A 110,698-nucleotide genomic window follows, 5' to 3' on the forward strand; every position below is an offset into this window, starting at 1 on the left:
CAACCTACGGCCACGCCGCTGGAGACGAACTGCTGCGCGAACTGGCCGGGCGCATCATGGCGCACAAACGCCGCGGCGACCTGATCTTCCGCTGGGGGCCGGACGAGTTCGCCGTGCTGCTGTACAACACGTCCCCCCCTGAACTGGCGGACCTGACGCGCCGGGTGCAGCTGTCGCTGGACGCCATGACGTACCGCGATCTGCCCCTGCGGGCCAGTGTCGGTGGGGCCAGCACCGGCCCGGAGATCCACACGCCCACCGACCTGATCGAGGCGGCCAGCCGCAGCCGCTACCGCATCAAGTACCAGCGTGAGCAGTGGCGGGAGTAGCCGAACCCCGCTCCACGTCGCGCCGCAGCGTGACCCGCGCACCCTCACGGACAAAACCCAACCGGTCGTTCACCGCCAGCATGGCCCGGTTGACGCTGTGGTTCCCGGTGCGTGAATGCGTGAAGCCCCGTGCCAGCGCGGCGCGGGCGGCGGCCAGCTTGAGCGCCAGCGCGACGCCGTGGCCGCGCCACCCCGGCAGCACGCCGGTCAGGCCGTTGTGCAGGGTGCCAGGGCGCGTGGGGATGGGCAGGTACAGTTCGTTCAGGCCCACCCACCTGCCGTTCGGTGCTACGGCGATGAACACGCCTTCTGGCAACAGCTTCACGCCCGCGCGGCGCTGCCAGACCTCGAAGGACCACACGCTGACGGGCGTGGTGCTAGGCACGTCACGCAAGAGCGCGGCCACCAAATCATAGAAGCGGCGCTGCTGCGCCTCGTCAAAATCCCCAAGATTCGAGAGCGGCTGAATGGTCACGCCCGAGGCCGCCACCCGCGCTCCGGACTCGGCAAAGCGGGCAAAATCCAGCGTCCGCAGATCGAGCGTGCTGTGCCACATGCGGTCATGCTCGGCGTAGCCGCGCGCCCGCAGGAAGTCGTGTTCCCACCAGTTCTCGTGGACGTGGGAGATCAGCGTGCTTGCGCCGAGGGACTGGGCATATTCCTCGGCCAGCCTCAGCAACGCTTCGGCCAACTCACTGCCCGCCTCCTCCATTCGGGTCCGAATCAGGACTTCCAGCCAGCCGGAGTGGCCGTCCATGCGCGGCACGCCGGTCTCGGCCAGCCCCACGATCTCGCCGCCGCGCAGGGTCAGCAGGCGGCGGTGCGGTTCGTCGGGGGACTGGCCCGCTTCCAGCCGCTCCAGATCCTCCACCGATCTGGGTGCGTCGGGATGGGCCGCACTCAGAAAGGCAGCCAGACGCGGGAAGTCGGCGGCGCGGCCCTCGCGCAGTTGAAGGTCTGGCGCGTGGGGCAAGGGGGCAGCGGCGGTGGATTCCATGCGTGACTAGAACACACGGAGACGGCGGGTGCATCGGCCAATCGGCGGAGGGGGGACACAAAAAATCCCCTCCCCGTGAGCTGGAGAGGGGGAGAAGGTGAGGTGGCTTAAACAGCCAGGCCCTCGGCGTGGGCGCTGACCTCGCGCGCCGCGTACTGGCCGGGTGGCAGCGTGATCAGCGAGGCGTCGTTGCCGCCGAACTCGTCGACCCAGCCCACTTCATCCAGCGCCTTCTTCCATGCGCCGATGCTCTCGTTGCGGTAGATGGAGTACGCGGCCATGCCGATTTCGGGGCCACCACGCGCGATCACGCTTTCCACCCAGGCCCATTTTGCGGAGACGTTGCGCAGTTCGGCGGTGCGGCGCAGCTCCTTCTGGATGCGCTTGAGCCGCCCCTCGATGACGCCCACGCCCGCAAAAGGATCGGCGAAGTGCGGCGTGTGACGCTTGGGCACGAAGGGCGAGATACCCAGCGCGATGCGGTTGATGCCCGCCAGTTCCTTGGTGAAGGCGATCAGCTCGCTGATGTCGTCATCGTTCTCCGGCCCCAGCCCGATCATCATGTAGACCTTGAGGCCCGAAAAGCCCAGGTCACGGCTGATCTGCGCGGTCTTGAGCAGATCCTCGGTGGTGATGCCCTTCTTGAGCCAGCGGCGCAGGCGTTCGCTGGGTGCGTCGCTCGCCACCGTGAAGGTGCGCAGGCCGCCCGCCTTCAGGATCTCGGCCAGTTCCTCGTCCACCGTGTCGGCCCGGATGGAACTGACGCCCAGCTTGACACCGCGCTCAGTCAGCGTGCGCCCCACGAACTTGGTGTGCGGAAAGTCGGAGAGGGCCGCGCCCACCAGCCCCACCTTCTGCGCCCAGTCGGGAATCACGTCCAGCAGTTCCTGGCCGCCGTTGTTGCGGTTGGGGCCGTACATGGTGCGCGCCAGACAGAAGGTGCAGGGGCGCGGGCAGCCGCGCTGGGCTTCCACCAGGAACATGTTGCTCAGTTCGCTGTGCGGCGTCACGATCTGGCTGTAGGCGGGCAGCAGTTCCTTGGGCGCGGTGGCCCACGTCGGCTCGTGCGTGTGCCGCGCGGGCAGGAAAATTCCCGGCATGCCGTCGATCAGGTCGTAGAAATCCTCGCGGGAGGCGGCCTCGCGCAGCGCGTCGGAGACCACCGGGATGATCTGCTCGCCGTCACCGATCACGATGACGTCCGCGAAGGGAGAGAGCGGATACGGATTAGATGAAGTCAGCGGCCCGCCGATCATCACGATGGCGTCGGTGTCGTCGCGCTGTGCGCGCAGGGGGTGAATTCCAGCCACGTCCAGCAGGCGGATGATGTTGGTCAGGTCCAGTTCAAAGGACACGCTCATGGCGAACAGTTCGCAGTCGCCCGCCTCGCGCCCGGTTTCCACGGTGGGCAGCGGCTGGCCCAGCTTCTCGAAGGCGTCCACGTCCTCGGGCAGGAAGGCCCGCTCACAGGCCACACCGTCCTCGTTGTTGAACATGCGGTAGATGACCTGAAAGCCCAGCGAGGCCATGCCCACGCTGTAGCGGTTGGGAAAGGCCAGCGTCACGCGCACCGGGGCGTGCTTGAACATCGTCCCTGTTTCATCGTCCAGCAAAGGCTTGATTGTATTGCGCCAGTAACTCAAAACTCCTCCGGGGTGTGCGCGCGGCGGCCCCGGAAATGGCTTGGAATCAGCACAGAGGCGGGCGCGTCACAGCCGCACAGTGTACCGCGTCTGGGGGCGGGAAATGGGGGATCGGATGTGAACGGAAAGCCGCCAAAGCCCACTAGCCGCTTACGTCCGTTTCCTCGTCGCCGTTCCTTTCCCCTTCGTCTTGGTCTCGCTGAAACTCGGCACCTTATCCCCAAACAGGGCGAACGCGTCGCAGCGCTCCCGCAGAACGCACACGCCGCATTTCGGACGGCTCCATTGGCACACCTGCTGGCCGTGCCGGAGCAGGTTCAGGTGCAGTTCGTACAGGAAGGGCGGATCCTCGGGCAGCACCTTCAAGAGCGCGCGGTGGGCCGCCTGCTCGCCCATGAGCGGAATTGCGCCGACACGGGTGGTGATGCGGTGGACATGGGTGTCCACTGGAAAAACCGGGTGGGCATAGTTGAACAGCAGCACCAGACTGGCCGTTTTGACCCCGACTCCTGGCAGGTCCGTCAGCCACTTCAATGCGTCCTTGCTGGGCATGTCGCGCAAAAATTCCAGGTTGTAGCCGCCCGGCGAGTCGCGGATGCGGCGCAGGGTTTCCTGAATACGCGGGGCCTTGCTCTCGGGGTAATTACTGCGGCGGATGGCGTGGGCCACGGCCTCGGTGGGTGCCGCGATAATCGCGTCCCAGTCGCCGATCTCGCACAGTTCGTCGTAGGCGGCGGCCTCGTCCTGCCAGGTGGTGCGCTGCGACAGGATGGTGCTGATCAGCTCGTGCATCGGCTCGCGGCGGGGATCGAGGTGGCGGTCTCCGTATTCGGCGTGCAATTCGGTTTTCATCCAGCGCAGCAGTTCAGCCCGCTCATTTTCCGGGCGGGCCGCGTTCAGGACGGGTTCGGCGGTCATTGTTCCGGTCAGCTGTCGGGCGTGCTGTCGTCTTCTACCGCGTCACGCGCGCCCTCGGCGGGGCCGCTCTTGTCGGCGGGATCGAAGTTGGGGGCCTTGCCCCGATCCTGCTCGGGGATGGGCTGGCTCTGGCCCTCGGCGGGAGACTGGTTGGCGGGATCGTAGCCCGGCTTGATGTCGTCGCTCATGCCCCGTAGCCTGCGCGCCGCGCTTTGGTGGTGGTCTTGAGGCGGGTAAAGGGGCGTTTAGGCAAGACGATGTGGGAGGCAAAGACCCACTGGCCGCGAGTCGGGAGTCACAAGAAAAAGAAACTGGGCCTCCCCATGGTGGAGAGACCCAGCAGCGTCTTCAGTTCAGAAAGCTCAGGCGACCTGCTTCTTCTTGCCCGTCGCGGCGGGGGCACTCTGCTCGGCGCCCAGCGCCTGCACTTCCTTCATGCGGAAGATCACCAGGCTGCCCACGAAGGTGCAGGTGACCATACCGTGCGCGTTCAGCAGGCTCAGGGCACTCATGACGTCCTCGCGGGTCATGCGCAGCTGCTCGCTCATGTACAGGGCGCTGTCGGCGCGGCCTTCCAAGTAGTCGCGAACCTTCTTGGCGTCGCTGGTCAGCGGGGTGGCGGGCACGTCGGCCAGACCGGGATCGGCCAGACCGTACACGGCGCGGGTGCCGGTGCCGGGCAGACGGCGCACGCGGCCCTGATCCAGCAGGCTCGCCAGCGCGGCGCGCAGGTGCGACAGGGCCAAGCCGGTGGTTTTCGCCAGTTCGGTTTCAACCCATTCGGGCTTGCTGTCCAGGGCACTCAGCACCAGCTTTTCGTTGGCGCGGCGGGTTTCTTGCAGGTCTTCCAGGGTGGGGGGATTAAACATTCAGTGTCCTCCGAATAGGAATTTCAGTCGGCGCAACAACCCTTCCCAGAGCACCGGCATAAATTCAAAAAGAAGCGATTTGGCGTGTGAATCGAATGCAACGTGGAACTTCGAGAACAGGTACGCTCACAGGCGCAACTTTCCTATTGTCACATACTTTCTCTCATTTTGGATGAGCAGACGGGTGCTGGGCCTTGAGAAACCGAGAGTCCACCGCCACGGAAAAGTCAACCGAGCTTGACATAGAAGTCAAAGAAGCCTTACTTTAGGTGTCAAGGAGGTCTGACATGAACCACAGTTCTGCTTTGCCGTCTTTCGGGGGACGAATCAGCGTCCAGCACCAAAACCAGCCAGCCGACACCCCCCTGAATGGCAATGACTTTTTTGTTATCTCAGGAGCACTTTTCGGAGTCGCCAGCGGAGGACGCGACAGTAGCTTTCCGGCCTGGGCCGATCTCCAGCGAGGGCGGCGAGCCTCAGCCATGTTGGGTGATTCGGCGCACGGCCCCACGCCCCATGGTCAAGGAGGCTTGTCATGACGCCCACCTCTTCCCGTCCCGCTCCGGCCAGGGACACCCGTACCCAGAAGGTGCAGAGTGTTGCGGCGTTTATGGCCCTGAGTGGGGGCGGGCTCGCCGCGCTGGCGGCCGTACTGGTGGCCGTGGGCCAGGGCGGGGAAGGTGAGGGGTTCAGCTTCGCGAAGGGCATGGGCTTCGGCATCCTCTCGACGCTGCCGCTGTTTTTCGCCGCGCTGACCGTGCGTGCCGTGCTGATGATGGACGAGTACATGCGCGCCCTGCAGATGCAGGCGGCCAGCGTCGCTTTCATGGTGACCATGGTGGTGGCAGGCGGATTGATTGCCCTGGAAGCCGCCTTCAAGTTCCAGACCCCGACATTCGTGTACTACGTCGTGGGCATGCTGAGCTGGGCGGTGGCGTCGGGTGTGCTGGCACTGCGAAACCGCGAGGCGTAGGGCGGTGGAGAATCACATCCGCCGGCTGCGCGCCGCGCGGCAGTGGACGCAGGCGGATCTGGCCGCCGAGCTGGATGTCAGCCGCCAGACCGTCAACGCGCTGGAGACCGGCAAGTACGATCCCAGCCTGCCGCTGGCCTTCCGGATCGCGCGGCTGTTCGGGGCCGCCATCGAGGAGATTTTCGTGGATTCGGAAGGCCCGGAGAAGTCTGGGCCTTCCGCCCCCGCCCCCGAGCCGGGCTTTGACCACCAGACCCGCGCCGCCACCGCCCTGAACGAACTGGGCATCCTGCGCGAGATGGGCGAACAGGGCTGGGAGTTGACCGGGGTGGGCCTGGGCCGGCTGTCGTTCCGCCGCGCCGTGGCGCTGCCGCACCCCCCGCCCCGCTGGCTGTACCAGCGCCTCAGCGGTTCGCTCAGCAGCGGCCAGCGTGATGAGTTGCTGCAGCAGGGCTGGACGCTGGTGGACAGCTGGCTGGGCACGTTTCACTACTTCAAGCGGCCCCTGCCCTGAACGCCCTTTGCAACCCCCGCCCCACCACCCCCGTATTCCCTCCCAGGAGACCCATGACCCAACCCCAGAACCCAGGCAATCAGACCATGCTGGACATTCAGGACGTCACCAAGACCTACGGCAAATTCACGGCCCTGAGGGGCGTGTCCCTCAGGGCCCCCGAAGGCGAGGTGTTTGGCCTGCTCGGCCCCAACGGCGCGGGCAAGACCACCCTGCTGCGGATTCTGGCCACCCTGCTGCAGCCGACGTCCGGCACGGCAGCGGTGGCCGGCTACGACGTCCAGCGCCAGCCCGAAGAGGTTCGCCGCCGCGTGGGCGTGGTCAACGGCGGCATGGGCCTGCCCGCCCGCCTGACCGGGCGCGAGGTGCTGCGCTCCTTCGCCGGGCTGTACGGCATGACCCGCGCCCAGACCGAGGCCCGCATTGCCGAACTGGACGAACGGCTGGAGCTGGGCCGCACCCTGGACGTCCGCGCCGGGGACTACAGCACCGGCATGAAGCAGAAGGTGGTGATCGCGCGCGCGGTCATTCAGGATCCGCCCGTCCTGATTCTGGACGAGGCGGCCAGCGGACTGGACATCTTCGCGCGCCGCACGCTGCTGGATTTCGTTCTCGCCACCCGCGCGCCGGGGCGCCTGACCCTGTACTCCACCCACGTCATGTCCGAGGCCGAGGAGGTGTGTGACCGCGTGGCAATCCTGCACGAGGGCCAGTTGCTGAGCGTGGGCCGCATTCCCGACATCCTGAGCCAGACGCGGGAGGGCAATCTGGAACGTGCCTTCTTCTCGCTGGTGCGCGGGGGTGAGGCGCGTGCGGTCTGAACCCAGAGTTTCGGGGGGCATCCGCTCCAATATGGTCTGGCGCATCGCCGCCCGCGATCTGCTGTCCACCCTGCGGGACCGCCGCACCCTGAGCGCCACCATCCTGATGCCGCTGATCCTGATTCCGGCCCTGTCGCTGGGATTGCCCCTCCTATTGGGCAGCTTTATTGGCGGGCAGCAGCAGGAGCGGCAGAAGGTGGGCGTGGTGGGCACCCTGCCCGCCGGACTGCGGGCCGCGCTGGAGCAGGACGAGAAGGTGGACGGCCAGACGGTGCGCGCGGGCGTGACCCTGGTGCCCGTGACAGACCCCACGCAGGCGGTGCAGTCGGGGGACGTGGACGCCGCGATTCAGGCTCCTGCCCCGCTGCCCACCCGCGCCGGGGACGGCAGCGGCGAGCTGGAGGTCTACGCCAAGCTCAGCAGCCTGCGCGCCCAGGCCGGGGCCTACAGCAAGGTTCAGGACGTGGTGGACGGCTACAACCGCACCCTGACGCTGGATCGCCTGCAAGGCCTGGGCCTGGGGGCCGACACCCTGACGCCCGTGACCATCAAACCCATCGACGCCAGCCCCCCGCAGGAGCAGCGCAGCGGGCAACTGGCCTTCCTGATTCCCTTCCTGATGCTGCAGTTCATCCTGTCGGGCGGCATGGCCACCGCCATTGACGCCACCGCCGGGGAGAAGGAACGTGGCACCTTAGAAAGCCTGCTGGTCTCGCCGGTGCGCCGCGCCGAGGTGGTGACCGGCAAACTGCTGGCCACCACCCTCACCGCCCTGCTCAGCGCGTGCTTCAGCGTGGGGGGCTTCGTGATCAGTGGGCTGGTGGCCGCCGCGTTCCTGAACAGCAGAAGCGGTCTGGGGGCCGACATCACGTCCTCGATGGGCGGGCAACTCACCCTGACCCCCGGCGGCACCCTGGGGATGCTGGGGCTGGCCGCCAGCGCCGCCCTGATCATCAGCGCCGTGCTGATCGCCATCGGCATCTACGCCCGCAGCTTCAAGGAGGCTCAGACGTACATCGCCCCACTAACGCTGGTGATCGTGCTACCCGCCGTGATGCTGCAATTTGCGGATTTCCTGACCCTGAACACCGCCGTGTACGCCGTGCCGCTGTTCGGCTCGATGGTCTCGATCCTGAACATCGTCAAGGGCGCGGCAGAGCCGGGGCAGATCCTGCTGGCCATCCTCGCCAACCTGATCGGCGCGGCGCTGCTGTCGCTGCTGGCGCTGCGCTCCTTCGGGCGGGAGGAAGTGATTTTCCGGAACTGAGCGGCCGAGTGGCCTCGAACACACATAAAGGAGCGGTCCCCTTCCAGCGGCTTAAACGCATAGAAGGGGGATCGCTCTCTGCTTTCAGAGCGTTATTTCAGCCCGGCCCAGAACGCATCCAGCGCCGCCTTCACTTCAGGCATCTTCTCGAACTGAGGCAGGCCGTCGGTGCCCTCGATCCGCACGGCTTTCACGCCCTCCTGCTGGGTGAACTGTTGCAGGCGGTCAAAGCTGACGAAGCCGTCCTGATCGTAGAGGACGATCACGGGAATGGTCAGTTTGCTGTACAGGTCACCGTAAGCGTCGTTGGTGAATAGCTGTCCGCTGATGAAGTACACCGGGGCGTACTTGGCGCCCGGCTGGCGGGTGGTCTCCAGCGCGTAGTCCACCAACCCCCCATCTACCGGCCCCCGGAACGAGCGGCTCAGAAAGTACTCGATGCTGGGGCGCAGGCGCAGGGCCGCGTACAGCGGCGTGCTGACCGCGTTCAGTCGGTCATACAGTTTCTGGCCGCCGTCCTCCGCGTTGGCCTCCTGTGTGCCGCCGCGCGGCGCTCCCAGACCGCTCGGGCTGATCAGCGCCAAGCTGCGGATGCGCGGCTCGCTCAGGGCGGCGCGGGCGGTGAACTCGCTGCCCAGGCTCAGGCCCACCACGTCCACGTCCTGTCCGATCCGCTCTACCAGCGCGGTCAGCGAGCGGGTCATCAGCTCCTTGGTGTATTGAGTGTCGGGCCGGGCACTGCTGCCGAAGCCGGGCCACTCCAGCGCGTAGACCGGGCGGGTGCCCACGTAGGCGTCCCACACCGGCTTCATCTCGTAGGCGCTGGCGGCGGCGTTCACGCTGGGGGTCAGCACCAGCGGGCGGCCCCCACCCTGCCCATCACTGCCGCGCGTATCCACGTAATACGCCACCTGACCGAAACCGGGCAGATCGAAAAACTTGCGCTCCCCGCCCACGGCGGGCCGCAAGTCGGTGGTGGCCTTCGCGGCGGGCACGGGCGCGGTGGTGGCGCTGGGGGCGCAGGCGGCCAGACCCACGGCCAGCGCTCCGCCCAGCAGAATCAGGGCAACGGTCTTGCACGAGAGCTTCATTCGGCCAGTTTGCTCTCCAAGGCCTGTCGGTGGCTGTCGGGCGCGGTACGGTTCTCTTTATCCTCGGGGCCGCTAGACTGCCCCCCGATGCGTCCTGATCTGCTGTCCCGCGTGCTGTCGCTGCTGCCCGAGTCCGGGACGCGCCCCGAATACCAGCAGTACCACGACATGCTGCGCGACTACCCCCGGCGCGGCGGCAAGGGCATTCGCAGCGAACTGCTGCTCGCCAGCGCCCGCGCGCACGGCGTGACCGTGGACACGCCGCAGTGGGAGGCCGCGTTGTGGCTGGCCGCCGCGCTGGAGCTGTTCCAGAACTGGGTGCTGATCCACGACGACATCGAGGACGACTCCGAGGAACGCCGGGGCAAACCGGCCCTGCACCGCCTGCACGGCGTGCCGCTGGCCATCAACGCCGGGGACGCCCTGCACGCCTACATGTGGGCCGCCGTCCACCGCGCCGACGTGCCCGGCACCATGCCCGAATTCCTGAACATGATCCACCACACCGCCCAGGGCCAGCACCTGGACTTGTGCTGGGTGGAGGGCCGCCGCTGGGATCTGATGGAGGACGACTACCTGGAAATGGTGCGCCAGAAGACCGCGTACTACACGGTGGTCATTCCGCTGCGGCTGGGGGCGCTGGCGGCGGGTGTTCAGCCATCCGAGCAGTTCACGCCCGCTGGCCTGGCGCTGGGCGCGGCCTTCCAGATCCGTGACGACGTGCTGAACCTGGCGGGCGACGCGGCCAGGTACGGCAAGGAAATCGGCGGCGATCTGCTGGAGGGCAAGCGCACCATGATCGTGCTGCACTGGCTGCGCACCGCGCCGGCAGCCCAGCGCCAGGCCTTCCTGAAGCAGATGGGCCTGAACCGCCCCGACAAGGACGCCCGGACCATTGCCGACATTCACCGCTGGTTGCTGGACAGCGGCAGCGTCACCTACGCCCAGGAGTACGCCCACGCCCAGGCCGAGCAGGGGCTGGCGCTGCTTTCGGAGGCGTTCGCGGAGGCTCCAGGCCAGCAAGCAGCGGCGGAACTGCTGGCCGCCATGCGCGAACTCGCGACGCGCGACGCCTGAAGGTAAAGACGCACCCCAGGGTAGCAAAATTGATCTAAACGAGAATCCGCTGACCAGGACGGTGTTTGCGCCACTCCCGACGGCTGATCGTCGCCGGGTCACGCGTCCAGCATTTACAGACCTCACCACCAACCTAACGCTCGTTAGGTAGACTGGGGGCAGCTCAGGAGGTACGTCCTATGACCCAGCCCAACAGCCATATTGCGCCGAACGAAACCGCCGAACAGCACGCCGCCTTCGAGGCCCGCATTGAGCGCGGCGAGAAGATCGAGGCCGGCGACTGGATGCCCGCCGAGTACCGCCGCCAATTGATCCGCATGATCTCGCAGCACGCGCACAGCGAGGTGGTGGGCATGCTGCCCGAGGGCGAGTGGATTTCCAGTGCCCCCACGCTGAAGCGCAAGACCATCCTGATGGCCAAGGTGCAGGACGAGGCCGGGCACGGGCAGTACCTGTACCACGCCGCCGAGACGCTGGGGGCCACCCGCGAGGGCATGATCGACGCTCTGCTGACCCGCAAGGCCAAGTACAGCTCGATCTTCAACTACCCCACCATGAGCTGGGCCGACGTCGGCATGATTGGCTGGCTGGTGGACGGCGCGGCCATCAAGAACCAGACCATGCTGGCGGGCGCGAGTTACGGCCCCTACAGCCGCGCGATGGTGCGGATTTGCAGCGAGGAAACCTTCCACCACAAGCAGGGCAAGGAAATGATCGTGGCCTACGCCCAGGGCACCCCCGCCCAGCGCGAGATGGCGCAGGACGCCCTGAACCGCTGGTGGTGGCCCGCCCTGATGATGCTGGGGCCGCACGATGCCGACAGCCCCAACACCGGTATCATGAGCAAGTGGGGCGTGAAGCTCAAGACCAACGACGAGGTGCGCCAGGAGTTCATCAACGAACATGCCCCCGAGCTGCTGGAAGCCGGACTGACCATCCCTGACCCGGATTTGCATCAGGACGCGGACGGCAACTGGAAGCACGGCCCGATCAACTGGGACGAGTTCTGGGCCGTGATCAAGGGCGAGCGCGGGCTGGGCCAGGAGCGGCTCGCCACCCGTCAGGCCGCCCACGACGACGGGGCCTGGGTGCGTGAGGCGCTGCAGGCCTACACGGATCGGCAGCGGGCCGTGGCGGCGGACTGAGAACCAAGCCGGAAGAGGGGGCTTGCCGCCCCTTTTCTTCTCCAGTCCCGCTACCTCTCGCCCCACGCCTCTTTCAAAGGACGGCCATGATCCAGACCTCCCCCGACACCCAGTGGCCCCGCTGGGAAATCTTCAAGCAGGACTCCGAAAAACGGCCCTACCAGAGCGTGGGCAGTGTTCATGCGGGCGATCCGAACCACGCCCTGCTGACGGCTCGCAACGTGTTCGTGCGCCGCCCAGCCGCCGTCAACCTCTGGGCCGTGCGCGAGGACGACATCCTGATTGCCACCCCGGAGGAAGTCGCCACCCATCCGGAGGTGCTGCAAACGCCCGGCGAGGGCGACACCTACCACGTGGGCGTCAAGAAGTCCCACAAGCGCAGCATGACCTTCGTGGATCTGGTGGGAACGCTGCAGGCCACCGGCCCCGGCGACGCGCTGCGGCAGGCCAGCGAGGCCCACGCCGACGCGCTGGCGTGGCTGGTCTTTCCCGAATCCGCCATCGCCCGCACCGACGACGACGCCGAAACGGTGGAAAGCTGGTTCGCGCCCGCCAAAGACAAGACCTACAAGCAGCAGCAATACTACGGCGTGATCGGCAAGCATGTCGGTGAGCTGAAGCGCGAGGGCCGCATGCCCCGACGCGCCACCGAGGAGCCGCATGTGGCCGATCACAAGGTGTATGACCACCCGCACGACGCCACACCCGAACAGGTAAAAACCCCCGAGGTTCAGCAATGACCGCGCCCGCCCCCACCCTGACCGAAATCCAGCAGGCCGCCCTGATCCGCAAACTGACGGCGCTGGCCGACGACGAGATCATCCTGGCCCAGCGCGGCGGCGAGTGGACGGGCCACGCCCCGATTCTCGAAGAGGACATCGCGCTGGCGAACATCGCGCAGGACGAGCTGGGCCACGCCGGGCTGTACCTGGAGCTGCGCCGCGCCCTGGACGGCACCGATCCCGACGCGCTGGCCTTCACCCGCAGCGCCGAGGACTACACCAGCGCCCGTTTCGTGGAACTGCCCAAGGGGGACTGGGCCTTCACCATGCTGCGCCAGTACCTGTACGACGCCTACGAGGCGCTGTGGCTGGACGCCGCCCGCCAGAGCGTATACGCCCCGCTGGCCGAGGTGGCGAACAAGGCATTCCGCGAGGAACGCTTCCACCTGCAGCATACCGCCCTGTGGGTGGAACGGCTGGCGCTGGGCACTCCCGAGAGCACCCGCCGTACCCAGGATGCCTTAAACGCCCTGTGGCCTTACGTCGGCCAGCTGTTTCAACCGGTGGAGGGGGAGGCCGAGCTGACAGCAGCGGGCGTGTTGCCTGACCTGAGTGCCGTGAAAGCCCGCTGGGACGGTCTGGTCGTTCCCCATCTGAGCGTCCAGTGCGGTCTGAGCCTGCCGCCCGCCGGGGCCGAACAGCCTGGACGCGACACGCACACCGAACACCTCGCGCCGCTGCTGGACGAGATGCAGCGCGTGTACCGCGCCCATCCCGACGCGGAGCTGTGGTAAGCCCCCACCCTTGAAGGAGAACCCATGACCGCCCCACACCCCCCACTGACCCCGCAAGCCGTCTGGGCCGCGCTGGACACCGTGCCAGACCCCGAGATTCCCGTCGTGTCCGTCACCGACATGGGCATGGTGCGTGACGTGCAGATCGGGGAAGGCGGCGCGGTCACGGTGACCTTCACGCCCACCTTCAGCGGTTGCCCCGCGCTGCACGTCATTCGCGACAGTATTGGGCAGGCGGTGCGCGATCTGGGGGCCTCCGCCGTGGAGGTCAGAAGCACGCTGACGCCGCCGTGGACGACCGACTGGATCAAGGACGACGCCCGCGAACGCCTGCGCCAGTACGGCATTGCCCCGCCCGCTCCCGCCGAGGACGGCCTGATTCAGCTGCAGGCCGACGCCACCCGTTGCCCCCGCTGCGGCAGCTTCGACGTGCGGATGACCGGCAGCTTCGGCCCGACGCTGTGCAAGCGGCTCTACGTCTGCGACGCCTGTAAGGAGCCCTTCGAGGGCTTTAAGAGCGTCTAGGGCGCTGAATCAAGACCCCCGACTCTGGGTTGAGTCGGGGGTCTTTGTTTTCAGTTCGGCCCTCTTGGATCAGGCCACGCCCCGTAACGCCCCGTCCAGCAGCATGTCCAGCCGCTCCTCGGTGAAGGGGCGTTTGCCCTCCACCAGACCGTGCTGCCCAGCGTGCAGGTGCCAGTGCTTGCTGCCGCCCATCAGGCGCAGGCTGACGGCTTTCAGATCCGTGTGGCGGGGGCTGACGGCGGCCACGATCAGCGGCTGTCCGGCGACGCCCACGCTGACGCTCATTACAGTGGTGGGCAGGTCATAGGGACGCTCCATGCGGTAGATGTAGTCGGGGAAGTCGGCCACCTTCTCGAAGGTCAGCCCGCGCGCGGCGGCTCCGGCCTCCAGCCAGCCGAGCAACTCTATCCACTGCGTATACAGCGCCGAATCGGATGCGTGTGCCATGTTACGGGGCAGCATAGCGCAGACGTTAGGCCATTCGGCTGTTGTGGGCGAGAAAGGATTCTGAGCGAAATGGGAAGCCATGCGGCGAATCATCGTGATCGGCACCACCGGCAGCGGCAAAACCACCCTGGCGCGGGCCATCGCGTGCAGGCTGAGGCTGCCGCACGGCGAGCAGGACGCCTGGAACCACCTGGCCGGCTGGCAGGAGGCGCCGCTGCCCCAGTTCCGCGCGGCGGTGGACACCTTGACCGCGCAGCCCGGCTGGGTGATGGACGGCAATTACAGCAAGGCGCGCGACATCGGCTGGGCGCGGGCCGATACGCTGGTGTGGCTGGACTACCCCGCACAGGTGGTGTTCTGGCGGGTGCTGACGCGCACGCTGCGGCGCGTCGTCGGCAGGCAGGAACTGTGGAACGGCAACCGCGAAACGTGGCGGGGGGCGGTGCAGGCCGACGCGCCGCTGCGCTGGCTGTTCAGGACGCACTGGCGCCGGCGGCGGGAGTTGCCGGAGCAGGCCGTCGAATACCCGCACCTGACCCTGATCCGGCTGCGCTCCCCGCGCGAGGCGCAGCGCTGGCTAGAGCGCCTCAGCCCTGAAGCAGAATCCGCCCGCCCGCCGCGTTCAGCGTGACCTCACCGCCTTGCAGCGGTTCGCCGCTCAGGCCGTCCCGCCACTCGCCCACCGGCAGGGTCAGGCGGACTGGATGCGCCTCGCCCCGGCGGCTGGCGATCACCACGGCCCGCTCCGTCCGTCCATCTCTATATGTGTACTCGCGCAGAAAGGCGATGGCGTCGGCCTCTGCGTGCAGGAAGCGCAGCGAACCCTCCTGCAGGACGTGGGTCTGGCGGCGCAGGTGGATCAGCGCCCGCACCCTCTCACGCAGTTCGGTGTCCCACTTCGCCTCGTCCCACGGCATCGGCTCGCGGCACCACGGCATGTTGCCGGGGCGGCTCTGGGTGACGCCCACCTCTGAACCGTAATACGTACACGGCACGCCCGCGTAGCCCATCAGCAGCGTGTAGGCGGCCAGGAATTTGGTGCGGTCATTGCCGACGCGGAACATCGCCCGCCCGATGTCGTGGGATTCGAGCAGGTTGAACATGCTCAGCGCCACCTGTGGCGGCAGCGCGTGGTAGGCGTCCCACAGGATCTCGGTCAGTTCGGTGCCGTCCAGGCGGCTGGGTTCGCCGTAATACGTCGCGCCCGCAATCCACTGCACCACCGGCAGGCCGAAGCCATGGTAGTTCATGCTGGCGTCCTCGCCGGTGCCGTCCAGCGCGTGTTCGGGGTCGTAGAAGCGTTCGCCGAAGACGTAGGCGTCGGGGCGTTCCTCGCGGGCGGCGCGTTTCAGGGCGCGGTGCAGCGGCAGGTTGTCCTCGTCGGTGCCGCCCGCGCCGATCATGTGCGCCACGTCCAGCCGCCAGCCGGAGGCCCCGCGCCGCAACCAGTGGCGCACCACGCTCTGTTCGCCGTTCAGGAATTCCTGCGCCGCGTAATCGTTGCGGTAGTCGATCTTGGGCAGTGTCGGCACGTCGAAAAACGCGTGGTAGGGCGGTTTGCCCGGCTCGTCGCGCCAGCTGAAGAGGGTGCGCTGCGGTGAGGTCTCGTCGGCCAGCGCCGCCTGAAACAGTGCGTTCTCGTTGCCCATGTGATTAAACACGCCGTCCAGCACGATGCGGACGCCTGCCTCATCAGCCTGCTGCGCCAGTTCGTCCCAGGCCGCGTCGCCGCCCAAGTGCGGGTCGACGTGGCGGTAATCGGTGATGTCGTAGCGGTGGTTGCTGGGCGAGACGAAGATCGGCGTGAGCCACAGTGCGTTGACGCCCAGATCGGTCAGGTAGGGAAGGGCCTGCGTAATCCCATTCAAGTCGCCGCCGTAATGCCCGTGGATATCTCCCCAGGCGTCCACCGCCCTGTCCCACGGCACGTGCTCCACCACGCGGCCCGCGTAGATGTATTCGCCCGTTTGCACGTCGTTGCCCGGATCGCCGTTGCGGAAGCGGTCGGGGAAAATCTGGTAGAAGACGCACTTCCAGGCCCATTCGGGGGCCACGTACCCGGCCAGGTACTGAAACCAGTTGCGAAAGCCCCGGCGGGTGTGGTGCAGGCCCAGCGCGGTCAGGTTCAGGTGGTCGTCCGGCAGGTTCAGCTGCCACGCGTAGCGCACCCGCGCGTCGTGGATGGGCAGCGTGGCCTCGAACCAGCGGCCCTCTACCTGGCCGCTCTGCGAGTCACCTGCCAGCCCTGGAATCTCGTGCGCCTCGGCCAGCTCGATCTCGCCCACGCGCACGAAGCGCAGGCCCACGGACTCGACGGGCAGGGTGGTTCGCAGGCGCACGCGGACGCTCTGGCCTGTGGGGGTGCCCAGGCGTTCGGTGTAGGCAGGAGTGTGGTCGTGGTGGGCGTCCAGCGTCATAGATCCTCCGAAAATGTCGCGCGGCACGGCCTTTCCCGAATCTGGGGAAGAGGTCGTGCCGCGCGGCGGGCAAGCGTTGCCTGTGGATTGAAAACCTGCTGCCCGACAGTCTGCCCGGCGGCGGCCCACAGGTCAAGCCTGCCGCCACGCTTGCAATCCAGCTTTCTACATGTAACACTCTCGGTGTTCAAAAACTCTTCATGTGGCAGTCGTTCGCGGGGCAGACCTGACGGCTGAAAGGAGGCTTTCCTCTGTTGCAACCGATTGCCAGCGCCCGTGTCGTGGACGTGGTGCGTGACCAGCTGCGTTCCGCCATTCTGGCCGGGGAACTCGCCCCAGGGTCACGCCTGAGCGTGCCGGAACTTGCCCGCCAGCTGGGCGTCAGCCGTTCGCCGGTGCGTGAGGCGGTGCTGCTGCTGGTGGGCGAGGGACTGGCGGTGGAGCAGTCGCGCCGGGGCGTGGAGGTGGCGCGGCTGGAGCTGAGCGATGTGCTGGAACTGTACGAGCTGCGGATCGCGCTGGAAAGCGTGGCCGCCCGCAGCGCCGCCGAACGCATGAGCGGCAGCGATCTGGCGGCGCTGCGCGGCGTGCTGGACGCCCAGGGCGCGGCGGCGGTGGGCGACGCCAGCAGCTTCCGCGAGCTGGATCTGCGCTTTCACGAGATCGTGACCCAGACCTGCGGCAACGCCCGGCTGGCCCGCCATGCGGCCATGCTGGCCCGCGAGATGCGGCTGGCCCGGCCGCTGATGGTGGGCGAGCCGTGGCATCTACGCCAGAGCCACGAGGAGCACCGCACCATCGAGCGTGCCCTGCGCCAGCGCGACGGCCCCGCCGCCGAGAACGCCATGCGCGAACACCTGAGCCGCGTGTCCCAGAGCGTGCGAAACCGACACAGCCCCAAGCCCTGACCCCCACGGCCGACATCCGGCCTCACAAGGAGATCAACATGCGTACATTCACTAGAAAGACCGCCCTCTTTACCCTCGCCCTCACCCTGGCGACGGCCGCCAGCGCGCAGGACACCATCAAGGTGGGCGCGATCACCTCGGTGACCGGGCGTTTCGCCGAGTTCGGCAAGATGCAGCTGGCGGGGTTCAAGGTGGGCGTCGCCGAGGTCAACAAAAAGGGCGGCGTGCTGGGCAAGAAGCTGGAACTGATCATCGAGGACAACGCCAGCGACGTGAACAAGGGGCTGGCGGCTGCCGAGCGGCTGGTCAACGCGGGCGTGCCGCTGGTGCTCAACGAGTATTCCTCCAGCCTGGTCAAGGCGCAGGCGCAGTACCTGGCCCGCCAGAAGGTGCCCAATCTGGTGATCACCTCCAGCGGCGACGACATCACCAAGCCGGGCAGCGACTACATCTTCCGCCTGAACCAGCCGGCCAGCGCCTACGCCCAGGTCATCCTGGATCTGTTCAAGGCCAACAAGTTCAAGAGCATGGCGATCATCGCCGGAACAGGGTCGTTCGAGAAGAGCGTGGCCGACGCCGCCAACCGTATCGCCAAGGAATACGGCATCACGGTGGTGGAAGACCAGCGCTACGACAAGGGCCTGACCGATTTCCGCCCGGTGCTGAACCGCATTAAAGCCAAGAACCCCGACGGCATCCTGATGGTCAGCTACGCCGAGGACAGCGTGGCCCTGATGCGGCAGGCCCGCGAGGTGGGCGTCAAACCGCGCCTGTTCGCCGGGGGCGCCGCCGGGTTCGCGCTGCCCGATTTCATCAAGGACAGTGGCGCCGCCGCCGAGAACGTCGTGACCGCCACCGCCTGGATTCCGCAGCTGCGCTACGCCGGAACGCAGAAGCTGAACGTGGATCTCAAGAAGGCGCTGGGCGGGGAAGACCCCAGCTACCACGCGGCGCAGGCCTACGCGGGCGTGCTGACCGCCGCCGCCGCCATCAACAAGGCGGGCAGCACTGACCGCGAGAAGGTGAGAGCCGCGCTGGGCACGGTCAACCTTCAGACCGCCTTCGGCCCGATCCAGTTCAAGGACTACGACGGCTTCAAGAACCAGAACCCGCTGGAAATGGTGGCGCAGCAGGTGCAGAAGGGCGCGTTCGTGCCGGTGTATCCCAAGTCGGTCATCCCGCGCGCCTTGACCTTCGAGCGCAAATAAGGTCAACCGGCGGTGGGGCGTGGTGGAGAACCGCGCGTTTTCCAGGCGCCCCCGCCGCTCTTTCAGGAGGAACCGCATGCGCCCCATCCAGACCCTGACCGCTTTAGCTCTCCTCTCCTTCTCGCTGGCCTCCGCGCAGAGCACCATCAAGATCGGGGCCGTCACCAGCCTGTCGGGGCGCTTTGCCACCTTCGGGGCCATGCAGCAGGCGGGCTTCAAGGTGGCCATTGACGAACTCAACGCCAAGGGTGGCGTGAACGGGCAGAAACTTGAACTGCTGCTGGAAGACGATGCCAGCGACACCAACAAGGCGCTGAACGCCGCCGAAAAACTGGTCAATGCGAAGGTGCCGGTGGTCATCGGCGCGTACAGCAGCGGGGTCACCAAGCCGCTGTCGCAGTACATGGCGCGGGTCAAGGTGCCGCTGCTGGTCGCCACGGCCATTGACGAAACCATCACCAAGCCGGGCAACCCGTACACCTTCCGGGTCAACAACCAGAGCAGCGTCTACACCCGCAGCCTGATCAACGAGCTGAAAAAGATAGGCGGGATGAAGACGGCGGTGGTGCTGACCAGCAACGACGCTTTCGGCAAGAGCGTGCTGACCGACGCTGGCAAGTTGCTGCCCGCCGCCGGCTTCACCGTGCTGAGCAAGGACACCTACGACAAGGGCCTGACCGACTTCCGCCCGCTGCTGAACCGCTACAAGGGCCAGAATCCCGACGTGGTGATCTTCGCCAGCTACGAAGAAGACGCGGTGGCCCTCGCCAAGCAGGTCAAAGAGACCGGGCTGGCGCCCAGGGTGATTGCCGGCATTGCCACCGGCTTTGCCCTGCCCGACTTCCTGAAGGGCGCGGGCAGCACCGCCGAGAACTTCCTGGTCACGATGGTCTGGAACGCCGACGTGAAGTATCCCGGCGCGGGCAGCCTGTACACCCGCCTGAAAACCGCGCTGGGCGGCGAGGAACCCTCTCAGCACGCCGCCCAGAGTTACGCGGCGGTGCTGGCCGCCGCCGACGCCATCAAGCGCGGCGGCACCGATCCCGAGAAGGTGCGGGCAGCCCTGGAAAGCACCAAATTGAATACCGCCTTCGGTCCCGTCACCTTCCGCGACTACGCGGGCTACCAGAACCAGAACAGCGTCGTGGGCCTGATCACGCAGGTGCAGGGCGGCAAATTCGTGACCATCGGGCCGGCCAGCGCGGCGACGGGCAAGGTCATCCTGCCTAAGAAGTAGGCGGGATGCGGTGCGCGGGACGCGGAAAAAGCTGTTCACCGCGTCCTGCGTCCCGCGCACCGCGCACCAGACCAACAAGGAGTCACACATGGATGGAGTCGCCGTCACGGCGTTTTTTCAAACCCTGGTGCAGGGCCTGCTGACCGGGGGGCTGTACGCCCTGATCGGCACCGGCCTGAGCCTGATCTTCGGCGTCATGAAGATCATCAACTTCGCGCACGGCGACTTTCTGGCGATTGGCATGTTCATCACGCTGGCGCTGTTCAAGGCCTTCAACCTCGATCCGTACCTGAGCCTGCTGGTGGCCGCGCCGCTGGGCTTCGGCCTGGGCTACGTGATCCAGCGCTTCGTGCTGGCGCGGCTGGGTGACCGGCTGGGCGAGGGCAGCCTGCTCGCCACGCTGGGGCTGGGACTGATCATCAGCAACACGCTGCTGCTGGGCTTCGGCGCGCAGCCGCAGAGCATCAACGTGCCGTATGCCATCAACACCTTCAAGTTCGGGGGCGTGCAGGTCAGCGTTTCATTGCTGATCGCCGGGATTGGCACGGTGCTGGCGATTTCCGCGCTGAATCTGGTGCTGTACCGCACGGAGCTGGGCCGCGCCATCCGTGCCACGGCGCAAAATCCCCTGGGCGCGGAGTTGCAGGGCGTCAAGACCGCCAACATTCAGGCCATCGTGTTCGGCCTGGGCGTCTCGTTCGCGGCCATCGCGGGCGTGCTGCTGATGCCGCTGCTGTACACCTTTCCCACCGTGGGCGAGAACTACGTGACCAAGGCATTCATCGTGACGGTGCTGGGCGGCCTGGGCAACCTGCCGGGCGCGGTGGTGGGCGGACTGGTGCTGGGCGTGATCGAGTCGATGGGCGCCTTTTACATCAGCAACAACTACCGCGACGCCTACGGCCTGATCGTGTTCCTGCTGGTGCTGCTGCTGCGGCCTGAAGGGTTGTTCGGGAAGACGGTGAAGCGGGTATGACGGCCGTGACCCCCACAACCACCTCCCGCCCCCGCGCCCTCACCTTCGGCAACGTGTGGCTGAGTGTCATTCTCGTCGCCATTCTGTTCATCTACCCGTTCGTCTTCGGCAAAACCCTGAACTTTGGCATTTCCACGCTGCTGTTCGCGGGCTTTGCCATGAGCTGGAACATTCTGGGCGGTTGGGCGGGGCAGACCAGCCTGGGCCACGCCGCGCTGCTGGGCATCGGGGCGTACGCCATGACGCTGCTGGCGACGCCGGAGCGGTTGCCGCCCTTCCTGTCCTCGCCGCTGGCGCCGTGGTGGGGGGCGCTGGTGGGCATGGTGATCGCCGTGGCGGTGGCGGCGGTGTGGGGCTGGCTGACCTTCCGACTCCAGGGATCGTATTTCGCGCTGTCCACCATCGCGGTGGCGCTGGTCATTCGCCTGATCGCCATCAATTCCAACTGGACGGGCGGCGCGGAGGGGCTGTTCATGCCCGATCTCCCGCGTCCGTTCGGCCTGGATCTGTTTGACCGCAACGTGGAGTACTGGCTGGCCTTCGCCTTCGTGGTGCTGACGCTGGTGATCACACATTTTATTCGCCGTTCCCGCATGGGCTACGCGCTTCAGGCGGTGCGCGAGGATGAGGACGGGGCGCGGGCGCTCGGGATAGACCCGGCGCGCATGAAGCTGCTGGCGTTCATGCTCAGCGCCGCGCTGATGGCGCTGGGCGGCAGCCTGTACGCGCTGTACCTGCAAGCCTTCGAGCCGCACACCATTCTGGAACTGCCGCTGAGCATTCAGATCGCGCTGCTGGCGATCATCGGCGGGCGCACCACCATCCAGGGGCCGCTGATCGGGGCGCTGGTGCTGAGCATCTTCGGCGAGGTCTTCCGCAACGTGTTCAGCAGCGCCAACCTGCTGATCTACGGCGTGCTGATCCTGCTGGTGACGCTGTTCGCGCCCAACGGCATCATGGGCCTGTTTCAGAGGGCAGGCAGCAAGCTGGGGACGGCCAGATGACGGCACCGTCTCTGGCGAAGCTCGCAGATCAGCCGGTTCACGCCCCCTCCGGCCCGCCGATTTTGAAGGCCGAGAACATCACCGTGCGTTTCGGCGGCGTGGTGGCCGTGAAGGACATCTCGCTGGCAGTGCGCCCCGGCGAGATTCTGGGGCTGATCGGGCCGAACGGGGCGGGGAAGACCACCCTCTTCAACGCGCTGACCGGCTTCGTGACGCCCAGCAGCGGGCGCGTCACCTACAACGGGCGTGACATCACCGCCATGCCGCCGCAGGCCCGCGCCAAACTGGGCATGGCCCGCACCTTTCAGGTGGAACGCCCTTTTGAAGACCTGAGCGTCCTGGAAAATGTGTTGGTGGCGGCGTTTCTGAAGTACCGGGGGGGCAAGGCTGAGGATCATGCCTACGGGGTGCTGGAGCGGGTGGGGCTGGCAGACCGCGCCACGCAGCCCGCCTCGCAACTGAACCTCGCCCGCCGCCGCCGCCTGGAACTGGCGAAGGTGCTGGCGCTGGAGCCGAAAGTCCTGTTTCTGGACGAGAGCATCGCGGGCCTGAACCCGCCGGGACAGCAGGAGATGGTGGCGCTGATCCGCACCCTGGCGCAGTCCGGCCTCGCCATCGTGATGGTGGAACACATCATGCACGTGATCATGAGCCTGTCGGATCACGTGATCTGCATGGCCTTCGGCGAACTGCTGGCCGAGGGCGATCCGCACGCGGTGGCCGCGCACCCGGACGTGATCCGGGCGTATCTGGGGGACGACAATGAATGATGTTGATGGAAGCCGGTGGATGGTGGATGGAAATAGAGGAGGGCCGCTCCCCTCCATCAACCATCCACCATCCACCATCCACCCCCATGAACGCGTGCTGGAGGCCGATACCCTGGAAGTGGCTTACGGACAGGTGCAGGTGGTGTTCGGCGTGTCGCTGCACGTGGACAAGGGCGAACTCGTCGGGCTGGTGGGCGGCAACGGCAGCGGCAAAAGCACCATTTTGCGCGTGCTGTCGGGGATGCTGAGGGCGCGGGCGGGCACGGCCACGTACCGGGGGCAGAACCTGAACGCCGTGCCGCCGCACCGCATCACCGACATGGGCGTGGCGCATGTGCCGATGGGCCGCCAACTGTTCGGGCAGATGACCGTCGAGGAAAACCTGATCATGGGCGCGTACCTGCCGCGCACCAAGAAAAACCGCGCCGAGAACCTGCAAAAGGTCTACGACTTCTTTCCGCGCCTCACCGAGAAACGCCGCTCTCCCGCCGCCGCCCTGTCCGGCGGGGAACAGCAGATGGTGGCGATTGGCCGCGCGCTGATGAGCGAACCCGAAGTGCTGCTGATGGACGAGCCGTCGCTGGGCCTGGCCCCGCTGGTGGTCTCGGAAGTGATGCGCGTGATCGGCAGCCTGCGCGAACTGGGATTGACCGTGTTGCTGGTAGAACAGAACGTGCGGCAGGTCTTGAAGGTCACAGACCGGACGTACGTGCTGGAGCTGGGCCGTCTGGTCAAGGAGGGGCCGAGCAAGGACTTGATGGGTGATCCAGAGATCATCAAGGCGTACCTGGGCGTCTGAAAAAAGCTGAACGGGGTGGAGAGGCGCACTCGCCGCTCCGCCCTATTTTGTGGGCCAGCGCCCCACGTCCGCCAGTTCGGCGGGAATGCCAGAGCGGCGGCTGATCGCGGCGGCCAGCCGAAGCATCAGAGGATGGGGCGGGGTATTGTTCTCGGCCCGTTCCACGGCGCGGCGCATGGCGGGCAGCGGCTCCCGCAGCACCCGGCCATGTCCAGGGGCCAGAAAACGCGCGGGAACATCCAGCAGCTCCCGCGCGCTGCGAACCGTCCGGGCCAGATCCTCCGTGCCGATGGAGGGCAGCGGAAACAGTGCGTTCACGACGCTGGCCACCCGCAGGCTCGGAATGCCCACGAAAGTGTCGCCCGCGTACAGCGTGCCGTCACGCTCGTCGAAGAAGGCCAGATGCCCCGGCGAGTGTCCGGGCGTGTCCAGCACGCGCAGGCTGCCTATGCTGTCGCCGCCGCGCAATAACCTCGCAGGCGTGGCGCGGACGCCGTGACGGGCCATCTGTTCGGCGTCGCCCGCGCCCACCAGGACTTCCAGATCAGGGAATGCCTCTTTCAGCGCGTCCACGCTGCCAATGTGATCCGGGTGGGTGTGCGTCATCACCACGCGCCGCAGCGTTCTGCCAGTACGGTTCACCACGGCCTGGACGTGCCGCTCCAGACCCGACACCCCCGCGTCGATCAGGGTGAAGCCGTCTGCCTCCGGCACCAGATACGAATTGATCACTCCGAACTGGGCGTGGCGGAGGGGCGGCAGGTCTTGAACTGGACGGCTCATCGGGTTCCTCCTTGAAGAACGTTGAGAAGGGCAAGGCCAGAAAACATGGTGGGCGGCCACTGGAGCGCCTCCTGCGGCGGGTGCCAGCCATCCATGAATAGCAATATTACTCACATTACTCCCTCAGCCGTGATTGTTCCAATGACAGAGAACCGCTCCCCTTCTTTGCCCGTAACCCGTCTTCCTGAACCGACCGCCCTGCCCCGCGTAGACTGGGCACATGATCCCCCGTCGTCAGACCGTCACCGCCAACGTGGGAGGCGTGTTAATCGGCAGCGCCCACCCCGTCGTCGTGCAGAGCATGACCAACACCGACACGGCCAACGCCGAGGCCACCGCCATTCAGGTGGCGCAACTGGCCCGTGCGGGCAGCGAACTGGTGCGCGTGACCGTCAACACCCGCGAGGCCGCCGCCGCTGTGCCCGAACTGATTGCCCGGCTGGAGGAGGTGGGCCTGAGCGTGCCCATCGTGGGCGACTTCCACTACAACGGCCACATCCTGCTGCGCGAGTTTCCCGAAACGGCCCGTCTGCTCGCCAAGTACCGCATCAATCCCGGCAACGTGGGGGCCGGGCAGCACCACGACGCCAACTTCGCCACCATGATTGAGGTGGCCAAAGAGTTCGACAAACCCGTCCGCATCGGCGTGAACTGGGGCAGCCTGGATCAGCAGGTGCTTGCGCGGCTGATGGACGCCAACGCCGCGAAGGGCAGCCCCAAATCCGGCACTGACGTGATGATCGACGCGATGGTGGTCTCCGCGCTGGAAAGTGCCGCCTACGCCGAGGAGCTGGGGCTGGCCCACGACAAGATCCTGATCTCGGTCAAGGTGTCCAGCGCGCCCGAACTGTGGCAGGTGTACCGCCAACTGGCCGCCCAGTGTGACTACCCGCTGCACCTGGGCCTGACCGAGGCGGGCATGGGCATGAAAGGCATCGTGGCCTCATCGGTGGCCCTCGCCCCGCTGCTGACCGAGGGCATCGGCGACACCATCCGCGTGTCCCTGACCCCCGAACCCGGCGCCTCGCGCAAGCTGGAGGTGGAGGTGGCGCAGCAGATTCTGCAAAGCCTGGGCATCCGCCAGTTCGCGCCGCAGGTCACCAGTTGCCCCGGCTGCGGGCGCACCACGTCCATTTTCTTTCAGGAATTGGCGCAGAAGATCCAGGACTACATCCGCGACACCATGCCCGACTGGAAGGTCAAGTATCCGGGGGTGGAGGACATGCAGGTGGCCGTGATGGGCTGCATCGTCAACGGCCCTGGCGAGAGCAAGCACGCCAATATCGGGATTTCCCTGCCCGGCACGGGGGAAGACCCGCGCGCCCCGGTGTACCAGGACGGCAAACTGCTGACCACCCTGAAAGGCCCGCGCATTGCCGAGGAGTTTCAAGAATTGCTGGAAGCGTACGTAGAGCGGCGGTATGGAGAAGAACCTGTTTCGAGCTGACAATCATTTCGGAATGGCGTCCTGCGATCATGCTAGCTTCTCCGCATGACGGCACCGGACGATAAGACCGAGATTAAGGTGATTGGGGCCAGTGGGCAGATTTCATTGGGCAAACAGTTCGCCGGGCGTACCGTGCTGGTGGAACAGCCTGAGCCTGGTGTCTGGCGCATCCGCACGGCCAGCGTCATCCCCGACAACGAGCAGTGGCTCTATGCGCCTGAAGACCAGGCGAAGTTGCAAAAGGCAATGCGCTGGGCGGACGAGCATCCAGTTGAGGGCAGTGACGAGAGCGATCTGAACGCGTTGCGAGCCAAATCAGAGGGCATGCCCTGAGTGCCGCACCTTGATCTGAACAATCCAGATTTTCAGCAGATGTTGTTTGCTCTGGAAAAAGTCGAGCGGCACGCAGTCATGAATACCTTGGGCCGGTTGCTACCCATGACCTGGGCCGAGGTCCACGCGCACTCCGGCCTCAACTGGGAACAGATTCATAGTCTGTCCGGGCCCTCCGGTCAGACCCTGTACTCGCTGCGTGCCAACCAGAAAATTCGTCTGGTGGGCTGGCGCGAGGGGAACGTTCTGCGGCTTCTTTCTATCCACCCCGATCACGACAGTGCCTATTCCCGTTAAGCTCTCTGCATGGACATCTGGGGCACTGGCCCATTTGAAAACGAGGCGGGTGCGGCCTTCGCCGATGAAGTGGTGCAGGACGGCGCGTTTGCTCTGGCCGAAGCCTTCGATGTAACGCTCGATCCTGATGGCGGTTTTTTAGCCGCTGAGGAAGGACACCGTACCCTGGCCGCCGCCGAGATTCTGGCCGCCGTGCTGGACGGCGAGACGCAGAACATCGTCAGCGCCCGGTTGCGTGCCTGGGTGCAGGAGGCGGACGCTGTGGATCTCTTTTCCCTGCGCGACGTCGCGCGTGACGCTGTGGAGCGCGTGCTTGGCCCGGACAGCGAACTGCCGGACCTGTGGGCCGAAACTGCCGAGGCGGATGCGTGGCTGGGCGCAGTGCGAACACTTCAGATCCGGCTGGAAGGCTGAAAAAATGAGCCGTGGGAACAGAAGCAGTCCCACGGCTCATTTTTAGATCGAACTTTAAACCACGGCGGGTTCCACGTACTCGCCGTACACGGTCTTGAGCACGTCCATCTGTTCGCCTAGCGTGACGTAGGCGTGGGCGCATTCCAGGAAGGCGGGCATGGAGTTGGCCCCAGTGACGGCGGTGTCGCGCAGGTCCGCCAGCGCTTTTTCCACCCGCGCCGGATCGCGCTCGCGCCGCACCTGCGCCAGCCGCGCTTCCTGCACGCGCTCGACTTCGGGGTCGATCAGCTGGATCGGCACTTCCACGGCGTCCTGCACGAAGTCGTTGACGCCCACGATGATGCGGTCTTTGGTTTCGACCTCGCGCTGGTAGCGGTAGGCGGCCTCGGCCATTTCCAGCTGGAAGAACCCGTTGTCGATGCCCTCCTCCACGCCGCCCATCATGCGGATCTGCTCGATGTAGCCCATCGCGGCCCGCTCGATGTCGTCGGTCAGCTTCTCGACGTAGTAGCTGCCCGCCAGCGGATCGACCACGCCGGCTACCCCCGTCTCGTAGGCGATGATCTGCTGGGTGCGCAGGGCGATGGTGGCCGCCTCCTCGGTGGGCAGGGCCAGCGCCTCGTCGAAGGCGTCGGTGTGCAGGCTCTGCGTGCCGCCCAGCACCGCGGCCAGCGCCTGAATCGCCACGCGGGCGATGTTGTTCAGCGGCTGCTGCGCGGGCAGCGAGACCCCAGCGGTCTGCGAGTGCGTCCGCAGCATCCACGACTTGGGATTCTTCGCGCCGTATCGATCGCGCATCTGCCGGGCCCAGATGCGCCGGGCGGCCCGCAGCTTGGCGATTTCCTCGAAGAAATCGTTGTGAATATCCCAGAAAAAGCTGATGCGCGGCGCGAACTCGTCGATGTCCAGCCCACGCTCCAGCGCCTTTTCCACGTAATGGAAGCCGTCGGCCAGGGTGAAGGCCAGCTCCTGCACGCCGGTCGCCCCCGCCTCGCGGATGTGGTAGCCACTGACCGAGATGAAGTTCCACTTGGGCACAATGCGCGGACCCCACTCGAAGGTGTCGATCACCAGCTTCACGCTGGGCGCGGGCGGGTAGATGAACTCTTTCTGCGCGATGAACTCTTTCAGAATATCGTTCTGGATGGTCCCGCCGATCCGGTTCAGGTCCTTGCCCTGCTTCTGCGCGTTGGCGATGTACATCGCCCAGATGGCGTTGGCCGGGCTGTTGATGGTCATGGACGTGGTGACGGTTTCCGGGTCAATGCCCTGAAACAGAATCTCCATGTCGGCCAGCGAACTCACGGCCACCCCGCACTTGCCCACCTCGCCGCGCGAAAAGTGGTGATCCGAGTCGTAGCCCATCAGCGTGGGCAGGTCAAAGGCGGTGGACAGCCCCGTCTGGCCCGCTTTCAACAGCGCGTGGAAGCGCTCGTTGGTCTGCTCGGCGCTGCCGAAGCCCGCGAACATCCGCATGGTCCACAGCTTGCCCCGGTACACGCTGGGCTGCACGCCGCGCGTGTACGGAAACTCGCCGGGGTAGCCCAGGTCGCGCTCGGCGTCCCAGTCTTTCAGGTCGTCTGCCGTGTAGATCGGCTCCGGGTCCATGTCGGACAGGTTGGTGAAGTTGTACTTGCGCTCGGGAAATTTCTGCGTGGCCGGTCCGTAGACGCTGCTCATCCACTCGTTTTTCGTCTTCATATCGTCCTCCGGAAGTTGATTCAACTCGGGAAACTAACGCTCGTTAGGTTGGCTCCCAGACTAGCAGAAGCGCGTGTAAGCCATGCGGCCCATGCCTTCGGCGTCGCTTGTGAATTACGCTGGAGTCAGTGATTTCCGACAATTTGCCGACGGCCGCCGAGCTGGCCCACTTTTCCCTCACCGCCCAGCATCCGCTGACGCTGAACTGGTGTCCTGCACCGGAGCGGCTGGCGAATCTGGCGGAGGAACATGCCTTTGACCTTCAACTCGCCAGCGATCTGGACCTGGCAGGAAAGCGGGCTGAATTTATCAACGTCGGCCCGCCTCCAGAGGCGTACCTGAACCGCTGGGTCACGGTCCGTCCTGACCTGGACGCCATGCTCAGCATCCGCTTCAAGGGGCTGGACGTGAGCAAGCCGTTCGTGGATGTCAGCGTGACCTCGCGCCCGGTGGTGGCGGCGGATGTCCCCCGGCTGAGTGCGGCGGCCCTGCGCGACTATGGCAACTTCCACCCGCCCCGAATCCGTGTCTGGAGCGCTGCCGAAACGTTCGCTGGCCTGAAGCCCGATCTGCGCGTGCTGGCCGCGTCACTGGCCGAGTTGCGCGGGGAAGAGGTGGCGCCCGAATTGAGTTTGAGGCCAACGACTGACCACTCAAACTATGCCGATGCTCAGGCCGCCTACGCCGCCGTGGACGCCGCCCACCCGAAGCATATCGGTCAGGCGGGCCTGCTCTCGGAGGAGGATTTGCAGGACACCATCGAGGCCGGAACCATGTTCGACGTGATCTGGCGGGGGAAGTGGAGCGGCTATGCGGGCACGCTGCCCGAAACGCAGCTCGGTTTACCTGTGCAGGTTGTTCAGGAACTGCTGCTGGCCCCACACGCCCGTGGGCACGGGTTCGGGGCCTCCCTCTCTACCCTGCTGGCCCGCCACCTTCCCGCCGATGGGCGGGTGCTGAGCGGCACCATCCACGGCGAGAACCGGGGCGCGCAGACGGCGGCGCGGCGGGCCGGACGGCATGACGTGGGCGGCTGGTGGTGGGTGCCGACGGTGAACTGAGGATGAGACCACGCGGGCCGATTTGGGCGCACAATGCGGGCCATGCGAACCATCAAACTGGGAACCAGCGATCTGGATGTGCCTGTCGTCGCCGTGGGCATGATGCGGATCAACACCATGAGCAAGGCAGACGTGCAGACGCTGATCGGGACGGCGATGGACCACGGCGCCAATTTCTTCGATCACGCCGACATCTACGGCAAGGGCGCGTGCGAGGAAATCTTTGCCGACGCCGTGGGCATGAGCAGCAGCGTGCGCGACACGATGATCCTGCAATCCAAATGCGGCATCCGGGAGGGCATGTTCGATTTCTCAAAGGAACACATCCTCGCTTCGGTGGACGGCATCCTGAAGCGCCTGAAGACCGACTATCTGGATATCCTGCTGCTGCATCGCCCCGACGCTCTAGTGGAGCCCGAGGAAGTCGCCGCGGCCTTCGATCAACTGGAGCGGGACGGCAAGGTGCGGCACTTCGGGGTGTCCAACCAGCACCCGCGACAGATCGAGCTACTGAAGAAGTCGGTCAGGCAGCCGCTGATCGCCAACCAGCTGCAGCTGAGCATCACCAACGCCACCATGATCACGCAGGGCTTCAACGTCAACATGGAAAACGACGAGGCGGTCAACCGCGACGGCGGCATTCTGGACTACTGCCGCCTGCACGACATCACCATTCAGCCGTGGTCGCCGTTTCAGTTCGGCTTCTTCGAGGGCGTCTTTCTGGACAACCTCAAATTCCCCGAGCTGAACGCCAAGATTGACGAGATCGCCGCCCGATACGGCGTGAGCAACACCACCATTGCCATTGCGTGGCTGTTGCGCCACCCGGCGAAGATGCAGCCGGTCACCGGGACCACCAACCCGCAGCGCTTGGCCGACTGCCTCAAGGCGGCGGACGTTCACCTGACCCGCGAGGAGTGGTACGCGATCTTGCTGGCGGCGGGGAACACGCTGCCCTGAACCAAGTAACGAAAAAAGCGTCGCCGAGAGGTTGAATCCCGGCGGCGTTTTTTGTGGTTTGGCTCAGTCGGTTGCGCCCGCCACTTCCCTCACCAGTGCTTCAGCGGCGGCGGGCACGCCGTCCCGCACGGCCCGGTGAATCCCAAAGTCATCGGCGATCAGGCGGGCCGTCATCTTGGCCGACATCATCACGCTGGGGGTGCCACCGCCGGGCTGCGCGCCCGCACCCACCAAGTACAGGTTGCCGATGTCCTCCGAGCGGTTGTGCGGGCGGAAGTACGCGCTCTGAACCAGCACGGGTTCGGGGCCAAAGGCGTTGCCCAGGTAGCTGTCCAGCGTCTGGGCGAAGTAATCGGGGGTGATGTACTCGCTGTGGGTCAGGCGCTCGCGCAGGTTCGGGATGTAGCCGCGTTCCTCCAGGAAGCTGTACACGCGGTCCACCAGCTTCGGCCCCTCCACCGCCCAGTCCAGGCCGCTGGCGTTGTGCGGGACCGGCACCAGGGTGTAGGCGGCGTGATGCCCGGCGGGGGCAAGGCTGGGATCGGTCAGCGTCGGCACATGCAGGTACTGGCTGAAATCCTGGCCCAGCACCTTCTGCCCGAAAATCTCGGTGAGCAGTTCCTCGTAGCGCGGCCCCAGGATGATGTTGTGGTGGCGCAGGTCCAGCGGGCGGGCCGGATCATCGCGGAAGCCGAAGTAGATCACCAGCAGGCTCATGCTCTGGCGGGCGGCCTTCACGCGCATGTCGCTGTTGACCAGCCGGGCGGCGGCGGGAATGCGCCTCAGGTTGGTGTTGGCCCAGTCGCCGTTGCTGACCACGATGTCGGCGTGCAGTTCCTCGCCGCCCTCCAGCCGCACCCCGCGCGCCGTCCGCTTGCCGACTGGATGCCTGACCGGCTGGCCGCGCCCGTCCGTGACCAGAATCTCGTCCACGCCCGCGTTCAGGCGCAGCGTGCCGCCCAGTTCCTCGAACTTCCGCACGAAGGCGCGCACCAGCGCCCCGGTGCCCCCCATCGCGTAGTGGATGCCCCAGGTTTTTTCGACGAAGTGGATCATGGCGTAGATGGCCGGCACGCTCAGCGGGTTGCCGCCCACCAGCAGCGTCTCGAAGGAAAAGACCTGCCGCATCTTGGGGTTCTGGAAATACTTGCTGGTAAACGAGAACAGCGTGCGAACGGCGTCCAGGCGCATCAGGTCCGGCACGACGCGCAGCATGCTGGTCATGTCGCCAAAGTGGGTGTAGCCCAGTTCCAGAAAGCCGCGCTCGAAGATGGCGCGGGCGTCGGCGTGGAAGCGCTCGTACCCGGTCAGGTCTTCCGGCGCGAGTTCGCCGATCTGACGGCGGGTGCTTTCGGGATCGCCGTCGTAGTCGAAGAAGGAGCCGTCGTCGAAATAAATCCGGTAAAAGGGCAGGATCGGCACCAGTTTCACGTACTCGCGGGTGCGCGGGCCGCCGCTCTCGCCAGTCTTGACGCGGGCGTCCTCGGTCAGCGTGTGGGGCGGGTAGTCCGGCTCGCCCAGCATGCCCTTGTCGCGTTCCAGCGCAAACAGTTCCTCGATAAAATGCGGCACCGTGATCACCGTCGGCCCCATGTCGAACACGTAGCCGTCCTCGGTGCGCTTCTGGTACGCGCGGCCCCCCGGCGCGTCCAGGCGTTCCAAGATGGTGGTGTCGAAGCCCAGGCTTTGCAGCCGGATGCCCAGCGACAGCCCGCCGATGCCCGAGCCGATGATGAGGGCGGTCTTGCGCCTGCTGGTATTCAGAGAAGGGGAAGTCATGCTGCGCCCACTACAGCACGTTCAGGCGTGCGGGTCTGTAGCAAGGGGTCAAAGGCAAAGAGAAGCGGAGGCCCGTTGCTGTGGCCTCCGCTTCCTGCCCGAGCCTGGGTCAGCGCACGGTCACGCTGAAGTCTGCCGGGCGGATCAGCACGCCGTCGCCGTTGAACACCGAACGGATGGTGTAGGTGCCGGCGGGCACGTTCTGTTTCTGATCGTTCTTGCCTTCCCAACGGATTTTCTGCAACTCACCCGTCTGACCAGGGGCCACGTTGGTGCCCACAATTTGCAGGGTGCAGATGGCGTCCTTCGGCGTGGTGCGGACCACCTGACCCGCCGCGTTGACCACCTCGAAGCGTACGTCACACGCACCGTGCTGCAGGTCAATGGCCTTGTCACCCGTATTGGTCAGCAGGACATTCCACATATTGGCCTGCCCCGCCTGCACGCTCTGCGGGCCTTCCAGCCGGGCGGTGTGCGGTTGCTCCAGGGGTGGATTGACGGCGGGGAGGGTGGTCACAGTCGGGGGGGTCACTGGGGTGGTGGGCGAGGGGGCGGTGGGTGTGTTGGGCTGTGTGGCGCCGCTCAGGGGCAGGGCGGGAATATCGGCGACGCTCACCTGCGCGTAGGTTTGCGTCGGAATCAGGAGGCTGCCCAGCAGGGCCAGGGTCAAAACTGCATTTCTGCTCATGGCCTCAGCCTGACGCCCCACGCCTGACCCTGGGTGAGGGGAGGTAAAGAAAGGGCGAGACGATCCTCAGGCAATCTTCAGAGGGCTTTCCCTCAACGCAGCAGCTTCAGCACGCCCCCGTACATGGCGACGAACTGCTGCTCGTTCAGCGGTTCGGGCCGGTTCCAGGTGGCGCTGACGCACAGCGTTTTGCCTGCTTTGGTGGTGACCTGGGTGGTCAGGTTGATCACGCCGATCTCGGAGCCGCCCTTGAAGCTCACGTTCTTGAAATCGCTGGGATCAGCCGCGCCGGGATTGAGCTGCGTTTCGGGCAGCGCCGCCACGTCGGCCATCAGGCGGCACAGGCGCTGGGCACTGACGAACCACTCCACGTCCTGCGCGGTTGTTTTGCCCTGGGTGAATACGCCGACATTGGGCAGCGGCGCGGTGGCGGCCTGCTCCAGAACCTCGCGCCGCGCGTCCCGGTCTAGCCCCGCGTCGCGGTAGGCCCGCAACAGCTCGATGTTGGCCGGATTCTTGAGGGCGAAGAACTCGCGGGTGTCGGGCATGGCGGTCTGGCCCAGCCGGGCCTCCACCCCCGCGCGGCCCACGGTTTTCAACAGCAGATCCGTGGCGGTGTTGTCGCTCTGGGAAATCATGCGGGCGGCCAGATCGCGCAGGGTGTACCTGCTTCCGGCGGGCGCGTCTTGCAGGGTGCCGCTGGGCAGACTTTTATCGGCGTCGGTCAGCGTGACCTCGTCCGTCCATTTTCTCTCGCCGCGCGTGACCTGCGCCTGCAATTCGCCCAGAATCGCCAGCTTGAAGGCCGAGCCGATGGCCAGCAACTTGCGGCTGTTCAGGTCTGCCAGCGGCTGAGGCTGCCCCACCTCCTGCACCAGCAGGCTGACCTGTCCGGGCAGGGCGGCGAAGGCGGCGCGGGCCTCGTCCAGCGTCCCGTAGGTGACGACGGGTTGCAGTTGCAGGCCCGTGATCAGGCCCTGGGCGTCCACGGTGATGGCCTGAACGTTCAGTTGGCCTTTCTCGAAGGTCAGCCGCCAGCCGTTGCCTGCCTCCTCAATGCTCTGGAAGGCACCGTTCTCGGCTCGAATTTCCGCGAACTGTTCGGTCAGTTTCTCGGCGCTGACCTGGGCCAGAAACTCCGGGCTGAACAGCGCCGTATCGATGGGGTCAGACCTGAACAGCTTCTCGACCAGCGCCGTCGCCTGCGCCCGTGCGGCCTGCGTGGCCGCCTGGTCTGCCGCCGCCGAGGCCGGGCCGGGCACCGCGCCAAACGTGGTCAGCCGCCCCTGATCGTCCAGTGCCGCCGCCGTAATGACCAGTGTGCCGCGCTCGTAGACCGCCAGTGGGCGATCCTGCAAGGTGTCCAGCCGGACAAAGTTCCCGTACATCCCCGTGATTCCCCTGAACTGCGCCGCGATGGTCTCGAACGGCACCTGCGCCAGGAAATCCGGCGAGAACCACTCCGCCTTGATCTCCGGGGCCGACAGCAGCCGCGTCAACGCCTCCGCCTGCGTAACGGTCTGCGCCTGTGCCGAGGCAGAAGCAACTAGGGCGATGCTGGTCAGGGTCAGGAACGGTCTGTTCATGCCACCGAATATGGGATGAACTCCAGAAAGGTTGCCGCGCCCACACTTCACGCGGTCTTCACGCCCCGCCTTTCTTCCGAACCGTCGATGCCCTAGAATGAACGCATGATCCGCTCTGCGCTTACTCTCAGGGGACCCCGCGACTAGCTTCCAGCTTGTGCGCGCGTCCCCGGCTGTGTTGCGCCGGGGCTTTTTTTGGTCCCCGCCTTTCCTTAGACCCTAAGACTTTTAGACCCTTAGACCCCCGCAGGAGCCGCCATGACCCAGACCGAAGAGCAATTCACATCCATCCAAGAACCCAGGGCCGAACGTTACAACCCGCACGCCATTGAGCAGAAGTGGCAGGATCGCTGGGCCGAAACCGGCCTGTACCGCTTCGATGAGAAGGCCGATGGCGAGAAGTTCTACGCGCTGACCATGTTCCCCTACCCCAGCGGCAACCTGCACATCGGTCACTGGTACGCCAACGTCGCCCCAGACGCCCGCGCCCGCTGGATGCGGATGCGCGGCTACAACGTGCTGTTCCCGATGGGCTTCGACGCCTTCGGCCTGCCCGCCGAGAACGCGGCCATCAAGAACAACGTTGATCCGGCAAAATGGACGTACAGCAACATCGAGACCATGACGGCGCAGTTTCAGCGCATGGGCACCATGATCGACTGGAGCCGCCAGTTCGCCACCTCTGACCCCGAGTACTACCGCTGGAACCAGTGGTTCTTCACCGAGTTTTTCAAGCGCGGCCTGGCCTACAAGAAGGGCGGGCTGGTCAACTGGTGCCCCAAAGACCAGACCGTGCTGGCGAACGAGCAGGTGGTGAACGGCGCGTGCGAGCGCTGCGGCACCCCCGTCGAGCGCCGCAACCTGAACCAGTGGTATCTGAGAATTACCGACTACGCCGACGAACTGCTGGATTTCTCCGACACCGACATGCCCGAGCGCGTGCGGGCCATGCAGACCAACTGGATCGGCAAATCGGTGGGCGCGGAGATCGTCTTCGACACCCCCGCCGGGCCGGAAACCGTGTTCACCACGCGCCCCGACACCATCATGGGGGCCACCTTTCTGGTGCTGGCCCCCGAACACGCCAAGGTGGCCGAACTGACCACCGACGAACAGCGCGCCGAGGTGGAGGCGTACATTGCGGCGGCGGGCCGCAAGACCGATGTGGAGCGCCAGCAGGATGTGGGCGAGAAAACCGGCGTGTTCACCGGTTCTTTTGCCACCCATCCCATCGGCGGGCATCAGGTGCCGATCTGGGTGGCGGACTACGTGCTGGTCACCTACGGCACGGGTTCGATCATGGCCGTTCCCGCCCACGACGAGCGCGACTTCGCCTTTGCCCGCAAGTTCGGGCTGGACATCACCGAGGTCATCCGCGCCGAGGGGGCCGAGCCGATGGGCGCGGACGCTGAAGGGGCCTACAGCGGCCCCGGCATGATCGTCAACAGCGGCGAATTTGACGGTCTGCCCGGCGGCAAGGCCAGCATCGACACCGTGATCGAGCGGCTGGAGGCGGCGGGTGTGGCGCGGGCCAAGACCACCTACCGCCTGCGCGACTGGCTGCTGGCCCGGCAGCGCTACTGGGGCACCCCCGTGCCCATCGTCTACTGCCCCGAACACGGCGCGCAGCCGGTGCCTGAAGATCAGTTGCCCGTGACCCTGCCCGAGTTCAAGGGCTTCACGGCGTCCGGCCAGAGTCCCCTGAAGCTGGACACCGAATGGGTGCAGACCACCTGCCCGGTCTGCGGCGGCCCCGCCGAGCGTGACACCGACACGATGGACACCTTCGTGGACAGCAGCTGGTACATGTACCGCTTCCTGTCGCCGCACGATGACCAACATCCCTTTGATCCAGAGAAGGCGAACCTGCTGCCCGTCGACCTGTACACCGGGGGCATTGAACACGCCATCCTGCACCTGCTGTACAGCCGCTTCTGGACAAAGGTGATGCGCGACATGGGCCTGACCACCCAGAACGAGCCGTTCGCGTGGCTGCGCAACCAGGGCATCATCCTGGGCGAGGACGGCGAGAAGATGAGCAAGTCGCGCGGCAACGTCGTCGACCCCGACGATCTGGTGCGCGAGTACGGCGTGGACACGGTGCGGACGTACCTGATGTTCATCGCGCCGTGGGAGGTGGGCGGCCCCTGGGATCCGCAGGGCATCAACGGCCCGTCGAAGTGGCTGGGCCGGGTGTGGACGCTGTTCTTCGGAGACCGAACCGCTGGCCCCGACGAGGCCGTGACGCCCGCCGACCTGCGTTACGCGGTGCACAGCACGCTGAAAAAAGTGACCGGCGACTTCGAGCGCCTGAGCTTCAACACCATCGTCGCCGCGCTGATGGAGCTGACCAACACGCTGGTGCGTGCCCGCCGCGCGCCCGTCTACGGCACGCCCGAGTGGGACGAGGCGCTGGACATCTTCAACCGCATGCTGGCCCCGGTGGTCCCGCACATCGCCGAGGAGATCTGGCACGAGCGCGGCATGGAAGGCAGCGTGCATGTGCAGGCCTGGCCCGCCACTGACGAGGCGGCTGCCGTGCGCGACACCGTAACCATCGGCGTGCAGGTGGGCGGCAAGGTGCGCGGTCAGGTCAGCATTTCCAAGACCGCCACCCAGGACGAGGCGCTGGCCGCCGCCCGTGCCCAGCCGGACGTGGCCCGCTTCCTGGAGGGCAAGGCGGTGGTCAAGGAGATCTACGTGCCGGGGCGGATCATCAACATCGTTGTCCGCTAGGGTCGCTGTCTCTGCCCCTGTGAACCTCATTCCATCGCCACCCGTTCCGGCAATTAGAGACCCGGATGCATGGTTTGACAGGGGCTGCATACCAGAGTAGATTGAAGAAATCAAGGCGGCCTCCGGGCCGCTTTTTTCGTTCTTGTCAGTCTTACAGGTCCCACCAGCCATATCTCTGTCATCCCAGCCGTTTATGCTGCAGGCATGGATTCCCTTGTGCCCGGCCTGCTGATCGTCGTCGCGGCCGTGCTGGCGGGGGCCGCATTTCTTCTGGGCCGGCGAACCGCGCCGCGCCGCGCCCCCCAGTCGCCCGTCGGCGTGCCTGACCCACCGCCGGAGGAGTTGCCGGAGCATCTGGCCGTCCGCCTGCACACCCCGTTCTTCAGCCTCGCTGAGGGCGCGTTCTTCCGGACCCTGGAGCAGGCCCTGCCGCCCGGCTACCGGGCGTTTCCCAACGTGCGGCTGTACGACGTGTTCCAGATCGTCGCGGCCCTGCCCCCGCAACAGGCTGCGCTTGCGCGTTTGCGCGACGAGCACATCGATTTCCTGATCGTCAGCCTGGACGGGCATCAGCCGGTGGCGGGCATCGAGCTGAGTGGCAAGAGCGCTGACCATGCCGAACAGAGCCGCAGCGATCAGGCCAAGGAGCTGGCTTTTCACAGCGCCGGCCTGCTGCTGCTGCGGCTCAGGGCAGAGGATGACCACACGCAGGCCAGTCTGGAAGCGCTGCTGTGGCGCTACCTCAGGGCGGAGTCGCATCCACTGCTGTGATGTTGCCGGTCTTCCTGCTGTCTCTGGAAGGTGTTCTGCGAGGCAGACCCATAGCGCAGCGGATGGGCCGCCTGTTGTAGGCCGCCTTCAGCATTCCTTGAGCGGAGCTTGAGCGGTCGATCAGAGGAGGCCGTTGTGACGTGGCTGCAATTCCGGCGTGAATAGCCTGCATGGATGGGAAAAACCTCGATCCGCAAGTTCTCGTATCTGGACCACGACATAGAGATCATCCGGGAGCGCTGCAATCTGCCGGACGTTTCGCCGTTCGAGCCACGCCTGGGCATCCAGGTGCGTTACGGCCTGAAATTCGACGGTCAGCTCACGGACTGGAGTGACTTTGTCGAGGCGACGGATGACGAGCCGTCGGCCAATACCCTGGCGGAGCTGGGGCTGCGGCGGGCGCGGGAGCTGCGGAAGAAGGAGGCGACTGTCGTTGTCTCGCCCGCGGCGTGAATGACCCGCTCTGGGACAGGCCGGAATGCGGCGCCTGATAAGGATTCCGTTTGTAACGCGACAGACATCGGGACAGCTCCGATCTCTCCACTCCACGTACGGAGGGATATTTTCCTCATTCTCGCTGTCGTCATGGACAGACGCCTATGAGGACGCTCTTCCTCTGCTAGCGCAGCTCTGCGAGTCTCGCTCGGATTGCCAGGTGTTTTCAACACCTTTCAATCGGAGTCGGTACGAGGACAGCCGCAGGCCAGACGCGCCCGGCCAACGAAAAAGCCCCACGTCCGGTGGGGCGGTCTTCCTGCCTTCACTCGGGCAGGTCCTGCTGTTGACGGCACTTTAATCCGCCTGCTGTCACAGAAGCATGACGCTGTTCCCCGACATGAGGGCCGGTCCTGAGCGATTTCCGGGCCTGGAAAGGGATCCCGGAGGCGGCCCCCTGCCGTGTGGGCCGCCGCGCCGTTTTTCATCTACGGCAGGGTCAGCACCCGCACGTTGCCGCTCTCGGCACTCAGGTAGCTCAGCCGCCTGCCGTCCGGACTGATGTTCCAGTCCCCCTGCCGCACCCGGCCGCCCAGATCACCCAGCGTGTTCCAGCCGTTCAGGCTGACCGTGTACTGCCGCAGGACATGGGCACCGCCGTCCAGCTTGAGGGGAATCAGCACGAAGCGGCCCGCGTCGCGCCAGCGGTACGCCCCGAAATCATTGATCTCGGTGGGTGGTCCGCCGGCCGTGCTTTGCAGCCACAGGCCGTTTCTCGCGGCGCTGTCGAAGGAAACCATGTACAGCACCCGCGCCCCATCCGGGCTGAGGCTGATGCCCCGGAAGCCCAGCGCCGTCCTTAAGGTCTTCTTCGCACCGCTGCGGATGTTCAGCGTGAACAGCTCCCGGTCTCGGTTGCCCGGCGCGCTCTTGCCCGACAGCAGCAGCGTGTTGTCGTCCACCCAGCCGCTGACCCCGCCGCCGTACAGGGTGGCGACGTTGCGCGGGGAACCGAAGGCGTCGGCCACATAGACCCGCGTGGCGCGGCGGTCATAGTTGCCGCTGGTGTCGCTGCGGGTGTAGGCCAGCCCGGTCTCGGCGTCGTTCCAGGTGACGTCCGCGCCGTAGGTGGGCAGCGTGAAGCGTTTGCCGTCGGCCAGCCGTTCCAGCACCGTTGTCTCTCCGGTGCCGGGCCGCACCGCCCAGCGCAGTTTCGGCGAGAAATACGCAACGCTGGAGAACCGGCGCGTGACCTCGCCGCCCGTGGCCGCCACCTCGTAAATGCCGGTGCTGGGGCGTGCGGGCGGCCCGTCCAGAAACAGCAGTGCTTTTGAATCCGGCGTCCAGACCGTGCCGGGACAGCACCCGCCGCTCAGCACCGCGCGCGAGGGCAGGGTGGCGGCCACGGCAGACGTGCCCAGCAACAAAGCGATAAAGACTGACCCCTTCACCGCGCGCCTCCCGGAGCAATCGGCCACGGTCTGGCAAACTCGTTGAGCAACCGGCCCCCGCGCAGGGCGGCGGGCTGCGAGTCCGGCGACTGCCACCGGCGCGGGGCGTCCAGGTCATATTCGTAACCGCGTCCGAAGCTGCCTGAGAGCGCCAGCGTGTCCCAGTCGGCCTCCAGGTACGGCAGCGGGTTGAAGAACCGCTGATGAGACCGGTCCCGCAGCTCCAGATGCAGGTGCGGCGCGCTGATGCACGTTCCCTGCGAGTCGCCGCTCTGCCCGATGACCTGTCCGCGCGTGACCTTCTGGCCGGGCCGCAGCGTCGAGCGCCCCAGCAGGTGGCCGTACAGGCTGCTCAGGTTGCCCGCGTGGTCAATCACCACGTTGTGCGGTGGGCTGCCGTGCGGGCCGTCCACCTCGGCCACCGTGCCGTCACCGATGGCGCGCACCGGGGTGCCGCACGGCGCGCTGAAATCCAGCCCGGCGTGGATGCCCTGCAGGTTGCCGTAGGTGCTGCGCCGCTGCCGGTACGCCCCGGTGGTGTTGCCGTAGCCCTGCCCCAGCAGCCAGGAATCAGGGCCAGGCGCCCCCGCAAACGGCAGGCTGAACTGCCGGGACGGCTGGGCGATGGCACTCAGCGGCAGGGCCGGGGCGTAGTGTGCGGCGGCCAGGGGGATCAGCAGCAGCCCACACAGGGCAACAACGGCCCATCTTGTCGGCAGGCCGCGCCAGTGGGCCGGGGTGGGAAAGGGCATACGCGATCTTGCCGCACTTCGTCCTCTGAAGGCGTGCCAGCGGCTACGGTTGGCGGGTGCGGCGGCGGGCGGTTCAGACCTCTGCGCCGCGCCGCACCGCGCCGGGTCTACTCTGAACCCCATGACCCAGCCGGCCCCCTCGCCCCAGACCACGGCCCAGCCCGCCGCCCACGTTCCGCTGAACCGCCCGCGCCTGATCGCCCCCGGCCCGGTGGAGGTGGACCCGCGCGTGCTGCTGGAACTGGCCCAGCCGCAGATGCACCACCGCAGCCGCGACGCCGTCGACAAATTGATGGAGGCGCGGGAGAAACTCAGCCGTCTGCTGGGCGACCCCTACGAGGCCGTGATCACCACCAGCAGCGGCACCGGGGCCTTCGAGGGCGCCCTGGTCAGCACCACGCCCGCCGGGGCGCGGGTGGTCAACGCGCAGGCCGGCAAATTCAGCGAGCGCTGGGGCGACATGGCGCGGAGATTCGGCTACGACGTGGGGATCGTCGCCCAGCCCTGGGGCGAACTGCTGGACGCCGACGAAATCGCCGAGGCCAGCCGCGACGCCCACACTCTACTGATCACCCACAGCGAGACCAGCACCGGGGCGTTGCACGATCTGGAGGCGATTGCGCGGGCGGCCAAAACCCAGAATCCTGATCTGATCGTCATTGCCGACTGCGTGACCTCCTACGGGGTGGCGGAGCTGCGGCCCGCCGCCTGGGGCGTGGACGTGATCGTCTCTGGCAGCCAGAAGGGCACGGCCACCCCACCGGGGCTGGGCTTCGTGCTGTTCGGCCCCGAAGTTCAGGCCCGCATGATCCAGAACACGGGCCACGGCTACTACCTGGACCTGACCCGCGAACTCAGGGGCCAGAAGGCAGGCAACACTCCGCAAACGCCCGCCATCAACCTGATCTACGCCCTGTCCGCCGCGCTGGACCGCCCGCTGAGCGTGCCGCTGGACGTGCTGTGGGCCGAGCAAAAGCGCAAGACCGATGCCCTGATCGCCGCCGGCACCGCACTGGGCTGCCCATCATGGACCGCCCGCCCCAGTCCCGCCGTCGCCGTCCTGAAAGCCCCTGAAGGGTTGACGGGCCGCCAGATTGCCGCCGCCCTGACTGGCCTGGGCCAGCGTGCCCTGGCTGGACAGGCGCCCCACGAGGACACCGTGTTCCGCGTCAGCACGATGGGGTACGCAGACCGGTACGACGCTCTGGGCGTGGCCGGAATGCTGGAAGATGCCTTCGCGTCTCTGAGCCACACGTTCGAGCGTGGCGCGGCCGTGTCGGCGGCGTGGGCGGCGCTAAAGTAGGGGCGAGGGGAAACGGCAAACCGCCAGAGCGACGAAACTCGCGGCTGGCGGCTTGGTTGCACACGGAATTTGCTCAGTCCAGAACGGTAATTCCAGAATCACGCACGCGCTGCTTGACGTTCTCCATGCCCTCGCCGCTGACGCGCATCACGAAGCGGCGGCGGTCACCCCGGCCGTCGTAGGTGGCGACGCTGATGATGTTGCTGGGCATGATCGCCTGCGTGGCCCGTTCCAGGCTGCCGGGGGTATCGGGCATTTCCAGCGTGATGCGGGGGCCGCCCTCGCGCATGCCCAGAATCTCGGTAAAGGCGCGCAGCACGTCCATCGTGGTGATGATGCCGGTCAGCTTGCCGCTGTCGTCCAGCACCGGCAGGCCGCCCACATGGTGTTCCTGCATCCGCAGCGCGGCGTCTTCCATGTACTCGCCCTCAGCGGCGGTGATCACCGGGCGGGCCATCATCTCGGCCACTGTCAGCTTGCTCAGCAGGTAGTTCAGCTCCCACACGCTCAGGGTGGTGGCCTTGCTGGGCATGGCGTCCTTGAGGTCCTTGCGGGTGGTAATCCCGATCAGTTTGCCCTTGTCCATCACCGGCAGGCGGCGGAAGTTACCCTCCTTGAGGGTCTTCAGCGCGTCCATCACGGGGGTGTCGGGGGTGACGGTCACGGGGTCACGGGTCATCCAGTCGCGTACAAGCATGCTAAAAGTCTACTGGATTACGCTTACCGGGATGGCCTGTCGCCACCCCAGCGCCCCAGCCTGATGGGGGGCTGACGGCGCATGTGAAGCCGCTGTGAAGGGGTTCATTCCGCTCAGGAAACACCGTGCTAGTTTTCGTTTCATGAAGATCACCGCCAAAACCCTGGCTCCCTTTGCCGTCGTCGCCGCCTTCGGCCTGGGGACCCTCGCCCCGCACGCCCAGACCACTCCCCAGAAGATCGGCTTCGTCGACGTGTCCAAGCTGCTGGCCGCCCACCCCAACGACAAGGACATCAAGGCCATCCAGACCAAGGCCGACGCTGAACTCGGCGCGCTGGACAAGCAGGTCAAGGCCATCGACGCCAAGGGCGCCAGCGCCACGGCCGCCGAGAAGCAGCAGCGCGAGACGCTGGTCAAGACCATCCAGAGCAAGGCGGCCGACTACGACAAGCAGATCGATCCCAAGATCACGGCGGTCGAGAAGTCGGTGGACGCTGCCGTCAGCTCGGTCGCCAAGGCCAACGGCTACAGCGTGGTCATGGACAAGTCGGTGGCCGCCAACGGCCTGGTGATCTACGCCGATCCCAGCACCGAACTGACCGACGCCGCTCTCAAGGCCGTCAAGCCCTGAGCCTCGCCGCCCGGCCGAAGACCTGCCCCGCATGTTCTGACGGCGGGGCATTTTAAGGTCCGCCGGGTTGATGCCCGCCGAGGCGGCACCCCACACTGGAGGGTTTTCCCTTGAATAAATTTCTGATACTGCTGCCGCTGGCGCTGCTGGCCACGGTGCCGCACGCGCAGGGCGCCAAGAACCGGCTGGGGCTGGTGGACGTGCAGGCCGCCGTCAAGGCCCTGCCGGCCAGCAAGGCTTACCTGGACCTCTCCGCCCGCGTGGACGCAGACCTGAAAGCCCGGCGAGGCAAGATCGACGAACTGGCGGGCAAGGCGGCGTCCTCGGGCAGCGCCGCCGACCGCAAGGCGCTGCTGGACGCCCAGCAGGCCTACAACAGCACCCAGACCGCGTACCGGGGCCGGATTGCGACGGCCTTTGAACCTGTGGCCGCCAAGCTGAACGCGGCGGTGGCTAAAGTGGCCAAAGCCAACGGCTACAGCGTGGTTATGGACCAGCGCGTGGCCGCCCAGAACCGGCTGGTCATCTACGCCAACGCCAGCGCCACTGACCTGACCGCCGCCGTGATCAAGGCGCTGAAGTAGGCCAAGGCCGAGTGCTGGTCTGTGACAGCAGGGCCGTCAGGAGTCATTCCCTGACGGCCCTTTTTGTGTGTTCGGTAGGGTGCGGCGCTGGGGCTAACCGTCCTCGTTGTCGGGAATGATGCCGCCCGTCATCTCCTGCTGCAACTTCGCGGACTCGTCGGTGGGCGTCTCGTTGTGAGGATCGTTCTCCGGCACGTCGATCACCTCGGGGTGCGCCTCCGGCACGGTGCTCTGCACGATCTCGCCGCGCTGATCGGGTTTGGCCTTATCGTCGGGGTTCATGCCATTCACCCTAGATCAGCCCTGACCGGGGTGGATGCAGATTCGCACAAAGTGGCTTTACCTGGCTTTACCTGCGGTGTAGTCCAGCTCGGTGCCGCCTCAGCCTCCGCCCAGGAACCGCAGCGATTCCGCGTAGAGCATCTCGGTCGTTTCCAGGCTGGTGAAGTTGTGGGTGCCGCCGGGAATGGCCGCCGCGTCGCAGCCCAGCGCCTGGGCGTAACGCACGCCCCATTCCGGCGGGCAGGTGGTGTCGGCGTCGCCGTGGATCACGTGCGCCACCCCGCTCCAGGCGGCGGCGGCCTGCAGCGGGCGCAGGCGGGGCAACTCCTGCAGAAAGGCGCGGCCCAGCGGCCAGCCGTCCCGGTCGATGACGCCAGTGGGCAGCACGCCGCCGCTCAGCAGGGGCAGCCACAATTCGGGCAGGGCAGGCGCCCACAGCAGCAGCCGGTGGGCACGGACCCCCGCCGCCGCGAGCGTGGCCACCATGCCGCCCATGCTGTACCCCAGCAGCATGACCCGCTCGGGATCGATCTGGGGCTGCTGGCGAATGTAACTGGCGGCGGCCTGTACGTCCTCGACCTCACGCGAGACGGTCATCTCGCTGAAGTCGCCCTGCGAGTCGCCGCTGCCCCGGCAATCGAAGCGCAGGCTGGCGATGCCCCGCGCGGCCAGCGCCCGCGACAGCAGGGTCAGCAGGCGGTGGTGATCGGTGCGGTTGCCGGTAAAGCCGTGGACCATCACCACCGACGGCCAGCCCTGAGCGGGGGCCTCGGCATCCGGGGTGTGGAGCATCCCGTAGAGCCGCTGCCCGTCTACCGAAAACTGCGCGAACTGTTCCATACGGGCAATTGTCGCAGATTGGGATCAGGGCAATCGCCAGCCCCACGAAAGAGGCGGGCCACACTCCCCCAGGGCCCGCCGCGAAGGATTCAGCCCCGGTTCAGCGCGCCGTGGCCCACTTGATCAGTCCGGTTTCCAGCTCGTTGCTCAGGCCGTCGATCTCGGGAATCATGCGCACGCCCACCGAGTACAGCCCGCTTTCCTCCAGCGGCACCTCGGCGCTGAAGGTGCCGTCGCCCCGGCTTGCCAGGGGGAAGCGCGTCAGGTGCCCGGCGCGGTTCAGCACGGCCTCCACCCGCAGCTCTTCGAGCGAGATGCCCGCCGGGTTGACCTGGGCGCTGATCGGCGCGGTCTGGCCGGGGTGGCAGGTGGCCGGCAATTCGGCGTGGGCGCTGATGCTGACGTAGGGCCACTGCTGGCGCACCCAGGTTTTCCACCCGGCAATGGTGCGGGCCTCGGCGTTGTGGTTGGCCGCCACCGCTTGACCGCGCTTGCCCAGCGGCAGGTAGTACCGCTGCACGTAGTCGATCACCTGCCGCTGCATGGAAAAGCGCGGGCTGACGGTTTCAATGGAGCGGCGCACCGAGTAGGCCCACGAGTCCTCGCCCGTGGCCCCGCCGTAGTAGCGCGGCACGATCTCGTCTTCCAGCGTCTGGTACAGGCTGAAGGCGTCGGCGTCGTCCTGCACGTTCAGGTCCGCGTACTCGCGCTCCTCGCCAATCGGCCAGCCGTTGGTGCCGTCGTAGCCCTCGCGCCACCAGCCGTCCAGCACGCTGAAATTGGGGCTGCCGTTAAAGCTGGCCTTCATGCCGCTGGTCCCGGACGCCTCCAGCGGGCGGCGCGGGTTGTTCAGCCAGATGTCCACGCCCTGCACCAGATGGCGGGCCACGTTCATGTCGTAGTTCTCCAGAATCACGATCTTGCCCCGGAACTCGGGCTCCTGCGACATCCGGTAGATTTCCTGGATAAAGGCCTTGCCGGGGTTGTCGGCGGGGTGGGCCTTGCCCGCGAAGACGAACTGCACCGGACGGTCCGGATGGTTGACGATGCGGGCCAGCCGCTCGCGGTCCCGGAACAGCAGCGTGGCGCGCTTGTAGGTGGCGAACCGCCGCGCAAAACCGATGGTCAGGGTGTTGGCATCCATCAGGGTGTCGGTGGCGGCCACGTCGGCGGCGCTGGCCCCGTTGCGCAGCATCTGCTCGCGCATGCGGGCGCGGATAAAGGCGATCATCTCGCGCTTGGTCTCCAGCTGCACGTTGCTCAGCTGCGCGTCGCTCAGGCCGTCGACCGCCTTCCACATCTCCTCGTCCTCCAGGCGCTCGGTCCAGTCCTTGGGCAGCACGGTGGACAGCAGGTCCCGCATGGCCTGGCTGGTAAAGGTCAGGTTGTGCGCGCCGTTGGTGACGTGTCCGATCGGCACCTCCTCGGCCTCCGCGCCGGGGTACAGGAACTTCCACATGTCGCGGCTGACCTCGCCGTGCAGTTCCGACACGCCGTTGGCCGCGCGGCTCATCCGCAGGGCGAAGACGGTCATGGAGAAGGCCGGCACGGTCTGGCCGTCCCAGTTCTGATCGTGGCGGGCCAGTTCGTACAGTTCGTGGCGGGACACCGACAGCAACTCCGGCCACTGCTCCAGATAGCGGTCCATCAGCTCGTAGGTAAAGGCGTCGTTGCCGGCGGCCACCGGGGTATGTGTGGTGAACAGGGTAGAACTGGCCACGCTTTCCAGCGCGGTGCGGAAGTCCAGCCCGGCGTCCACGCACTCGCGGATGCGCTCCAGGCCCAGCAGGGCGGCGTGGCCCTCATTCATGTGGTACACGCTGGCCGGCACGTCCAGCGCCCGCAGCGCGCGGATGCCCGCCACGCCCAGCAGCACGTACTGCTGCACGCGCAGTTCCTGGTTGCCGCCGTACAGCCGGGCCGTCAGCTTGCGGTCCTCCTCGCTGTTCTCCGGCACGTTGGTGTCCAGCAGCAGCACCCGGATGCGCCCGACCGTCAGGTTCCACACCCGCACCGCAATCTCGCGGTGGCCGATGCGCACCGACACCCGCGCCTCCTGGCCGTCCGGGGTGCGGGCCGGGGTGATCGGCAGGGTGGTCAGGTCCAGCTCGTCGTAGGCCTCGTTCTGCCAGCCGTCCTTGTCGAACAGCTGCCGGAAGTAGCCCTGGTGGAACAGCATGCCCACGGCGGTAAACGGCAACCCCAGGTCCGAGGCGCTCTTGCAGTGGTCCCCGGCCAGCACGCCCAGGCCGCCGCTGTAGATGGGCAGCGACTCGTGAAAGCCGTACTCCATGCTGAAATAGGCCACCGGCTGCATCTCCGGCGCGTTCTGGCTGGCCCAGGTCTTTTTCAGGTTCATGTAGGCGTCGAAATCGGCCATCACCGACTTGTACCGGGCCAGATAGTCCTTGTCGGTGGCCACCGTGTCCAGCCGGGCCTGCGGGACTTCCAGCAGGGTCCGCACCGGGTTCTGTCCGAAGTTCTCCCAGACCTGTGGGTCGAGTTCGCTGTACAGCGCCTGCGCGTGCGGGGTCCAGGACCAGTAGAGGTTGTAGGCCAGCTCCGAGAGCCGCGCGATGGACGGCGGCAGCTGGGGCAGCACCGTGACTTTGCCAATGACGTTCATATGGCCCAGAGCTTACCCCACAGGCCCGTCTGGGGACCGCGCTGTGGACGCTGAAAAGAGCGGTTGTCCAGACAGAAGTCCGGTCCTGGGCGTCGTTCCTCCAGGGTGCCGGTGCCGGGGCGGGCTGCCTGTGCCGCCGCCGGGGAACGGGCCGGGCGAGGCGCTGGGGCAGGGCGCGGGCGGGCAGGGAGTCGGCCACTCGGCCACGCCCGCGCTCCCGGCCAGGGGGTTCCCGGTGCGGTGTGCGGCGGCGGCGCTACCCTGTGGGTGTGACGGTCACGAACGCGGAGCTGGACCCCCTGGACCCCGAAACGCAGGCCCTGATGGACGAGGGAGACCGCCTGGCCCGCCATCTGGCGCAGACGCTGGACGCGACGCTGCACGATCAGCCGCGCCTGATTTTCCTGGGCCGCAGTCTGGCGCTGAATCTGGTGCGCGCCTTCCTGCCCACCGTGGAACACGTGTCCGGGCGGGCCGGGGCGCCGCTGCACGCGGTTCTCGATCTGGACGAACGCGGGCGGGCGGTGGTGCAGACGGTCACGGCGGACGGAGAATTGAAGGCCGTTCTTCCCGTCGATGACCTGCTGCGCGACCTGCTGTTCGTGCGCGGCGTCCTGAATCCGGTGGTGCGCGGTCACCTGCAAGACGGCGTGCTTGGCGACGAACACCACGCCACCCGCGCCCTCGTCGCGTGCCTGAAAAGCCGCCCGGTACTGGACGCGATGGGACGGCAGATTCAGGTCTGGCTGGGCAAGAAGTCCCTGCGCCGCTGACCTGTCCATTACGTCCAGAGTAGAATTGCCCCCATGACCTCTCCCGCCACCGACCCATCGGCCCCCGACCGGCCCACACCAGACACGCTGGTGCTGATCGACGGCCACGCGCTGGCGTTCCGCTCGTACTTCGCGCTGCCGCCGCTGAGCAACAGCCGGGGCGAGGCCACCAACGCCATCGTCGGCTTTCTGCGCCTGACGTTGCGCCTGGCCCGCCAGCGTTCAAATCAGATCATCGTGCTGTTCGATCCGCCCGTGAAGACCTTCCGCCACGAGCAGTTCGACGGCTACAAGTCGGGCCGCGCCGAGATGCCCAGCGACCTGCCCGCGCAGATCAACCGCATCCGCGAACTGGTGGACGCCATCGGCTTTCCGCGCCTGGAAGAACCCGGCTACGAGGCCGACGACGTGATCGCCTCCCTGACCCGCAAGGCCGAGGGCAACGGCATGCAGGTGCGGATCGTCACCAGTGACCGCGACGCCTACCAGCTGCTCGATGACCATGTGCGCGTCATCACCAACGATTTCCGTTTAATCGGCCCCGCCGAGGTGCTGGAAAAGTACGGCGTCACCGTGCGCCAGTGGGTGGACTACCGCGCCATGACCGGCGACGCCAGCGACAACATTCCCGGCGCCAAGGGCATCGGCCCCAAGACCGCCGCCAAGCTGTTGCAGGAGTACGGCACGCTGGAAAAGATCTACGAGGCGGCCCACGCCGGCACGCTGGAGCCGAAGGGCACGCGCGAGAAGCTGCTGACCTCCGAGCGTGACGTGCAGTTCAGTCACCAGATGTCGTGCATGGTCACCGATCTGCCTCTGGAGGTGGAATTCGGCACCGGCCGCCTGCCGGGCAATCCCGCACGGCTGGCCGAATTGATCGAGGAACTCGAACTGCACGCCATCGGGCGCGACATCGCGGGTCTGGACGGCAAGGAGGAGCAGGTTCCCGACGCCGAGGGAGACGACAGAGACGCCGAGCCTGTCGCCGCCCCCGAGCCGCTCCGAGTCGAGGCCTGGCGCACCCCGAAAGCGGGCGCGATCTGGGGCTACGTCCTGTCGCGCGAGGATGACCTGACGGCGGCGCTGACCGGGGCCGCCACCTTCGAGCCGACGAAGGACGGGGCCGGCATCACCCGCGAGGCCCCCACCCACGAGCCGGAGCAGTGGAAGAAGGCCGCCGAGGCCGCCGCGCCGCCCCCCAACCTGTTCGACACCGATCAGCCGCTGTCCAAAAAAGAGCAGAAGGCCGCCGAGAAAGCGCAGAAGGACGCCGAGAAAGCCCTCGCCAAGCTGCATCAGCAGTTCCCCGCCACGGTGGACGACGCCGAATTCATCGGCCAGCGGCAGGTGAACGCGGCGGGAGCCAAGGCGCTGGCCGCCCACCTGAGCGTGCGTGGCACCGTGGTGGAGCCGGGCGAAGATCCGCTGCTGATGGCCTACCTGCTCGATCCGGCGAACATGAACATGGCGCTGGTGACCAAGCGTTACCTGAACATGGCGTGGCCGGACGACGCCCCCGGACGCGCGGCCATCACGGCGCGGTTGCTGACCGACTTGCCCCCGCAGCTGGACGAGGCCCGCACCAAACTGTACGAGGAGATGGAAAAGCCCCTGGCCGCCGTCCTGACCCGCATGGAAGTGCGCGGCGTGCGCCTGGATTCCGAGTACCTGCGCGGACTGGCCGCCTCCACCGCCGCCCGCTTGCAAACGCTGGAAGCCGAGATTTTTGAACATGCGGGACGTGAGTTCTCGATCCGCAGCCCGCAGCAGCTCGAAACCGTGCTGTACGACGAGCTGGGCCTCGCCAGCGGCAAGAAGACCAAATTGACCGGCAAGCGCAGCACGGCGGTCAGCGCCCTGGAACCGCTGCGCGACGAACACGCGGTGATCCCGCTGCTGCTGGAATACCGCGAGCTGGACAAACTGCGCGGCACGTACCTTGATCCGCTGCCCAGTCTGGTCAACCCGCGCACGAACCGATTGCACACCACTTTCGCGCAGACGGCGGTGGCGACGGGCCGCCTGAGCAGCCTGAACCCCAACCTCCAGAACATTCCCATCCGCTCGGAAGTGGGCCGCGAGATTCGCAAAGGTTTTATTGCGGATAAGGGCTTTTGTTTAATTGCCGCCGACTACTCGCAGATCGAGTTGCGGTTGTTGGCCCACATCTCCGGCGATCCGCTGATGCAGCAGGCGTTCCAGGAGGGCGCCGACATTCACCGCCGCACCGCCGCGCAGGTGCTGGGGCTGGATGAGGGCGGCATCACGCCCGATCAGCGCCGCGCCGCCAAGACCGTCAACTTCGGCGTGCTGTACGGCATGAGTGCCCACCGCCTGAGCAATGACTTGCACATTCCCTATGCCGAGGCGGCCTCGTTTATCGAGATCTACTTCAGCACCTATCCGGGCATCCGCAAATACATCGACGAGACGCTAGAGTTTGGCCGCACGCACGGCTACGTGGAAACCATGTATGGCCGCCGCCGCTACGTGCCCGAGCTGACCGCCACCAACCGCAACGTGCGCGAGGCGGGCGAGCGGCTGGCCTACAACATGCCCATCCAGGGCACGGCCTCGGACATCATCAAGCTGGCGATGGTGAAACTGGACCGGGAACTGGACGCGCTGGGCGCCCGCCTGCTCCTTCAGGTGCACGATGAACTGCTGATCGAGGCCCCCGAGGGCCGCGCCGACGAGGTGGCGGCCATTACCCGCCAGATCATGGAGGGTGCGGCTCAGCTCAGCGTGCCGCTGGCGGTGGAGGCCGGGGTGGGGCCGAACTGGTTTGACGCGAAGTAGGGGAGGGGGCTGAAGGGGGGAACGCTGGCCGCCACGAGGCTCCGGAGATAAAAGATGGCGCCGCGAACGGTGAACCCCTCGATCTGCTTGACCGCCAGTTCGTGTTGAAGGGAATCGGGGGTGCGGGGCGGGCCGGTGGAGTGGTGGATTTGGCGCTGTTGGTATGATGAATCCACTGCGCTTCCTGCCGATCCTCGGCGGCGTCGTCTCTGGCCGCGAGAGAAGAAGGGCCGGACGTCAGCGCAACTCTGACCCGCCACTGCTTCAGCTTCCAAAAAAAGTCTGCGCCAGCAAAAACACGTTCAGGCCGATGATCAGCGCGGTGATGGCCCAGCCCACCACTTTCCAGAAGCGGTTGATCACGAATTCGCCCATCTTGCGTTTGTCGCCGCTGAACATCATCAGCGGCACGACGGCAAACGACAGTTGCATCGAAAGAATCACCTGCGACAGGATCAGCAGTTGCCCGGTGCCCTTCTCGCCGTAGATCATCACCACGATCACGGTGGGAATGATGGCGATCAGGCGCGTGACCAGCCGCCGCACCCACGGCTTCAGGCGGATGTTCACGAAGCCTTCCATCACGATCTGCCCGGTCAGCGTGCCGGTCAGGGTGCTGTTCTGCCCGGAGGCCAGCAGCGCCACGGCGAACAGCACGCTGGCGGCCCCCGCGCCCAGGATGGGCGAGAGCAGCTTGTAGGCGTCCTGAATCTCGGCGATGTCGGTGCGCCCGGCGAAGTGGAAGGCGGCGGCGGCCAGGATCAGGATCGAGGCGTTGATGAAAAACGCGAAGGTCAGCGCCAGCGAGGAGTCCCAGGTGGCGAACTTGATCGCCTCGCGCTTGCCCGCCGGGGACTTGTCGTAGCCGCGCGTGTTGACGATGGCCGAGTGCAGGTACAGGTTGTGCGGCATGACCGTCGCCCCCAGAATGCCGATACCGACGTACAGCACCGCCGGATCGAGCAGCTGTCGGCTGGGCACCAGACCGCCCAGCAGCGGCGCGAGTTCGGGTTTGGAGAAGATCATCTCGAACAGAAACGCCACGGCGATGGTGGCGATCAGCGTGATGACCAGCGCCTCCACGTAACGGAACCCCTTGTTTTGCAGCAGCAGGATCAGCAGCACGTCGGCCACCGTGAGGATCACGCCGATTAGCAGCGGCAGGCCGAACAGCAGATTCAGGGCGATGGCGGTGCCGATCACCTCGGCCAGATCGGTGGCGATAATCGCGATTTCCGCCGAGATCCACAGCGCCATCGCGGCGGGCTTGCTGAAATGGTCGCGGCAGGCCTGCGCCAGATCGCGTCCGGTGGCGATGCCCAGCCGGGCGGTCAGGGCCTGCAGGTAGATCGCCATCAGGCTGGAGATCAGCACCATGCTCAGCAGCGTGTAGCCGTAAGCGCTGCCCCCCGCGATGGACGTGGCCCAGTTGCCCGGGTCCATGTAGCCCACCGCCACCAGCGCCCCCGGTCCCAGAAACGCCAGGAAGCGCCGCCACGGCGGCTTGCTGTAATCAATCTTGATGCGTGCGACGTCGCTCAGGGACTCGCTCAGATTGTCCTGCCGCCAGCCCTTGTCGGTCGTCATGGCAGCAAACCAAGGAAGAGCCGGACTTCCAGCGCGTAAAAGGGGGCGTGGGGACTGAGACGGGCGGACGGCGAGAGGGCCACAAAAAGCATGGCGTACTTTAGGCCCACCTAAATCGAAATGCAAGATCCAGCGGCCTGTTCTTCAGGGTTTCTGAAATGAGGGGGCCGAAGCAAGTGTCAACTCCACACTTTTCAAAGGCCAGACTTTTCAAAGGATTGGCTGCGCCGGGCCCACGTTTTCCTCGCCAGGCCTGTGCAGCAGGCGTGCGTCCGGCAAACCGCCCATCACTTAAGCTGTGCCCATGGCCATCAAAGCGGTGTTCTGGGATATCGGCGGCGTGCTGCTGACCAACGGCTGGGACCGCGAGCAGCGGGCGGACGTGCTGGAACGTTTTGGACTGGACGTCACGGAGTTCAACGAGCGGCACAAGCTGGCCGCGCCGGAGCTGGAACTGGGCCGCATGACCCTGGCCGACTACATGGCCCAGACCCTGTTCTACACCTCGCGGGATTTCACTCCCGACGAGTTCCGCGCCGCGATGGAGGCCGAGAGCCAGCCCCACGCCGACTCGCTGGCCCTGGCCCGCGAATTGGCCGGACGCTGGCGCATGTACTCGCTGAACAACGAGGGCCATGATCTGAACGATCACCGGATTCGCACCTTCGAGCTGCACGATTTCCTGCTGGGGTTTTTCACGTCCTGCTATCTGGGGGTTATGAAGCCGAGCCCCGGGATTTACCGTCTGGGTCTGCAACTCGCCAACGTGCGCCCCGAGGAAGCCGTCATGATCGATGACCGCTCGCAGAATGCCGAGGCCGCCCGCTCGGTGGGCATGCACGCCGTGCATTACAAAGGAGCCGCGCAGCTCCGGGAGGAACTGGCGGCGCTGGGCGTGGAGTAGGTGGAGTAGACACTGAGAGCGGTGGAGCGATCAGACCTTGACGAATTCCTGCACGCCCATCACGAACATCACGGCGCCGCCCACCGGCACCTCCACCGGATCGCTGACCAGGCCCTCGTTCTGCTCGCCCATCGGGACGCTGGGGGCCACCAGGCGGCTACGGGTGCGGCAGGTCTTGCGCACGAAACGTTTGAGATCGTCCAGCCTCGCGTCGTCCACGCCGATCATCAGCGTCGTGTTGCCCTCGCGCAGAAAGCCGCCGGTGCTGGCCAGTTTGGTCACCTCGAAGGCATTCTCCGAGAGGACGCGGATCAGTGCGGTGGCGTCCGCGTCCTGAATGACGGCGAGTACGAGCTTCATGCGGGGTAGTTTAGCAAATGTGTTGTGGCGGACGGTCAGGGCAGGCTATAAGCGCCAGACGCAGAAAGGGACAGGCTACAGCGCGCTCAGATTCGCGAACTTCACCAGCAGTTTCTTGGTGCCCGCCGTCGGAAAATGCACCGTGACCTCCTGCTTGTCGCCCGTGCCGGCCACCGCCAGCACCTGACCCTCCCCGAACTTGGGATGCCGGACCCGCTCGCCGCCCCGGTAGGCCATGCCTGCCGTCAGGGGGCTGGTGTTCTTGACGGCGCTGGGGGTCACCGGCACGGTGGGTCGGTACTGTTTCCAGGTCTTGGCCCGGTACTCAATGGTCTGCCCGTAGGGGTCCACCGTGTCGAAGCCGCCCTCGATTTCCTCCAGAAAACGGCTGTCCTCGGCGGCGTTGGTCTTGCCGTACTGCATGCGGTTCTGCGCGGCCGTCAGGAACAGGCGCTCCATGGCGCGGGTAATGCCCACGTAGAACAGCCGCCGTTCCTCCTCGATGCCCCCGGCCTCGGTGAGTGCGCCCTTGCTGGGCAGCAGGCCTTCCTCGGTGCCCACGATGAACACCACCGGGAACTCCAGGCCCTTGGCGTTGTGCAGCGTCATCAGCGTCACGGCATCCTCTGGCACGTCCTTGTTCTCGGTCTTCGAGCGCATGTCGTCCACGCTGGACAGCAGGGCGGCCTCGTCCAGAAAGTCACCGATGGTGCCGTCGTTGTCGCCGGACCATTCCTCGGCGGCGTTGATCAGTTCGTCGAGGTTCTCCATGCGGACCTGACCTTCCTGTCCTTCCTGGCGCAGCAGGTCAAGGTAACCGCTGGTCTCGATCACGAAGCGCAGGAACGCGGCGGGCTCGTAGTTCTCGGCGGCCTCGCTCATGGCGGCCATCAGTTTGGCGAATTCGACGGGCTTCTGCGCCCCCCGGTCCAGAATCTGGTCCTCCTCGGCCCGCGCGCAGGCGGTCAAGAGAGAGGTGTTGTTGATGCGCGCCCAGTCCATCAGCCGTGCCAGCGCCGTATCACCGATGCCGCGCCGGGGTCGCCCGATGATGCGGCGCAGGGCCACGTCGTCCGAAGGATTCAGGGACAGGCGGGCGTAGGCCAGGATGTCGCGGATTTCGCGGCGGTCATAGAAGCCCACGCCGCCCACGATCTTGGCCGGAATCTGCACGCGCCGCAGCGACTCTTCCATCACGCGCGACTGGGCGTTGGTGCGGTACAGGATCGCCATGTCGGCAAACTTGCGGCCCTCGGTGTTGTGCAGCCGGGTCAACCACTCGGCCACAAAATCGCCCTCGGCGCGGTGATCGGTGGCGCGGTGGAACATCACCGCGTGGCCGTCCTCCTTGACCGCCCGCAGGGTCTTGTCCATGCGCTCGGTGTTGTTTTCGATCAGCTTGTTCGCCAGATTCAGCACGCTGGCGCTGGAGCGGTAGTTGTGTTCCAGAATGTAGATCTTCGCGTTGGCGTAGTCCTTCTGGAAGTCGAGGATATTTTGAATGTCCGCGCCGCGAAATTTGTAGATGCTGTTGTGGACCAGTATCCCGTTTGCCACATAGGTATGCAGGGGTGAGACGGTCAGATCGTAGACGGGGCCGCTGTACTGCTCCTGAACCACGCCGCCGACGGCCTCTTCTGACAGTTGACCCTGACTCTGAACCAGCACTTTCATGCCGGGATGCAGGTGTGACAACGGTTGAAAACTGTACATCCTGCCATTCACGCACGCCTTGCGCTGGAGTTCCAGCCCGCCATCGCGCGCCAGCGTCCGGGCGAGTTCCAGCGCTTCGCCGTAATCCTTGCGGCTGATTTCCAGACGGTAGCCGCCTCGCCCCGTGCCATTTCCGCGCACCGGATGGCCCGCCGCCAGCAACCGTTGGGCCACGTCAGCGCGGTTGCTGCTCCACTGGATGCGGTGGTAGCCGACCGTTCCTGTCCTGAAATCCGAGAACATGATCAGGTTGATGCTCTGCCGCCGCACTCCGTTCTGCGGGCGGTGGTGCGGAAATTCCGGGTGCAGGCGCAGATCGGCCATCAACTTCTGTGCAGCGGAGGCCGTGTCCAGTTCGGCGAACAGGCGGCCCAGTTGCTCTTCGTCCATCGCCAGTTCGCGGCCCACGCCGTGAAACAGTGCCGTGGGCAGGCCGTAACGGGCCGCATACAGCGCCTCCCAGTACGTCGCCTCGGAGCGGGAGGGACATACGCGCAAAACCCAGACCTTATCGCCGTGTTCCTGATTTAGCCGCACGCGGTAGCCGTAGTCGGTCTGCCCCTCGCTGTTCACCCGCGCGCCCATCGTCAGGCCCACGCGGTAGCCCCGGTCCTCGCGGTACATCAGGTATACGTACCACTGCCCGGCCAGCGGCTCGTGCCGGGCCAGCACGATGTGATGGGGCGTGCCCCGCAAGGTCTGCCCGCCCGCCTCTACCCGCCACAGCGGCCCGCTGAAGTGGCCGCGTTTGACGTGGGTGATCTGCCCCGCCGTCAGCGTCTCGCTCCCGCCTGTTCCGCAGACGAACTCGCCTTCTTGCAAGGTTTCGATGGGCCGCTTACCCTGCGGCGTGCAGACCAGTGTTCCGGGCGGCAGGCATTGATCGGGGTCCCCGACCACCAGCAGATTGCGGTCCCTGGACGCCAGCAGGCGCGTCAACTCGTACTGCGCCCGGTTGGTGTCCTGGTACTCGTCCACGTGAATAAACTTGGCGCGGTTTTGCACGGCGTTCAGTACGCCCGGTACTTCCTGAAACAGCCGCACGGTTTCGGTGATCAGGTCGCCGAAGTCGATGGCGTTCTGCCCCCGTTTGCGCCCCTCGTAGCGCCGGTACGCCTCGGCGGCGGCCTCACGCGGCAGCCCGCTGATGTACGGCTCGCCGCTGCGGGCCAGATCGTCCGGCGTCAGCAGGTTGCTCTTGGCGCGGTCCACGATGCCGCGCAGCACGCGCGGGCTGGTGTCCGGGCCAATGCCGGGAATGCTGCCCATCACTTCCTTGAAAATGTCGAGCTGATCGTCGTCGTCGTAGATCACGAAGCCGCGTTTCAGCCCGATGTGCTCGCCGTAAGCCCGCAGAATCCGCACGCCCGCGCTGTGAAAGGTGCTCATCCACAGTTTGTTCGCGCCGGGCATCAGGTGGGCGGCCCGCTCGCGCATCTCGGCGGCGGCCTTGTTGGTAAAGGTCACCGCCAGAATCTCGCCGGGGTCCACGCCGTAGTGGGTGATCAGGCGGGCAATGCGGTAGATCAGCGTGCGCGTCTTGCCGCTGCCCGCCCCGGCGATCACCAGCGCGGGGCCGGTGTAGTGGTCGGCGGCCTGCGCCTGCGTTTCGTTCAACTGGCTGAGGAGATCGGTCTGGTCCGGCGCGGAAGTCACCGAACCAGTCTATCAGGGTTGATTCTGCTGGGGGCGTAATGCGCTCAGGTGACCGCGTGGCCCTGCGTGATGCGGTCCACCTCGGCCAGTTCCGCGTCATCCAGTTTCCAGCCCACCGCCCCCACGTTCTGGGCGATCTGCTCCGGCTTCGTGGCTCCGGCGATCACGCTGCTGACGGTGGGCTGGGCGGCCAACCAGCTGAAGGCCAGGGCCAGCAGGGTGTGGCCGCGCTGCTTTGCAAAGGCTTCCAGGGCCTGAACCTTGCGCCAGTTGTCGGGTGTCATGTATTTGTCCTGCGCGCCCTGCGATGAGGCGAAGCGCGTGCCTTCGGGAATGTGGTCCGGCGTGTACTTGCCGCTCAGCAGCCCGCTGGCCAGTGGAAAGTACGGCAGCAGGCCCATGTCCAGGTCACGCAGCGTGGGCAGCAGCTCAGCCTCGGCGTCCCGCACCAGCAGGCTGTACTCGTCCTGGGCACAGGTGAACGAGGTGAGGTTCTGCTCCCGAGCAATCCGCGCCGCCTCACGCACCCCCGCCGGGTCCAGGTTCGAGCAGCCGATGGCGCGCACCTGTCCGGCCTGCACCAGCTCGTGCAGCGTGCCCAGCGTGTCGGCCAGCGGCGTCTGGGGGTCCGGCGTGTGCAGCTGGTAAAGATCCAGATGGTCGGTGCCCAACCGTTTCAGGCTGGCGGCCAGCGCCTTGCGAATGTACTCGGGTCTGGCCCCCTTGCCCGCCTCGCCCATATCGGCACCGAATTTGCTGGCCAGCACAATGTTCTCGCGTTCTGCTCCCAGCGCCTTGCCCAGCATGGTTTCCGAGCCGCCCCGGTTGCCGTAGATGTCGGCGGTGTCGAACAGGGTGACGCCGTGATCCAGCGCCGAGCGCACGACGGCGTTGGTGGCGGCCTGGTCCAGGCGGCCTCCGAAATTGTTGCAGCCCAGGCCCACCACGGAAACGTCGGGGCCGTTCTGTCCAAGCTGGCGTTTTTGCATGGCCCCCATTCTGTGCCGGCCTGTCCCGGAGCGCATGAGGCCCACGTCGGGAAAATGTTGGGGGTGGCATGGGTGTCCAGAATCCAGGGGCTGTGCCCGGTCCCTGTACTTGCCGCCCATTCGGGGCGAGGCACCGTCCCGCACGCCTATACTCCGCGCAATGACCACCACAACCCCGGCCCGTCCGCCCCATCCGTGGGTGCTGTCCGCGTTCTGGTTCGGCACGGCGTTCCACTGGCTGGTGCTGCTGCTGATCCTGATGCCCGCCAACGTGGAAATGTTCGTGGGTGAGGCGCGCAAGGGCACCTACCTGGGCGCGCTGGTGGCGATTGGCGCGGTGATGGCGCTGATCCTGCCGCCGCTGGTGGGCGCCCGCAGTGACCGTACCGGGCGGCGGCTGCCGTACCTGCGGCTGGGCGTGGCCGTGAATCTGGTGGGGCTGGCGGTGATGGGCTTCGCGGCCATGACCCTCAGCGGCATGAACGGGTTCTGGGTGTACGTGCTGGGCTTTTTGCTGGTGCAGTTCGGCAACAACTACGCCACTGCGCCGTACTCGGCCCTGATTCCGCAACTGGTGCCGCCCGAGCAGCGTGGGCGCTACAGCGGCGTGATGGCGCTGCTGCAGGCGGCGGGACAACTGCTGGGCGCGGTGGCGGCCTTCGCGGTGGGAATTCTCAAGCTGCCCGTCATCGTCTCCTTCGTGCTGATCGGGGTGGTGCTGCTGGTCCCGGCGCTGATCACCATGCGCGGCATTCCCGAGGCCACCAACCCTGTGCCGCTGGCGACGGCGGGGGGGCGAACCCTCAGCATTGGCGAGCTGTTCGCGCATCAGGCGTTCCTGTGGGTGTTCCTGACGCGGGTGCTGTTCTCGCTGGGGCAGTACAGCGTTCAGCCGTTCTTGCAGTATTACAACCGCGACGTGATGCGTCAGGCCGACGCGGGCACCAGCACCAGCATCATGCTGGCGTGCATCATCGTGGGCAGCATCGTCTCGGCGCTGATCGGCGGGCGCATCAGTGACCGGGTGGGCCGCAAGCCGGTGATCTACGTGGCGGGCGCGGCGATGGCCGCCGCCGCCCTGCTGCTGCTGGTGGCCCCCAGTTATCCGGTGGCGCTGGGATTGGCGCTGTTCTTCGGGCTGGGCTTCGGGGCCTTTACCAGCGTGGACTGGGCGCTGGGCAGCGACGCCATGCCCAGTGCCAGCAGCTACGCCCGCGACATGGGCATCTGGCACGTGGCCTTTGTCGCGCCGCAGATGACCAGCGCGCCGCAGGGAGCGCTGCTGGACTGGGGCAACGCGCGGGGCGACAATTTCGGCTACACGCTGGTGTTCGGCATCGCGGCCCTGTTTTTCATCGCGGGGGTGCTGCTGGTCCGCAAGGTGCCGGACAACGCGCACCGCACGCAGCAGGTGGCGGCGTGATGCAAGGCGCTTACCCTCCCTGCCGTCTTCCTTGATCTGCCATTAAGACGGTGCGGCGCCTTCCTGCGTCCTTTCCTGCCGCGTGTCACCCTGGGGCCATGAGTGACGACATGACCCGTGAACAGTCCATCAAACACATTGCCAGCATCATCAAGGACGTGAAGTTCGCCATGCTGACCACCGTGACCGATGCGGGCCACATGCACGCGCGGCCCATGACCACCCAGCAGACCGAGTTCGACGGTGACCTATGGTTCATCGGCGGCAAAGACACCGAGGGCGTACACGACATGGGCCAGCGCCCTCAGGTGAACGTCAGCTACTCCAACCCCGACGACAGCAACTACGTCAGCCTGACCGGCACGGCGGAACTGGTGGAGGACCGCGCCAAGCTCGACGAGCTGTGGAGCGACTTCTACAAAACCTACTTCGAGGGCGGCAAGGACGATCCCAACATCCAGCTGATCAAGATCAGCACCCACGGAGCGGAACTGTGGGAAGGCCCCGGCAAGGTCAAGGCCCTGTACGAGCTGGCGAAGGGCGCGGTGACCGGCCAGCGCGGCGACATGGGCAACAACGAGACCGTCAAGCTGTAAGCCCACGGGCTGTCCTGACCAGACCCCGCCACCTGTTGTTCAGGGGCGGGGACTTTGCTGTGCCGTGGGAGTTGTGGCGAAGGCTCCGGGGGAGACGCTGGTGGCCCACGGCGTGATCCGGCCCGCTAGACTGTGGGGCAGATGCGCAAGTTCATGGCTTTTGGCGACGTACACGCCGATTTCGAAACGTTGTGGGCCGCCCTGCGCGCCGCGAGCTGCGTGGACGGCTCGTTTATGCCCACGCCCCCGGTGCAGGCGGGCCTGTTTCAGGTGGTCATCATCGGCGATCTGGTGCATCCCAAGAATGAGGGCGAATATGCCCGGCTGATCGGTTTGCCCCGGTTTCGTGTGCATGATCCAGACCACCTGCTGCTGGCCGCGCGCCAGCAGGCTGCCCAGCTGGAACGGCTGCGGGCGTACCAGGCCGCCGCGCCCCACGCGATTCACATTCTGCTGGGCAACCACGATGATGCGGTGCTGAACGGCAGCTATACCCTGGGCACCAGCGGCGGTCTGGTGCATCTGGAGTTCGATCCCGAGCGCGGCGGCGTGCTGTTGCCCGAACACCTGCGCGGCTGGATCAGCCAGTTTCCCCGTGAGCTGCGGGTGGGCGCGGTGCAGTTCGCTCATGTCTCGCCACTGCCCGCTCACACGCACTACGATGATCTGTTCTACGGAGACCGCAGCACCAAGCACTGGTTCCGGGACACGCCGGAATACGTGGCGATGGCCGGCCTGGAATTTGGTGTATACGGACACACCCAGATCGAGGATGGCATTCTGCTGGACGAGGATCACCGTTTTGCCATGATTGACGCCCTGCACGCCCGCGAATACCTGGAAATGATGATCGATGAATCCGGCACGTCGGCCCTTCAGGCGGTGCGGGCGGTGCCCTTCTGACCCCGGCCTTGCGGAGGCCGCCACCTGCTTTCAGGGACGCGGCGGCGCGGCAGAATTGTCGCCTTGTTGACAAGTTCCCAGGGCGCGGCTATCCTTAACCCCGCTGCTTTTCGTGGGCAGCGGCAGGAATGAAAATCAAGCGCCAGCATGGGGTCCGGTAGTGTAGCGGTTAGCATATCTGCCTGTCACGCAGAAGGTCGCGGGTTCAAATCCCGTCCGGACCGCCACCGCCCTCTCCCGCGCGGAGAGAGCAAGGCTAGATAGCTCAGCTGGTAGAGCAAACGATTGAAAATCGTTGGGTCGCCGGTTCAAGTCCGGCTCTGGCCACCAAGTTTAAACCTCGCTTTCGGGCGGGGTTTTTTCGTTGCCTGGGAACGCTCTGGCCTCTTCCCGATTCACGAGGTGCCGCACCGTGCCGTCATCGCCGTCCAGCAACTCGCGCACGATCAGCGGGTAGACCGGGCGGGTTTCAATCTCGGCCACTGGAACCCACCCACACAGAACGTTGGGATTGTCCAGCACCGTGAATGGCGTGCCAGGCAGTTCGGCGGGCGCGTCCATGCGGAAATAGAAGCCGATCTCGTGCTGCCGCGCGTGCGCTGGCCCGAAGAAGTTTTCCACGACGCCCAGCAGGCGCAGCTCGCCGGATGGGGTGCCGGTTTCCTCGCGCCATTCGCGCTCGGCGCAACCCCGCGCGTCCTCGTCGGTGGCCAGGGCGCCGCCCGGCAGGTACCAGAAACCGATGCCCGGCTCGGTGTTGGCCAGCAGCCGGTTGCCGCGCACACAGATGATCGCCACCCGCACGCTGAATTTCAGCCCGCCCAAGGAAAGGCGGATGTCGGTCACGCGTCGGCTCGCGCCCGCTCCGCCTCGGCCCGTACGCTGGGATCGGTGTCCTGGCGCAGCTTCGCGCGCAGGGCGGGGGAGAGCTTGGCGCGGCCCGCCACGGTCAGCCGAACGCCCGCGTCCGGATCGTTGCTCAGACTTTCCAGAAGTTCGCCGGGCAGCTCCGGATGGACAGCGGCGGCGCGGCGCACCCCAATGCTCGCGTCCTGGGCCAGCGTCGTCAGCGTATCTGCCCCCGGCGCGGCGGCGTAGGCCACGGCCCGCCTCACTTCGGCGTGGTCGTCCCCGGCCAGCCGGGCCAGTCGCTGTGCCCCCAGATCGGGCCGCACCGCCAGAATGGTGCGGATGGTGGGGTCTGCGTCGGTCAGCAGCACGTCCAGCACGTTGCCGGACAGGCCGTCGGCACTGGCGACATGCAGGCGGATGTCCTGTTCGGGGGCGCGGGCCAGGGCCAGCACCGCACCTTCCGGCAGGTCGTCACGTTCCAGCACGGCGCGGCGCACCGTTTCGGCCTCGTCGTGGGCCAGCCCCTCCAGCAGTTCCACCGAGGTATCCGGACGGCGGGCCAGCGCGGCGCGCACGTCCGGATCGGCGTCGTTGCGGGCGCGTTCCAGCCATCCGGCCGGCACTTTCCAGCCTTGCAGCGCGGCGGCCCGCACGGAAGGCTCGTCGCTGCCCGCCAGCCACTCGCGCACGTTGTATGGCAGGTCAATCCGGCGGGCCAGCGTCGCCAGCACGTCCGTATCGCCGTCTGCGGCCAGCGTCAGCATGCAGTCCAGCGGCAGATCCAGGCGGCGGGCCACGCTGGCCCGCACCAAGCCGTGACTGTCCTCCACCAGCGTCCGCAGGATGTCGCCGGGCAGATCGGCGCGGGCGGCCACCGCCTTGCGCACGTCGTAGTCGTCGTCGGCGGCCAGCTGGCGGATCAGGGCGGGCGAGAGCGCCTCGCGCCGGGCCACCGCCTCGCGGATCTGCCAGCCCGCGTCCCCGGCCAGCGCCGACACGCGGGCCTCGCTCAGCCCTGGGCGCGAGGCCAGCGCCGTCCGCACGCTGTAGTCCTCGTGGCGCAGCGCCGCGTCCAGCACCCACTCGGGCACCGTGGGCAGCGACAGCAGGGCCGTCACGCCCTCGCCCGGAAAGACGTTCAGGAAACCCGGACGCGCCAGCCGCAGGAGGGGCAGCCCCGGATTGTCCAGCACCTCCTGAGGGAAGGCGGCGGCCAGCGCGCCCAGCACCTCCAGCGGCGCGTTGGGATGCCGGGCCACGGCGGCGCGCACCCGCAGATCGGGGTGGGCGCTCAGGCCCGACAGCACCGCCGCCGTGGCCCGGGGGTGGGCCGCCGCCTCCGGCGCCCCGTCTGGCCCCAGGGAGGTCAGCGTGCGCGGATCGAGTTCAGAAGGAGTGGTCATGGGGCACAGGATAGGCGTCTGCGGGTTCCAGGCTCTGGGACACGGCGCGGTCAATCAGCTGGCGGGCGATGCTGAAACGCGGCGGCAGGGCGGGAAGGTCTGAGGCGGCGAACCAGCGCGCGTCCTCGATCTCGTCCGGTTGCAGGACGATCTCGCCGCCGTCCCATTCGGCGTCGAAGCCGATCATCAGCGAATGCGGAAAGGGCCAGGGCTGGCTCAGAACGTAGTGCAGGTTCTTGATCCTCACGCCCACCTCCTCCAGCACCTCGCGGTGGGCCGCCTGTTCCAGCGTCTCGGAGGGCTGCACGAAGCCTGCCAGTGCGGAGTAAACGCCGGGCGCAAAGTGCGGGCCGCGTGCCAGCAACAGTTCAGTGGACACCCCTGTGCCCCGCCGGATCAGCACCATCGCCACCGGGGCCACACGGGGGTAGACGGTCAGGCCGCACTCGGGGCAGGCTTTGGCGTACTCGTGGCCGGTCAAGGCCAGCGGCGCGGCGCAGTGGCCGCAGAACCCGTGGGTGCGGTCAAACTCCACCACCTGCGCGGCAAATCCGGCCAGCCCGAACAGGTCATCATTCAGGCGGCCAAACAGGGAACGCAATGGCGAAAGGGCGTATCCGGCGGGAACTTCGCCGGCCAGTTGCGCGGCGGCATAGGCCTGACCGTCCAACTGGCCCAACGCGTTGATCAGCTTCAGCTCAAAATCTTCCGCGCGGCCTATGGGCAAGGTGTCATCCTCACGCAGCAGCAGGCGGCTCCCCTGAAAAATGAACCAGCTGGCCGCACCCTGCGGTACGCCCGGTTGCAGCTCGAAGCGGGTGGGACGCGACACCATCAGCCTTCCTCCAGCCGCAAGACTTCGCCGAAGGGAAAGCCCTCGTCCTCCAGGCCACCCGGCGGCACCACCCACAGCGTCGGCATCTGCGGGGCCGTCTCGGGGAAGTCGCCGTAGCCGTCGGTCAGGTAGATCAGCACGTCCGGTTCGTGATCGTCCAGCAGATTAAAAATGGGCCGAAAGTCGGTTCCGCCGCCCCCCTGTGGTGGGGGAATATCGCTGCCAGGGGTCAGCGTGTGCGGCCCATACGCCTCGGTGTCGGCGTAGTAGAGGGTGGCGCGGACGTGCGGGTACGCGCCCAGCACGCCCTGAACCTCGCCCACCAGGGCCTTAACTGCCGCGTCGTCCACGCTGGCGGAGGTGTCCACCGCAATCAATGCGGTCAGCGATTCGTCGTCCAGCGCCTCCAGATACAGCCCGCGCCCCACGAAGCGGCGGTCAAAGCCTCCGAAATCCACCGGCGTGCGCGCCAGAAAACGCCACAGGTGCGCCCGCCAGTCCAGCCGCGCCGGGGCCAGCCGCGCCAGTTCGCGGTGCGCGCCCAGCGGATCGTCGCCCTGGCCGCCGCTCATGGCGTCCATGCTGCGGGCCTTTGCCATCGCCTGCTGCCACTGCTTGGCGGCGCTAGAGGCGTTCTTGCCGTTCTTGGGCGGCGCGTCGCTGGGGGGGCCGTCCAGCAGATCGTCGCCGCCCTCGTCTCCCTCGCCGTCGCCGTCCTCCTCGCCCTCGGCCATCAGCGCGGTGTAGACCTCCTCCACGCTCAGCTTTTCCAGGTGGTCATCGCGGCGCGAAGTCGGCGGCGTGGGCAGGCCAGCGGCATCCACCATGCCGTTTACGATCAGATCGGCGGACTTGTTCCAGCGTTTCTTCTCGCGCGGGCCACGCCGCTCCACATGCGACAGCGCCGCGTGCAGGACTTCGTGCAGCAGCAGTCCGTCCAGCACATCAGGGGGGAGCGAGGCCGCCACTTCCGGGTTCACGTAGACCCGCTCGCCGTCGGTGCCCGCCGCCGCCACCTCGCGCGACGGTACGAATTCGGCGTGCAGCAATAGCGTGGCGAAGAAGGCCGACTTGCCGCGAATCCGCAGCCGCGAGCCGGAGATCAGGTGCTGGAAGTCAGGCATGTGCGCCTTCGGCGCAGGAGGCGGTGCGCGGTGCGCGGGACGCGGGACGGGAAAACTGCGCACCGCGCACTGCGTACTGCGGCCCCTTCACCCCCCCTCCGACATCGCCAAAGTCCCCTCCACCAGCGCGGCCAGTCGCTCGTCGCGGGCCACCAGTGCGGCCAGATCGCCCAGTTGCCCGATCGCCTGGAATTTGCTGACCAGCGTGGCGACGTACAGTTGCAGCCACTCCGGCCCAGCGCTGTCGGCCAGCCAGGTGAAGGCGTGGTAGGCGGCGTCGGCGCTCCCCGCGCGGGCGGCCAGCCCCACCACGGCGGCGTAGCGCACGCTGGGTTCGTCCGGTAGGCGCAGGCCCCCGCCCCGGCCTTCCAGCACAATGCCCAGATCCGGCAGTTGCTCGTACAGCCGCACGAAGGCGCTGAACTCGGCCCCGGCCGCCTCGCCAATCGCGGGGGCCACGTCCAGCCCGGCGCGGTGCAAGCCACTCGCCATCTCCCAGGCGCGCGGACTGGGCCACGCGGGCTGCTGCGGGTCAAGCCGGTGCAGCAACTCCGGGCGGAAGGTCAGGAAGGCGATGATGTGCTCGTGCAAGCCGCGTCCCAGCGCGTAGCTGCGCCACGAGTCGAAATCGGGCCGCACGGTCAGGTGCAGGAAACGGTTGGCGAGCGGCGCGGGCATGTCGAACACGCTGGCGCGGTCTTCCTTGCGGTTGCCCGCCGCCCACACGAACCAGCCGTCGGGCAGCACGTAACTGCCCACCCGGCGATCCAGAATTAGCTGCTGGGCCATGCCCTGCATGGTGGGCGGGGCCATGTTCACCTCGTCCAGAAACAGGACGCCGTGGCCGCCGCGCGGCAGGAACTCGGGCGGGTACCACTTAGACACGCCGCCGCCCTGGCCGTCCGCTTCCGGCACGGGCAGGCCGCGCAAGTCGGTGGGGGCCAGTTGCGACAGCCGCACGTCCACGAAATCCAGGCCGCGTTCGCGGGCCACCTGCGCCACCACGGCGCTCTTGCCGATGCCGGGCGGCCCCCAGATCATGGTGGACAGTTTGAGTTCGCCCGCGATCAGGGCGGACAGGTACGTTTGCAGTTCAGTGGCAGTCAGGGACAAGGGAAAAGCTCCTTTGGGGGGGATGGGGAAGGAACGCGCTCAGGCTTCAGAGGCTAGCGTGCCTGAGCGCCGCGCAATGGTGCGGGGGGGGCGGCCCCGGCCGCCCGACGCCCGCCGTGCCGTATGCTGGGGCCGTCTCCTTTTCGTGCTGCACGCCGCCGCCGCCGTTGCCCTCCCACCGGGCAGACCCCGCTATACTTGCACCCGGTTCAATATTTACGACAGGCCACAGGCGCAAGACAGATGGCCCAGACCCGATTCGATTCCACCGGAGGTTTCCCCGCCGTGCTGCCCCCCATCCATCAGATTCTGTTTTTCGTTTTTGCCGTCATCACCGGGGCCTTTGGCCTGTGGGGGTTCTACCGCCTGTACCTGCGCATTCGCCGGGGCGCCCCTGCCACCGAGCGCCGCTTCGACATTCCGGGCCGGCGAATCCTGGACGCCATCCGGGTCAGCCTGACCCAGGAGCGCACCTTCCGCCGCCGCACGGCCATCAGCGTGCTGCACAGCTTTATCTTCTACGGCTTCGTGTTCTACCTGCTGGTCAACGTGGTGGACGGGCTGGAAGGGTATCTCCGGTTCGGCATCTACTCAGACAACTTTTTCGGCGCGGCCTACAACCTGCTGGCCGATGTCCTGAGCTTCCTGGTGCTGTTCGGCGTGGTGGCGCTGGTGATTCGCCGCCTGTTCACGCCCTCAAAACGCGACTTCCGCTTCACCGAGAAGACGCTGCTGCACCCGCTGCTGAAGAACAACTACATCCTGCGCGACAGCCTGATCGTCTCGGCCTTCATCTTCTTCCACGTCGGCAGCCGGGTGCTGGGCAACGCGGCAAAGGTGATGGCCGAGGGCGGCGACGCTTTCCAGCCGTTCTCTAACGCGGTGGGCGCGGCGCTGTTCTCCGGGCTGGGTGAGGGGGCGCTGCTGAACTGGCGCATCTTCGGGTTCTGGGGCGCGCTGGGCAGCGTGCTGCTGTTCCTGGCGTACTTCCCGTTCACCAAGCACATCCACATCTTCATGGCCCCTGTGAACTACGCCCTCAAGCGCCCGGTGGGCAGCGGCGTGCTGCCGCCCATGAAGGGACTGGAGGAGGCGATGGAGGCCGACGAGCCGCGTCTGGGCGTGGAAAAGCTGGAAGAACTGGAATGGCCGCGCCTGCTGGACGCCTACGCCTGCATCCAGTGCAACCGTTGCCAGGACGTCTGCCCGGCCAACGCCACCGGCAAGGCGCTGTCGCCCGCCGCGCTGGAGATCAACAAGCGTATGGAGCTGAACGTGATCGCGGCGCATCCCAGCCCCTTCACGCTCAAGGCCGCGCCGTTCGAGTCCGGGGCCAGCACCGCGCACCCGCTGCTGGAATACGCCATCAGCGAGGAAGCGGTGTGGGCCTGCACCACCTGCGGCGCGTGCATGCAGGTCTGTCCCGTGCAGGACGAGCAGATGCTGGACATCATCGACATCCGCCGCCAGCAGGTGATGGTGGCCGGGGGGTTCCCGCAGCAGCTTCAGACCGCCTTCCGGGGGATGGAGCGGGCCAGCAACCCCTGGGGCATCTCGCGCGACAAGCGCATGGAGTGGGCCGAGGGCCTGAAAGTGCCCACCATCGAGGAGAACACTGAACCCGACGTCATCTACTGGGTGGGCTGCGCCGCCGCCTACGATCCGGGGGCGCAGAAGGTGGCCCGCTCGTTCGTGCAACTGCTGGACAAGGCCGGGGTCAATTACGCCGTGCTGGGCAAGAAGGAGGCGTGTACCGGCGACAGCGCCCGCCGCGCTGGCAACGAATTCCTTTACCAGACGCTGGCGCAGGAGAACGTGGAGACGCTGAACAGCATTCGCCCCAAGCTGATCGTCGCCACCTGCCCGCACTGCATGAACATCATCGGCAACGAGTACCCGCAGATCGGGGGGCACTACAAGACCATCCACCACACCGAGTACCTGGAAACACTGGTGGCCGCCGGAAAGCTGCCGCTGGCCGAACTGGCCGACAACGTGACCTACCACGATCCCTGCTACCTGGGCCGCCACAACGGCGTGTACGACGCGCCCCGCACCCTGATTACCAAGATGGCGGGCGAGGTGCTGAGCCTGGAACGCGAGCGCGACAACAGCTTCTGCTGCGGCGCAGGCGGCGCGCAGTTCTGGAAGGAGGAGGAAGAAGGCCGCGAGCGCGTCTCCGACAACCGTTTCCGCGAGTTGCAGGCGCGGCTGGACGGGGCGAAGGCCGCCTCCGACGAGTTCGAGCAGACCGGGAAAGTCGTGGCCGTGGGCTGCCCGTTCTGCAAGGCCATGCTGAACAGCACGCCGGAAAAGCAGAAGCGCGACGACATCGTGGTCAAGGACGTGGCCGAATTGATGCTGGAAAGCATGCAGCGCGCCACCGGGGAGTGGGTGGCTCCGACGGGGCCTGTCGCGGACGCCCTGCCCACCGAGCAGCCCGAGGTGGTCAGCGCCCCAAACGCCGAGGTGCCGATGGAGCGCACGGGCGCGGTGCGATCCGCCGACGCGCCGGACGCGGTGGTGGGGGAAACCTCCGCCGATGTGGTGAACGCGCAGCCGGGCAGTCCCGTTCAGAACGCCGATACCCAGCCCGAGCCGCAGGCCGCACACCCTGAGCAGGTCACGGAGCGCAAGGCGTGGAAGCCGAAAGCGGAGCCGGACAGCACGCCTGTACCCGCCGAACCCACCCGCAAGAGCTGGAAGCCCAGGGCCGGAGCGGATGAGGTCAGCGCTGAGCCTGTTCAGTCCAGCGACGAGCCAGCAGCAACAGCAGAGGCGACTCCAGCCCGCAAAGCCTGGAAACCGAAAGCGGGCGGGGATGATGTCGCCCCGGCTGAAGCGTCGGCCCCCGCCGAACCCGCCACCCGCAAGGCCTGGAATCCCAAAGCCAGGGCGGATGATGTAAGTACTGCTCCCGTCGGTTCCGAACCGGCCATCTCAGAATCCGCCGCCGAGGCCCCGGCCCGCAAGGCATGGAAGCCTAAGGCCAAAGCCGATGACGTGAGCGCCGAACCAGTCTCGGAAGCCTCTGCCCCTGTCGCCGAAGCCGCGCCCACCCGCAAAGCCTGGAATCCGCAGGCGAAGGCCAGTGCGCCTGCCGAAGCGCCTGCGAGCGAGACGGTTCAAATGGCGCCCGCCGAGGCTCCAGCCCCCGCTGAACCTGCCCCTCAGACGGGCGAGCGCAAGAAGTGGACGCCGAAGGCGAAAGCGGACAATGCTGAAGCGGAGACCGTCTCCGCTCAGGCCGAAGTCCCGGCACCCGCACGAGCGTCCGACTCGGCCGCAACCGAAGCAGAAGCGCCCCAGCAGCCCGCAGCGGCCCAGGCCGCGCCCGCCACGCCCACCGAACGCCCGAAATGGCAGCCGAAAGCGAAGGTGGACGTTGCTCTACCCGCCGAAGCTGTCCAGGCCGCGCCCATCACCGAGCATGTGGAACTGTCCGAAGTCGGCGAGAACTCCCTGGAAGAAGGGCAGCAGGCCACCTCCCAACCCGCCTCCGAATCCGGCGAGACAGGACGCAAGAAGTGGGTGCCGAAGAAGAAAGATTGAATCCAGCTGCCTCAATTCAGACGCCGTCCACCCCGGGCGGCGTTTTCCTTTGCACCCGGTTCAAGGGCTGACAGAATTCAATGTCACGCTAAGATCGGCCCATGACCATCGCCATCGTCACCGATTCCACGAGTGACCTCAGCCCGGAACTGTGCGCCCAGCACGGGATTGTCAGCGTGCCCCTGTACGTGTTGTTCGATGGCCGGATGCACAAGGACGGTATAGAGATCACGCCGCCGGAACTGTTCGCGGGCCTGCGGGCGGGCAAGAAGACGCCCAGCACCTCGCAGCCCAGCCCCGCCGAGTTCGCCGAGGTGTACACGAAGGCGCTGGAATCGGCCGATCAGGTGCTGAGCGTCCACATCAGCGGGCAACTGTCGGGTACGGTGGGCAGCGCCCGACTGGCGGCGCAGGACTTCGGCGGACGGGTGACCGTGCTGGACACCGGCTCGGTCAGCATGGGCCTGGGCATGCGCGTCTTGCGCGCCGCCGAATTGGCGCGGGCCGGAAAAACCGTTCCCGAGATCCTGGCCGAATTGGAGCGGGTGGGCCGGGAAGCCGACATCCGATTCACGGTGGACACGCTGGATTTCCTGCGGATCAACGGGCGCATCGGTGGGGCGGCGGCCCTGCTGGGCGGCCTGCTGAACATCAAGCCCATTCTGGTGATCCGGAAGGGCCGGGTGGAGACGGGCGGGCGGGTGCGCGGCCACAAGAAGGCCGTGCAGGATCTGGTGGATCATACCCGCAAGTACGTGGAGGCCCACGGCGGCGCGCGGGTGGCCTTTCTGTGCACGGTGGGCGGCGAGGACTACGTGCAGGAGGTTCGCGCCGGCCTGAGCGGGCTGGACTTCACGGACATGGGTGACCATGGCATCGGCGCGGTGGTGGCGACGCACGCCGGGCCAGGGACGATGGGCGTGACCCTGGAACCCCTCTGAGGCGGTGGGCGGTTTTATCCACCACTGGGGACGCCGCGCCGCTGTCCTGTGCGGCGCCGCCGCGCTGCTGACAGGCTGCCACCGGGCGCCCGCCACGGCGGCGCAGGCCGATCCGGGGGCCGAACCATCGGTGCGGCTGGTGCCTCTGAAGCCCCGCCCGGACACCACGCTGCGCAGTCCGGTCACCAGTCGCACCGACGGCTGCCTGGCCGCCGCGCCCACCGTCGAGAAGGCGCCGCCCCCGCCCTTTGCCCTGAGTGGCCGGCTGGGGCTGTGGGTGGCGCAGATCGATCCGGTCACGTTGCAACCGGTTAGGGCCGTCGGTACCAACCCGGACAGCCTCTTTCCGCTGGCGAGCACCTACAAGCAGGCGGTGCTGTGGGCGCTGCTGCAAGAGTTCGACGCGGGCCGCCTGAGCCCCACCGAGCGCTTCGACGTGACCCGCGAGAACCAGAGCCTGGGCAGCTACCCCTTCGACGGCAGCAACATCAAGACCCTGAGCGTCCGCATGATCGCCAACAGCGACAACACCGCCACCGACATCCTGCACCGCCGCGTGGGGCTGCAGCGCGTGCAGGCCGTGGCCGATGGCCTGGGCCTGTGCCGCACCCGCCTGATCCTGCCCACCCGCGACTGGTGGGCGGCGCAGGCGGGATTGTCGGCCACCTTCAACGGCACGTCGCGCTGGGCCTCGGCCACGGGGGAGACGCGCGAGTGGCTGGCTGCTCTGATCGACGATGAGGCCCGCGCCTACCGCGCCGATTACGTGCAGTCCAAGCTGGACCGATACTTCGAGACGCGCCATGTTCCCGCCGACGATTTGCGCGTGCACAACCTCAGCACGCCGTACGAATGGGGCACGCTGCTGGCCCACGAATTCCTGCACTCCGGCCTGTCCCCCCGCGCCGTGAAGTGGCAGCGCGAGGTGATGGCGCTGGGCTTTGGCAAATCGGCACTATCCTGGGGGCCGCAGATCACCGCGTTTGGCGGCAAGGGCGGCAACGGCTGGGGCATCCTGACTTACAGCGGCTACTTCCAGACCAAAGACGGGCGGCAGGTCGTCTACGCCTTTATGCAGCACGGCGCGGACCAGACCTACACCATGCCCAACACCCGCCGCGCCTTCGCGTGGATCAACGCAGGCGTCGAGGCGGTGCTGGGGCCGCCGCCGAAGACGGGGGCGGGTCAGGACGGCACTGGCACGAAACCGCACTCTCCGAACACCAAACCGTAAGCCAGACAGAACGCGCCGCCGAGAAACCTTCTCTCGGCGGCGCGTTGCGGATGAACAGGTTTAGAGCAGCTGGGCCAGCGCGCCGCTCATCAGGATCAGGGCCAGCAGCCCAAGCATGACGGTCAGCAGATTGCGGGCAGAGGGGACGGGATTCACGCGGCCTGTCCCTGACTGACGGGCGACGGGTGAATGCTGCCCAGTGCGGCCTTGAGGTGCTTGTACACCTCGCGCTGCAGGTCCAGGTCCTCGGGCAGTTCGTAGCGCAACTGCTCCATGGCCTGCACCAGATGGGCGCCGCCGGGGCTGCGTTCGTGATCGGGCCGCGCCCAGTCGGGCAGTTCGGGCGTCGTCTTGGGCTGGCGCCGGGCGTCGTCCCAGTCCACCCACTGCTTGGGCAGGTCGTACAGGTAGCGCCCGATGCCGAACTGCACCGCGCAGCGCTTCAGGGCGTCCGAAGAGGCGGCCTTCAGGGTGCCTAGATTGCCCTCGCCTGCCTCGCCGATGTCCTCGCGGGTCACGCCCAGCACGGTCAGGCGGCCCTTGACGGTGGCGACGCTGGTGCCGGGAATCACCTCGATCTCGAAGGTCCAGGCGTCGGGGCAGATGGCGTCCAGCCGGTCCTGGACGGCGCGGGCGTCCACGTAGGACAGGATCATGGCGCGGCTGCGATCCTTGGTGAACGTCTGGGGCTTCCAGCCCACCAGATGGGACGGAAACGGGGCCTGGAGTCGTTTCTGAACATCGCTGAGCTTCATGCATTTAGTCTATAACAGAATAGAATTCTGGTCAAGACATAATCAGTACGATGGAGCGTCCTTCTGGCGAAGTGTTTCTCAGTGCTGTCTGGCGTTGATCCTGCTGCCAGAACTCGCGGCGACTCAGCCGATTCGCCAGGCCAAGCGCCCCACGCTGGGCTTTGTAGACGGCGAAGCGCTTCCGGTTTTTCTGTTCCTCTACACTCCTTGCCATGAGTCCCACGGCCCCCGCCCCGCGCACCGCATCTGTCACCCGGACAACCGCCGAGACCGACATCACGGTGCGCCTGGACCTCGATTCCACCGTTTACGACGTGTCACACAGTGGGCACGGCTTTTTTGACCACATGCTCGACGCCCTGGCCCGCCACGGCCGCCTGGGCCTGAGTGTGGCGGCCACGGGGGACCTGCACATCGAGCCGCACCACCTGATCGAGGACACCGGGATCACGCTGGGGCAGGCGCTGTCGCAGGCACTGGGGGACCGCCGGGGCATTGAGCGCTACGGCAGCGCCTTCGTGCCGATGGACGAGACGCTGGCCCACGCGGTCATTGACCTGTCGGGCCGCGCCCATCTGGCCTTCGAGCCGGAGACGCTGGACGTGTGGGGCGACGCGGGCGGCATGACCCACTACCACCTGCGCGAGTTCCTGCGCGGCCTTTGCAACCACGGCGGCGTGACGCTGCACGTGCGGGTGCTGGCCGGGCGCGAGGCCCACCACGTCATCGAGGCGGTCATCAAGGCGCTGGCCCGTGCCCTGCGCGACGCGGTGGCTGTGACCTCGGCCCAGATGCCCAGCACCAAGGGCAGCCTGTGAGCGCGCCTGATCTGAACCGTCCCGAAGTCCTCCTCCTGGACTACGGCGCGGGCAACGTCCGCAGCGCGGCCAAGGCGCTGGAGCGGGCCGGGATGAGGGTGCGCGTGTCGGCCAATCCGGCGGATGTGCCGCACGCCTCCGCGCTGGTGGTGCCGGGGCAGGGCCACTTCCGGCAGGTGATGGAGGCCTTCGACACGGGCGGCTTTCACGGCCCCGTGAGGGACGCGGCGCGGGCGGGGGTGCCGTTGCTGGGCATCTGCGTGGGCATGCAGATGCTGCTGAGCGACTCCGAGGAAGCGCCGGGGACGCCGGGTCTGAACCTGATTCCGGGTACGGTTCGCAAGTTCGTCGCCGCTCCGGGCCACAAGGTGCCGCAGATGGGCTGGAACGCGCTGGAACGGGTGGGCGAATCTCCGCTGCTGCGTGAACTGAACGGGCCGGCCTACGCCTACTTCGTCCACAGCTACTACGTGCCCGCCGAAGTTGCTGTGGAACACGGTGCGCTGGCCGAGTACGGCGTGCCGTTCTGGGCGGCCCTGAGCGTGGGCAACCTGCACGCCACGCAGTTTCACCCGGAAAAGAGCGGCGCGGTGGGACTGGCCCTGCTGGAGCGCTTCCGCCAAAACGTGCTGGGCTAGCGCCTGGGCTTGAGCCTCAATCGCGCTCGTGTGGCCGTCCGCTGGAGCGGGCCAGGGGGTGTGGCAAGCGCCTCTGCGCCGCCTTCCAACTGCGCCCCAAGTGCGCGACAATCGGGGCATGACCCACACCGCCTCCAAAGACGTCCCGAACATCGACTGGGCGAACCTCGGCTTCAGCTACATCCGCACGGACCTGCGCTACCTGTCGCACTGGAAAGACGGCGCGTGGGACGCCGGCACCCTGACCGAGGACAACGTGCTGCACATCGCCGAGGGCAGCACCGCGATCCATTACGGCCAGCAGTGCTTCGAGGGCCTCAAGGCGTACCGCTGCAAGGACGGCAGCATTAACATCTTCCGTCCGGACCAGAACGCCGCCCGCATGCGCCGCAGTTGCCGCCGCGTGCTGATGCCCGAGATCAGCGACGAGCAGTTCATCGACGCGGTCACGCAGGTGGTCCGGGCCAACGAGCGCTTTATCCCGCCCTACGGCACCGGCGGCTCGCTGTACCTGCGCCCCTACGTGATCGGCGTGGGCGACAACATCGGCGTGCGGGCGGCCCCGGAGTTCATCTTCGGCGTCTTCTGCGTGCCGGTGGGGCCGTACTTCAAGGGCGGCCTGACCCCGCAGAACTTCCTGGTGTCGGGCTATGACCGCGCCGCGCCGCACGGCACCGGGGCGGCCAAGGTGGGCGGCAACTACGCGGCCAGCCTGATGCCCGGCCAGCAGGCCAAGGAGACCGTGATCGACGGCCACCACTTCGCCGACGCCATCTACCTGGACCCCGAGACCCACACCAAGATCGAGGAGGTGGGGGCGGCCAACTTCTTCGCCATCACGCGCGACAGGCGTTTCGTGACCCCGAAGTCGCCCAGCATTCTGGAGAGCATCACCAAGTACAGCCTGCTGTGGCTGGCCGAACACCGCCTGAACATGTCCGTTGAGGAAGGCGACGTGTACATCGACAGGCTCGGCGATTACACCGAGGCGGGCGCGTGCGGCACCGCCGCCGTGATCACCCCCATCGGCGGCATCCAGTACGGCGACACTTTCCACGTCTTCCACAGCGAGACCGAGGCCGGCCCGGTGACCCGCCGGTTGTACGACGAACTGGTGGGCATCCAGTACGGCGACGTGCCGGCGCCGGACGGCTGGATCGTGAAGGTTTGAGCTAGAGCGCCGGATTTGCCGTTGGGGACGCGAATTTCCAGGGCGGCGGCCCCGTGATCGTCTGGACCGCCCCCGGTTGCGTTCACCGGACCCCGTTAGACTCCGGGCATGACTTCCCCGCTTCCCCTCGATCACGAACATCTCCAGAAGCTGGCGACGGCTGATCTGGTCCGGCCCGATCACCTGCTGGGCGCGCACCCCACCACCGAGAACGGTGTGGAGGGGGTGCGCTTCGCGGTGTGGGCTCCCAACGCCACCCACGTCAGCGTGGTGGGCGATTTCAACGGCTGGAACGGGTTCGACAATGCCATGCACCGCCTGGATTTCGGGTGCTGGGGCGTGTTTGTGCCGGGCGCCTGCCACGGCCAGCGCTACAAGTTCCGGATCACCGGCCAGCACGGCCAGACCCAGGACAAGATGGACCCTTACGGCACGTACTTCGAGACGCGCCCGGCCACCGGCAGCATCGTCTGGGACCAGCCCTACGGGTGGAACGACGACGAATGGATGAAGGCCCGCTCGGCCGGCTTTGACCGGCCCGTCAGCATTTACGAGTGCCACGCCCCCAGCTGGGGCCGGCGCGACGACGGCTGGTTCCTGAACTACCGCGATCTGGCGCACCGTCTGGGCGAGTATCTGCAGTACATGGGCTACACCCACGTCGAGCTGCTGGGCGTCATGGAGCATCCCTTCGACGGCTCGTGGGGCTATCAGGTCACCGGGTACTACGCGCCGACCAGCCGCATGGGCAACCCGGAGGACTTCAAATATCTGGTGGACCACCTGCACGGCAAGGGCATCGGCGTCATTCTGGACTGGGTGCCGGGCCATTTCCCCACCGATCCGGCGGGACTGGCAAACTTCGACGGCGGCCCGCTGTTCGAGTACGCCGACCCCCGCAAGGGCTTTCATCAGGATTGGAACACCTTGATCTTCGATTACGGCCGCAATGAGGTGGTGATGTTCCTGATCGGCAGCGCGGTCAAGTGGCTGCAGGACTTCCACGTAGACGGCCTGCGGGTGGACGCGGTGGCCTCTATGCTGTACCTGGACTTCTCGCGCACCGAGTGGCTGCCCAATATTCACGGCGGGCGCGAGAATCTCGAGGCCATCGCCTTCCTCAAGCGCCTGAACGAGGTCACGCACCACATGGCCCCCGGCGTGATGATGATCGCCGAGGAAAGCACTTCCTTTGCCGGCGTGACCACCCCGGCTCCCTTCGGCCTGGGCTTCGACTACAAGTGGGCGATGGGCTGGATGAACGACAACCTGGGGTACTTTCAGGAAGACCCGCTGTGGCGCGCGCACCACCACCACGCCCTGACCTTTTTCAACGTGTACCGCACCAGCGAGAACTACGTGCTGGCGATCAGCCACGACGAAGTGGTCCACCTGAAAAAGAGCATGGTCATGAAGATGCCCGGCGAGTGGTACGCCCAGCGCGCCCAGTACCGCGCCTTCCTGGCGATGATGTGGACCACCCCCGGCAAGAAACTGCTGTTCATGGGCCAGGAGTTCGGGCAGTCCACCGAGTGGAACCACGACACCGAACTGCCGTGGTACATGGCCGATCAGCCGGACCACCGCGGCATCATGAATCTGGTGCGCCGGTTGAATGACCTGTACCGCGCCCGCCCCGACTGGCACGTGGCCGACACCCGAGAAGAGGGCATGCTGTGGGTCAGCGCCGACGACGCAGAACACAGCGTCTACGCCTACCTGCGGCGTGACCCGAACAGCAACGCCTGGAGCCTGACCGTCGCCAACCTGACTCCGGTGTACCGCGACCTGTACCCCATCGGCGTGCCGCAGGGCGGCGATTACCGCCTGCTGCTGTCCACCGACGACGGTGAATACGGCGGCTTCGGCACCCAGCAGCCGGACCTGAGCGCCAAGGAGATCGGCTGGAACGGCCAGACCCACCACCTGCGCCTGAACCTGCCGCCCAACAGCGTGCTGGTGCTGGAGCCGGTATCGTTTCTGCCGCCCGAGGCCGTGGCCGGGATTGCGGACGTGACCGGACTGGCCGAGGGTCAGTCTGAAGCCGCCGGGCACGAGGGGGAGGGCGACGCATCCACGCCAAAGGACGCCGGGGACGCGCGGGCCAACGCCGCCGAGGCCTGCCTGATCCAGCCGGAGGAGGACCGCGCCCCCATGCCCGCAGGGGAGTCGGCCGCCGGGAGCGAATGGGTGGGTGGGCCAGCCATGCCGGAAGCGGACGCCGGTGCAGGGGGGGAAGGCCAGAGTGAGGCCCCCACCCCTGAACTGACTGCCGAGGGACGGCTGGCCGGCGGGGCGGCCGCATCTGACCTGAGCCCTGAGCTGCAGTCCGCGCCGGTGGAGCTGGAATTCACCCGGACCCTGACGGCGCGGGCCAGCCGCAGGGTGGCAGAGTCGTCGCAGGCTGAAGCGTCGCAAGCGGCGTCGGCGGAAGGACAGGCGGCAGGTTCGGAGAATGCGGGTGGGGTTGACGTGGGGCCGGCCGCGCCCAAAGCGGCCAAGCCCAGGGCCAGCCGCGCGAAGAAACCCAAAGTCGAAGCGGACGTGGGCGCAGAGGGGGCGGAACCCGCCAAGCCCAAACGGACGCGCAAGCCCAAAGCGGCCGCAGAAGAGAGTGCGGACGGCCCACCTGCCGAGGCCAGGCCTGCGCCCAAGCCCCGCAAGCCCAGGGCCAAGAAGGTGGCGGTGAAGGGTGGGGAAGCGCCGGTGCAGAACGCGCCAGCTCAGGACACAGCTCTTCAGGACCTCTCGACTGAAGAATGATGACCGGTCCTCGCCCCACGCCCGGTCCACTGACGCTCTTCAGTTTCGCCCTGCTGGGCCTTCTGGCGGTGTTGCTGCTGATTCCGCTGATCACCGGGGGGCCGCCGCCCAGCCCGTACCTGATCGCGGGCCTGCTGCTGCTGCGGCTGGGGGTGCAATTCCTGCGCTCGCGTCAGGACGAGCGGCTGCGGCGCCCGGCCAGCTGGGCCTTTGATCTGCTGCTGATCGGCCTGATCTTCTACGTGGCGGGCAACCAGCCGGGCTGAGCCGTCCTCTGCTCCCTCGTTTGTGACAAATGCCGCGCCAACGCCGCTTTTCTGTCAGAGGCCAGTCAGGAGGGGTCAGTTAAGCTGTGCAGCGTGAACAGCATGATCAGGTCAGTCTGGGCGAAGTGGGGGTTGATGGGCGGTATGTCGCTGGCGTTGGTGGCCTGCGGGGGGGCCGCGACGCCTCAAGCGTCCGATCAGCCCACCGTGGAGACGCTGAACGGTAAGGTGTCCGGCTGGCAGGGGGAAGGCCGGGTGGCGGTGCCGGGCCTGCCGGGCGTCTCATCCAGCGTGCATAGTGATGGGTCATTCACCCTGACGCTGCCCCCTGAAGCCGAGCTGGCCACCAGCGTTCTGTCGGCTGCCGGAATCACCGATAAACTGGGCTGCAGCGGAAGTGTGCAGAGCAGCGCTTCAGAGGCCCAGGCCTATGCGATCATGACCCTGGATGCCAGAGACAGCGCGGGACGCCGTCAGACCAGCGCGATCACGGGCAGCAAATCCGGGCTGCTCAGCCGCCGCGTCAATGCCCGCGTGTGGCTGTACAGCGACAGTCTGACCCAGCTACGCGGCACGGTGAACTGCGCCGCCGTCCTGAACATGGCGCAGATTCCTGAATTGCCGGTCACGGTGGCGGTCAATGCCAAGCCGGGCTGGAACGTGCTGGAACTGAACATCGACGCCAGTGCCAACGTTCTGGCGCAGGTCAACGCGTCGGGCTGGCTGGTCAACTCGGGTGCGGGCAGCAACCAGACCACCTTCCGCACCGTGCAGGAGCTTCAGGCACAGGTGGCGTTCTAGAGCAGTTGTCAAAAGAGCTGTTTCCTTTTGACCGAACGGATTGGCACAGCTTGCAGAGAGTGAGTGAATTTTAACGAGTAGTTGGGACTGATACAGCTCCGAAGGAGAGAATGGAGGCATCAGAAGTCTTCTTTTCTGATGCTGTCATTCGGACAACTGCTCTAGCGCTGGACCGACGCTCAAGCACGACAGGGCCGTCACCGGGAGTTCGCTTTCCCGGTGACGGTCTTTGCAGGGAGCGCGCACCAGCCGGGCAGTCCTACTTCTGCACGATCCACTTGTCCAGCAGCTTCTGGTACTCGCCGCTGGCCTTCAGGCGGGCCAGCGTCTTGTTGGCGGCGGCGGCCAGATCGCTGCCCCGCGCAAAGACCATGCCGTAGTCCTCGGCGGCCAGATCCTTGCCCGCCTGCTGGAACTGCCCCGGCAGCCGCTTTTGCAGGTCTGTCACGGTGGGGGCGTCCCCGATCAGGGCCACGATCCGCCCGGCCCGCACGTCGGCCAGCCCCGCCGCGAAGTCGTCGTAGACCTTGAGCGTCGCGCCCCCCGGCTTGAGCACGTCGTCGGCCACGTATTGCCCGGTGGTGTTGGCCTGCACACCAATGGTTTTGCCCTTGACGTCGGCCGGCCAGCTGAATTTCTGGGGGTTGCCGCCCTTGACGATAAAGACCTGGGCGCTGCGGTAATACGGGTTGCTGAACGACACCACCTTGGCCCGCTCCGCCGTGATCGTGATGGCACTCATCGCCATGTCCACCCGTCCGGACGTGACCGACTGCGGCATCAGCGCCCCAAAGCCCACCGCCTGAATCTGGAGCTTGACCCCCAGATCCTTCGCCACCGCCCGCGCGATGTCGACATCGAAGCCGGTGATCTGCCCGGCGCTGTCCTTGAACTCGAAGGGGGCGAAGGTGGGATCGGTGCCCAGCACCAGCACGCCCTTTTTCTTGACCTCGGCGACGGTGGTGGCCCCGGCAACGGTCAGGGCAGAGGCGGCGAGGGCGACGGCCAGCAGGAAGGCGCGTTTCATGCGCACAGGATACGGCGGAGGTTGGGCACGCTAGCCTCTTTTGCATGGACTGGCCTGAACCCGCTGACTTCGTTTACGGCGAACCGCTGCCGCCCCCCGCCGACTGGACGCGCCCCGGCGTGGTGATGACCTTCAACCTGGAATGCGCGGGCTGCGTGTCGCGCGGCATTCCCTTTCTCAAGGGGCTGCACGCCGAATTCGGGACGCGGGTCAACCTGCTGGCCGTCCACACCAGCCAGGGCCACCGCCTTCTTTCTCGCGCCGAGGTGGAGCCGACGCTGATCAAGTTTGCCCGCGACTTTGCCCGCCTGCCGTTGCCCGTTGCCCTGGACGTGTCCGGCGATCTGGCCCGCGCGTGGCAGACCGAGGGCACGCCGCACTGGCTGGCCTTCGCTCCCGGCGGCGAGGTGCTGCGCAGCGTGTACGGCAGCCAGGACAACGCCCAGACTCGCCTGCGCTACCTGCTGGAGGAGTGGGCGGGTCTGGAGTAGGGGTCAATTCGCGTCGGACGTGGTTCTGGCAGGAACGAAGATTCCGGATTTGAGCTTGTTGAGGGGGACATTGGTGACGCGGATGAGGAGGGCAGGGGTGCGGCCATCAGCCCTTTTCTGCTGGAGCTGGCGGAAGCTGGAGATAAACTGAAGGCGAGCCGAGTTGACCTTGATGTTCACGCTACCAGTCGAGGAGACCGGAGCGTAATGTGTCAGGTAGAAGTTGTCGTGACTGTGGATCACGGTCAACACCACATCGTCTGCTTTCAGAGCCGTCTGAATGGGATGGCTTCTTGCCCCAGTCATCCCGTCAGTCGTGTAGGCTCCAGGTTCCAGATTTGAAACCAGGCGGGGTGAGAGGCGGTTGTAAAAATCAGCTCCAGCTTGGGGACTGTGGGTACCGCTCATGGCGAAAACCTGCTGTTCAATGCGAAGCGTTGGCTGTTGGTAACCGCTGAGTATCTGGCGTTTAGAGCTGCTGGGCCAGATTAAAGACTGAGCAGGGAAATAGGATTGGCCTTCAAAGCGCGTCGTAACGCGGAAGCTCGCCCGCACAATATCTTCGGAGAGGGGGAAGGATATTTCCAGAACCCCATTGGGCTGCAAGCGCGTTTTCCCATCAAGCAGATGGATCATTCGTTCAACAGTATCCAAGCTCACCAGAGGTTCTGGCCCCGATAATCCTGGCACCAGCAACGGTTTGGGCGAGGAGGTGGGGAAATAGCACACGGTATTTTTCCAGTTGCTGATCATCGTTCCCGTCACGTTCTTGGGCTCAGTGCGCTCGCAGACAGGCATCGGGAGATTGGTAACCATAGGCAGCTGCGCCGTTTCGCGTCCCCCAGCCAACGCGTACAGCGCGGCACTCAGCGCCAACGCGCCAGCACCCGCCATCAAGATCAATTTGGGCATAAGGTACACTCCGGTCATTCCGGCGCTGACGCGGGCGGGCGAACCCAGCTCGGCCAGCGCGCGGGCAAGGGCTTCGGGTGGGGCCGCGCCGCACGCCTGAAGCTGCGCGGCGCGGGTCAGCAGGTGTTCTTCCAGTTCATCCCAGACTTCCCGCTGCTTTTCTCTGGGCAGGCCCCAGGTGGCGCGGCGCAGGTAGGCGCGGGCGGCGGGCGTGAGCTCCGTAATGGCGGCGGTCATGGGGTGCCCAGCCGGTTCACGGCCCCGGTGAAGCTGGCGAACTCGGCGCGTTTGACCGCCAGCATCTGCTGCCCGGCGTCGGTGATCGCGTAATACTTGCGCGGCTTGCCGTTGCGGCCCAGTTCGCCCGCCTGGGCCGAGAGCAGCCCCTCCTGCTCCAGCCGGTGCAGCGCGGGGTAGAGGCTGCCCTCCTTGAACTCGAAATAGCCGTCCGTCCGCGTCCGCGCCTCCTGGATGATGGCGAAGCCGTACAGGGGTTGCCGCTCCAGAATGGTCAGCAGGATCAGATCGAGGTTGCCGCGCAGCAAGTCAGGATTCATGGAGCCTCCGGAAATGTCATGGAGCGTTGGCCGCGTGGCGTCCCGCACGGCTGCCGCCCCTACATAGCTATGTCTGTCTACATAGACCGTCTGGGTACCGGATTTGTCAAGCCCAGTCTGTCTGGGTAGTCGGCGGCTGGGCCGTCACCACACTAGAAAGAGGCCGGCAATGCCCAGAGCGCTCAGCACCACCGCAAAAGCGCCGATCCACCACAACGACAGCGTGTGTTCCCCGCTGCTTTCCAGATCGCGGGCCGACTTGCGGTAGCTGTGAAAGCCGAAGGCCAGCACCAGCACGCCCAGGGCCACCAGCCCCACGGTCAGCACGCGCAGCAGCCAGCGCGGCTCCAGATCGCCGAACAACTGGGTGGCGGCCAAACCCACGCCAATGCACGACAGCGCGGTGCGGCCCCAGGCGGCAAAGGTGCGCTCGGAGGCCAGCGCAGTGCGCCGCTCGGCCCAGTCGGTGCGGGTCTGACCCAGACTGCGCTCCTGGTTCCGGAAGTCTGCCATGTATTCCGAGTGTAGGCAGCCCCGTCCAGCGGTGGCCTCAAAACGCCTTCCCCGTGCCGTTATCCTGGCCTCATGCGCCCGTGGATGCTCCAGGCCCCAGACCATGCGCTGACCGCCTCCGATCTGGCCGCGTTCGCCGCAGCCTGGGCGGCGCGTGATCTGTACCAGTTGCCCGAAGGCGTGCCTCGCTGGCTGTTTCTCCAGTGGCTGACCGAGCAGGGGTATCTGCTTCATGGCTCTCAACAGCCGGGAATCACCCGCTTCGAGCCGCGCACGCCGTTTGACCGCAGCCCCGACGACTTCAGCAAGCGCACCGGCGTTTTTGCCGCCTCGGATGGATTGTGGGCCATGATGTACGCGCTGCGCGACAGGACGAAGGTGCAGCGCATTCTGAACATGGCCCTACGCCTGGAGACGGACGTGGGCTGGTCACCGACGCAGTATTTCCTGTCCCTCGCGTCGCGTGAGTCGGGTGGCAGTGATCCGCGTGAATTGCTGGCCCCCGGCGTCATCTACGTGCTGCCTGCCAACGGTTTCAAGCAGATGCCGCCCTACGATTGGCCCGGTCTGGGCCGGGTGCTGGAGCCACATTGGGTGGGTTCGCAGGCGGTGGAGCCGCTGTGGAGCGTGCCCGTGACGCCTGCCGACTTCCCGCTGTCCGTCCGCCTGCACGACGCGGCGCGGGTGGACGCGCTGGCCCAGGCCGATCCCTGGGGCTTTCCCTGGCTGCGACACTGAGCTGAACCACTGGGCCGGAGCGCTGAACTGAAAAAGGGCCGGAAGCTCACGCCTTCGGCCCTTTTTTTGCTCCTGATTCAGTCGATGCTGGCCCGCCAGCGCCACTCCGACGCCCGCTTCATGACGTGAGCGATACCGCCAGTGATGGCGAGCTTCTGGTTCCACGGCAGCTTCATCCAGCCCACGGCCATCAGCCCGCCCAGCGACACGAACTCGCCCAGGGTGGTGGGTTCGTAGGGCTCGGTGTCCTCGCCCTTCGCCAGGCGCATGATGTTCTTGCCCGTCAGGCGGCCCTGCTGCCCGGCGTGCTGGGCGGTGGTGGGCACCGGCTTGCCTTCCTGGTTCAGCGCCAGACCCATGTCGCCGATCACGAACACTTCGGGGTAACCCTTGGCGCGCAGCCGATCGTCCACGGCCACGCGTCCGCCGGGGCCTTTCTCCAGCCGCTCACCCTTCAGGATGTCGCGGGCCTGGATGCCGCCCGTCCAGATGATCTTGCCGGCCGGAATGATCTTCTGCTCCTCGTCGGGCGTCTGCACGGTCACGGTGTCGGCGGTGGCCTGCATCAGGCGGTGGCCGGTCATGACGTGGATGCCGTAGTCCTCCAGCGTGCGCTGGGCCTTGCCGCGCAGGGCGTCGTCCAGCACCGGCAGGATCTTGGGGCCGGCCTCCACCAGATAGATGTTCATGGGGGGCAGGCCGCGCGCCTTGCTCAGCAGTTCGGCGCGCTGGGCCAGTTCGGTGACCAGTTCCACGCCGGTCAGGCCCGCGCCGCCCACCACGATGTCGCGCACGCCCTTGAACTCGCCGCTGTAGGCCCGGTTGACGAAGTTGAAGATCTCGTCGGCGTCACTCAGCTGCTTGAGTTCGCTGGCGTTCTCGGCCAAGCCGGGAATCCGGTAGAAGTTGGTCACGCTGCCCAGGCCCACCACCAGGGTGTCGTAGGTCAGCACGCGCCCGTCTTTCAGCGTGACCTCGCGCTCGTCGAGGTTGACGCCTTCCACGCTGGCCTGCTCCAGCTCCACGCCAGTGCCGCGCAGCAGCGGGGCCAGTGGCAGGGTGACGCGGGTGTTGTGCGCGGCGGCCTCGTGCAGACGGGTTTCGAAGGTGTGGAAGGCGTTCTGCTCGACCAGCAGGGCTTCCAGACCAGGGTGGGGCTTCATTTTGGTGGCGACGGCCAGACCTGCATAACCGGCACCGAGGATCAGGGTTTTCATCGTCATGCTCCTGTGAACGAATTCACGATTGAAGTGCTGGACAGCAAACCAGCTTTGGCCCAGTGTACACCGTCTCTGACGCCAGGCTGTACCCTTGGCAACCGTTGTCTGAGCATGCACAGGCCCGGTTGTGGGACGGTCACTCCGCACGCAGATCATGCGAAGTTCCGGGCAGGGCGGGGTCTTGGACGCGCGCCGCTCCGGCTGTGCCCTGGGCTGAGGGCTGGCCTACAGCTCAGGCCGGCTGTTGTGTGCTTGAATATGAACGGTCAGACAATCCAGACGAGACGTCATCCGGCGTGCGTCCTTTTTCTTCTTTCAGACCGCCGCGTCCGGGGTGGAGGTGCGGGGTTCAGTGCACCCGATCTTCAGAGCCCGGTCATCCCAGTTCAGGAGGCACCCATGAACGTGACAGTGAACGTCAACGGCAAACCCTACACCCGCGATGTGGAGCCGCGCACCCTCCTCGTCCATTTTCTGCGCGAGGATCTGCTGCTGACCGGCACCCACGTCGGCTGCGACACCAGCCAGTGCGGGGCCTGCACCGTGCATATTGACGGCGAGGCGGTCAAGAGCTGCACCGTGCTGGCCGTGCAGGCCGACGGTATGGACGTCAAGACCATCGAGGGCCTGGGCACGCCCGGCGAGTTGCACCCCCTCCAGACCGGTTTCTGGGAAAAGCACGGATTGCAATGCGGCTTCTGTACCCCCGGCATGATCATGGCGAGCGCGGAACTGCTCAAGCACAACGCCAACCCCAGCGAGGAAGAGATCCGCTACCACCTGGAAGGCAACTACTGCCGCTGCACCGGCTACCACAACATCGTCAAGGCCGTGCAGCACGCGGCGGAGATCATGGCCGGCGGCGCGGAGCAGGGCGGGCAGGCCGCAGACGACTGAGTACGCGGTTCGCAGGACGCAGGACGCGGGACAAGAGGGTTGACCGCGCACCGCGCGCCGCGCACCGCCTCCCCCTGGAGGCAACAAGATGACCGACAACGCCAACGAATCCCGCACCGACAAGTACGTCGGCCAGGCCCTCAAGCGCAAGGAAGACCCGCGGTTCATCACCGGCGCGGGCAACTACACCGATGACATCGTGTTGCCGGGCATGCTGCACGCCGCAATGGTGCGCAGCCCGTACCCGCATGCGAAGATCAACGGCATCAACAAGGAAAGTGTCACCGAGATGCCCGGTGTGGTGGCCGTGCTGACCGGGCAGGACATCGTCGATGCGGGCATCGGCAGCATTCCGGTGGGCTGGCTGCTCCCGGAACTCAAGACGCCCGCGCACCCGGCGATTGCATTGACGGAAGCCAACCATGTGGGCGACATCGTGGCCGTCGTGATCGCCGAGAACCGCGCGCTGGCAGAGGACGCCGCCTCGATGCTGGAAGTGGATTACGAGCCGCTGCCTTCGGTGGCGTTTGCGGGCGCGGCCATTGCCGAGGGCGCACCCGTCGTTCACGACGACGTGCCGGGCAACGTGGCCTTCAACTGGGAAATCGGCGATTCGGTGGCCGTGCAGGAGGGGTTCAACCGCGCCCACAAGACGGTCAAGCTCAAGCTGACCAACCAGCGCCTGATCCCCAACGCCATCGAGCCGCGTGCGTCCCTCGCGCAGTTCACTCCGGCCAGCGGCGAGTACCTGCTGTACACCACCTCGCAGAACCCACACATTCACCGCCTGATTCTGGCCGCGTTCGTCATGAACATCCCTGAACACAAGCTGCGCGTCATTAGCCCGGACGTGGGCGGGGGTTTCGGCTCCAAGATCTTCCAGTATCAGGAAGAGGTCATCATGCTGCTGGCCGCCCGCCTGACGGGGCGCCCGGTCAAGTGGACGGCGCGGCGCAGCGAGGCGTTCGTCAGCGACATGCAGGGCCGCGATCACGAGACCGAGACCGAGATGGCGGTGGACGAGAACGGCAAGATGCTGGCCTTCCGCGTCAACACGTTGGCGAACCTGGGCGCGTATCAAACGCTGTTCGCGCCCGCCGTGCCCACCTACCTGTACGGCACCCTCTGCAACGGCGTGTACAAGCTGCCCGCCGTCCACGTCAAGGTGCAGGGCGTGATGACCAACACCGTGCCGGTGGACGCCTACCGGGGCGCAGGCCGCCCGGAGGCCACCTACGCCATCGAGCGCACCGTGGACGCGATGGCCCACGCCATCGGGGAAGACCCCGCCGAGTTCCGCCGCAAGAACTTCATCCAGCCCGAGGATTTTCCGTACCAGACCCCGGTGGCCCTGGTCTACGACAGCGGCAATTACGAACCCGCGCTGGACATGGCCCTCAACATGATGAAGTACCAGGAGTTGCGCGCCGAGCAGGAAAAAATGAAAGGCAGCAACAAGATTCTGGGCGTCAGCGTGATCAGCTACGTGGAAGCCTGCGGCCTCGCGCCGTCCGCGCTGGTGGGCCAGCTCGGCGCACAGGCCGGGCAGTGGGAATCCAGCCTGGTGCGCGTGTACCCCACCGGCAAGGTGGAGCTGTTCACCGGCTCGCACAGCCACGGGCAGGGCCACGAAACGGCCTTCCCGCAGATCGCCGCCGACGAGCTTCAGATTCCGATTGAGGACATTGACCTCGTTCACGGTGACACGGGCCGGATGCCCTACGGCTGGGGCACCTACGGCAGCCGCTCGGCGGCGGTGGGGGGCAGCGCCCTGAAAGTCGCGTTGCAGAAGATCACCGCCAAGGCCAAGAAGATCGCCGCACACCTGCTGGAAGCCTCCGAGGAGGACGTGGAGCACGAGAACGGCGTCTTCCGCATCAAGGGCGCGCCGGATCAGTCCAAGACCTTCTTCGACGTGGCGCTGATGGCCCACCTGGCCCACAGCCTGCCCGACGGCATGGAGCCGGGGCTGGAGGCCACCGCCTTCTACGATCCCAAGAACTTCGTCTACCCCTTCGGCACGCACATGGCCGTGGTGGAGATCGACACCGACACCGGCAAGGTAGACCTGCGCAACTACGGCTGCGTGGACGACTGCGGGCCTCTGATCAACCCCCTGATCGTGGAGGGGCAGGTTCACGGCGGCATCGCCCAGGGTGCGGGCCAGGCCCTGTGGGAGGAGGGCGCATACGACGAGGAGGGCAACCTGCTGGCCGCGTCGTACATGGAATACACCATGCCGCGCGCCGACGATCTGCCGATGTACCAGATTGACCACACCGTGACCCCCAGCCCGCACAACCCGCTGGGCGTGAAGGGCATCGGCGAGTCCGGCACGATTGCCAGCAGCTCCGCCGTCGCCAACGCCGTGCTGGACGCCCTGTGGCACGAGTGCGGTATCGAGCATATGGACATGCCCTACACCGCCGAGAAGGTCTGGAAGGCCATCCGGGATTCGCGTGCAGGGATGGGGCAGGCCGCGGACGATTGAACGAGTGTGCGGTACGCGGGGTGCGGTGCGCGGTCTTTCACTGCGTACCACGTACCGCCTCCCGCGTACTGCCGACCAAAGGGAGGCAACCATGTATCCAGCCCATTTCGACTACCAAAAAGCCGCCAGCGTGGACGACGCCCTCAAGGCGATGGCCGACAATCCTGAACTCAAGATCATTGCCGGGGGGCATTCGCTGTTGCCCGCCATGAAACTGCGGCTGGCGCAGCCGCCCGCGCTGCTGGACATCTTCGGTCTGGAAGAACTCAAGGGCATCAAGGAAGAGGGCGACTTCTACGTGGTGGGCGCGATGACCACGCACGCTGACGTGCTGCGTAGCCAGCTTCCGCTGTTTCCCGAAGTGGCGGGCTGGGTGGGCGATCCGATGGTTCGCAACCGGGGCACCATCGGCGGCTCGCTGGCCCACGCCGATCCCAGCGCGGATTACCCGGCGGCGGCCCTGGCGACGGGGGCGGAGTTCGTCATTCGCGGCATGGGCGGCGAGCGTACCGTGGGCGCGGACGAGATGTTCCTGGGCATGTTCGAGAGCGCGGTGGAACATGGCGAACTGCTGACGCACATCCGCATTCCCAAGGGCATTACCGCCAGCGTGTACGAGAAATACCGCCACCCGGCCAGCCATTACGCGATTGTGGGCGTAGCGATGGCCCGCCATGCGGACGGCCAGATTCGCGCGGCCTACACCGGGGCGGCAGAGAAGGCCGCGCGGCTGCCCAAACTCGAAGAACGCCTGAATGCCGGGCAGGATGCCGGAACGGGCCTTGTCGAGGGCGCGGACATGCTGGGAGACCGCTTCGCCAGCGCCGAGTACCGCGCCCATCTGGTGGACGTGCTGTCGGATCGGGCGGCCAAACGCCTGGGCTGACAGCCTGCTCTTTGGTCTCCTCCCTCGGGTGTGGGAGGAGGCTTTTCTTGTGCTCGGTAGGAGCAGCAGATATTGGGCGAGACCGGGCTGCCCCCACTCTCAGGCTCTACTCTGTCTCCATGTCTTCCCCTCCAGATTTTTCGGACCCCCAGCGGGCCTGGGCCTACCGTCCTGCCGAACCTCTGGCGGGTGCCGCTGGCGGCCCGCTCTCGGGCCTGACCTTCAGCGTCAAGGATCTGTTCGGCGTTCCCGGTTGGCCGCTGACCGCCAGCACGCGCGCGCCCGTGCCCGAGGTGGGGGAGAGCGTGCTGGTGCGCCGCCTGCTGGAGCTGGGGGCCTCTGCGGTGGGCAAGACCCACCTGCACGAGGTGGCGCTGGGCATCACCGGCCTGAACGGCTACGGCAGCACCACCCATCCTTTTGATGCCCAGCGCGTCCCTGGCGGCAGCAGCAGCGGCGCGGCGGTGAGCGTGGCGCTGGAACAGGTGGATTTCGCGCTGGGCACGGACACGGGCGGCAGCATCCGCGTTCCGGCGGCGTGGTGCGGCGTGGCCGGCTACAAGCCCACCAAGGGCCACCCGGACTGGAGCACGCAGGGAGCGCTGCCGCTGTCGTGGACCTGTGACCACGCCGGGCCGCTGGCGCGTAATCTTGCCACCATCACGCGGGTGCAGGCAGCGCTCACCGGGCGGCCAATTCAGCCGCAGGGCTGGACAGGCGTGCGCGTGGGCCTGTGGTTGCCCGAAGGCTGGACCGACGATGCGGTGCGGGACGCGACACTGGCTTTCGCCGCCGATCTGGAGCGCCGTGGAGCTGAGGTCACGCCCGTTCACCTGCCGGAGATGCTGGACGCCTACTCGCCCATCGTCCTGAGCGAGGCGGCCCAGGTCCACGCCGAGGCGTTGCAGCAGGCTGATCCCGGCTTCCAGCCGTTCACGCTCTCGGCTTTGCGTCAGGGGGCGGCCCTCACGGAAGCGGAGGTGCAGCAGGCCTTTGACCGCCGCACTGACTATGCGTGGCTGCTGAATGGAGTTTTCATGGCTTTCGACGTGCTGTTGGCTCCCGCCGTACCCACCCCGCCGCCGTTGATCGGTCAGGACGAGGTGACGGTAGGGGAGGGCGTTCTGCCGCTGCGCCGCGCTGTCCTCAGACTGACGGCGCCGTTCAGCCTGCTGGGCGTGCCCACCGTGTCGCTGCCCACGGCCGCCCCGTCTGTCGGGGTGCAGCTGATCGGGCGGCACGGCGAGGATGACCGCCTGCTGGGCCTGGGACTGGCCTGGGAGCAGGGCACTTGAGACGGGCATTGCTGCTGCCGCTGCTTCTGGGGGCCTGTGCGCCAGCCGTGCGGCCCCAGCCGGTGCAGGTCTGGGAGGGTTCGGCGCGGGTGCTGCTGACCGTCCAGCAGTACCGCCTGATCTTTACCGTCGATCCCGTGAGTCACGCCCTGAGCGGCACGCTGGCCAACCTCAGCAGTGGGGACCGCTTTGAGGCCGCTGGAACGCTGCTGCCCGCTGGCGACGCGGCGGAACTGTCGGCCCAGGTCACGCCGGGCAACGCGCCCCGCTTGAACGCGGGCATCCTGGGCTTCGGGATCAGCGGGGTCACGTTCAAGTCCGACGCCTTTCTGAGCGGGCAGGTGCGGGGCGGGCTGTTTGACGGCAGCCTGCGCGTCAACGGCGTTCGTTACCCACTGACGCTGAGGCGGGTTCAGTGACCGCCCAGAGGGTGGCTGATCTGTACCTGTCGGACGTGCGCGGCCGGATGCGCGGGGTGCGGGCGCTGGGTGACGGCGCGCTGGCACAGCTTCAGGCCAGCGAGTGGCATACGCCGCTGGCGCAGGACGGCAACTCCGCCGCCGTGCTGATTCAGCATCTGGCCGGCAACATGCACTCGCGCTGGGGGGCGCTGCGCGGCGGCTACCGCGCGGGCACCGAGGGCGAGAGTGCGGGGCGCAACCGGGACGCGGAGTTCGAGGAGGGCGCCCTGGACGGAGTCACCCTCATGAAGCTCTGGGACGACGGGTGGCAGGTCTTTCTGGACGCGCTGGACCACCTGAGCCCCGACGATCTGACCCGCCCGCTGACCATCCGGGGCGAGACCCACACCGTGCTGGAAGCCATTCAGCGGCAGGTGGCGCACTACAGCGGGCATGTCTACCAGCTGATCCTGCTGGTCAAGACCCTGCGCGGGCCGCAGTGGCGCACCCTCAGCATCGCGCGCGGTGGGTCGGCGGCGTATAACGCGGCCCTGTGGCCGCCTGACGGGACCGCTTGAGAGGGTACGCCCTGCCTGAACGCTTGAACGGCGTACCAATCCGGCCCTGCCCGGCAGATCCCCCTATTACGCTGAGCCCATGCGAATCCTGGTGACGGGCGCGACGGGTTTTCTGGGCGGCGCCACCGCCCGTGAACTGGTGCGGTGCGGCCACACGGTCACCGGTCTGGGCCGGGACGCAACAAAGGGGGCGGCGCTGGAGGCCGGGGGGATTGGCTTCGTGCGGGCCGACTTGCGCGTTCCTGCCGACTGGCGGCCCGCACTGGACAACACCGACGCCGTGCTGCACGCCGCCGCCCGCTCTACCCTTTGGGGCCGCTGGCCCGACTTCGTGGCCGACAACGTCACGGTCAGCCGGGAGGTGGCGCGGGCCTGCGCGGTGCGTGGGCTGCGGCTGGTGCACATCAGCACGCCCAGCGTGTACAACGCCACGCGCCTCTCGCATCAGGTGCCGGAAACCACGCCGATCGGCCCGCGCTTCGACACTCTGTACGCCCGCAGCAAGTATCTGGCCGAACTGGAGGTCACGCAGGCCCATCCGGAAGCCACCCTCCTGCGCCCGCGCGGGATTTACGGCATCGGCGACACGTCGATCATTCCCCGGCTGGCGCGGGCGCTGCGTGCGGGCCGTCTGCCCCAGCTGGTGCGCGGCGAGGTCCACACCGAACTGACGCACGTCCGTAACGTGGCCCACGCTGCACGGCTGGCGCTGGAGCGTCCTGCGCCCGGCCTCTATAACGTCACCGACGGCGTGCCGGTTCCGATCTGGGCCACGCTGGACGCGCTGGCCGACGCGCTGGGGGTGGCCCGTCCGGGCCGCTACGTTCCGGCGCGCGTCGTCGAGAACATGGCCCGTGTACTGGAACTGGCCGCCCGCCTGCACCCTGCGCGGCCCGAGCCGGCGCTGACCGCCAGCGGGGTGCGGCTGCTCACCCGCCCCATGAGCCTGGACCTGACCCATGCCCGCACGCGGCTGGGTTATGCGCCCGTGGTTCACCCGGCGCAGGGGCTGGCCCAGGTGCTGGCGGCGGTGCGGTCATGACCCACCTGCGCGTGGTTCCGCTGGCGGCGGGTGAATGCCTGAACCTGTCGGCGCTGACCGAACGCGGCGCAGCGTGGCGGGTTCAGACGTACCCGGCGGGTTTTACGCTGTTGCTTCACCCCACGCACGGCCCGGTGCTGTTCGACACCGGGTACTCGGCGCGGGTGCCAGCCGCCATGCGGCGCTGGCCCGGCGTGCTGTACGGCCTGTTGACCCCGGTGCGGCTGGACGCGCGGGAGACGGCGCGGTCGCAACTGGCCCGCCTGGGCTTCGCGGCCGAGGAGGTGGAGAACGTGATCGTGTCCCACCTGCACGCCGATCACGTGGGGGGCCTGCGCGATTTCACGGCGGCGCGCTTTCATCTGAACCCGGAGGCCTACGCGCCGCTGCGGCATTTGCACGGTATGACCGCCATCCGCAAGGCGTTCATGCCCGAACTGCTGCCCGGTGATTTCGAGGCCCGTGTTCAGCCGCTCGACTTCCAGCCTGCCCCGCCCGGCCTGTCGCCGTTTCCGCTGGCCGCCGACGTGTTCGAGGACGGCAGCGCCTCCGCGGTGCAGGTGCCGGGTCACGCGCCAGGGATGATCGCCTTGATCGTCCGCACCACCCCGGACGCCGCGCTGGACGGCGACGGCACCGGCCTGAGTCTGCTGGCCGCCGACGCCGCCTGGAGCGTACGGGCCTTGCGTGAGGGACGCGAGGTGCACCCGCTGGCCCGCGTGGTGTTCGACGACGCCGCCGCCGAGCGCCGCAGTGCCGGGCAGTTGCGCGAATGGCTGGCCGCCCATCCCCGCGCCCGCGTGATCGTCAGCCACGACGCGCCGGAGCCTGGACATGGCTGAGCGTCTGGACCGCCTGACCGTGCTGGGCCACGCGCTGGGTGAGGGCCGCCTGATGTTCCGGGACCGCGCGGCGCTGCGGCGGCACCAGGACCGGCAGGCGCGGGCGCATCTGCGCTGGGTGGCCGCGCACAGCCCCTTCACGGCCCGGCGTTTTCTGGACGCGGGGCTGGCGCTGTCGCAGTGGCGCGAGTTGCCCCCCGTGGACAAGGCCGGGATGATGGCCGCCTTCGACACCCTGAATACCGCTGACCTGCGCCTGAGCGACGTGCTGGCCGTCGCCCGCCGCGCCGAGGACACCCGCGACTTCACGCCCACGCTGCCCACCCCGCGCGGCCCGGTCACGGTGGGGCTGTCCAGCGGAACGGGCGGCAACGCGGGCGCGTTCGTGGTGTCGCGCGCCGAGCGTTTGCAGTGGGCGGGGGTGGTGCTGCGTCATCTGCTGCCCGGTTTTCCGCTGGGGCTGCTCAGAAAGCAGCGTGTCGCCTTCCTGCTGCGGGCCGACGGCGGGCTGTACCGCAGCGTGGGCAGCGCGCGGCTGGACTTCCGCTTTCTGGACCTGCTGCGCCCGCTGGACGAACTGGCCGCCGAGCTGAGCGCCGATCAACCCACGTTGCTGATCGGCCCGCCCAGCGTGCTGCGTGCGCTACTGGACGCCGGGGCCACGGCGCAGCCAGAAAGGGTGGTCAGCGTGGCCGAGGTGCTGGAGGACGATGACCGGGCGGCGCTGGAACGCGGCTTCGGCCCGGTGGTGCAGGTCTATCAGGCCACCGAGGGGCTGCTGGGCTTGCCCTGCCCGCACGGCCACCTGCATCTGAACGAGGCGCATGTCCACTTCGATTTCGAGGCGGTGGGGGACGGCTACCTGCGCCCGGTCCTGACCGACCTGCGCCGCGCCACCCAGCCGATGGTCCGCCACCGCCTGGATGACCTGCTGCTGCTTTCGGACGGCTGTTCGTGCGGCCTGGCGGCCCGCCGGGTGCTGCGCGTGGCCGGGCGGCAGGACGACGCGCTGAACCTGCCGGGGGGCGCGGGGCGGGTCACGGTCTGGCCCGACTTCCTGCGCGGGGCGATGAACCGCGTGCCCGGCCTGCGCGAGTACCGGGTGGAGCAGACCGGGGCGGCGGACCTGAGCGTGATGCTGCACCCCCTGACCCCTGAGACTCGGCCGGAGGCGTGTGTCCAGGTGCGCCGGGCGCTGGAGCGCAGCGGGGCAGACGCCACGCAGGTGCGGGTCATCGCCGGGCCGCTGGCCCCCACGCCGCCGGGGGTCAAACGCCGCCGGGTCCAACGGCTCTGGAAGGGAGGAGTGCCATGAATCAGCCGCTTGGTCTGCACGTTCGGTCCACCGCCCAGGCCCTGCCCGCCCGCGTCGTGCCCACCGCCGAGGCCGCCGCGCTGTGCGGCGTGGCGCCGGAGGTGGCCGTCAAGCGCACCGGGGTCCACGAGCGCCGCTGGCTGTCCGGCGACGAAACGGCCCTGACCTTGGGCGCCCAGGCCGCGCGCGAGGCCGTAGCGGCGGCGGGGCTGGACCTCGCCCAGATCGATACCCTGCTGAACGCCAGCGGCAGCCAGTTGCAGCCCATTCCCGACGGCGCGGCGCTGCTGGCCCGCGAGCTAGGCCTGCGCGGCGCGGCCACCTACAGCCTGCACGGCACCTGCCTGAGCTTTCTGCTGGCGCTGAACCACGCCGCCCTGCTGATCGGCGCGGGGCAGGCGCGGCACGTGCTGATCATCAGCAGCGAGGCGGGCAGCCCCGGCCTCAATGTCAGGCAGCCGGAAAGCGCGCTGCTGATCGGGGACGGCGCGGCGGCGGTGGTCGTCGGCCCCGCTGAACGGGAGGGGCAGGGCGTCCACGCCATGCGCGTCGCCACCTACCCGGAAGGCGCGGACCACACCCGTATTCGCGGCGGCGGCTCGCTGCTGACCCCCCGTCACCCGGACGCCGTGCCGGACGACTTTACCTTCGACATGCACGGCCTGTCGGTGCTGAGGCTGGCCTCGCAGGTGGTGCCCGACTTTCTGGAAGGGCTGCGCCCCGGCCTCAGCACCGGCCTGCCGGGCATTGACCGCGTCGTTCCCCATCAGGCCAGCGCGGCGGGCCTGGACCTGATGCGCCGCTATGGCTGGCCCGCCGAGCGCACCGAGGTGACGCTGACCCACCTGGGCAACGTGATCGCCGCCAGTCTGCCGCTGACGCTGCATCAGGCGCGGTCATCCGGGCGGGTGAAGGCGGGCGACACGCTGCTGCTCGTCGGCACCGGGGCGGGACTGATCGCGGGCGGCATGATCCTGCGGCTGTAGCCCGCCGTCCCTGCACCAGACAGCCTGCCCGCCCCTGCCCCTGCCCGGCGCTAGCCTGGGCCGCATGAGTCCCGACGGCCTGCCCGAAGCGTTCGATGTCCTGGTTCACCCGGCCCGTGGCCTGAGTGGCGAGCTGCGCGCCCAGCCCAGCAAGAACTACACCACCCGCTACCTGCTGGCGGCGGCGCTGGCCGGGGGCGAGACCCGCGTGGTGGGCGTCGCCACCAGCGAGGACGCCGGGGCCATGCTGCGCTGCCTGGAAGCCTGGGGCGCGGGCGTGAGTCTGGTGGGGGAGGACGCGGTGATCCGGGGTTTTGGCGCGTCCCCCCGTGCGGGCGTGACCCTGAACCCCGGCAACGCGGGCGCGGTGGCGCGCTTTCTGATGGGCGTGGCGGCGCTGACCACAGACACCACCCTCATCACCGATTACCCAGATTCGTTGGGCAAACGGCCTCAGGCGGACCTGCTGGAGGCCCTGGAACGCCTGGGCGCCCGCGTGAACAGCCACGGTGGACGCCTGCCCGTGACCATCAGTGGGCCGGTTCAGGGCGGCATGGTGGAGGTCAGTGCCGAGCGGTCCAGCCAGTACGCCAGCGCCCTGATCTTCCTGGGGCCGTTGCTGCCCCGTGGTCTGGACCTGCGCCTGACCGGGCAGATCAAGAGCCACGCCCCGCTGCGCCAGACCCTGGACACACTGGGCGCCTTTGGCGTGAGTTACAGCGCCAGCGAGGACCTCAGCCGCGTTTCCATTCCTGGCGGGCAGACGTACCGGGCCGGACGTGTCGCTGTCCCTGGCGACTACCCCGGCTCGGCGGCGATTCTGGCAGCGGCGGCCTTGCTGCTCGGCGAGGTCCGCCTGGACAACCTGCGAGAACACGATCTTCAGGGCGAGCGCGAGGCGGTGGCCGTGCTGCGCGACATGGGCGCAGACATCGTGCGGGAGGGGGACACACTGATCGTGCATGGGGGCCAGCCGCTCTGCGCCGTGACCCGCGACGGGGACGGCTTTACCGACGCGGTGCAGGCCCTGACGGCCGCCGCCGCCCTGGCGCAGGGCACCACCACCTGGGAAAACGTGTCCACGCTGCGGCTCAAGGAGTGTGACCGTATCAGCGACACCCGGCGCGAATTGCAGCGGCTGGGGATCGGCGCAGAAGAGACGGCGGACAGCCTGAGCGTCACCGGAGCCGCCCGCATTGCCGGGGGCGTCACCGCCGACGGGCACGGCGATCACCGCATGATCATGCTGCTGACCCTGCTGGGGTTGAAAGCCGACGCGCCCATCCGCATCACCGGCGCGCACCACATTCGCAAGAGTTACCCGCTGTTCTTTCGCCACCTCGAAACGCTGGGGGCACGGTTCGACTACCTGCCCACCGACACGCCTTAACGCGGGCGGCACGGGGCCCTGCCCACCCTTAAGCTGCCTGACCCCGCGCCCTCATGACCGGATGCTGGACTGTCAGGATGAAGAGACTGCTGCTGATCGGCACCCTGGCCCTGGCCTGCGCGGGTTGCGCCCAGACGGGCGGGGACGCGGCGAAGCCACCGCTCGAAACCTCTGGCCTGACCGTTCCGGCGGGCTTCAAGGTCACGCCTTTCGCCGAGGGCTTCCAGAAACCGCGCATGATGGTGGTGGCCGACAATGGCGACGTGCTGCTCAGCGACACCTCGGCGGGCAAGGTCTACGTGCTGCCGGACCGCGACAAGAATGGGGAGGCCGACGGCAAGGAACTGTTCGCCAGTGGCCTGAACCAGCCGCACGGCCTCGCCATCCACGGCGGTTACCTGTACGTTGCCAACACCGACAGTGTGGTGCGCTTCCCGTTCAAGGCGGGTGACCTGAAAGCGACTGGGGCGGCGGAAAAACTCGTCGATCTGCCCAGTGGCGGCGGCCACTCCACCCGCACCGTCGAGTTCGGTCCGGACGGGAAAATGTATGTGTCTGCCGGAAGCTCGTGCAACGTCTGCGAGGAGAGTGATCCGAAGCGCGCCGCCATCTGGGTGTACGATGCCGACGGCAAAAACGGCAAGCAGTACGCCAGCGGCCTGCGCAACGCTGTGGGCATCGAGTGGTTTGACGGTCAGCTGTATTCCACCAACAACGGACGCGACCAGCTGGGGGACGACATTCCGCCGGAGGGCTTCTACAAGGTGAACAGCGGGGATTTCTTCGGCTGGCCGTATTGCTACACCACCAAGGCCGGGGAACCCCAGGTCTGGGACAAGGACTTCGGCAAGAAGAGCGCCTCCGTGTGCCAGGACGCCACCCCCGCCTTCGCCCTGACCACCGCGCACTCCGCGCCGCTGGGGCTGGCCTTTTACACCGGCAAGACCTTTCCGCAGAACTACGCCGGTCAGATGTTCGTGGCGCTGCACGGCAGTTGGAACCGCAGCGAGAAGAGCGGCTACAAGGTCATCACCGTCGATCCCAAATCCGGCAAGGTGGCCGACTTCCTGACCGGTTTTCTAAAAAACGACAAGGCCAGCGGGCGCCCGGTGGATCCGGTGGTGGCCGCTGACGGCGCGATGCTGCTGAGCGACGACGGCGCGGGCAAGGTCTGGCGCATCCAGTACGTGGGCCAGTAGTCGGTCAGTCTGCCCGAATCCGCCCCAGCAGGGTTCTGAGGGTCTGACGCTCCCCGGCACTCAGGCCCGCCAGAAGGCGTTCCTCGTGGGTCAGATGTTGGGGCAACAGGGCGTCTACCACTTCGCGCCCCGCTGCCGTCAGGCGGGCGCGGATGGCCCGGCGGTCTGCCGCGTCGGGCAGGCGGTCCAGAAGGCCCCGAACGTTCAGGGCGTCCACCCGTTTGGTCACGGCGGGCGGCGTGACGGCCATCAGGGCGGCCAGCTCACCCAGCGTCAGGCCCTCGGGCGGGGCCGAGCGGCGCAGGGTGGCCAGCACGTCGAAAGCCGCGGGGCTCAGGCCATGCCCGGCAAAAAAAGCCTCCAGCTCGGCCTGAAGCAGGCCGGAGGTCCGCTGCACGGCGATCACGGTCAGCATCGGCTCCGGATTCAGATCGGGCCGGGCCGTGCGCCAGTCGCGTTCGATGCGTGTCAGCAGCGCGGCGGTGGGGGCGTTTTTCATCCTCGCCCCCGTTCCCGGTCCGCGGCCAGCAGGCCCACCGCGCCCAGCAGCAGCGCCGCGCTCAGCAGGCCCGTCGCGGTGGGCGCCTGCGCGGTCTGTCCCAGCCAGCCCAGGCCGGTGATGACGGCGGCCCCCAGCACCTGCCCCAGCGTGACCGCCACCGTGCTGGCCCCGGCCCCCAGCCGCGCGCCCACCGTCAGGGTCAGGCTGACGTAGGTGACGCCCAGCAGGCCGCCCGTCAGGGTCCACAGTGCTGGCCAGGCCGTGGGCCGCGCACCGTCCAGCCCCAGCGCCCAGAGCGAGAACAGCAGCCCTGCCCCCACCCCGAAGTTGACCAGTGTGGCGGCCAGCGGCGACGCCAGGACGGCGGCCAGCCGCAGGTTGAAGGCCAGTCCCGCCGACAGGCCAATACCCGCGCCCACCGTGGACAGCAGGGCCGCCAGACTCATGCCGGTCCTCCCGGCTGCAGTCCCCACAGCCGCAGTGCCAGCGCCGAGAGCACCAGCAGCGCGGCCAGGCTGCGCGCCCGGTTCAGGCGTCGGCGCGGCAGACCCAGCGCCCCGAAGTGGTCCAGCGCCAGTGCGGTCAGGACCTGCGCGGCAATCACCAGGCTGGTGGCCAGGGCCGCCCCCAGCAGCCGGGTCAGCACCACGCTGCCCACCACGTAGGCGCTGCCGACGACGCCGCCCAGCCACACCCAGCGCGGGGCCGCCCCCGCCGCGGTCCACGCACCCGGCACCCGCAGCCCGGCCAGCACAAGGCCCAGCGTCACGGCTCCCACCAGATAGGACAGGGCCGCCGTCAGCGTCACCGACTTCAATTCACCCGCCAGTGCGCTGTTCACGGCAAACTGCATCGGCAACAAAGTTCCTGCCGCCACCGCCAGCAGCAGAAAGGGGGCACGTCTGGGTTCAAGGGTCATCGGCAGATACTACACCCAGAAATAGTTTACTGGTGAAGTGAGTAAGGTTGCTGGTTTTGGTTAGAGATGGTTGCCTCGCTCTGTGCGGTGATCGGATCGGCAGCGCGGAAACGGGTTCACGGGGCTTCCCCAGCCTTTACGCCTTTTGCCGGATGCAACCCCTCACGTCGATGGTGCGTAATAGGAGATATGACCGATGGCAAGCCCGGCCCGCTGACCCCGCCCGAATCCTCCCTGAGCGCGCCGGAGGCCGTCAAGAACGTGGCCCCAGTGGACGCTCCCGAAATGGTGCCGCTCTCGCCCGAGGACCGCGCGCGCCTGGACGGCATGGCCCGTGCGTTCGCGGTGGACGTGCTGAACGCCGGGGCACACACCCCCGAGTTCAAGCGCAAACTGGACGCCGTGCATGATCTGGGCCTGCCTGAACAGCGTGCGGCGGCGCAGACCAGCAACCGCATGCTGGACCGCCCCCTGCGCGCCACCCGCAGCGGCGCCCTGGCCGAGGGCAGCGAGATCCTGAACAGCCTGACGGACCTGCGCCGCACGGTGGAAGACCTGGACCCCAGCCGCGCCCCTACGCCCCGGCGCCTGTTCGGCATCCTGCCGGGGGCCAGGAAGGTGCAGAACGCGATGGACAAGTACCAGAGCGCCCAGTCGCACCTGAACGGCATCCTCGAATCGCTGTACCGCGGTCAGGACGAACTGCGGCGCGACAACGCCACCATCGAGACCGAGAAGCTGCACCTGTGGGAGACCATGCAGAAGCTGCGGCAGTACGCCCATGTCGGCAAGGCGGTGGACACGGCCCTGACCGAGCGCCTGTCCGAACTGGCCCAGACCGATCCCGAAAAGGCCCGCATGGTCAGCGAGGAACTGCTGTTCGCGGTGCGCCAGCGCGTCACGGACCTGCTCACGCAACTGGCGGTCAGCATTCAGGGCTACCTGGCCCTCGATCTGGTGCGGCGCAACAACCTGGAGCTGATCAAGGGGGTGGACCGCGCCACCACCACCACCGTCAGCGCCCTCAAGACCGCGCTGATGGTCTCGCAGGCGCTGGGCACGCAGGGCGCCGTTCTCGGGCAGATCACCGCCATCAACGACACCACCGGCAAGATGATCGGCTCCACCGCCAGCCTCCTGAAGCAGCAGTCCACCGAGATTCAGCGGCAGGCGGGCAGCGCCACGGTGGACCCGCAGATTATCCAGGGGGCCTTCCGCGACGTGTACGGCGCGCTGGACGCCATCAGCGCCTACCGCCAGCAGGCGCTGGAGCGCTTCACCGAGACCATGCAGGTGCTGGACAAGGAGGTGGCCCAGGCCCAGACCTATCTGGACCGCGAACGCCAGCAGGTGGCCCGCGAGGTGGCCCAGGACCTGAACGTGACCAGAGAGGGTGAGTTGAAGCTCTGAACGCCCGTTTGAAGCTGCTGGGAGGGTTGGCCGCGAGGCTGGACACTCAGCCGGCCCACCCCGTTCTGCGTGTCGCCGTGGATGGGGTGGATGGTGCGGGCAAGTCCACGTTCGCCGACGAGCTGGCCGCCTCCCTGCGCGAACTGGGCCGCGAGGTCATCCGCGTCAGCGCCGACGACTTTCATCACCCCCGCGCCATGCGCTACCGGCTGGGTCGGGATTCGCCCGCAGGCTTCTACCGCGACTCCTACGACCATGCGGGGCTGAGGCGGACGCTGTTGGACCCGCTGGGGCCGGGCGGCTCACTGCGGTACCGCACGGCAATCTTGGATGTGATCTCGGATCAGCCGCTCTTTGAACCGGAACAGATCGCCCGGCCCGGCAGCCTCCTGATCGTGGACGGGCTGTTCCTGCACCGTCCCGAATTGCGTGGCCTGTGGGATGATTCTATCTTTCTGCGCGTCGATTTTGCCGTCTCGGTGCCACGCGGCGCGGCGCGCGGCCCCGGCTTCGGCTCACCCGATCCGGAGGCCGAGAGCAATCGCCGCTACATCGGCGGGAATCGGCTGTATTTCCGCGAGACTCAGCCGGAAAAGTGGGCGGGAGTGGTGGTGGACAACAACGATCTGAAGGCCCCGTTTATCGTCTGCGATGCAGCCGGAAGCTGAGGCGCGCTCCGTCCTGGGGCCATCGGCACGGTTGCTGTCGGTGGGAGCGACCTGCGAGGTTTATACGGCTGTCGGGCGGGTGCTGCGGCTGGCGCGGAGTCCGGAAGCGCGGCTTCACGCTCAGGCGGGAGTCATGCGGGCGCTGTCTGCCACTGGCGTGCCGGTGCCGGAAGTGCTGGACGTCGGCTGGCTGCCGTCTGGCCGGGCTTTCACTCTGGAAACCCTGGTGACTGGCGATGACGCGGGACCATCGGCGGCAGGCTGGGCGGACCTCGGCCGCGCTTTGGGCGTGCTGCACGCTCTGCCTCATGCTGGATTTGGTCTTCTGGAAGATCGGGCGGTGGGGTTTCAGGGCGCGGCCTCTACGTCAGTCGATGGCCTGCGCACCCGTCTGCAGGGGTGGCCGTTGAACGGGGGCGAACTGTTTGCCCAACCGCTGCTGCGGCACGCGCCGGACCTCGCCACGCCGCTGCGGGCGCTGGAGGCCGAGCTGTGGCGGGTGGCTGGAACACCTGCCACCCTCCCTTCCGCCCTGTGCCACACCGATCTGCACGCCGGACAGATTCGCTGGCAGGCCGGGCGATTGAGGGCGTTGCTGGATTTCGGGGACGCCGCCGTCGGCCCGCCTGCGTGGGATGTGGCCAGCGTGGCCTATTTTCACGGCTGGAGCGCGGCGGCGCGCGTGGCCGAGGCGGCGGCGCTGGCGTGTGACCGCGACGCGGCCCTGTTCGGCCTGCTGCTGGCCCTTCACCGGGCGGGCCGCGCTGCCGAACAGGGCGGCCCGGCGCGGCTGGACGAGGCTGTCGCCTTCGCGCGGGGCTGCGTGCGCCGCCTGGCGTAAACGCCTGATCCCGCTCCCTTGACCCTGCGCCTGAAACGGGCTAGGCTGGCCCATGAACTTACCTACCGGTAAGTCAATACTCGAGCATCCTCCAAGGAGTTCACCATCATGGACGAAATCATCATCCAACCGGCCCTCCACAACGCCATCGGCGGCCTTGTCGTGCTGGCCGCCATCCTCACCGTCGGCCTCAACTGGCGCGGCCTCGCCACCCTCAAGACCTCGGTGGGCACCGCTTCGGGCAGCCCGGATTCCCTCCGCAGCCCCGCGCTGGGCGGCTGGCAGAACGCGGCGCTGATCGTCTTTCAGATCGCGCTGATCGTGCAGGCCTTGATCGGTATCAAGCTGCTGGACCAGGGGCTGGGCACCGTGCAGAAGTACGTGCATTACCTGGGCGGCGTGGGCTCGCTGGGACTGGTGATGCTGTACTACTGGCTGCCCAAACGCGACGCACGCGACAGCCGGGTCAAGGCGCTGGGCCTGACCGTGGCCTCGCTGGCCTTCGTGCTGCTCACCTTCGTCGTCGGCGGCCTGTACGCCCGCGGCGGCCTGAGCTAAACCGGGACGCGGGGGCTGGGGCCGGGCTCCCGTATGCTGCGCCCCATGACCGCGCCTGCCACCGTTCCCGATCCGCTGAATACGGCGACACTGACCATCACCTGCCCGGACCGCGGCGGGATCGTGGCGTCGGTGTCGCAGTTCTTGCACCACCACGGCGCGAACATCATCCACAGCGATCAGCACAGCACCGATCCGGCGGGCGGCACCTTCTTCATGCGCATGGAGTTCTACCTGGACGGGCTGGACCTGTCCCGCGACGGCTTCGAGCGTGCCTTCGCGACCGGGGTGGCCCGGCCGTTCGACATGGCATGGACGCTGGCCTACCGCGCCGAACCCCGGCGCATGGCGATTCTGGTCAGCCGTTACGACCACTGCTTTCTGGACCTGCTGTGGCGCAAACGCCGGGGCGAGCTGAACGTGACCATCCCGCTGATCATCAGCAACCACGAGGAGCTGCGCCGTGACGCCGAGATGTTCGGCCTTCCTTTTCATGTCGTGCCCGTGAACAAGGCCAACAAGGCCGAGGCCGAGGCCGAACAGGTCCGGCTGCTGCGTGAGGCCGACGCCGAGTTCGTCGTGCTGGCCCGCTACATGCAGATTCTGTCGGGGGACTTTCTGCGCGGGTTCGGGCGGCCCGTGATCAACATTCACCACAGCTTCCTGCCGGCCTTTGTCGGCGCCAACCCCTACCGCGCGGCCTTCAACCGGGGCGTCAAGCTGATCGGGGCCACCAGCCACTACGTCACCGAGGAACTCGACGCCGGGCCGATCATTGCCCAGGACGTCGTGCCGGTCACCCACCGCGAGACGCCCGACACGCTGATGCGTCTGGGCCGCGACGTGGAACGGCAGGTGCTGGCCCGCGCCGTCAAGGCCCACGTCGAGGACCGTGTGCTGGTTCATGGCAACAAGACGGTGGTGTTCTAGAGCATCTGTCAAAAGTGCTGTTTGCTTTTGACCGAACGGACTGGCACAGCTCGCAGAGAGTGAGTGAATTGTGCTGAGCATTTGGGACTGGTACAGCTCCGAAGGAGAGAATGGAGGCATCAGAAGTCTTTTTTCTGATGCAGCAATTCGGACAAATGCTCTAGAAGCGGTGGACCACGGCCAGAAGACCGCGCTCATCAACTCTTGCCGTTTGCCTTTGACCCGGCCCGCTCCACCCCGTAGGCTGGGCCCATGGCAACCCTGTATGTGATTCTGCTCACGCTGCACAACATCAACCGCTGGCTGGTGGTGCTGGCGGGCGTGTGGGCGCTGTTCCGCGGCTTCTCGGGCCTGAGTTCGGGCCGGACCTTCACCGCCGCCGACCGGCGTCCGGTGGTGGCGTTCGTGGGCACGGTCAGCCTGCAACTGGTCTTGGGGCTGCTGCTGTTCGGCTTCATGGGCGCCCAGAACATCCCGGTTTTCGCGGGGGCACGCGCCAGCTTCCAGTGGGAACACCTGGGGTTGGGGGTGCTGGCCGCCGTGTTCGCCACCCTGGCCTCGGCGCTGAGCAAACGCGCGAGCGGCAATCCGGCCAAATTTCGCGCCGTGACCGTGTGGACCGTGCTCAGTCTGGTGGTGGCGCTGGCGGGGATTCCGTGGTGGAGGCCGCTGCTGCGCTTCTTCAACGCGTAGGGGTTGATGCCCTGATTGGGGTCAGCCCCCGGTGGGCTGCAGGGCTGACGCGGGGGTGCCCCGTCTCCTCGGGGGCCGCAGCATCTCGGCGAAGGCCCGCGCCCCCTGCCTTTTCGAGGGCATGTACCACACGAAGAACAGCAGCCGCAGCCACCACGCGGCCGCGCCGGTCAGCGGGACGCCGAACAGTTCGCCCACGCCGTCGCCTCGTCCCAGGCCCGCCACCTGACCCAGCCCCCGGTACGAAAAGCGCTTCAGGGACCGCGCCTGCACGCTGCGGGCCATGTTGTGCCCGGCCCACATACCGTGCTTCATGGCCCACAGGGCATTAACCGGGCAGTCCCCGGCGCGGGCCGGATGCCTGACGCGGGCCGCGTCTCCGCCGGTCCACAGCCGGGTCTGACCCTGAACGCGCAGGAAGTCGTCGGTCAGCAGGCGGCCGGCGTCGTCGCGCGGCAACTCCTCGGTGCCGGGCAGCACGCTCAGGGCGATGCCGGCGGCGTACAGGATCTCGTTGACCCGCAGCGACGCGCCGTCTTCCAGCCGCACCTCTCCAGCCCTGATTTCGGTGACCCGCCGGCCCAGGTGGAGCTGCACCCCGGCGCGTTGCAGCGCCTGCCGGGCATGGGCCGCCAGGCCACCAAACCGGCCTTGCAGGCAGTCCAGCACGCCGCCGCTGCACAGCAGATGCACCTCGCCCGGTACGCCGGCGCGGGTTAGCCGCTCGCGCAGGGCCGCCGCCATCTCCACGCCGGCGAAGCCGCCACCGATCACGGCCAGGGTGGTGGGCTGCCCGTCCGCCAGTCGCTGCGCCAGATGGGCGCGGAACGCCTGCATGTCGCGGCTGTCCTTGAGCCGCCAGCCGTGTTCGCGCAGCCCTGGCACACGCTCAAAGGGATCGCGCGATCCGGTGCCGATCAGCAGGTGGTCGTAGCACAGGGTGCTGGTCCGCCCGGCCTGATCCTGGACATGGACACGCTGCATCGGCAGCTCGGCGCGGGTCACGGTGGCCTCGATCACGCGGGCCTGCGGCAGCAGGTCCCGGAGGGGGGTCAGCGTGCGTTCCAGCGGCAGCACGCCGCCCAGCACCTCGCCCGTGAAGCCGTGGAAGGTGTGGTACGGCGTGCTGTTCACCACCGTGATCTCCACCTGCCCGCGCCGCACCTGACGGCCCAACTGGCGCATCACGGCGCGGTAGGCGTCGATGCCCACGTAGCCGCCGCCCAGGATCAGCAGGCGGGCGCGCACGGCCGAGGCGTGGCGGCTCATGCGAGCGCCGTCCCGGCCACGCTGGCCGCGCTGTCTGTGGGCAGAGCTGTGGGCAGAGGGTCCTCGAACCGCCGGTTCAGGTTCACCGGTTGCCCGAAGGTGTGCGGCGGCGCCAGGGTAAAGCCCAGATGCGCGAAGCGGTGGGCCAGCCCCAGCATGTGCTCGGCCTGCCCCACGCTCGGCGTGCCCAGCGCGAAGTGCCCCTGATGTCCGGCCAGCCCCAGCAGCAGCGTTTCGGCCAGACAGGCGTAGGCGATCCCAGGCGGCAGCCCGATGTAGCCCCGGCGCACGATGCCCGGCACGCTGACCAGTCCGCCGTCCACGATCCGCACGTCCGGCCGCGCCAGCAGCAGCTCCGGGCGGGTGTTGCGCGGCTGGGTGTCGTCCAGCACGATGGCTCCCGCCTTCAGGTGGCGGCTGTCCAGCAGCGCGTCCGCCGCCGAGGTGAGCAGCACCACCACGTCGGCGCGGCGCAGATCGTCCAGCGTCGTGCTGAGCTGCGCGCGGCCCGGTTCCAGCGTGGCGGCCAGCGCGTCCAGGCGCTTGCGGTTGCGGCCCACCAGCAGCAGTGGCTGGGCGGTCTGGCGGGCCAGCAGCCCGGTCAGTGGCGTGCCGACGCTGCCGCTGGCCCCGACCACCGCCACCCGCGCGTCCGGCGCGCACTGCCTCAGCAGCCGCAGCACGCCCTGGAACGTGACGGCCGCCGTAAAGGCATTGCCGTTGGTGATGCCAATGTCCGGGCGGTGCCGCAGCGCCGCGCCGCCTGCCGTCGCCGGGGCGGTCAGCGCGCCCAGGCCCACCGTCCTGGCCCCCAGGTCACGGGCGCGGGAGACGGCGCGGTCAATGGTGTCGCGCACCCGGCGGCTGCCGCTCAGCAGTTCGGACGGCGTGAGCGGCACGGTGATCAGCCACCCGGCCCTGAACCCCGGCGCGTCGGCGTATCGCAGCGTCCCGGTCACGGCGCTGGGCAGCCTGACCCGGCGCATCAGCCCCTCGTACACCGCGTTGGGCACCCAGCCCAGCGGGCGGCACACTCCGCCCAGGTCACGCGCCACGTCGGTGCGCGGGTGCACCAGAAAGGCGACCGGATGCCGTTGCTGTTCTGGAGTGCACTGATCGGTGTTCATGCCCGGATCATGGCGGGCGGCCCATGATCGGGCCATGATCGGGGAGGAGTGGGAAATGCCCAGAGCGTGGTCAGGGGAGGGCTGCGGAGACACCACCTGGGAGGGAAGGGCGCGGACCTGGGCTGTCTTCGCGCGGCGTCACCCGTTCCAGTCGCCACGGCACCAGCCTTCGCAGCATGTCGATCAGTTCCGGGTCCATGAATTCGTAATCGTCGGGGATGCCCAGCGTGAGGAGACGGTCATCCGGTAGCGCCCCATTGAAACGCTGGCGCAGGACGTCCCGGTGACGCTTTTCCATGCAGACGGCCACGTCGGCCCATTCCAGCAGGTCGCGGCTGACCGGCGTTTCGGCGTCGCGGTGGGTGCCGGCCGAGGTCACTTCCCAGCCGGGCGTGCCGCAGAAGATCGCCTCGGCGGTGGGGCTCCGCAGCCTGTTCTGGGCGCAGACGAACACCACGCGCAGGGGCCGGGTGATACGGACTCCGATTGAAAAGTGTTGAAAACACCTGGAAATCCGAGCAGAGCGAGGAGAAAAAGAACGGGTTCCGGACGTGGAGTGTAGACATCGGAGCTGTCTCGACCTCTGTCGCGTTACAAACGGAATCCGTATTACAGGGCCACCTGCACGTAATGCTCCACCGTGGGGAACGGATCGTAGAAGTGGTGCAGCACTGCCCGCCATTCCTCGTATTCGGCGCTGCCGCGAAAGCCCTCGGTGTGGTCTTCCAGGGTCTCCCACCACACCAGCAGGGCGTATTTGTGGTCATCCTCCAGGCAGCGTTGCAACTCGTGGCGCACGTAGCCCTTCATGCTGGCGATGATGCGCTGCGCCCCCGCGAAGGCGGCCTCGAACGCGGCGGTCTGGCCGGGGCGGATGTGGAGGAGGGCAATTTCCTGGATCATGGGCGGGACCCCTGACTCTCTTCTGGCTTCAGACGCCACAAATTTTTCTTGGGCAGTGAGGCAAAGTGCGGCGCACCGTCTCTGTTCAGATCCGCCCCGGCGCGAATTCGCCCTGACGCCGCTCGGCCCCCATGCCGGCCACGATCATGTTCTGCACACGAATCCACGCGCGGGCGCTGGCCTCCACCACGTCGGTGGCGACGCCCAGACCGTGCAGCAGCGTCTCGCCGTGGCGGGCGCTGACGCTGACCTCGCCCAGCGCGTCGCCGCCCTGCGTGACGGCCTGGATGCGGTAGCTCTCCAGCGTGGGCGTGAGGCCCGTGATCTTGTTGATGGCCTGGAAGGCGGCCTCCACCGGGCCGTCGCCGTGCGCGGTGGCGTCCACCGGGCCGTCCGGGGTTTGCAGGCGCACGAAGGCCACCGGGGTCATGTTCATGCCGGAGGTGATCTGAAAGCCTTCCAGGCTGAAGGTCTGCGGCACGTCGCTGCGGGAGTCCACCAGGGCACGCAGGTCGTCACTGAAGATCTGCCCCTTGCGGTCGGCCAGATCCTTGAAGCGCCCGAACAGGTGCTGCACCTTGTCGTCGGGCATATCGGCGTAGCCCAGATCGGTCAGTGCCTTGCGGAAGGCGGCGCGGCCCGAGTGCTTGCCCATCACCAGCACGGCGGCCTCGCGGCCCACCAGCTCGGCGTTCATGATCTCGTAGGTCTCGCGCGCCTTCAAGACGCCGTCCTGGTGAATGCCGGACTCGTGCGCAAACGCATTGTCGCCCACGATGGCCTTGTTGGGCTGCACGGGCATGCCGCTCAGGCGGCTGATCAGGCGGCTGGCGCGGTACAGCTCGCGGGTCTGGATGCCGGTCTTGTAGCCGTAGTGATCGGCCCGCGTGTGAAAGGCCATCACGATCTCTTCCAGGCTGGCGTTTCCGGCCCGCTCGCCGATGCCGTTGATGGTGCATTCGATCTGGCGTGCGCCGCCCTCAGCCGCCGCGATGGAGTTCGCCACCGCCATGCCCAGATCATCGTGGCAGTGGCTGCTCAGGATGACGTGGGCGGGCAACTCGGCCTTCAGAAACGCAAACAGCTTGCGCATCTCGTCGGGGGTGGTGTAGCCCACGGTGTCCGGCACGTTGATGGTGGTGGCTCCGGCTTCCACGGCGGCCTTGAAAATCCGACTCAGGAAGGCCCAGTCGCTGCGGGTGGCGTCCTCGGCGCTGAATTCCACGTCGTCCACGAAGGAGCGGGCCAGCGTCACGGCCTGCACGGCGCGTTCCACCACGGCGTCGGGTTCCAGGTTCAGTTTCTTGGCCATGTGAATCGGGCTGGTGGCGATAAAGGTGTGGATGCGGGGCTTTTCCGCCGCTTCCACCGCCCGCGCCGCCGCCTCGATGTCCGCCCGCCCGGCCCGCGCCAGCCCGGTGATGATCGGCCCGCGCACCTCGCGCGCGATCCGCGAGACCCCCTCCAGGTCGCCGGGGCTGGCGATGGGAAAGCCCGCCTCGATCACGTCCACGCCCAGCCGCGCCAGCTGGTGCGCGATTTCCAGCTTCTGTGCGTGGTTCAGGGCCACGCCCGGCGACTGCTCGCCGTCGCGCAGGGTGGTGTCGAAGATGCGGATGCGGTCGGTGCTCTGCGGCTGATTGTTCTGCGGCTGGGTCATGGGTTCTCCTGTAGCGGGCTGAGGCGCGAGTTGAGCTTGGGCAGGCACGGAAAATCCCCCGAAGGGGACTCCTCCGGGGGACTGGGCGGCCACAATCTTCCTCAGCCGTTCACTCCACCGGAGGACGGGTAAGAAGGAGGCCAGAGCGGATCATGGCAGGACTGTACCCGATGTCCGGGCGGGGGCTGGGCCAGTCGTCTAGCCTCCGGATTGAGCCGGGAACGCGGCGTCCCAGAGGATGGCTGCCGGAGGCGATCCGCTCCGCGCCCTCCTGTTCAGCGCCCTGTCGGGGCCTCTGCCTTCGCGTCTCCCAGCGCGTCCATGAATGCCAGCGCGTACTGCACCCCGGTCTCGAAGTCGCGGCGCAGCACGTTCTCGTTGGGGGCGTGGACGCGGCCCGCCACATTGCCGATGCCCAGGGCGATCACCGGCGCACCGACGTATTCCATGAAGGGGTGCATCGGGCCGCTGCCGCCGCTGCTGGGGTTCAGGATGGCGTCCTGGCCGTAGACCTCTCTGGCCACCCGCACCGCCGTCTGCACGAAGGGATGGTTCAGATCGCTGCGGGCCGGGTGCTGGTGGCTTTCCAGCTCGACGATGTCCACGTCCTGCAAGCCCTGGGTGTCCAGATGGGCGCGCAGCAGTTGCACGATCCTGTCGGGGTTCTGGTCCGGCACCAGCCGGAAGTCGATCTTGACGAAGCCCTCGGCGGGCAGCACGGTCTTGCTGCCGCCATCGCCGTAGCCGCCGTGAAAGCCGTTGACGTTCAGCACCGGCATCAGGTTCAGGCGGGTGTGGTGGTCCTCAGGCGTGCCGAGGGGCCGCGTGACCTCGTAGGCGCTGTACAGCGCTTCGCCGTGG

Annotated in this window: 106 protein-coding genes, 2 tRNA genes and 2 pseudogenes (2 of these 110 only partly in view); 67 read left to right on the forward strand and 43 right to left on the reverse strand. The window is 67.1% G+C overall.

The annotated features are described in order from the left end of the window. Positions 1-329 carry the 3' end of a CHASE2 domain-containing protein gene (locus FHR04_RS09730; protein ID WP_139402820.1) on the forward strand. The gene continues 1,171 nt to the left of window position 1, outside the view, so only the last 329 of its 1,500 coding nucleotides appear in the window; the start codon falls outside the window, past its left edge; the stop codon is at positions 327-329. Here FHR04_RS09730 and FHR04_RS09735 read toward each other — a convergent pair. The 5 genes from FHR04_RS09735 to FHR04_RS09755 form a co-directional block, all read right to left on the reverse strand. Then, positions 298-1,326 (reverse strand): GNAT family N-acetyltransferase, encoded by a 1,029-nt coding sequence (locus tag FHR04_RS09735; protein WP_249039063.1) that lies wholly within the window; start codon positions 1,324-1,326, stop codon positions 298-300. The two genes, FHR04_RS09730 and FHR04_RS09735, sit on opposite strands and share 32 nt — an antisense overlap. Before the next feature lie 107 nt (positions 1,327-1,433). After that, entirely contained in the window at positions 1,434-2,969 is a 1,536-nt protein-coding gene (locus tag FHR04_RS09740) for a B12-binding domain-containing radical SAM protein (RefSeq protein ID WP_170213911.1), read from the reverse strand. 150 nt (positions 2,970-3,119) lie between these two features. Continuing rightward, positions 3,120-3,887 (reverse strand): monofunctional DNA glycosylase, encoded by a 768-nt coding sequence (locus tag FHR04_RS09745; protein ID WP_139402823.1) that lies wholly within the window; start codon positions 3,885-3,887, stop codon positions 3,120-3,122. Between the two features lie 8 nt (positions 3,888-3,895). Next, on the reverse strand, positions 3,896-4,075 hold the full coding sequence (locus tag FHR04_RS09750) for a hypothetical protein (RefSeq protein ID WP_039684405.1): 180 nt from the start codon (positions 4,073-4,075) through the stop codon (positions 3,896-3,898). Positions 4,076-4,249: 174 nt separating this feature from the next. Then, the gene (locus FHR04_RS09755; protein ID WP_039684403.1) at positions 4,250-4,756 is read right to left on the reverse strand and encodes a transcription initiation factor IIE subunit alpha family protein; all 507 of its coding nucleotides are present in this window, start codon (positions 4,754-4,756) and stop codon (positions 4,250-4,252) included. A gap of 535 nt (positions 4,757-5,291) precedes the next feature. On the opposite strand from FHR04_RS09755, the gene FHR04_RS09760 reads away from it, so the two are divergent. The 4 genes and pseudogenes from FHR04_RS09760 (at position 5,292) to FHR04_RS09775 (ending at position 8,331) form a co-directional block, all read left to right on the forward strand. Further along, the gene (locus FHR04_RS09760; RefSeq protein ID WP_139402825.1) at positions 5,292-5,729 is read left to right on the forward strand and encodes a hypothetical protein; all 438 of its coding nucleotides are present in this window, start codon (positions 5,292-5,294) and stop codon (positions 5,727-5,729) included. A gap of 4 nt (positions 5,730-5,733) precedes the next feature. Beyond that, positions 5,734-5,925 (forward strand): annotated as a pseudogene (locus FHR04_RS09765) (helix-turn-helix transcriptional regulator); the annotation flags it as partial. A 404-nt stretch (positions 5,926-6,329) separates the two neighbouring features. Next, positions 6,330-7,064 (forward strand): ABC transporter ATP-binding protein, encoded by a 735-nt coding sequence (locus FHR04_RS09770; RefSeq protein ID WP_139403010.1) that lies wholly within the window; start codon positions 6,330-6,332, stop codon positions 7,062-7,064. Positions 7,065-7,095: 31 nt separating this feature from the next. After that, entirely contained in the window at positions 7,096-8,331 is a 1,236-nt protein-coding gene (locus FHR04_RS09775; protein WP_139403013.1) for an ABC transporter permease, read from the forward strand. 92 nt (positions 8,332-8,423) lie between these two features. Here the strand turns inward: FHR04_RS09775 and FHR04_RS09780 are convergent, their stop codons facing one another. Then, positions 8,424-9,422, reverse strand: coding sequence for an alpha/beta fold hydrolase (locus FHR04_RS09780; protein WP_139402827.1), 999 nt, complete (start codon positions 9,420-9,422; stop codon positions 8,424-8,426). Between the two features lie 87 nt (positions 9,423-9,509). Between FHR04_RS09780 and FHR04_RS09785 the strand changes: the two genes are divergently transcribed. The 5 genes from FHR04_RS09785 to paaD all read left to right on the forward strand — a co-directional run bounded on the left by FHR04_RS09785 (position 9,510) and on the right by paaD (position 13,685). Then, positions 9,510-10,499 carry a polyprenyl synthetase family protein gene (locus FHR04_RS09785; protein WP_139402829.1) on the forward strand — a complete coding sequence of 330 codons (990 nt, stop codon included), beginning with the start codon at positions 9,510-9,512 and terminating at the stop codon, positions 10,497-10,499. Positions 10,500-10,678: 179 nt separating this feature from the next. Beyond that, entirely contained in the window at positions 10,679-11,644 is a 966-nt protein-coding gene (paaA, locus tag FHR04_RS09790) for a 1,2-phenylacetyl-CoA epoxidase subunit PaaA (RefSeq protein WP_139402831.1), read from the forward strand. A gap of 86 nt (positions 11,645-11,730) precedes the next feature. Further along, complete coding sequence (locus tag FHR04_RS09795) at positions 11,731-12,384, forward strand: phenylacetic acid degradation protein (RefSeq protein WP_139402833.1); 654 nt, start codon at positions 11,731-11,733, stop codon at positions 12,382-12,384. After that, positions 12,381-13,160 carry a 1,2-phenylacetyl-CoA epoxidase subunit PaaC gene (paaC, locus tag FHR04_RS09800; protein ID WP_139402835.1) on the forward strand — a complete coding sequence of 260 codons (780 nt, stop codon included), beginning with the start codon at positions 12,381-12,383 and terminating at the stop codon, positions 13,158-13,160. Before FHR04_RS09795 ends, paaC begins: the two co-directional genes overlap by 4 nt. A gap of 24 nt (positions 13,161-13,184) precedes the next feature. After that, positions 13,185-13,685 (forward strand): 1,2-phenylacetyl-CoA epoxidase subunit PaaD, encoded by a 501-nt coding sequence (gene paaD, locus FHR04_RS09805; protein WP_039684388.1) that lies wholly within the window; start codon positions 13,185-13,187, stop codon positions 13,683-13,685. A 69-nt stretch (positions 13,686-13,754) separates the two neighbouring features. Here paaD and FHR04_RS09810 read toward each other — a convergent pair whose 3' ends face one another. Beyond that, entirely contained in the window at positions 13,755-14,132 is a 378-nt protein-coding gene (locus FHR04_RS09810) for an NADH-quinone oxidoreductase subunit 15 (RefSeq protein WP_039687150.1), read from the reverse strand. A 79-nt stretch (positions 14,133-14,211) separates the two neighbouring features. Between FHR04_RS09810 and FHR04_RS09815 the strand changes: the two genes are divergently transcribed. Next, positions 14,212-14,763: a P-loop NTPase family protein gene (locus FHR04_RS09815; RefSeq protein ID WP_139402837.1), complete on the forward strand. Its 552-nt coding sequence runs from the start codon at positions 14,212-14,214 to the stop codon at positions 14,761-14,763. Here the strand turns inward: FHR04_RS09815 and FHR04_RS09820 are convergent. Continuing rightward, complete coding sequence (locus FHR04_RS09820) at positions 14,720-16,549, reverse strand: alpha-amylase family glycosyl hydrolase (protein WP_139402838.1); 1,830 nt, start codon at positions 16,547-16,549, stop codon at positions 14,720-14,722. The genes FHR04_RS09815 and FHR04_RS09820 overlap by 44 nt on opposite strands. Positions 16,550-16,803: 254 nt before the next feature. Between FHR04_RS09820 and FHR04_RS09825 the strand changes: the two genes are divergently transcribed. From FHR04_RS09825 to FHR04_RS09855, 7 genes are all read left to right on the forward strand, one after another. Then, entirely contained in the window at positions 16,804-17,457 is a 654-nt protein-coding gene (locus FHR04_RS09825) for a GntR family transcriptional regulator (RefSeq protein ID WP_249039064.1), read from the forward strand. 38 nt (positions 17,458-17,495) lie between these two features. Beyond that, a complete protein-coding gene (locus FHR04_RS09830) occupies positions 17,496-18,665 on the forward strand; it encodes an ABC transporter substrate-binding protein (RefSeq protein WP_139402842.1) in 1,170 nt (389 codons plus the stop codon). Positions 18,666-18,741: 76 nt separating this feature from the next. Further along, positions 18,742-19,902, forward strand: coding sequence for an ABC transporter substrate-binding protein (locus tag FHR04_RS09835; protein WP_139402844.1), 1,161 nt, complete (start codon positions 18,742-18,744; stop codon positions 19,900-19,902). A gap of 88 nt (positions 19,903-19,990) precedes the next feature. After that, positions 19,991-20,878 (forward strand): branched-chain amino acid ABC transporter permease, encoded by an 888-nt coding sequence (locus FHR04_RS09840; protein ID WP_039687148.1) that lies wholly within the window; start codon positions 19,991-19,993, stop codon positions 20,876-20,878. Beyond that, positions 20,875-21,882, forward strand: coding sequence for a branched-chain amino acid ABC transporter permease (locus FHR04_RS09845; protein WP_139402846.1), 1,008 nt, complete (start codon positions 20,875-20,877; stop codon positions 21,880-21,882). The genes FHR04_RS09840 and FHR04_RS09845 overlap by 4 nt, the downstream gene beginning before the upstream one ends. After that, on the forward strand, positions 21,879-22,652 hold the full coding sequence (locus FHR04_RS09850) for an ABC transporter ATP-binding protein (protein WP_139402848.1): 774 nt from the start codon (positions 21,879-21,881) through the stop codon (positions 22,650-22,652). The genes FHR04_RS09845 and FHR04_RS09850 overlap by 4 nt, the downstream gene beginning before the upstream one ends. Continuing rightward, a complete protein-coding gene (locus FHR04_RS09855; RefSeq protein WP_249039065.1) occupies positions 22,645-23,451 on the forward strand; it encodes an ABC transporter ATP-binding protein in 807 nt (268 codons plus the stop codon). The genes FHR04_RS09850 and FHR04_RS09855 overlap by 8 nt, the downstream gene beginning before the upstream one ends. A gap of 42 nt (positions 23,452-23,493) precedes the next feature. Here FHR04_RS09855 and FHR04_RS09860 read toward each other — a convergent pair whose 3' ends face one another. Further along, positions 23,494-24,234, reverse strand: a complete 741-nt coding sequence (locus FHR04_RS09860) for an MBL fold metallo-hydrolase (RefSeq protein WP_139402850.1) — start codon at positions 24,232-24,234, stop codon at positions 23,494-23,496. A 220-nt stretch (positions 24,235-24,454) separates the two neighbouring features. Between FHR04_RS09860 and ispG the strand changes: the two genes are divergently transcribed. Genes ispG through FHR04_RS09880 form a run of 4 tightly spaced genes read left to right on the forward strand, consistent with a single transcriptional unit; the run spans position 24,455 to position 26,725 of the window. Next, positions 24,455-25,681: a flavodoxin-dependent (E)-4-hydroxy-3-methylbut-2-enyl-diphosphate synthase gene (gene ispG, locus FHR04_RS09865; protein WP_170213912.1), complete on the forward strand. Its 1,227-nt coding sequence runs from the start codon at positions 24,455-24,457 to the stop codon at positions 25,679-25,681. A 45-nt stretch (positions 25,682-25,726) separates the two neighbouring features. After that, positions 25,727-26,014, forward strand: a complete 288-nt coding sequence (locus FHR04_RS09870; protein ID WP_039684376.1) for a hypothetical protein — start codon at positions 25,727-25,729, stop codon at positions 26,012-26,014. Then, the gene (locus FHR04_RS09875) at positions 26,015-26,311 is read left to right on the forward strand and encodes a hypothetical protein (protein ID WP_211344185.1); all 297 of its coding nucleotides are present in this window, start codon (positions 26,015-26,017) and stop codon (positions 26,309-26,311) included. 9 nt (positions 26,312-26,320) lie between these two features. Beyond that, complete coding sequence (locus tag FHR04_RS09880) at positions 26,321-26,725, forward strand: DUF4259 domain-containing protein (RefSeq protein WP_139402852.1); 405 nt, start codon at positions 26,321-26,323, stop codon at positions 26,723-26,725. Positions 26,726-26,779: 54 nt separating this feature from the next. On the opposite strand, the gene FHR04_RS09885 is transcribed toward FHR04_RS09880, so the two are convergent. Beyond that, the gene (locus tag FHR04_RS09885; RefSeq protein WP_139402854.1) at positions 26,780-28,426 is read right to left on the reverse strand and encodes a methylmalonyl-CoA mutase family protein; all 1,647 of its coding nucleotides are present in this window, start codon (positions 28,424-28,426) and stop codon (positions 26,780-26,782) included. A gap of 128 nt (positions 28,427-28,554) precedes the next feature. Between FHR04_RS09885 and FHR04_RS09890 the strand changes: the two genes are divergently transcribed. Continuing rightward, complete coding sequence (locus FHR04_RS09890) at positions 28,555-29,487, forward strand: hypothetical protein (RefSeq protein WP_139402856.1); 933 nt, start codon at positions 28,555-28,557, stop codon at positions 29,485-29,487. A gap of 42 nt (positions 29,488-29,529) precedes the next feature. After that, complete coding sequence (locus FHR04_RS09895) at positions 29,530-30,447, forward strand: aldo/keto reductase (protein ID WP_139402858.1); 918 nt, start codon at positions 29,530-29,532, stop codon at positions 30,445-30,447. Between the two features lie 63 nt (positions 30,448-30,510). Here the strand turns inward: FHR04_RS09895 and crtI are convergent, their stop codons facing one another. From crtI to FHR04_RS09910, 3 genes are all read right to left on the reverse strand, one after another. Beyond that, positions 30,511-32,226 (reverse strand): phytoene desaturase family protein, encoded by a 1,716-nt coding sequence (crtI, locus tag FHR04_RS09900; RefSeq protein WP_139402860.1) that lies wholly within the window; start codon positions 32,224-32,226, stop codon positions 30,511-30,513. Between the two features lie 109 nt (positions 32,227-32,335). Beyond that, positions 32,336-32,914 (reverse strand): flagellar hook assembly protein FlgD, encoded by a 579-nt coding sequence (locus tag FHR04_RS09905; RefSeq protein ID WP_139402862.1) that lies wholly within the window; start codon positions 32,912-32,914, stop codon positions 32,336-32,338. Positions 32,915-33,006: 92 nt separating this feature from the next. Continuing rightward, the gene (locus tag FHR04_RS09910) at positions 33,007-34,500 is read right to left on the reverse strand and encodes a serine hydrolase (protein ID WP_139402864.1); all 1,494 of its coding nucleotides are present in this window, start codon (positions 34,498-34,500) and stop codon (positions 33,007-33,009) included. Between the two features lie 258 nt (positions 34,501-34,758). On the opposite strand from FHR04_RS09910, the gene leuS reads away from it, so the two are divergent. From leuS to FHR04_RS09925, 3 genes are all read left to right on the forward strand, one after another. Further along, on the forward strand, positions 34,759-37,236 hold the full coding sequence (gene leuS / locus FHR04_RS09915) for a leucine--tRNA ligase (protein ID WP_139402866.1): 2,478 nt from the start codon (positions 34,759-34,761) through the stop codon (positions 37,234-37,236). Between the two features lie 204 nt (positions 37,237-37,440). Further along, positions 37,441-38,007 carry a DUF2726 domain-containing protein gene (locus tag FHR04_RS09920; protein ID WP_052195408.1) on the forward strand — a complete coding sequence of 189 codons (567 nt, stop codon included), beginning with the start codon at positions 37,441-37,443 and terminating at the stop codon, positions 38,005-38,007. Between the two features lie 174 nt (positions 38,008-38,181). Next, entirely contained in the window at positions 38,182-38,460 is a 279-nt protein-coding gene (locus FHR04_RS09925; RefSeq protein ID WP_139402868.1) for a hypothetical protein, read from the forward strand. Between the two features lie 470 nt (positions 38,461-38,930). On the opposite strand, the gene FHR04_RS09930 is transcribed toward FHR04_RS09925, so the two are convergent. Then, positions 38,931-39,893: a TolB-like translocation protein gene (locus FHR04_RS09930; protein ID WP_249039066.1), complete on the reverse strand. Its 963-nt coding sequence runs from the start codon at positions 39,891-39,893 to the stop codon at positions 38,931-38,933. Continuing rightward, the gene (locus FHR04_RS09935) at positions 39,890-40,645 is read right to left on the reverse strand and encodes a M23 family metallopeptidase (protein ID WP_139402870.1); all 756 of its coding nucleotides are present in this window, start codon (positions 40,643-40,645) and stop codon (positions 39,890-39,892) included. Before FHR04_RS09935 ends, FHR04_RS09930 begins: the two co-directional genes overlap by 4 nt. Before the next feature lie 121 nt (positions 40,646-40,766). Here FHR04_RS09935 and FHR04_RS09940 point away from each other — a divergent pair, with 121 nt between their 5' ends. Beyond that, positions 40,767-41,948: an aminotransferase class V-fold PLP-dependent enzyme gene (locus FHR04_RS09940; protein ID WP_139402872.1), complete on the forward strand. Its 1,182-nt coding sequence runs from the start codon at positions 40,767-40,769 to the stop codon at positions 41,946-41,948. A gap of 73 nt (positions 41,949-42,021) precedes the next feature. Here the strand turns inward: FHR04_RS09940 and FHR04_RS09945 are convergent, their stop codons facing one another. Continuing rightward, entirely contained in the window at positions 42,022-42,645 is a 624-nt protein-coding gene (locus FHR04_RS09945) for a CBS and ACT domain-containing protein (RefSeq protein ID WP_139402874.1), read from the reverse strand. Positions 42,646-42,787: 142 nt separating this feature from the next. Here FHR04_RS09945 and FHR04_RS09950 point away from each other — a divergent pair, with 142 nt between their 5' ends. Next, positions 42,788-43,276, forward strand: a complete 489-nt coding sequence (locus FHR04_RS09950; RefSeq protein WP_039684351.1) for an OmpH/Skp family outer membrane protein — start codon at positions 42,788-42,790, stop codon at positions 43,274-43,276. 110 nt (positions 43,277-43,386) lie between these two features. Then, a complete protein-coding gene (locus FHR04_RS09955; protein WP_139402876.1) occupies positions 43,387-43,860 on the forward strand; it encodes an OmpH family outer membrane protein in 474 nt (157 codons plus the stop codon). Positions 43,861-43,953: 93 nt separating this feature from the next. On the opposite strand, the gene FHR04_RS09960 is transcribed toward FHR04_RS09955, so the two are convergent. From FHR04_RS09960 to FHR04_RS09970, 3 genes are all read right to left on the reverse strand, one after another. Then, positions 43,954-44,142: a hypothetical protein gene (locus tag FHR04_RS09960; protein WP_139402878.1), complete on the reverse strand. Its 189-nt coding sequence runs from the start codon at positions 44,140-44,142 to the stop codon at positions 43,954-43,956. Between the two features lie 99 nt (positions 44,143-44,241). Next, positions 44,242-44,982, reverse strand: coding sequence for an alpha/beta hydrolase family protein (locus tag FHR04_RS09965; protein WP_139402879.1), 741 nt, complete (start codon positions 44,980-44,982; stop codon positions 44,242-44,244). Positions 44,983-45,082: 100 nt separating this feature from the next. Continuing rightward, positions 45,083-47,608, reverse strand: coding sequence for a glycosyltransferase family 1 protein (locus FHR04_RS09970; RefSeq protein ID WP_139402881.1), 2,526 nt, complete (start codon positions 47,606-47,608; stop codon positions 45,083-45,085). A gap of 269 nt (positions 47,609-47,877) precedes the next feature. Between FHR04_RS09970 and FHR04_RS09975 the strand changes: the two genes are divergently transcribed. Both FHR04_RS09975 and polA read left to right on the forward strand, forming a co-directional pair. Further along, positions 47,878-48,381, forward strand: coding sequence for a hypothetical protein (locus FHR04_RS09975; protein ID WP_249039067.1), 504 nt, complete (start codon positions 47,878-47,880; stop codon positions 48,379-48,381). Positions 48,382-48,414: 33 nt separating this feature from the next. Next, entirely contained in the window at positions 48,415-51,180 is a 2,766-nt protein-coding gene (gene polA, locus FHR04_RS09980; RefSeq protein WP_139402883.1) for a DNA polymerase I, read from the forward strand. Positions 51,181-51,444: 264 nt separating this feature from the next. Here the strand turns inward: polA and FHR04_RS09985 are convergent, their stop codons facing one another. Beyond that, positions 51,445-52,767, reverse strand: coding sequence for an Nramp family divalent metal transporter (locus FHR04_RS09985; protein WP_039684342.1), 1,323 nt, complete (start codon positions 52,765-52,767; stop codon positions 51,445-51,447). A 304-nt stretch (positions 52,768-53,071) separates the two neighbouring features. On the opposite strand from FHR04_RS09985, the gene FHR04_RS09990 reads away from it, so the two are divergent. Next, positions 53,072-53,671 (forward strand): HAD family hydrolase, encoded by a 600-nt coding sequence (locus FHR04_RS09990; protein ID WP_139402885.1) that lies wholly within the window; start codon positions 53,072-53,074, stop codon positions 53,669-53,671. A 30-nt stretch (positions 53,672-53,701) separates the two neighbouring features. Here the strand turns inward: FHR04_RS09990 and FHR04_RS09995 are convergent, their stop codons facing one another. From FHR04_RS09995 to FHR04_RS10005, 3 genes are all read right to left on the reverse strand, one after another. Next, entirely contained in the window at positions 53,702-54,031 is a 330-nt protein-coding gene (locus FHR04_RS09995; protein ID WP_039684338.1) for a cyclic-di-AMP receptor, read from the reverse strand. A gap of 75 nt (positions 54,032-54,106) precedes the next feature. After that, entirely contained in the window at positions 54,107-57,400 is a 3,294-nt protein-coding gene (locus FHR04_RS10000) for a UvrD-helicase domain-containing protein (protein WP_139402887.1), read from the reverse strand. A gap of 44 nt (positions 57,401-57,444) precedes the next feature. Beyond that, positions 57,445-58,389 (reverse strand): aldo/keto reductase, encoded by a 945-nt coding sequence (locus FHR04_RS10005; protein WP_139402889.1) that lies wholly within the window; start codon positions 58,387-58,389, stop codon positions 57,445-57,447. A 160-nt stretch (positions 58,390-58,549) separates the two neighbouring features. Here FHR04_RS10005 and FHR04_RS10010 point away from each other — a divergent pair, with 160 nt between their 5' ends. The 5 genes from FHR04_RS10010 (at position 58,550) to FHR04_RS10030 (ending at position 61,641) form a co-directional block, all read left to right on the forward strand. Next, entirely contained in the window at positions 58,550-59,812 is a 1,263-nt protein-coding gene (locus tag FHR04_RS10010; protein ID WP_139402891.1) for an MFS transporter, read from the forward strand. A 98-nt stretch (positions 59,813-59,910) separates the two neighbouring features. Beyond that, positions 59,911-60,408, forward strand: coding sequence for a pyridoxamine 5'-phosphate oxidase family protein (locus tag FHR04_RS10015; RefSeq protein ID WP_052195406.1), 498 nt, complete (start codon positions 59,911-59,913; stop codon positions 60,406-60,408). A gap of 141 nt (positions 60,409-60,549) precedes the next feature. After that, positions 60,550-61,311 (forward strand): metallophosphoesterase, encoded by a 762-nt coding sequence (locus tag FHR04_RS10020; protein WP_039684327.1) that lies wholly within the window; start codon positions 60,550-60,552, stop codon positions 61,309-61,311. Between the two features lie 151 nt (positions 61,312-61,462). Continuing rightward, a tRNA-Asp gene (locus FHR04_RS10025) sits at positions 61,463-61,538 on the forward strand. A gap of 27 nt (positions 61,539-61,565) precedes the next feature. Then, positions 61,566-61,641: transfer RNA gene (locus tag FHR04_RS10030), tRNA-Phe, on the forward strand. 3 nt (positions 61,642-61,644) lie between these two features. On the opposite strand, the gene FHR04_RS10035 is transcribed toward FHR04_RS10030, so the two are convergent. From FHR04_RS10035 to FHR04_RS10055, 5 genes are all read right to left on the reverse strand, one after another. Continuing rightward, entirely contained in the window at positions 61,645-62,157 is a 513-nt protein-coding gene (locus tag FHR04_RS10035; protein WP_139402893.1) for an NUDIX hydrolase, read from the reverse strand. Beyond that, positions 62,154-63,566, reverse strand: a complete 1,413-nt coding sequence (locus tag FHR04_RS10040) for a DUF2336 domain-containing protein (RefSeq protein ID WP_139402895.1) — start codon at positions 63,564-63,566, stop codon at positions 62,154-62,156. Before FHR04_RS10040 ends, FHR04_RS10035 begins: the two co-directional genes overlap by 4 nt. After that, on the reverse strand, positions 63,550-64,401 hold the full coding sequence (nudC, locus tag FHR04_RS10045) for an NAD(+) diphosphatase (protein ID WP_139402897.1): 852 nt from the start codon (positions 64,399-64,401) through the stop codon (positions 63,550-63,552). The genes FHR04_RS10040 and nudC overlap by 17 nt, the downstream gene beginning before the upstream one ends. Further along, the gene (locus FHR04_RS10050) at positions 64,401-65,525 is read right to left on the reverse strand and encodes a vWA domain-containing protein (protein ID WP_139402899.1); all 1,125 of its coding nucleotides are present in this window, start codon (positions 65,523-65,525) and stop codon (positions 64,401-64,403) included. Before FHR04_RS10050 ends, nudC begins: the two co-directional genes overlap by 1 nt. An 87-nt stretch (positions 65,526-65,612) precedes the next feature. Continuing rightward, on the reverse strand, positions 65,613-66,638 hold the full coding sequence (locus tag FHR04_RS10055) for an ATP-binding protein (protein WP_139402902.1): 1,026 nt from the start codon (positions 66,636-66,638) through the stop codon (positions 65,613-65,615). Between the two features lie 285 nt (positions 66,639-66,923). Here FHR04_RS10055 and FHR04_RS10060 point away from each other — a divergent pair, with 285 nt between their 5' ends. The 3 genes from FHR04_RS10060 (at position 66,924) to FHR04_RS10070 (ending at position 72,365) form a co-directional block, all read left to right on the forward strand. Then, the gene (locus FHR04_RS10060; protein WP_139403027.1) at positions 66,924-70,190 is read left to right on the forward strand and encodes a heterodisulfide reductase-related iron-sulfur binding cluster; all 3,267 of its coding nucleotides are present in this window, start codon (positions 66,924-66,926) and stop codon (positions 70,188-70,190) included. A 101-nt stretch (positions 70,191-70,291) separates the two neighbouring features. Then, entirely contained in the window at positions 70,292-71,131 is an 840-nt protein-coding gene (locus FHR04_RS10065) for a DegV family protein (protein ID WP_139402904.1), read from the forward strand. A 139-nt stretch (positions 71,132-71,270) separates the two neighbouring features. Continuing rightward, positions 71,271-72,365 carry a serine hydrolase gene (locus FHR04_RS10070; RefSeq protein WP_375782570.1) on the forward strand — a complete coding sequence of 365 codons (1,095 nt, stop codon included), beginning with the start codon at positions 71,271-71,273 and terminating at the stop codon, positions 72,363-72,365. A gap of 152 nt (positions 72,366-72,517) precedes the next feature. Here FHR04_RS10070 and FHR04_RS10075 read toward each other — a convergent pair whose 3' ends face one another. Beyond that, complete coding sequence (locus FHR04_RS10075; RefSeq protein WP_039684316.1) at positions 72,518-73,120, reverse strand: Rad52/Rad22 family DNA repair protein; 603 nt, start codon at positions 73,118-73,120, stop codon at positions 72,518-72,520. Positions 73,121-73,332: 212 nt separating this feature from the next. On the opposite strand from FHR04_RS10075, the gene hisB reads away from it, so the two are divergent. The 6 genes and pseudogenes from hisB (at position 73,333) to FHR04_RS10105 (ending at position 79,577) form a co-directional block, all read left to right on the forward strand. Then, the gene (gene hisB / locus FHR04_RS10080; RefSeq protein WP_139402906.1) at positions 73,333-73,938 is read left to right on the forward strand and encodes an imidazoleglycerol-phosphate dehydratase HisB; all 606 of its coding nucleotides are present in this window, start codon (positions 73,333-73,335) and stop codon (positions 73,936-73,938) included. Continuing rightward, positions 73,935-74,576, forward strand: coding sequence for an imidazole glycerol phosphate synthase subunit HisH (hisH, locus tag FHR04_RS10085; RefSeq protein ID WP_139402907.1), 642 nt, complete (start codon positions 73,935-73,937; stop codon positions 74,574-74,576). Before hisB ends, hisH begins: the two co-directional genes overlap by 4 nt. A 118-nt stretch (positions 74,577-74,694) precedes the next feature. Then, positions 74,695-75,747, forward strand: coding sequence for a branched-chain amino acid aminotransferase (locus FHR04_RS10090; RefSeq protein ID WP_139402909.1), 1,053 nt, complete (start codon positions 74,695-74,697; stop codon positions 75,745-75,747). A gap of 108 nt (positions 75,748-75,855) precedes the next feature. Continuing rightward, a pseudogene (locus FHR04_RS10095) lies at positions 75,856-77,728 on the forward strand (1,4-alpha-glucan branching enzyme); the annotation flags it as partial. Between the two features lie 781 nt (positions 77,729-78,509). Further along, complete coding sequence (locus FHR04_RS10100) at positions 78,510-78,776, forward strand: hypothetical protein (protein ID WP_039684307.1); 267 nt, start codon at positions 78,510-78,512, stop codon at positions 78,774-78,776. A gap of 102 nt (positions 78,777-78,878) precedes the next feature. Then, a complete protein-coding gene (locus FHR04_RS10105; protein ID WP_139402911.1) occupies positions 78,879-79,577 on the forward strand; it encodes a hypothetical protein in 699 nt (232 codons plus the stop codon). A 259-nt stretch (positions 79,578-79,836) separates the two neighbouring features. On the opposite strand, the gene FHR04_RS10110 is transcribed toward FHR04_RS10105, so the two are convergent. After that, entirely contained in the window at positions 79,837-80,604 is a 768-nt protein-coding gene (locus FHR04_RS10110) for an ABC transporter substrate-binding protein (RefSeq protein ID WP_139402913.1), read from the reverse strand. A gap of 44 nt (positions 80,605-80,648) precedes the next feature. Here FHR04_RS10110 and FHR04_RS10115 point away from each other — a divergent pair, with 44 nt between their 5' ends. Continuing rightward, positions 80,649-81,095 carry a TlpA family protein disulfide reductase gene (locus tag FHR04_RS10115; protein ID WP_139402915.1) on the forward strand — a complete coding sequence of 149 codons (447 nt, stop codon included), beginning with the start codon at positions 80,649-80,651 and terminating at the stop codon, positions 81,093-81,095. 3 nt (positions 81,096-81,098) lie between these two features. Here FHR04_RS10115 and FHR04_RS10120 read toward each other — a convergent pair whose 3' ends face one another. The 3 genes from FHR04_RS10120 to FHR04_RS10130 all read right to left on the reverse strand — a co-directional run bounded on the left by FHR04_RS10120 (position 81,099) and on the right by FHR04_RS10130 (position 83,077). Beyond that, entirely contained in the window at positions 81,099-82,244 is a 1,146-nt protein-coding gene (locus FHR04_RS10120) for a permease prefix domain 1-containing protein (protein ID WP_139402917.1), read from the reverse strand. Beyond that, entirely contained in the window at positions 82,241-82,564 is a 324-nt protein-coding gene (locus FHR04_RS10125; protein WP_139402919.1) for a PadR family transcriptional regulator, read from the reverse strand. The genes FHR04_RS10120 and FHR04_RS10125 overlap by 4 nt, the downstream gene beginning before the upstream one ends. 144 nt (positions 82,565-82,708) lie before the next feature. Next, the gene (locus FHR04_RS10130; RefSeq protein ID WP_170213913.1) at positions 82,709-83,077 is read right to left on the reverse strand and encodes a YidH family protein; all 369 of its coding nucleotides are present in this window, start codon (positions 83,075-83,077) and stop codon (positions 82,709-82,711) included. A 72-nt stretch (positions 83,078-83,149) separates the two neighbouring features. On the opposite strand from FHR04_RS10130, the gene FHR04_RS10135 reads away from it, so the two are divergent. Further along, entirely contained in the window at positions 83,150-83,815 is a 666-nt protein-coding gene (locus FHR04_RS10135) for a hypothetical protein (protein ID WP_139402922.1), read from the forward strand. Between the two features lie 77 nt (positions 83,816-83,892). Here FHR04_RS10135 and FHR04_RS10140 read toward each other — a convergent pair whose 3' ends face one another. After that, the gene (locus FHR04_RS10140; protein WP_139402924.1) at positions 83,893-85,032 is read right to left on the reverse strand and encodes an NAD(P)/FAD-dependent oxidoreductase; all 1,140 of its coding nucleotides are present in this window, start codon (positions 85,030-85,032) and stop codon (positions 83,893-83,895) included. Positions 85,033-85,434: 402 nt separating this feature from the next. On the opposite strand from FHR04_RS10140, the gene FHR04_RS10145 reads away from it, so the two are divergent. From FHR04_RS10145 to FHR04_RS10200, 12 genes are all read left to right on the forward strand, one after another. Beyond that, positions 85,435-85,932 carry a (2Fe-2S)-binding protein gene (locus FHR04_RS10145; RefSeq protein ID WP_139402926.1) on the forward strand — a complete coding sequence of 166 codons (498 nt, stop codon included), beginning with the start codon at positions 85,435-85,437 and terminating at the stop codon, positions 85,930-85,932. Positions 85,933-86,020: 88 nt separating this feature from the next. After that, positions 86,021-88,423 (forward strand): xanthine dehydrogenase family protein molybdopterin-binding subunit, encoded by a 2,403-nt coding sequence (locus FHR04_RS10150; RefSeq protein WP_139402928.1) that lies wholly within the window; start codon positions 86,021-86,023, stop codon positions 88,421-88,423. 91 nt (positions 88,424-88,514) lie between these two features. Next, a complete protein-coding gene (locus tag FHR04_RS10155; protein ID WP_139402930.1) occupies positions 88,515-89,309 on the forward strand; it encodes an FAD binding domain-containing protein in 795 nt (264 codons plus the stop codon). A 119-nt stretch (positions 89,310-89,428) separates the two neighbouring features. Continuing rightward, the gene (locus FHR04_RS10160) at positions 89,429-90,604 is read left to right on the forward strand and encodes an amidase (RefSeq protein WP_139402932.1); all 1,176 of its coding nucleotides are present in this window, start codon (positions 89,429-89,431) and stop codon (positions 90,602-90,604) included. Next, positions 90,601-91,023, forward strand: coding sequence for a hypothetical protein (locus FHR04_RS10165; protein WP_221265440.1), 423 nt, complete (start codon positions 90,601-90,603; stop codon positions 91,021-91,023). Before FHR04_RS10160 ends, FHR04_RS10165 begins: the two co-directional genes overlap by 4 nt. Continuing rightward, positions 91,020-91,583 (forward strand): DUF1572 family protein, encoded by a 564-nt coding sequence (locus FHR04_RS10170; protein WP_139402933.1) that lies wholly within the window; start codon positions 91,020-91,022, stop codon positions 91,581-91,583. The genes FHR04_RS10165 and FHR04_RS10170 overlap by 4 nt, the downstream gene beginning before the upstream one ends. 79 nt (positions 91,584-91,662) lie before the next feature. Continuing rightward, complete coding sequence (locus tag FHR04_RS10175) at positions 91,663-92,625, forward strand: NAD-dependent epimerase/dehydratase family protein (protein WP_139402935.1); 963 nt, start codon at positions 91,663-91,665, stop codon at positions 92,623-92,625. Continuing rightward, positions 92,622-93,467, forward strand: a complete 846-nt coding sequence (locus FHR04_RS10180) for an MBL fold metallo-hydrolase (RefSeq protein ID WP_139402937.1) — start codon at positions 92,622-92,624, stop codon at positions 93,465-93,467. Before FHR04_RS10175 ends, FHR04_RS10180 begins: the two co-directional genes overlap by 4 nt. Next, positions 93,460-94,782, forward strand: a complete 1,323-nt coding sequence (locus FHR04_RS10185; protein WP_249039068.1) for a F390 synthetase-related protein — start codon at positions 93,460-93,462, stop codon at positions 94,780-94,782. Before FHR04_RS10180 ends, FHR04_RS10185 begins: the two co-directional genes overlap by 8 nt. Further along, positions 94,779-95,768, forward strand: coding sequence for a 3-oxoacyl-ACP synthase III family protein (locus tag FHR04_RS10190; protein ID WP_139402944.1), 990 nt, complete (start codon positions 94,779-94,781; stop codon positions 95,766-95,768). The genes FHR04_RS10185 and FHR04_RS10190 overlap by 4 nt, the downstream gene beginning before the upstream one ends. 64 nt (positions 95,769-95,832) lie before the next feature. After that, positions 95,833-97,158 carry a 3-phosphoshikimate 1-carboxyvinyltransferase gene (gene aroA / locus FHR04_RS10195; RefSeq protein ID WP_139402946.1) on the forward strand — a complete coding sequence of 442 codons (1,326 nt, stop codon included), beginning with the start codon at positions 95,833-95,835 and terminating at the stop codon, positions 97,156-97,158. A 77-nt stretch (positions 97,159-97,235) separates the two neighbouring features. Next, positions 97,236-98,357: a PQQ-dependent sugar dehydrogenase gene (locus FHR04_RS10200; protein WP_139402948.1), complete on the forward strand. Its 1,122-nt coding sequence runs from the start codon at positions 97,236-97,238 to the stop codon at positions 98,355-98,357. Between the two features lie 4 nt (positions 98,358-98,361). On the opposite strand, the gene FHR04_RS10205 is transcribed toward FHR04_RS10200, so the two are convergent. The 3 genes from FHR04_RS10205 to FHR04_RS10215 are packed head-to-tail and all read right to left on the reverse strand — an operon-like array spanning position 98,362 to position 99,778. Continuing rightward, complete coding sequence (locus tag FHR04_RS10205; protein ID WP_139402950.1) at positions 98,362-98,856, reverse strand: MarR family winged helix-turn-helix transcriptional regulator; 495 nt, start codon at positions 98,854-98,856, stop codon at positions 98,362-98,364. Next, positions 98,853-99,305 (reverse strand): DMT family transporter, encoded by a 453-nt coding sequence (locus tag FHR04_RS10210; protein WP_139402952.1) that lies wholly within the window; start codon positions 99,303-99,305, stop codon positions 98,853-98,855. Before FHR04_RS10210 ends, FHR04_RS10205 begins: the two co-directional genes overlap by 4 nt. Continuing rightward, positions 99,302-99,778, reverse strand: coding sequence for a DMT family transporter (locus tag FHR04_RS10215; RefSeq protein ID WP_139402954.1), 477 nt, complete (start codon positions 99,776-99,778; stop codon positions 99,302-99,304). The genes FHR04_RS10210 and FHR04_RS10215 overlap by 4 nt, the downstream gene beginning before the upstream one ends. A gap of 189 nt (positions 99,779-99,967) precedes the next feature. Here FHR04_RS10215 and FHR04_RS10220 point away from each other — a divergent pair, with 189 nt between their 5' ends. The 6 genes from FHR04_RS10220 (at position 99,968) to FHR04_RS10245 (ending at position 104,878) form a co-directional block, all read left to right on the forward strand. After that, positions 99,968-101,188 carry a toxic anion resistance protein gene (locus FHR04_RS10220; protein WP_039684272.1) on the forward strand — a complete coding sequence of 407 codons (1,221 nt, stop codon included), beginning with the start codon at positions 99,968-99,970 and terminating at the stop codon, positions 101,186-101,188. An 8-nt stretch (positions 101,189-101,196) separates the two neighbouring features. Further along, entirely contained in the window at positions 101,197-101,856 is a 660-nt protein-coding gene (locus FHR04_RS10225) for a nucleoside/nucleotide kinase family protein (RefSeq protein WP_249039069.1), read from the forward strand. Next, a complete protein-coding gene (locus FHR04_RS10230; RefSeq protein ID WP_139402959.1) occupies positions 101,840-102,697 on the forward strand; it encodes a phosphotransferase family protein in 858 nt (285 codons plus the stop codon). The genes FHR04_RS10225 and FHR04_RS10230 overlap by 17 nt, the downstream gene beginning before the upstream one ends. Positions 102,698-102,805: 108 nt before the next feature. Then, positions 102,806-103,255, forward strand: coding sequence for a hypothetical protein (locus tag FHR04_RS10235; RefSeq protein WP_139402962.1), 450 nt, complete (start codon positions 102,806-102,808; stop codon positions 103,253-103,255). Positions 103,256-103,300: 45 nt separating this feature from the next. Further along, positions 103,301-104,185: a formyltetrahydrofolate deformylase gene (purU, locus tag FHR04_RS10240; protein ID WP_139402965.1), complete on the forward strand. Its 885-nt coding sequence runs from the start codon at positions 103,301-103,303 to the stop codon at positions 104,183-104,185. 252 nt (positions 104,186-104,437) lie between these two features. Next, positions 104,438-104,878: a hypothetical protein gene (locus tag FHR04_RS10245; protein ID WP_039683021.1), complete on the forward strand. Its 441-nt coding sequence runs from the start codon at positions 104,438-104,440 to the stop codon at positions 104,876-104,878. Positions 104,879-104,899: 21 nt separating this feature from the next. On the opposite strand, the gene FHR04_RS10250 is transcribed toward FHR04_RS10245, so the two are convergent. The 6 genes from FHR04_RS10250 to FHR04_RS10275 form a co-directional block, all read right to left on the reverse strand. Continuing rightward, positions 104,900-106,147: an NAD(P)/FAD-dependent oxidoreductase gene (locus tag FHR04_RS10250; RefSeq protein WP_139402968.1), complete on the reverse strand. Its 1,248-nt coding sequence runs from the start codon at positions 106,145-106,147 to the stop codon at positions 104,900-104,902. After that, positions 106,144-107,274, reverse strand: coding sequence for a semialdehyde dehydrogenase (locus FHR04_RS10255; RefSeq protein ID WP_139402971.1), 1,131 nt, complete (start codon positions 107,272-107,274; stop codon positions 106,144-106,146). Before FHR04_RS10255 ends, FHR04_RS10250 begins: the two co-directional genes overlap by 4 nt. A 70-nt stretch (positions 107,275-107,344) precedes the next feature. Next, complete coding sequence (locus FHR04_RS10260) at positions 107,345-107,731, reverse strand: low molecular weight protein tyrosine phosphatase family protein (protein WP_245616429.1); 387 nt, start codon at positions 107,729-107,731, stop codon at positions 107,345-107,347. Positions 107,732-107,883: 152 nt separating this feature from the next. Further along, positions 107,884-108,177, reverse strand: coding sequence for an antibiotic biosynthesis monooxygenase family protein (locus FHR04_RS10265; protein WP_039683026.1), 294 nt, complete (start codon positions 108,175-108,177; stop codon positions 107,884-107,886). Positions 108,178-108,262: 85 nt separating this feature from the next. Continuing rightward, positions 108,263-109,837: a 2-isopropylmalate synthase gene (locus FHR04_RS10270; RefSeq protein ID WP_139402972.1), complete on the reverse strand. Its 1,575-nt coding sequence runs from the start codon at positions 109,835-109,837 to the stop codon at positions 108,263-108,265. Between the two features lie 275 nt (positions 109,838-110,112). Beyond that, positions 110,113-110,698, reverse strand: partial view of a M20/M25/M40 family metallo-hydrolase gene (locus FHR04_RS10275; RefSeq protein ID WP_139402976.1) — the 3' portion only. The gene runs 785 nt beyond the window's last position; 586 of the gene's 1,371 nt are visible here — the last part of the coding sequence; its start codon lies beyond the right edge, outside the window; its stop codon occupies positions 110,113-110,115.

The organism is Deinococcus radiopugnans ATCC 19172 (assembly GCF_006335125.1).
Taxonomy (GTDB): domain Bacteria; phylum Deinococcota; class Deinococci; order Deinococcales; family Deinococcaceae; genus Deinococcus; species Deinococcus radiopugnans.

Excerpts from the sequence above, each read along its gene's own strand:
- FHR04_RS09970 (WP_139402881.1), bottom strand. The coding sequence starts at position 47,608 with ATGAACGTCATTGGCAAAGTCACGGTGCTGCCCCAGCTGCCGCCGTCC.
- FHR04_RS09895 (WP_139402858.1), top strand. The coding sequence starts at position 29,530 with ATGCGAACCATCAAACTGGGAACCAGCGATCTGGATGTGCCTGTCGTC.
- hisB (WP_139402906.1), top strand. The coding sequence starts at position 73,333 with ATGAGTCCCACGGCCCCCGCCCCGCGCACCGCATCTGTCACCCGGACA.
- FHR04_RS09755 (WP_039684403.1), bottom strand. The coding sequence starts at position 4,756 with ATGTTTAATCCCCCCACCCTGGAAGACCTGCAAGAAACCCGCCGCGCC.
- FHR04_RS09995 (WP_039684338.1), bottom strand. The coding sequence starts at position 54,031 with ATGAAGCTCGTACTCGCCGTCATTCAGGACGCGGACGCCACCGCACTG.
- FHR04_RS10215 (WP_139402954.1), bottom strand. The coding sequence starts at position 99,778 with ATGACCCTTGAACCCAGACGTGCCCCCTTTCTGCTGCTGGCGGTGGCG.
- FHR04_RS10235 (WP_139402962.1), top strand. The coding sequence starts at position 102,806 with ATGGACGAAATCATCATCCAACCGGCCCTCCACAACGCCATCGGCGGC.
- ispG (WP_170213912.1), top strand. The coding sequence starts at position 24,455 with ATGATCCCCCGTCGTCAGACCGTCACCGCCAACGTGGGAGGCGTGTTA.
- FHR04_RS10125 (WP_139402919.1), bottom strand. The coding sequence starts at position 82,564 with ATGAATCCTGACTTGCTGCGCGGCAACCTCGATCTGATCCTGCTGACC.
- FHR04_RS09935 (WP_139402870.1), bottom strand. The coding sequence starts at position 40,645 with ATGCCCTTTCCCACCCCGGCCCACTGGCGCGGCCTGCCGACAAGATGG.
- FHR04_RS10145 (WP_139402926.1), top strand. The coding sequence starts at position 85,435 with ATGAACGTGACAGTGAACGTCAACGGCAAACCCTACACCCGCGATGTG.
- FHR04_RS10160 (WP_139402932.1), top strand. The coding sequence starts at position 89,429 with ATGTCTTCCCCTCCAGATTTTTCGGACCCCCAGCGGGCCTGGGCCTAC.
- FHR04_RS09910 (WP_139402864.1), bottom strand. The coding sequence starts at position 34,500 with ATGAACAGACCGTTCCTGACCCTGACCAGCATCGCCCTAGTTGCTTCT.
- FHR04_RS09785 (WP_139402829.1), top strand. The coding sequence starts at position 9,510 with ATGCGTCCTGATCTGCTGTCCCGCGTGCTGTCGCTGCTGCCCGAGTCC.
- FHR04_RS09870 (WP_039684376.1), top strand. The coding sequence starts at position 25,727 with ATGACGGCACCGGACGATAAGACCGAGATTAAGGTGATTGGGGCCAGT.
- FHR04_RS10115 (WP_139402915.1), top strand. The coding sequence starts at position 80,649 with ATGGACTGGCCTGAACCCGCTGACTTCGTTTACGGCGAACCGCTGCCG.
- FHR04_RS10245 (WP_039683021.1), top strand. The coding sequence starts at position 104,438 with ATGGCAACCCTGTATGTGATTCTGCTCACGCTGCACAACATCAACCGC.
- FHR04_RS10190 (WP_139402944.1), top strand. The coding sequence starts at position 94,779 with ATGAATCAGCCGCTTGGTCTGCACGTTCGGTCCACCGCCCAGGCCCTG.
- aroA (WP_139402946.1), top strand. The coding sequence starts at position 95,833 with ATGAGTCCCGACGGCCTGCCCGAAGCGTTCGATGTCCTGGTTCACCCG.
- FHR04_RS09960 (WP_139402878.1), bottom strand. The coding sequence starts at position 44,142 with ATGAACCCCGACGATAAGGCCAAACCCGATCAGCGCGGCGAGATCGTG.
- FHR04_RS10175 (WP_139402935.1), top strand. The coding sequence starts at position 91,663 with ATGCGAATCCTGGTGACGGGCGCGACGGGTTTTCTGGGCGGCGCCACC.
- leuS (WP_139402866.1), top strand. The coding sequence starts at position 34,759 with ATGACCCAGACCGAAGAGCAATTCACATCCATCCAAGAACCCAGGGCC.
- FHR04_RS10185 (WP_249039068.1), top strand. The coding sequence starts at position 93,460 with ATGGCTGAGCGTCTGGACCGCCTGACCGTGCTGGGCCACGCGCTGGGT.
- paaD (WP_039684388.1), top strand. The coding sequence starts at position 13,185 with ATGACCGCCCCACACCCCCCACTGACCCCGCAAGCCGTCTGGGCCGCG.
- FHR04_RS09850 (WP_139402848.1), top strand. The coding sequence starts at position 21,879 with ATGACGGCACCGTCTCTGGCGAAGCTCGCAGATCAGCCGGTTCACGCC.
- FHR04_RS10065 (WP_139402904.1), top strand. The coding sequence starts at position 70,292 with ATGACCATCGCCATCGTCACCGATTCCACGAGTGACCTCAGCCCGGAA.
- FHR04_RS10040 (WP_139402895.1), bottom strand. The coding sequence starts at position 63,566 with ATGACCACTCCTTCTGAACTCGATCCGCGCACGCTGACCTCCCTGGGG.
- FHR04_RS09840 (WP_039687148.1), top strand. The coding sequence starts at position 19,991 with ATGGATGGAGTCGCCGTCACGGCGTTTTTTCAAACCCTGGTGCAGGGC.
- FHR04_RS09750 (WP_039684405.1), bottom strand. The coding sequence starts at position 4,075 with ATGAGCGACGACATCAAGCCGGGCTACGATCCCGCCAACCAGTCTCCC.
- FHR04_RS09845 (WP_139402846.1), top strand. The coding sequence starts at position 20,875 with ATGACGGCCGTGACCCCCACAACCACCTCCCGCCCCCGCGCCCTCACC.
- FHR04_RS10120 (WP_139402917.1), bottom strand. The coding sequence starts at position 82,244 with ATGACCGCCGCCATTACGGAGCTCACGCCCGCCGCCCGCGCCTACCTG.
- FHR04_RS10200 (WP_139402948.1), top strand. The coding sequence starts at position 97,236 with ATGAAGAGACTGCTGCTGATCGGCACCCTGGCCCTGGCCTGCGCGGGT.
- FHR04_RS10265 (WP_039683026.1), bottom strand. The coding sequence starts at position 108,177 with ATGATCCAGGAAATTGCCCTCCTCCACATCCGCCCCGGCCAGACCGCC.
- FHR04_RS10020 (WP_039684327.1), top strand. The coding sequence starts at position 60,550 with ATGCGCAAGTTCATGGCTTTTGGCGACGTACACGCCGATTTCGAAACG.
- FHR04_RS10270 (WP_139402972.1), bottom strand. The coding sequence starts at position 109,837 with ATGACCCAGCCGCAGAACAATCAGCCGCAGAGCACCGACCGCATCCGC.
- FHR04_RS09965 (WP_139402879.1), bottom strand. The coding sequence starts at position 44,982 with ATGGAACAGTTCGCGCAGTTTTCGGTAGACGGGCAGCGGCTCTACGGG.
- FHR04_RS09795 (WP_139402833.1), top strand. The coding sequence starts at position 11,731 with ATGATCCAGACCTCCCCCGACACCCAGTGGCCCCGCTGGGAAATCTTC.
- FHR04_RS09770 (WP_139403010.1), top strand. The coding sequence starts at position 6,330 with ATGCTGGACATTCAGGACGTCACCAAGACCTACGGCAAATTCACGGCC.
- FHR04_RS10140 (WP_139402924.1), bottom strand. The coding sequence starts at position 85,032 with ATGAAAACCCTGATCCTCGGTGCCGGTTATGCAGGTCTGGCCGTCGCC.
- FHR04_RS09880 (WP_139402852.1), top strand. The coding sequence starts at position 26,321 with ATGGACATCTGGGGCACTGGCCCATTTGAAAACGAGGCGGGTGCGGCC.
- FHR04_RS09860 (WP_139402850.1), bottom strand. The coding sequence starts at position 24,234 with ATGAGCCGTCCAGTTCAAGACCTGCCGCCCCTCCGCCACGCCCAGTTC.
- FHR04_RS09780 (WP_139402827.1), bottom strand. The coding sequence starts at position 9,422 with ATGAAGCTCTCGTGCAAGACCGTTGCCCTGATTCTGCTGGGCGGAGCG.
- FHR04_RS10220 (WP_039684272.1), top strand. The coding sequence starts at position 99,968 with ATGACCGATGGCAAGCCCGGCCCGCTGACCCCGCCCGAATCCTCCCTG.
- crtI (WP_139402860.1), bottom strand. The coding sequence starts at position 32,226 with ATGACTTCCCCTTCTCTGAATACCAGCAGGCGCAAGACCGCCCTCATC.
- FHR04_RS10205 (WP_139402950.1), bottom strand. The coding sequence starts at position 98,856 with ATGAAAAACGCCCCCACCGCCGCGCTGCTGACACGCATCGAACGCGAC.
- FHR04_RS09885 (WP_139402854.1), bottom strand. The coding sequence starts at position 28,426 with ATGAAGACGAAAAACGAGTGGATGAGCAGCGTCTACGGACCGGCCACG.
- FHR04_RS10015 (WP_052195406.1), top strand. The coding sequence starts at position 59,911 with ATGAGTGACGACATGACCCGTGAACAGTCCATCAAACACATTGCCAGC.
- FHR04_RS10150 (WP_139402928.1), top strand. The coding sequence starts at position 86,021 with ATGACCGACAACGCCAACGAATCCCGCACCGACAAGTACGTCGGCCAG.
- FHR04_RS09835 (WP_139402844.1), top strand. The coding sequence starts at position 18,742 with ATGCGCCCCATCCAGACCCTGACCGCTTTAGCTCTCCTCTCCTTCTCG.
- FHR04_RS10105 (WP_139402911.1), top strand. The coding sequence starts at position 78,879 with ATGATCAGGTCAGTCTGGGCGAAGTGGGGGTTGATGGGCGGTATGTCG.
- FHR04_RS09760 (WP_139402825.1), top strand. The coding sequence starts at position 5,292 with ATGACGCCCACCTCTTCCCGTCCCGCTCCGGCCAGGGACACCCGTACC.
- FHR04_RS09990 (WP_139402885.1), top strand. The coding sequence starts at position 53,072 with ATGGCCATCAAAGCGGTGTTCTGGGATATCGGCGGCGTGCTGCTGACC.
- FHR04_RS09920 (WP_052195408.1), top strand. The coding sequence starts at position 37,441 with ATGGATTCCCTTGTGCCCGGCCTGCTGATCGTCGTCGCGGCCGTGCTG.
- FHR04_RS10075 (WP_039684316.1), bottom strand. The coding sequence starts at position 73,120 with ATGAAGCTCAGCGATGTTCAGAAACGACTCCAGGCCCCGTTTCCGTCC.
- FHR04_RS09745 (WP_139402823.1), bottom strand. The coding sequence starts at position 3,887 with ATGACCGCCGAACCCGTCCTGAACGCGGCCCGCCCGGAAAATGAGCGG.
- FHR04_RS10155 (WP_139402930.1), top strand. The coding sequence starts at position 88,515 with ATGTATCCAGCCCATTTCGACTACCAAAAAGCCGCCAGCGTGGACGAC.
- FHR04_RS09735 (WP_249039063.1), bottom strand. The coding sequence starts at position 1,326 with ATGGAATCCACCGCCGCTGCCCCCTTGCCCCACGCGCCAGACCTTCAA.
- FHR04_RS10130 (WP_170213913.1), bottom strand. The coding sequence starts at position 83,077 with ATGGCAGACTTCCGGAACCAGGAGCGCAGTCTGGGTCAGACCCGCACC.
- FHR04_RS10090 (WP_139402909.1), top strand. The coding sequence starts at position 74,695 with ATGACCCACACCGCCTCCAAAGACGTCCCGAACATCGACTGGGCGAAC.
- FHR04_RS10210 (WP_139402952.1), bottom strand. The coding sequence starts at position 99,305 with ATGAGTCTGGCGGCCCTGCTGTCCACGGTGGGCGCGGGTATTGGCCTG.
- nudC (WP_139402897.1), bottom strand. The coding sequence starts at position 64,401 with ATGGTGTCGCGTCCCACCCGCTTCGAGCTGCAACCGGGCGTACCGCAG.
- FHR04_RS09775 (WP_139403013.1), top strand. The coding sequence starts at position 7,096 with ATGGTCTGGCGCATCGCCGCCCGCGATCTGCTGTCCACCCTGCGGGAC.
- FHR04_RS10255 (WP_139402971.1), bottom strand. The coding sequence starts at position 107,274 with ATGAACACCGATCAGTGCACTCCAGAACAGCAACGGCATCCGGTCGCC.
- FHR04_RS09815 (WP_139402837.1), top strand. The coding sequence starts at position 14,212 with ATGCGGCGAATCATCGTGATCGGCACCACCGGCAGCGGCAAAACCACC.
- FHR04_RS10050 (WP_139402899.1), bottom strand. The coding sequence starts at position 65,525 with ATGCCTGACTTCCAGCACCTGATCTCCGGCTCGCGGCTGCGGATTCGC.
- FHR04_RS09820 (WP_139402838.1), bottom strand. The coding sequence starts at position 16,549 with ATGACGCTGGACGCCCACCACGACCACACTCCTGCCTACACCGAACGC.
- FHR04_RS09855 (WP_249039065.1), top strand. The coding sequence starts at position 22,645 with ATGAATGATGTTGATGGAAGCCGGTGGATGGTGGATGGAAATAGAGGA.
- FHR04_RS10110 (WP_139402913.1), bottom strand. The coding sequence starts at position 80,604 with ATGAAACGCGCCTTCCTGCTGGCCGTCGCCCTCGCCGCCTCTGCCCTG.
- FHR04_RS09830 (WP_139402842.1), top strand. The coding sequence starts at position 17,496 with ATGCGTACATTCACTAGAAAGACCGCCCTCTTTACCCTCGCCCTCACC.
- paaA (WP_139402831.1), top strand. The coding sequence starts at position 10,679 with ATGACCCAGCCCAACAGCCATATTGCGCCGAACGAAACCGCCGAACAG.
- FHR04_RS10180 (WP_139402937.1), top strand. The coding sequence starts at position 92,622 with ATGACCCACCTGCGCGTGGTTCCGCTGGCGGCGGGTGAATGCCTGAAC.
- purU (WP_139402965.1), top strand. The coding sequence starts at position 103,301 with ATGACCGCGCCTGCCACCGTTCCCGATCCGCTGAATACGGCGACACTG.
- FHR04_RS09985 (WP_039684342.1), bottom strand. The coding sequence starts at position 52,767 with ATGACGACCGACAAGGGCTGGCGGCAGGACAATCTGAGCGAGTCCCTG.
- FHR04_RS09810 (WP_039687150.1), bottom strand. The coding sequence starts at position 14,132 with ATGGCACACGCATCCGATTCGGCGCTGTATACGCAGTGGATAGAGTTG.
- paaC (WP_139402835.1), top strand. The coding sequence starts at position 12,381 with ATGACCGCGCCCGCCCCCACCCTGACCGAAATCCAGCAGGCCGCCCTG.
- FHR04_RS09925 (WP_139402868.1), top strand. The coding sequence starts at position 38,182 with ATGGGAAAAACCTCGATCCGCAAGTTCTCGTATCTGGACCACGACATA.
- FHR04_RS10005 (WP_139402889.1), bottom strand. The coding sequence starts at position 58,389 with ATGCAAAAACGCCAGCTTGGACAGAACGGCCCCGACGTTTCCGTGGTG.
- FHR04_RS10250 (WP_139402968.1), bottom strand. The coding sequence starts at position 106,147 with ATGAGCCGCCACGCCTCGGCCGTGCGCGCCCGCCTGCTGATCCTGGGC.
- FHR04_RS10010 (WP_139402891.1), top strand. The coding sequence starts at position 58,550 with ATGACCACCACAACCCCGGCCCGTCCGCCCCATCCGTGGGTGCTGTCC.
- FHR04_RS09940 (WP_139402872.1), top strand. The coding sequence starts at position 40,767 with ATGACCCAGCCGGCCCCCTCGCCCCAGACCACGGCCCAGCCCGCCGCC.
- polA (WP_139402883.1), top strand. The coding sequence starts at position 48,415 with ATGACCTCTCCCGCCACCGACCCATCGGCCCCCGACCGGCCCACACCA.
- FHR04_RS09950 (WP_039684351.1), top strand. The coding sequence starts at position 42,788 with ATGAAGATCACCGCCAAAACCCTGGCTCCCTTTGCCGTCGTCGCCGCC.
- FHR04_RS09905 (WP_139402862.1), bottom strand. The coding sequence starts at position 32,914 with ATGAGCAGAAATGCAGTTTTGACCCTGGCCCTGCTGGGCAGCCTCCTG.
- FHR04_RS10230 (WP_139402959.1), top strand. The coding sequence starts at position 101,840 with ATGCAGCCGGAAGCTGAGGCGCGCTCCGTCCTGGGGCCATCGGCACGG.
- FHR04_RS10135 (WP_139402922.1), top strand. The coding sequence starts at position 83,150 with ATGCGCCCGTGGATGCTCCAGGCCCCAGACCATGCGCTGACCGCCTCC.
- FHR04_RS09945 (WP_139402874.1), bottom strand. The coding sequence starts at position 42,645 with ATGCTTGTACGCGACTGGATGACCCGTGACCCCGTGACCGTCACCCCC.
- FHR04_RS10100 (WP_039684307.1), top strand. The coding sequence starts at position 78,510 with ATGACCGGTCCTCGCCCCACGCCCGGTCCACTGACGCTCTTCAGTTTC.